The sequence below is a fragment of the Roseibium sp. genome, from assembly GCF_965232425.1.
In the GTDB taxonomy this organism is placed as follows: Bacteria; Pseudomonadota; Alphaproteobacteria; order Rhizobiales; family Stappiaceae; genus Roseibium.
In genome coordinates, this window is record NZ_OZ246971.1 from 5,968,292 (window position 1) to 6,083,634 (window position 115,343).

Genomic DNA, 115,343 nt, shown 5'->3' on the forward strand with positions numbered 1-115,343 from the left:
TGTCGCCTTTCAGTTCGAGCCGATCGACCTGAAACTGCGACGGCCCGAGGATCAGCGGGATGTCGTTCTGTTTCTGCCCGACGAGATCCTGATCGTCGACCACCACGGCAAGCGCGCCTATGTGCTGGAATATGATTTCGTCGCGAATGGCCGAACCACCAAGGGCCTGGAGCGGACCGGCGAGAAACACGCCTACATGCCCGCGAACCGGGACCCCGGACGCGGCGATCACGAACCGGGGGAATACGCGAAGCTGGTCGAAGAGGCCAAGGACTATTTCAGGCGCGGAGACCTCTTCGAAACCGTTCCTGGCCAGACGTTCTACGAGCCCTGCGCCAACCCCCCGTCTGCGGTATCGCGGCGTCTGGCGCAGATCAATCCCTCGCCCTACTCGTTCTTCTTCAACCTGGGCAATGCCGAGTATCTCGTCGGCGCTTCGCCGGAAATGTATGTGCGCGTTACCGGCGGCAGGCGCGTCGAGACGTGCCCGATTTCAGGCACTATCAGGCGCGGGAAAAACGCCATCGAGGACGAAGCCCAGATCCGCAAACTGCTGAATTCGGCGAAGGATGAAGCCGAGCTGACCATGTGTTCCGATGTCGACCGCAACGACAAGAGCCGCGTTTGCGTGCCCGGGTCGGTGAAGGTGATCGGACGGCGGCAGATCGAGATGTACTCGCGGCTCATACACACGGTGGATCATATCGAAGGCATCCTGCGCCCCGACATGGACGCCCTCGACGCCTTCCTCTCACACACCTGGGCGGTCACCGTGACCGGCGCTCCGAAACGCTGGGCGATGCAGTTCATCGAGGATCACGAGAAGTCACCGCGCGCCTGGTATGGCGGCGCCATCGGGGCCGTGCTGTTCAACGGCGACATGAACACGGGGCTCACTCTGAGAACCGTGCGGATCAAGGACGGCCTTGCCCAGATCCGGGCGGGCGCCACGCTTCTCTATGACAGTGTCCCGGAGGACGAGGAAGCGGAGACGGAACTCAAGGCGGAGGCCATGCGGGCAGCGGTGCGCGAGGCCGGTCTTGCCGGCAAGGCGACCACCCGGCAGGAAGACGCCAAACCCGGCAAAGGATTGAAGATCCTCCTGGTGGATCACGAGGACAGCTTCGTACACACGCTTGCCAACTACTTCAGGCAAACGGGCGCGGATGTGGTGACCTACAGGTCGCCGGTCGCCGATCACGTCTTTCACGATGTCGATCCCGATCTGGTTGTCCTGTCGCCGGGACCTGGCAACCCGAAAGACTTCGACTGTGCCGCCACGATCGGGCGGGCGCGCGCGCGCGCGCTGCCGATCTTCGGGGTCTGCCTCGGCCTTCAGGCCCTGTCGGAGTATTTCGGCGCAGAACTCGGGCAACTCGATATCCCGATGCACGGCAAGCCCTCCCCGATCAGTCTCTCCGGCAACTCCCTGCTGTTTGACGGATTGAGCGCACCGGTTGTCGTCGGACGGTATCATTCGCTGTTCGCCAAGCGGGCGACGCTGCCGGGCGATGTCAGGGTCACGGCGGAAACCGAGGACGGGGTCGTGATGGCGATCGAACACGAAAGCGAGCCGATCGCCGCGGTGCAGTTCCATCCAGAATCGATCATGTCGCTTGACCAGGAGGCCGGCCACAAGATCATCGAGAATGTCGTTGAACGGCTGGTGCATGCCCAGAGGCAGGAAATCGAAGCCGCATCGTGAATCTGTCACGATGTCTTCGCAATTGTGTCGTTATGGGAACAGGCAGAGACTGAAGGAGATCGTCGTTGCCAACATTGCTGGTCGTCATCGCGCTTGTCGCCGGGGCCGCCTATTGGCTCTACCGTGCCCGCCAGGCAGCCGACACGACGCGTGTCGTGCTGGACGCGACGCATGAGGTCAAGGCGGCCGCCCGCCGCTTCGGCTTCCAAACGCGGGCGAACCAGCACCCCAGCGAAGGCGTCGACGATCCGCGTGTCACCGCCGCCGCCCTGCTCGTGCTCACGGCGGAGACCGATGGCGGTATCTCCCGCGCGGAACAGCAAGCCATCATGGAACAGCTTCAGTCGGTCTTCGGCATGCCCGAAAACGAAGCCGAAGACCTCTACCTGTTCTCCAAATGGCTGGCCAGCCAGAGCAGCAATCCGGATGACATGATCCGGCGGCTCATCAAGCGAACGGTGCATCTGGGCGGTCGTGACACGCTGCCGGATCTCATTCAGATGGTAACGCATGTCGGAAACGCGGACACGGGCACGCTCACCGACGACACCGTGAACATAGTAGAAAAACTGAAACAACTTAGTCATTGACCGGAAATGGCGCTCGCTTTCCTTGCAAAAGGCGTAGCAATTAAAATACCAGTCGTTATTCAACTTCTGGTTCCCGAGTGACCCGGTGACGAAATAAGTTGATTAACAGAGCACGTCAGAGTTCTATTGATTTTCCGGCTTTCTTTTGCATTGTCTTCATGGGCTTGCACTAGGGTACGGACCTAAAAATGAGACTGAAATGGCATTTGAAATGGCGAAGCCCCGTTAGGAAGAGTGTGCAGAGCGGGCTTCCTGTCCGGTCAAGCACTCTGACGACACGGGGTGAAGCCATTTCCAAGTCTTTCGGAGTCCGGGGAGGACAAATGTCCGGCAACGCCAAGATGAACACGGTCAGGTGTTCCCGCAGATTGCGCCGATCGCTCGGCGCACTGGCGTTTGCCTTCGTCCTGCTGCCGTGTCTCGTCCACGGACCGGACGCCCATGCGCAAGGGAAAGCGGACCTTCGAAATCACGTGCTCGGTATCGGCAACTGTCCGCCTTGGAACGCCCAGGCCCTCGAGGTCTGCTACAACAGTCTGGAACGCGTCATGAATGCGATCAGCCCGCGCCTTGCTGCCGGGCCGGACAACCAGCACCTTCTCATCAACGAGGGCGCGAGTGCGTCCGCACTCAAGCTGAAGGCGACGGAACTCGCCAACCGCCTCGGACCGGAAGACCGGCTGATCATCTATGCAAATCTGCCGCTCGGCCAGTTGGAGGGTGACCAGCCGGACGAGGAAAACGGGTTCGTGTTGGAGTTCTGGGCCGACGAGAAACCCGAAACGGCTGCCGCGGCCATCAGCGACGGCATCTGGATTACCGCGCCTGCCTTCGCGGCCATGCTTCATACGATCCCGGCGGCGCAGGTCATTCTGATCCTCGACACCAACGACTCCTACGCCGTGAACATGCACCTGCTCGACAGACATACTGTCGATCATGAGGACAGACCCGAGGCGCTTGTCTCCTCCGCGGGCGACGGCCAGAGCGCAAACTACTCGGCGGACCGGACGATTTCTCTGTTTGCCAAACATCTTGCGCTTGCGCTGCGCGAAACGGAGGGATCTCTGCAAGATGTCATGAGTGTCGCAGTCAGCGGCACCCGGCAGTCGGCAATCCCGATATGCGCAACGCTCAAGGAGCACAAGGGCGAGACCGGAGAACAGGTTGCCGATTGCCAGCAGGTGCCGCAGATTCACGACCCGGAAGCCCTGCTTGCGGGTACGCTGCTCCTGCCGCTTCCCGAAAGCGGCAAAACAGAATAATTCCGGACGTCCCTAACCCGTTGCGGAGCTTGTGCCGCACGCGCGCGGCGCACCTGATGCGACCACGTTTCCGGCCTTCGCCTCGGCATTGCGCACGCTGGGATGTCCTTTCAGCCGCGCCAGGAACCAGTCCCAGTCATCGGAGTCGATCCGCTCGAGGCCCGTGTCCCGCTGTGGCTCGATGGGACGGATGCCGTCGTCATCCAGTTCACCGATCGCGAAGCGGAAGGCATAGCCGGGCGTCAGGCCCATGCGCAGGTCCGACACCACGACCTTGTCGCCGACAAGTTCCGTTCTGAAGAAGCCGCGGCTGAACCATTCCAGCTTCTGGAAGGCCGCCGTATCCGACAGGCAGGCCGCCAGTTCGGGATGGCGCGGATGTTCGTAAATTTCGGGTTCGCCGGGGCCGTCGAGCAGGGAATAGTAAAGGTTCTCGTAGCGATCTTCCTCAAGCCCGATGACTTTCCAGAGCAGGATGTTGAACGGGGCCGCGATCGCGTAGACGGCTTCCGGTTCAATCCCCTGGGACTGGAAGGCCAGGCGTGCCTGCCCCTGCACATATTGTTGCAGGACAATGCTCACGCCCATGTAAGCGGTGGTGGCGATCAGGGCACCGGCAACCCAGTTGCGCAGCCGTGACGTCCAGTTCTTCTTGCAGAGCGCATAAATCACGACGATCAGCAATGGAATGGAATAGAGCGGATCGATGATGAACACCGAACCTACGCCGACCGGGTCGGGATAAACGGGCCAGAAGATCCGCGTGCCGTAGACGGTCATCGCGTCGATCATGGCATGGGTCGCAAAAACCAGGAAAACGGCCCCCCAGGTCAGCCAGCGATGCTCGCGCAGTCCCTTGAACAGCCGCACCAGCACCTCGCCGACGACAGGGGCCGCCAGCGCATGCACGAAGATCGAGTGCGACCAGCCGCGGTGATAGACGAAACTGTCGATCGGATCGTCAAAGGGGATGAACACGTCCAGATCCGGCAGCGTGCCGAGCAACCCGCCGACAATCGCGGCCTTGCGCGGCCCGATCTTGCTTCCCAGGCAAGCCGTCGATACCGCGGCACCCAGAACGAATTGTGTGATTGAATCCATCGTGTCCTAGACGTTTGCGTTCATTGTCCTCAACGCTAGTCCAAGTGTGCGATGAAGAAGCCGATAACGGTACATATAGCGAAGTGCACAGCCATAAATGTGCCGACCATAAATTTAGTCACGTGCTGCGGCTTATATTTGTCGATTGACATATATTTCAAGTCTTTAAGCTGACCGAACACAGCATTCGACTTCAGATACCATCGACGGACCCATAAGACGTGCGCGAACGCGTAAAGGCTCAACGCGGCCAGGGAAGCAATTTTCTTGCTTTCGGTTTCACCCAGGAACTCTTGCGCCCGTTCTGATGAAACGACCCAGCCCAGTATCACCGTCAGAATGACACCATGCTTGAACGCAAAATCAATCAAACCGTCGTGGTATGATTTCAACTGATCGCTGAGATACGCGTGTATCTCTCTCGGGGTCGCTGTTTTGGGCTCTGCCTCTGGCAAACCAACAATCCTCTGAATTTTGAACCGACCACACCACCGGCACCGATCATACCCGAGAAATCAATCCACTTCGCGCACCGCGCCCTTGGCGGCACCTCATTCAGTCAGGTCACTCTTCTGAATACTGCCTGGAAGATTGACGTTGTTCGCTTCTTGCTTCCCGCCGCGCCCGGGACAACGTGGTCCCGCTCGGAAATGCTCTAAGGCAGGATTGTTTCCAGCATGGAAGCCCAGGAAAAGATCTTCATGTTCACTGTGAAGAGCAACAGAAACGCGGGGATCAACAAGGCGCAAAACAAGCGAGCGCCCCAACGGCCCTGAGGGTCCGGGAACCGTATCGCCCACATCGAGACGCAACCGAACACCCAACTCGACACGAGGTAGAGGTAATACTCAACCGGAATCGTCTCGGCGGTAAATCGAAAGTCTCCAAATTCGTCCGTGTCACCGAGCGTCGAAATGGCCTGGAAGGAAATCCATAGATTTACGGCCAGAATCGCGATGCTGATGAGTGTCTGAAGACCGCGCTCACGACCCAGGCCCTTGATCAAGGTCTACTCCCGTTCCCGAAACGATGTTGAAGAAACAAGAAGGCCATCATAGCACCGGCCTTCTTGTCCTCGCCGGCTTTCGTTCAACCGGGATCAATCCACTTCTCGCACCGCGCCCTTGGCGGCACTCGTCGTCATTTTTGCATAGGCGCGCAGCGCTTTCGTCACCTTGCGCCTGCGTTTTTCGACGGGCTTCCAGGCGGTGTCGCCCCTGGCGTCCATGGCCGCCCGGCGGCGGACCAGTTCCTCGTCCGGGATATCGACCTTCAGGATACGGTTCGGAATGTCGATGATGATCGTGTCGCCCTCCTCGACCAGACCGACCGCGCCGCCTTCCGCCGCTTCCGGCGACATGTGCCCGATCGACAGCCCCGAGGTACCGCCCGAGAACCTGCCGTCGGTGATCAGGGCACATTCCTTGCCCAGGCCCTTCGACTTCAGATAGCTGGTCGGGTAGAGCATTTCCTGCATGCCGGGGCCGCCGCGCGGTCCCTCGTAGCGGATCAGCACGACGTCGCCGGCCTTCACCTTGTTGGTCAGGATCGCCGAGACGGCACTGTCCTGGCTTTCGAAGATCCGCGCCGGACCGGTGAACTTGAGTATGCTCTCGTCGACGCCGGCGGTTTTCACGACACAGCCTTCCTCGGCGATGTTGCCGTACAGGACCGCCAGCCCGCCGTCCTTGCTGTAGGCATGGTCGCCTTCGCGGATAACGCCCGCCTGCCGGTCCAGATCCAGATCGTCCCAGCGTCGATCCTGGCTGAACGCCACCTGTGTCGGCACGCCGCCCGGTGCGGCCTTGTAGAATTCGTGCACGCTTGCGGAGTTGGTCTGGCGAATGTCCCAGCGCGCCAGCGCTTCCTTCATGGTCGAGGAATGCACCGTGGGGATGTCCGTGTGCAGTTTGCCGGCGCGATCGAGTTCACCGAGGATCGCCATGATCCCGCCTGCCCGGTGCACGTCCTCCATGTGGATGTTCTCCACCGCCGGCGCGACCTTGCACAGCACCGGCACCTGCCTGGACAGACGGTCGATGTCATCCATGGTGAAGCCGATTTCGCCCTCGTAGGACGCGGCAAGAAGGTGCAGGATCGTGTTGGTCGATCCACCCATGGAGATGTCGAGCGTCATGGCATTCTCGAATGCCTTGAAGTTGGCGATGTTGCGCGGAAGAACGCTTTCGTCGTCCTCTTCGTAGTAGCGCTTCGCCAGATCGACGATCAGATGGCCGGCCTCGACGAAGAGACGCTCGCGGTCCGCATGGGTCGCAAGCGTCGAGCCGTTTCCGGGCAGCGCCAGTCCGAGCGCCTCGGTCAGGCAGTTCATGGAGTTCGCGGTGAACATGCCCGAACAGGAGCCGCAGGTCGGGCAGGCATTTTGTTCCATCGACAGAACGTCCGCGTCCGACATGCTGTCATCGGCGGCCGCGACCATGGCATCGACCAGGTCAATCGATTTGTGAACGCCGTTCTCCAGAACCACCTTGCCGGCCTCCATCGGCCCGCCGGAGACGAACACCACCGGAATGTTGAGACGCATGGCGGCATTCAGCATGCCCGGCGTGATCTTGTCGCAATTGGAGATGCAGACAAGCGCGTCCGCGCAGTGGCCGTTCACCATGTATTCGACGGCGTCGGAGATGACTTCGCGCGACGGCAGCGAATACAGCATTCCGTCGTGCCCCATGGCAATGCCGTCATCAACAGCGATCGTGTTGAACTCCTTGGCGACGCCCCCGGCCCGCTCGACTTCGCGGGCAACCAGTTGGCCGAGATCCTTGAGGTGAACGTGTCCCGGAACGAACTGGGTGAAGGAATTGGAAATCGCGATGATCGGCTTGCCGAAATCATCATCCGTCATGCCGGTGGCGCGCCAAAGACCGCGGGCACCGGCCATGTTCCGACCGTGGGTGGAGGTTCTGGACCGATACGGAGGCATGTTTTTCTCCCTGGAATGGCAGCGTTTCGCCTGCGGAAGGCGCCTGTCTGGTCACCGCCGCAACTTGCTTGAACGCATCCGAATTTGACTTGGCATGGAGTTGGCAGGTTTTTCACCGAGCCGAAAGATCGAATTGATGGAAAAGTGTACGGTACGGTACGGTTCTGTCATGATCGACGATCGCCACACCCCTTAACTCCTTTCAAAATCGTCGCATTCCGTGAATCGTTCGGTGGAGCTGATCTTTTGGCTTGCATCGGCGAACGGTGTCGGGTGAAGGTTGTGTGCCACATCAAAGAACCCGCTCAACGAACGCGGGTCGACATCGTGGCAGCGTTGTGGGGAGAAACGCGTTGCTATTCTTGATTGCACTACTGGCCGCAATTTTCGGCTTTCTGTTCGGCACCGACCAGGGGGTCATCTCCGGCGCTCTGCCTCTGTTGAAAAAAGAGTTCGTGTTCACGGCGCAAAGCGAAGGCTTCATGACCGGCGCGGTTCCGTTCGGTGCCATATTCGGTGCCGTCCTGGCGCTCGTTACCGTCGACCGGTTCGGCAGGCGTCCGGTTCTCACGTTCTGCGCGATCCTGTTTGCCGCAGGCTCACTTGCCGCCGCAATGGCGTTCAGCGTGTGGTCCCTCACCGTTGCGCGGTTGGTGATCGGCGCAGCCATCGGCGCGTCGTCGCTCGTGGCTCCGATGTATCTTGCGGAAATCGCCCCTGCCCGCATCCGCGGTGCGGTCGTCTCGGCGTTTCAGCTGATGATCACGATCGGCATCCTGTCGGCCTTCATTGTCGACTGGGCGTTTTCCTTCACCGGTTCATGGCGTTACATGCTCGGCTTCAGCCTCGTGCCGGCGATGATCTGTCTCGCCGGCATCGTCAAGGCTCCCGAAAGCCCGCGCTGGCTGGTGCTTGCCGGCCGGGACAAGCAGGCGCGCGACGTTCTGAAAACCGTTCAACCTGAGGCGAGTGCCGAAAGGCTGGACATGATCGTCCAGGAAATCGAGAACGGCCGACCGGCAGACCCGGCGGAGGAGAGCTGGAGCAGGTTCAAGGAACCGGCGTTGCGCGGTCTGCTGATCTTTTCGGTTCTCGCGTTCTTCCTGCAACAGTTCAGCGGGATCAACGTGATCATGAACTACGCGCCCCGCATCCTGGAAAATGCCGGTTTCGAGGGCTTGGCGAATGAACTCGTCGCGACCATGGGCATAGGCGCCCTGAACGTGAGCGTGACGATCCTGGCGATGATCTTTGTCGACCGGCTCGGGCGGCGCCCCTTGTTCATCTTCGGGTTTGTGGGCGCCTTCCTGAGCATGGCGCTGGTTGCGGTCCTGTTCCAGCTGAACGACAACAACCTGGCCTGGCTGTCGCTTCTCGGCCTGTTCTCGTTCATCTTCTTCTTCGCCATCAGCCTCGGGCCGCTTCCGTGGCTCTACATGTCGGAGCTGTTCCCGCTCGCTCTCAGGGGAAAAGGCATGGCGATCGCCTCCATTTCCAACTGGCTGTGCAATTTCCTGGTGGTCTTTCTGTTTCCGGTGCTCGCAGCCGGTCTGGGTGAAGCGATGACATTCGGCATGTTTGCCGCCTGTTGCGCCTTCGGCATCTGGTACGCCTGGACCTTCGCGCCCGAAACGCGCGGCCTGGTGCTTGAGGAAATCGACCAGACGATCGCGGGGACGCCGGAAACCGTCAAAACCGGCTAACGCGCCCAACAAAAAAAATGCCGGTGCAGGCAATTCACCTGCACCGGCTTTCCATCGGGCTGCCCTGGAAGAGTGGATGCCGGGCAACCCGGAGGAACGTCTACTTACTGCGCGGCCACCGCGCTTTCGGCCAGCGTCGGATAGTCCGTGTAGCCTTTCTCGTTGCCGCCGTAGAGCGTCTCCGGATCGAGCGCGTTGAGCGGTGCGTCCTTCTCAAGCCGGTCGACCAGATCCGGGTTGGAGATGAACGGACGTCCGAACGCCACGAGATCGAGCGTGTCCGAACCGACGGCGTCGACGGCAAGGGCACGATCATAGCCATTGTTTCCCATCCGCGCGCCGTCGAAGAGCGCATAGAGCGCCGCGAGATCACCGCCTTCGGGGATGTCACGCGGGCCTCCGGTCTGGCCCTCGACAAGATGGAGATACGCCAGGCCATAGCCGTTGAGCAGCCTGATCACGTGGGAGAAGGTTTCCTGCGGATCGCTGTCGGCGATATCGTTGGCACTGGAGAACGGGCTGAGCCGTATGCCCACCCTGTCACAGCCCCAGACGGACACGACCGCATCCATGACCTCCTTGAGGAAGCGTGACCGGTTTTCGAGCGGACCGCCATAGGCATCCTCACGCTTGTTCGATCCGTCGCGCAGGAACTGGTCGATCAGGTATCCGTTTGCGGCATGGACCTCGACGCCGTCGAACCCGGCCCTCTTCGCGTTTTCCGCCGCCTTGCGATAGTCCTCGACGATACCGGGGATCTCGTGGGCTTCCAGGGCACGCGGCATCGGCGTCTCCACGAACCGGGTGCCGTCGAATGTCTTGGAGTTTGCCGCAATCGCGGACGGCGCCACGGGATCAACACCGCCCGGCTGAAGGACCGGGTGCGAGATCCGCCCGACATGCCAGAGCTGGATAACGATCTTGCCGCCTTTGGCATGAACCGCATCCGTCACCTTTTTCCATCCCTCGATCTGGGTTTCGGAATGGATACCGGGCGTCCAGGCGTAGCCCTTGCCCTGCGGCGAGATCTGCGAGGCTTCGGTGATGATCAGCCCTGCCCCGGCGCGCTGACCGTAATATTCCGCGTGGAGTTCGAACGGGGCATCGTCTTCGGCCCGTGCCCGGTTGCGCGTCAGCGGTGCCATGACAATGCGGTTCTTCAACTCCACCGAACCGGCCCTTGCGGGTGTAAACAGTTTCTGGTCAGACATACTCAGTTCCTTTTCATCGTCGGAGGAAGGGGATTTCCCAATTTCGGACCATTCAGTCCATATTTATACGTGAGCGTTTTGCCGATGCGAGGCCCCTACCAGTTGAAGGTTTCGGTCAGGCCGGAAGGATGACCTTTGCCTGTTTCAGGGTATCGGCGATCCGGTCCGCCGGATATCCGGCCTTTCGAAGCGCGAGGGTTCCAATGGCGAGTGAGGACAGGGCTCGTGCCCTGTCGCGCATGGCGTCCGGATTTTCAGGATCAAGAACCTCAGCAAAGATCTCTTCGATCCTTTCCAGATGCCGGCGCCCGATCTCGGCGACGCCTTCATCGTGCGGGGCAAGTTCGGTAATGCAATTGACCAGCATGCAGCCCTTCGCACCGCCCTGCGGATTGGAAAGTGCCTGCATCATGGCGTCAACGGGATCGCCTTGCGCGGACACGGCCACGTCTTTCAGGTTCTCAAGCCCGTTGCGGGAATAATGCGACAGAGCGCGGCGGAACAGCGCCTGCTTGCTCTCGAAGGCAGCGTAGAAGCTCGACCTGCTCAGGCCCATCGCCGACGTCAGGTCGTCCAGCGATGTTGCCTCGTAACCCTTCTGCCAGAAGACCAGCAAGGCGGCTTCAAGGGCCGCGGACTCGTCGAAAGTCCTGGGTCTGCCGGGGCCCGGAGACCGCGATTTCTGATCGGAGCGCTGTCGCGCGGTGTTGGACATGCGCCTAATATGGACCATGCAGTCCTGAATGCAAGGTGCACCCTCGCGATTTTTGGACCGTCCGTTTCAGAATTGCGGCGGCCGTGCTTTTTTGATGTGTCAGCTTACATCCGGCATGAGCCGGAAAACGCGTCTCCGACATCGTCGAAGACCCGCGCCACGGCTTCCATCTCGTAAAGCCTGCTGGTCCGGCGCACGCCCTCGACCAGATAAAAGTCCTGGATGGGAAACTGGTTGGAATTGAACCGGAAGTCTCCACGCACGCTCTCAAACGGTGCGGCATTGATTGCCGAGAGCATCGCTTCCCTGTCCTTGGCGCCCCCGGTGAGTTCCAGAGCGAAATGAATCAGCTTCGCCGCATCGTAGCCCTGCGCGGCATATGTCGACGGCGCATAATTGTAAGCGCGCCGGAACTCGCGAACGAAGCGCTTGTTCGCCGGGTTGTCGAGATTGGGAGCCCAGTGTGCGGCGGAGAACAGTCCCTCGCCCGTCTCCTTTGTGTACGGCAGAGTGACCGCGTCGACCGTCTTTGCCGACAGGAATGGAATGATGCCCTTCATGCCGGAGGTCTGGAATTGCCTGACAAGTTCTACGCCCATTCCACCGGGCATGAACGCGTAGATCGCATCAGGCTCGATCCCGGCGATCTGGTCGAACTCGACCGAAAACTCCGTCTGGCCCAGTTTCGGGAAAATCTCGCGTGCGATCTGTCCCTTGAAGTGGCGCCGGAACGCCGCGATGGCATCGCGCGCCGCCTCGTAGTCCGGGGCGATGGTCACAACCTGCTGGTATCCCTTCAGGCTGGCATAGCGTCCCATGGTCTCGTGCACCTGGTCGTCCTGCGCCGCCGTGGAAAAGAAATAACGGCTGCAATTGCGGCCCGCGATGGGCGCAGGTCCGGAGCTTGCCCCGATAAACAGCGTCCTGGAGCGGACAACCGGATCGTGGACCGCCAGCATGATCTTTGAAAAATTCACTCCGACCAGCAAGTCAATGCCATTCTCGTCGATCAGTTTCGTAACTTCCTTGACCGCATGATCCGGGTCGAGTTTGTCGTCGACGACGAGCACGTTGGTCGGCATGCCTCCGAGGGCCCCGTTCGACTGGTTGACAGCGAGCATGAAGCCGTCACGCATGTGTTCACCAAAGACGGCCGCCGGCCCGGACAGCGTGGCCATGAAACCGATCCTCAGTTGCTGCTGCTGCGGTTCCTGCGCCTGGGCTGCGGACAGAAATGCGCCCAGCCCCAACAGGACACCAACAGCTTTCGAGATCACCCAGCGTTTCATCGTTTCCTGCCCGTTCATCGATGCGAATTTCGCGTCCGGCACCGAATCTCCTCATGCCAATGCTCATTCAAGCATGGCAAAGACAGGTTATGCATTTGCAAACGCACCGGTTGCCCCCCTCTTTCCGGATCACAAGCTCGTCAAAATTCAAGGAAAATTCCCCAGTGTCGCCGCAATCCGGCCCGTGTGCGGACGCATTAACAAAGGTTAATGCCACCTTACCAAATCCAGGTGACCGCCTTGCGCGTGCCCGAACCGCATCAACAGGAGGGCCAGATGTATCCAGTAACCGCGCCAGCCAATTCATGCGCCAGTCAACCAGATCCGAGCGAAAGGACCGGGAAGGAACTCTCGGCGAGACGCGAATTCAAGGTGATCAGCGGAGCCCATTCGAGCGGGGATTTTCGAAAGTCACTCCGCAAAATCGACCCCGGCGAGCTTGCTTCGAAGATACTGCAATTGCATGCCGCCGCGGACAGGACAGACCCGGGCGACGCTGAAAAACCGAACCTGGCTGCCGAACCGCATGACGTTCCGTTCGAGATCCCGGGCGTCCTGCGCAAGGCGGACGATGCCGAGAAAATGGCCGATGTGGTCAAGCGGTCCGCAGAGAGAAACCCGGATACGCTGCACAGCGCCGGAAACCGGTCCGCCAAATTGCGCGTCAGACCCCTGGTGGCCGCAGCCTTGCTTGTCGGGCTGGCAGGAGGCGCCGCGCTTGCGCTCGGCCTTCCGGACATGATGGCCTCGGACGAGCCGGAAACCCATCCCGTTGCCACCCAGCTGATCGTCACGGCCCCGCCGCCGGTATCCGCAATTCAAAGCCCGGTAACCGAGACGGCGGCAAGCGCCAGAGTACCGGAACGTGCTGCGAAGACCGGACCGTTCAACACGGCCACGCCGGAACAGATCGCCGAGGCGAAAAACCGGCTGAGGCTTGCCTTTGCGTCCGGAAATACGGGCGCTTCCGCGACCCCTGCAACCACCCGCGCGGGAGCTGTCGCGCCGGTCTACCCGCAAGCCGCACCCGCCCAGGCAGCGACTACGGTGCCGCTGCAGGACGGTTCCCTGCCTGTTTCAGGGCTGTCGGCCGGCCTCACGACGCCGCCCTATGCGGTTGCCGTTCCTTCTGCAACCCAGTCCGGTCAGGCCAGTACTTCGACCACTGCCTCGGCCAGTGTCTCGACCGGTATCTCTGACAGTGAGGCCATCGCAGCCAACAACAGTCCTGCCGCTGTCGTCAGCGCTTCGGAAGCCGGGACGGTGCCAATCGAGACCACATCCGCGAAAGACGTCGGCGCATATGCGAACTCGGGCAAGACAACGGCCTCCGTCAACATGCGCCTGTCGGAAAAGAAAAACAGCGAAATCATCGCCGTCATTCCCGCCAATACCACCATAAGCTTCAACGACTGCGGCAAATGGTGGTGCGGCGTCGAATATGACGGCAAGACAGGATTTGTCGGCCAGAGGTTTGTCGAGCGCGCCGCGCAATGAGCTTCAAATCCGAAGGACCGCGGTAGAGACTTGTTAAGACCGGTGACATAGGCTGGTTTCCGCGAATTCCGGCAACATGGGGCTGCACTTGTGGACAGGCAAACAGGCCTGCCCCTGCCCCGATCGTTCTGTCGGCGGGAGACCAGACATGTTTCATCGGCACAGAAAAACGAGTTGCGCACTTGCCCTCGCACTGGCGATCGGCACACCCGTGGCCGCATCGGCTGACGGAACCGATTGCGTGGTCTACGCGACGGACTATGCCAATTCCTATGTCGGCAACGGCGATGTTGTCGGCGATGCGGTTTCAGGCGGAATGGCAGGAGCGGTCGTCGGCGGTGCCTGGGCCGGACGCTCCGGTGCCGCGCGCGGCGCACGTGCCGGAGGTGCCCTCGGCGTTCTGAACAACATGGGATCCATGCCCGGTGGCTGGCAGGCGCTTTACGACACGGCCTACCAGATGTGTCTCCAGCAGACTTCCGGGGTGAATGCCGCCCCCTATTACGGCGACCCGGCCTATGCGCCGGCACCCAACCTGCAGGCCCCTTCGGCCGGGTGCCGCTCGTCGGCGCGGGTGAACGCCCCGCTCCGGCGCAGCCCGGAAGGCGGCATCATGGTGGGGTCCGACTTCGGCGGCTGCCAGTAAAGCCCTTCAAACGCGCGCTCTCCGTGGATGACCGTGTCTTTGCCCGCCGTTCCGGTTGACGTTGCGGGCGAAGCAAAGTCAACTGTTGCCGAATTCCAGACGACGCGCATTTGGCTGCAACATCGCAACGACAGGACCATCCATGACCCGCCGCAAGACTTTCGCGCTCACCTTTGCCACCGGTATCGTCGCAGGCCTTTGCCTCTTCACGTCATCCGCGTCGGCCCAGCAATGCGGCGGTGATTTCAGGCAGTTCCTGGCCGGCGTCAAACAGGAGGCCGTCGCAAAGGGCCTGTCGCCCGATGCCGCAGACCGGACCCTGGCGCGCGCGCAGATCGACCGGAAGGTATTGTCACGCGACCGTGCCCAGGGTGTCTTCAAGATGACCTTTCTGGACTTTTCCAAGCGGGTCATCTCCAGCTACCGCATGAAGAACGGCGCGGCGAACATGAAGAAACATGCCGCCATCTTCCAGCGGACGGAGAACGAATACGGGGTGCCAGCGCCGGTGATAACCGCTTTCTGGGCGCTGGAGACCGATTTCGGTGCGGTTCAGGGCGACTTCAACACGGTCAACGCACTGGCAACGCTCGCCCATGATTGCAGGCGTCCGGAGCTCTTCCGCCCGCAATTGATCGCTGCCATCGAGATGGTTCAGCATGGCGACCTCGATCCGCAGCGCACAACCGGTGCGTGGGCCGGCGAAATCGGTATGGTGCAGATGCTGCCCGAGGACATCATCAAGTTCGGACGCGACGGCGACGGCGACGGGCACGTAAAGCTTAAGCAGAGTGCGTCGGACGCGATCCTCACTGCCGGGGCCTTCATCAATCACCTGGGCTGGCGCCAGGGCGAACCCTGGCTGCAGGAAGTGACGGTTCCGCAGAACCTGAACTGGTATGAAACGGGTCTCGGCAAGACCAAGACAGGCGCGCAATGGGCCGCGCTCGGCGTTCAGCCGCGCTGGGGCCAGATCTCGCCCAACCTGCCGGCCTCGCTGCTTCTTCCGCAGGGCCGCAAGGGCCCGGCCTTCCTGGCCTATCCGAATTTCGACATTTATCTGGAATGGAACCAGTCGCTCATCTACACGACATCCGCAGCCTATTTCGCAACCCGTCTTGCCGGTGCGCCACGCTACAACGCCGGCAACCCCGACCAGGGGCTCAACGATGCCCAGATGAAACAGTTGCAGACAAAGCTACAGAACAAGGGCTATGACGTCGGCAAGATCGACGGCATCCTGGGAGCCGGAACCCGGGGGGCCGTCCAGGACATGCAGCAGAAGCTCGGCATGCCTGCGGATGCGTGGCCGACACCGGCCCTCTTGAACAGACTCTAGGGTACGGGGCCTGTTGCCCGCTTCCTGATTGCATGAAAACCGTGTTGGAGCAGACAGGTTCCACCGCGTGCAAAAAGAAGCTATCTGCCGCCGAAGATGGCCATGGATTGCGCAGGACCGAGCTTGTGCAGGGTGACGTAGTCCTGGGTCTGTACCAGCGGCCTCTTCGGGATCCAGAAATTCTCGATCACGAACTCGGTGATCTCGATCCGCTGCTCCAGCGTGTAGTCGTGCGCGTGCGGGTAAAGAAGGATCATCCAGATCACCGCCATGAACAGGTCGAAATCGTCGACCCAGAACCGGACCTGGCGCGTCTCTGTGCAGATCTCGCAATCCTTCAGGGCATGACACTCACGCAATTGCTGCCTCAGTCCGAGCAGGTCCTGATCCGTCGATGTGCCGAAGAACCTGCTGGCGAAATGGTTGTAGAGCCAGGTGGTTGTGTGCGGCCGTGTTTCGCGGGCTGACATCATGACTGCGTGGATCGCGCCGTTCGGGGCAAGGACCTCGTCGTAAAGCGCCTTCACCAACCCGGGCCACGTGGCGGCATTCGAATAGTAGAGGCTGTGATGGAGCGTGATGAGATCCTGCCTGCGTCCATCGAGCAGTGCGTCGCGGGCGCAACGGGCAGCTGCAGCATCGCGAAAGTCGATCGTGTAGTCTCCCTGAACCAGGCGCACGTTTTCCAGCAGCTGGCGCGCCTGGCGCTCCTGGAGTGTCGCCAATGCCGCGCCATCAATATCGTAGAGCCAGAGACCTTTTTGAAACGCGGGCTGAAGGATCCGGAACTGCGGTTCGTTTCCCGCGCCGATCGACAGGGCGGACAGGTCCCTCTCCTCCTTCATCCTCATGTGGATCGCCCGGATCGTGCGCATCAGGCTCGCGGCAACATCAGGTTTTTCGGACGCGTAGCGCGCCCAGATCCGGTTCTGTTCGAATATGTTGTAATTCGCGGCATCAAGTCCGCGTTCGATGAGACTGTCCGACTTTACCAGGTGCAAGAGCGCATCCTCCTTGGTGCCTGCGCCCGCTTTCGACCACATCCGTCTGCCCGGCGCCTTCATGAAGAGAGATAAGCTGCAAGCCTGGAATTACTTGTGAAATTTTGTTCATAAACAGCTGATTTACATTAGTATTTTGTCATGTTTCTCTACCAGCCCTAGTCGTCACCTTCACGCGTATGTAAAAACACCCACACGCCGCCTGTTTCCGACATGACTTGACGGGATCTGCGTCTCGACGAAGACCCTTTTCACACCGGCGCAAAGACACGGTGCTACGAGAAGCGGCCATTCTGCTTCCGCTGCGCTTCAGCCGGACTGACAAGCTGGTTGCCGGGGATCACTGCAAGCGGCCCAATTCGGGTTGAACCGGACGGAATCGGCGTGAATACGCCCAGGCGCAATCCTTCCGCGCCGGCCGCCACTTCCGGCTAGTGCAGTCCCTTGGCCGGCGCGTCCTCGGGCACGACGGCCTCCCTGCTGTCTCCAAGCAGGAAAACCGCGAGAATGCGCGTTTCGCCATCGGCCGTGTTCCGTCCCTGGTGGGTGACGGCCATCGCTTCCATCACGCCGTCTCCCTGACGAAACACCTTCTCTCCGATCCCCTCATAGAACACGGTGACTTCGCCTTGCAGGATATAGGCAAAGAGCGGCGCGCCGTGCCGGTGCCATGCCGTTGCCTCACCGGGCTCCAGCGTCACGACGATGGCCCTGACCGAAGCGTCCTTTTGCGGGAAGGTGATCTTTTCGCCCGCGACGGTTCTGTCGCCCGAAAAGACCTCATGCACTTTTTCATAGGATGCCCCGGATGGTGCCGATGCCGGCGCTGTCACCGCTGTTGGGGTGTCCGGCTTCTCGGCCGGGATCGCCGTTGCCTCGGTTGCATGACCCGGCAAGGTGGCCGCGCACAGGAGTATCAGGATGCCGGCAGTCAGCCTGGCGAACCACGGCGTGGCCTTGCAGCGGAGCGGCTGCTTCATATCTCGATGCTCGTACCCGGTGCCAGCGTGTTCACCTTGGCGGCATCAGGGCCCATGGCGGTTTCGAAAGCGTCCGCCGACTGCTCAATGATGGGAAAGGTTCCGAAGTGACAGGGGACGATCGTGTCGAAGTCGAAGAATTTCGTGCAGGCCATGGCCGCAACCCGGCCACCCATCGTGAAGCGGTCGCCAACAGGAACGATCCCGATCTTCGGGCGGTAGATCTCGTTGATCAGTGCCATATCGGAGAAAATGTCGGTGTCCCCCATGTGATAGAGCACCTTCTTTCCCGGCACCTCGATGATGACCCCATGCGGATTTCCCAGATAGATCGCCTCGCCGTCTGTCTGCTTCGACGAGGAATGTTCTGCCCGCGTCAGCGCGACCTTGAACGTGCCGGTATCGACCATGCCGCCAGAATTCATCGGGTTGATGTTTTCGATCCCCTGCCGGCCCGCCCACATGCAGATCTCGAAGTTCGAAGTCAGCTGTGCGCCGTTCTTCTTGAGGATCTCGATCGCGTCTCCGATGTGATCGTCATGACCGTGTGTCAGCACCACATGGGTGACGCCCGCGGTCACCTGATCGACCGTCAGGTTTTCCGGAAATGACGGGTTTCCGGTCAGGAACGGATCAAACAGGATGGATGTTTCTGCAAATTCGAGTTTGAAGGCAGAATGACCGTACCAGGTGAGTTTCATCTCAATCTCCCGCGGAAACGCTTTTGGCGGATCGAGTTTAGACGCTGGTTTCATTTGTGCAAGAATGGGTTGTTGCCGATGGCGGCCTCTCAACAGTTCCAACTGGTCTTTTCAACCCGGGCCTGATAAAGCGCGCCCATGGCAAACGATCCCGCACTTTCCATCGAAGACTTCGTATCGGCGCTGCCGTCCGGCAGCCGCCTGATCGGCCTTGATCTGGGCACCAAGACGATCGGCCTGGCGCTGTCGGATCTCGGACGCGGCATCGCGACGCCAATGGATACGATCCGCAGAAAGAAGTTTACGATTGATGCGGAACAACTGCTCACAATCTGCGGGAAACAGAATGTCGGCGGCATCGTCCTCGGACTGCCGCTGAACATGGACGGGAGCGAAGGCCCGCGGGCGCAGGCGACACGTGCGTTTGCCCGAAACCTTTCGCAGAAGACCGAGCTTCCGATCACGTACTGGGATGAACGCCTGTCAACCGCCGCCGTGACGCGGACGCTGCTGGAGGCGGACTCCAGCCGGGCAAAACGCGCCGACGTCGTCGACAAGATGGCCGCCGCCTACATCCTGCAAGGCTTCCTTGACCGGCTCGGCTTCATGTCTTCGCAAGAGTGAGCCCGCAGCGGAGCAAAGGTTCAGACCGGCGCTCGGCTATCCGCCTCATGTGGACATCGGGCATGAGTTGAATTCGTGGCTTGTCTAAGGTGCCGATTCCCCATATAGGGATGGTCTCGATGACTGCGACAGACACCCATCGAGACAGCCCCTACCCCCATCGCCATCTGCTGGGCATTGAAGGGCTCCACCCCCACGAAATTCTGGGACTTCTGGACCGTGCCGAAGAAGCCGTCGAGGTTTCGCGGCAGGTCAACAAGCGCAAGCAGGTGCTTCAGGGCCGCACCCAGATCAATCTCTTTTTCGAAAACTCCACCCGCACGCAGAGTTCCTTCGAACTTGCCGGCAAGCGGCTGGGCGCGGATGTCATGAACATGGCCGTGTCCCATTCCTCGGTGAAAAAGGGGGAAACGCTGATCGACACAGCGGCAACGCTCAACGCCATGCATCCGGATCTTCTGGTGGTCCGGCATCATGCTGCGGGCGCCGTCCATCTGCTGGCACGCAAGGTCGGCTGCTCGGTGGTCAATGCAGGCGACGGGCCGCACGAACATCCGACGCAGGCGCTGCTGGATGCGCTCACGATCCGCCGTCACAAGGGCAAGATCGCCCGGTTGACGGTGGCCATCTGCGGTGACATCGCCCACTCGCGTGTCGCGCGCTCCAACATCATCCTGCTGAATGCCCTCGGCGCGCGGGTCCGTGTCGTTGCACCGTCAACGCTGCTGCCGTCCGGTATCGCCAAGATGGGCGTGGAGGTCTTCAACGACATGCGCGCGGGACTGAAGGATGCGGACATTGTCATGATGCTGCGGCTGCAGCGCGAGCGCATGAATGGTGCATTCGTCCCCTCGGTCCGCGAATATTACCGCTACTACGGTCTGGATGCGGAAAAACTCTCCGTTGCAAGAAAAGATGTGCTCGTCATGCACCCCGGCCCGATGAACCGGGGCGTCGAGATCGACGCCTCCATCGCCGACGGCCCGCAGAGCCTGATCAGGGAACAGGTAGAAATGGGGGTTGCCGTGCGGATCGCCGTCCTTGAAGCCCTCGCCGCCAACCTGCCCAATCAATAGAGGAAGATGCCCGTGGCACTCGATACCCCAAGACCGCTGGTTCTTTCCAACGCCAGGGTGATTGATCCGGCTCGCGAACTGGATGCACCAGGGTCCATCATCATCGCGGACGGCACCATTCTGGCGGCCGGTCCCGAAGCGGCCAACCAGGGCGCGCCCTACGGCGCGGAGATCGTCGATTGCAAAGGCGCGATCGCCTGTCCCGGCCTGGTCGACATGTGCGTTTCGGTCGGAGAACCAGGCGCGGAGCACCGCGAAACGCTCGCAAGCGCGTCCCAGGCCGCCGCCGCGGGCGGTGTCACGACCATCTGCACGATGCCGGATACGGATCCGGTCATCGACGACCCGGCGCTGGTCGATTTCATTCTCCGGCGTGCACGGGACACGGCCATCGTCAACGTGCATCCGCTTGCAGCCCTGACCAAGGGACTGAACGGCACCGAGATGGCGGAAATCGGGCTCCTGAAGGAAGCCGGTGCGGTCGCTTTCACGAACGGGCACAAGTCGGTCGAGAATGCGCAGGTCATGCGCCGGATGATGACCTATGCGCGGGACTTCGACGCCCTTGTCATCCACCATACGGAAGACCCGGATCTGGCAGGCGGCGTGATGAATGCGGGCCTGAACGCAAGCTGGAAAGGCCTTTCCGGCGTGCCGCGCGAAGCCGAGATCATCATGCTGGAACGGGACCTGCGTCTCGTCGGCATGTCCAAGGGCAAGTATCATGCGAACCTGATCTCGACGTCCGACAGCGCGGAGGTGATACGCGTCGGCAAAAAACGCGGGCTGGATATCACCGCGGGGATCTCCATCAATCATCTGACGCACAACGAAAACGACATCGGCGCCTACCGGACGTTCTTCAAGATGTCCCCGCCCCTGCGCGACGAGACAGACCGTGAAGCGATGATTGCCGCGATTGCCGACGGGACCATCGACATCATCTGCTCCAACCACGATCCACAGGACGTTGAAACAAAGCGGCACCCCTGGGCAGAAGCGGAAGATGGCGCGATCGGGCTCGAAACCATGCTGGCGGCGGCTCTGCGGCTGTTTCACTCCGAACAGGTCGACCTCGTTACCCTGCTTGGCACCATGACGAACAAGCCGGCCGACAGGCTGGGACTGGAGGCCGGCCGCCTGACCAAGGGATCTCCAGCCGACATCGCCGTGTTCGACCCGGACCGGCCCTGGGTGCTTGAAAAAAGCGCCATCCGGTCGCATTCGAAGAACTCGCCCTTCGAGGATGCGCGCTTCTCCGGGCGCGTCCTGCGCACGGTCGTCGCAGGCAAGACGGTATTCGCACACTCCTGAGCCAGACGCCCTGCGCAGCCAAGGGGCCATTCAGATTGCGTTCAGGTGAAATGGTGTTCGATCCGCCGCAAATGCCCGCGCTGATCTCGTCAGCAAGGCGCGGCCAGACGGAATGGATGGATCAGATCATGCGCACGGTTTTCCTGACGCTCTTCACACTTGCCGTTGCCGGCACCCCGGCTCATTCGGCAGACCTCTACATGAAATACAAGCTCTTCGCCGTCGGACTTCCAATCGGCTCCGGTGTTCTCTCGGTCGACTTCGGCGACAGCGCCTACGCCATCAAGGCCAATGGTGGAACGGCGGCCTTCGGCAAACTTGTCTCGGACGGAAAGGGCTCCGTCAACGTTCGCGGCAGCATCGCCGGCGGCACGCTTCAACCGGACAGCTTCTCCCTGAATGTCAAAAGCGACGATGAAAACGGAACGATCTCGATGCAAATGCGCGAGGGAACCGTGAAGAAAGTTGCGGTGAACCCGCCACAGGACCGGATGAACCAGAGGATCAAGGTCACGTCCGATCATCTGAAGAATGTGCTGGACCCGCTGACCGCAGCCGTTTTTCCCGCACCGAAGGGCCTTTCCGCCGAAAGCTGCAACCGGACCCTGGAGCTCTTCGACGGCAAGGAGCGCTACAACGTCCATCTGAGCTACAAGTCGAAGCGGAAGGCCAAGACATCGGACGGCCGCTTCAAGGGCGATGTTCTCGTGTGCCGGGCCCGGTATGAACCGGTTTCCGGTCACCGTCCGAAGCGCAAGACGATCCAGGAGCTTGCCAACAACAAGTCGATGGAAATCTGGCTAGCACCCGTTGGCGACAAGCCCTATCTGGTGCCGCTCAGGGCGAGCATAAGGGCGCCTTTCGGATCGCTTGTCGTCCAGGCGGAGAAATACAAACTCAAGGGGTGACGCTCAGGTATCCATTGCCGGCAGGCCTCGTGGCGCCGCTCTTTCCGGCAGATGCGAAAGTTGCCGTAGCGTGAATGCACTCTCGGGACTTGATCCGCACCGACAGCCGGTTACAGTGCCGCAGAAATTTGCCGAAGCGCGACAAGGGAGTAGATTCGCGTGCCAGATCCGATCAGCTGGGAATTCGCCTGGCCCTACTATCTTGCTGCACTTGCGTTCGGCTACCTGCTGGGTTCGATCCCGTTCGGTCTCGTGTTCACGCGGATGGCCGGCCTCGGGGATATCCGCAACATCGGTTCAGGCAACATCGGCACGACGAATGTTCTGCGCACCGGCAGAAAGTCGCTCGCCGCGGCAACGCTGCTCGGCGACGGCCTGAAAGGAACCGTCGCGGTGCTGATCGTCAACGCGATCTACGGCCAGGACATGGCTCTGGTTGCCGGTCTCGGTGCCTTTCTCGGCCACCTGTTTCCGGTCTGGCTCAAGTTCAAGGGCGGCAAGGGTGTCGCGACCTATATCGGCATCCTGCTCGGCCTCTACTGGCCGGCAGCGCTGATCTTCATCGGCATCTGGATCGGCATGGCGGTCCTGTTCCGCTACTCTTCCCTGTCGGCGCTGACGGCGAGCCTGGCGACACCGGTTCTGCTCTATCTCGTCCTGAACCGTTTTCAGCTTGCTGAGATGACCCTCTTCATGACCGTGCTTCTGTGGATCAAGCATCACGAGAATATCGGCAGGTTGTTGCGCGGTGAAGAGAGCCGGATCGGGTCAAAGTCGACCTCCGCGCCGACCGCCGAAGCGGACACAGACAGCGGAGGGACATGAACGCGAGCCAACCGGATAAAACACTGTGCCTCACCGAGGACCAGCGTCTGGCTTGGCTGCGTCTCATACGATCGGAAAACATCGGTCCGGCGACTTTCCGGGATTTGCTGGATCATGCCGGGTCCGCAGAAAAAGCGCTTGAAATCCTGCCCGCGCTTTCAAGGCGCGGCGGCAGGCGGAGCTACCGGCTTTGCACCGAGCATGACGCGTTCGATGAACTCGAAGCTCACCGGCGCTTCGGAGCCCGCCTGGTGGCCCTGGGCGAAGCTGACTACCCCACCCATCTGAAGCATATCGACAGTCCGCCTCCGCTGCTTTCGATCAAGGGTGGCAAGGTGACGGCCAATCCGCAAATAGCGGCCATTGTCGGCGCCCGCAACGCCTCGCTTTCCGGGCGTAAGCTCGCAGCCGGGTTCGCCCGCGATCTCGGCGCACAAGGCATTGCGATTGCGTCCGGTCTTGCGCGCGGCATCGACGCTGCCGCACACGAGGCGGCGCTGCAGACAGGTACCCTCGCCGTATTCGCAGGCGGACTGAATGTTCTCTATCCGCCCGAACACGGCCGCCTCCTTGCGGCGATCCTGGATGCCGGCGGTGCGGCCATCAGTGAAATGCCATTTGGATGGAAACCGCGCGGACGGGATTTTCCGAGGCGCAACCGGCTGATCTCGGGTGTCTCGCTCGGCGTGGTGGTGATCGAGGCGGCGAAACGCTCCGGGTCCCTGCACACGGCACGCTACGCACTCGAGCAGAACCGAGAGATCTACGCTGTGCCGGGGTCTCCCCTCGACCCGCGGTCGGAAGGTGCCAACGGCCTGATCCGTCAGGGGGCGACGCTGGCAAGATCGGCGCGGGATGTCCTGGAGGGTATGGCCACGCACACCGGCCCGGCCCTGCCGCTTTTTCGCGGCTTATCCGAACCCGTCCAGCAGCAGGATGCCGACCCGGATGAGCCGGTGGATGCCACGAGATCCAGGATTATCGAAGCGCTCGGCCCTGCACCGATGGAGCTTGACGAGTTGATCCGTTTTGTCGAGGCAGATGCGCGAACGGTCAGTGTGGTTCTCCTGGAACTCGAACTTGCCGGCCGGCTCGAACGCCATGCCGGACACAGGGTTTCCCTGATCATGGGATGATCGCAGGGGTGTCAGCAATTTGGAAGGAGCGTTGCGGCGTGCATGCCCTGTGGGCAACTCAACCGTGGAAAACCATGTCAAATGCGAGGTCTCTTGACCCCGGGCGCGCAAAGGTCCATTTGACAGGCGGCGCATGATCCGTGATCGTCTGCGCACCTTAAATCTCCTTCTCCACCGGGCGGGGGCTCCGTTTCCGGCAAAATTATTTGGGTAAGAATGAACGTCGTTATTGTGGAATCGCCGGCGAAAGCCAAGACGATCAACAAATATCTCGGCACCGATTACACGGTCCTGGCCTCCTACGGCCACGTCCGGGATCTGCCTCCGAAAGACGGCTCGGTCCTGCCCGACGAAAATTTCGCGATGAGCTGGCAGGTCGACAGCAAATCCCAGAAGCGGCTCTCGGAAATCGCCAACGCGGTCAAGGAAGCCGATCGCCTGATCCTGGCGACCGACCCCGACCGCGAAGGAGAAGCGATTTCCTGGCACGTTCTGGAAGTGCTGCAGAAAAAACGGGTCCTGAAAGACAAGCAGATCGAGCGGGTGGTGTTCAACGCGATCACCAAGAAGGCGATCCTGGAAGCGATGGACAATCCCCGTCAGCTGGATGGTCCGCTGGTCGATGCCTATCTTGCCCGCCGTGCGCTCGACTATCTCGTCGGCTTCACGCTGTCTCCCGTCCTGTGGCGGAAACTGCCGGGAGCCAGATCCGCCGGACGTGTCCAGTCGGTGGCGCTGCGACTGATCTGCGACCGCGAGATGGAGATCGAGACCTTCAAGCCCCAAGAATACTGGTCGATCTTTGCCAACATGAAGACCCCCGCTGGTGACACGTTCCAGGCGGGTGTGACGGGCTTCGAAGGCCGCAAGATCGGTCGCCACGACATCAAGAACGAAGCCGAGGCGACGACGATCAAATCCATGCTGGAAACCGCGAGTTTCACGGTCGACAGCGTTGCCTCAAAGCCCGCAAAGCGCAATCCGGCCGCTCCGTTCACGACCTCGACCCTGCAACAGGAAGCCTCGCGCAAACTCGGGTTCGCGGCCTCCAGAACAATGCAGGTGGCCCAGAAACTCTATGAAGGTATCTCCATCGGCGGGGAAACCTCGGGGCTCATCACCTACATGAGAACAGACGGCGTCCAGATTGCCGGAGAAGCCATTGCGGCTGCGCGGAACGTGATCGGCCAGGACTTCGGTGACAAGTATGTGCCGGAAAAACCGCGCGCCTATTCGTCCAAGGCGAAGAACGCCCAGGAAGCGCACGAGGCGATCCGGCCGACGGATCTGGCGAGACGGCCGAAGGATGTTGCCAAGTTCCTCGACCCCGACCAGGCGCGGCTCTATGAGCTGATCTGGAAACGCACGATGGCCTCGCAGATGGAGTCTGCCGTTCTGGAACGCACGACGATCGAGATCGTCGCGACAGGCTCCGGCAAGAATGCCAACCTGAGAGCAACCGGTTCCGTCGTCCGGTTCGACGGCTTTCTCGCGCTCTACCAGGAAGGTCGCGACGACGAGGAAGACGAAAACTCAAAACGTCTTCCGGCCGTCGAAAATGGCGCGGCCCTGGTTGCGACTTCGGTTGACGGAAGCTCGGACCCGATCGAGGCAAACCAGCATTTCACCACGCCGCCGCCGCGCTATACCGAAGCCAGCCTTGTCAAGAAGATGGAAGAGCTGGGGATCGGACGCCCCTCGACCTATGCTTCGACGCTGCAGACCCTGCGCGACCGGGACTATGTCGAGCTGGAAAAGAAACAGCTCGTTCCCCAGGACAAGGGACGGATCGTCACCGCGTTCCTGGAGAGTTTCTTCCGGCGCTATATCGAATTCGATTTCACGGCAAGCCTCGAAGAACAGCTGGACAAGATCTCCGCCGGTGAACTGTCCTGGCTGGATGTGCTGCGTGATTTCTGGACCAGCTTCTCCGGCTCGGTTGACGACATCAAGGATCTGCGTGTCGCCGAGGTCATCGACTCTCTCAACGAGCTGCTCGGACCGCACATCTTCCCGCCGAAGGAAGATGGCAGCGATCCGCGCAAGTGCCCGAGCTGCGACACCGGACAACTGTCGCTGAAGGTCAGCCGCTGGGGCGCGTTCATCGGTTGCTCCAACTACCCCGAATGCGGTTTTACCCGTCAGCTCGGCAAGCCGAACGGTGAAGACGGAAACGCGGACGAAGGTCCGAAGGTGCTCGGCTCCGACCCCGAGACGGGACAGGATGTGTCGCTGCGCAATGGCCGCTTTGGCCCCTATGTTCAGCTTGGCGAGGAAGTGAAGCCGAAGCGCGCCTCCCTGCCCAAGGGCTGGTCCGCGCCTGACATGGATCTGGAAAAGGCATTGCAGTTGCTGTCGTTGCCGCGCGAGGTCGGCCTGCACCCCGAAGACGGAAAGATGATCACCGCCGGGATCGGCCGCTACGGCCCGTTTGTCCTGCATGAGGGAACCTATGCGAACCTCTCAGCGCCGGACGAGGTCTTTTCCGTCGGCATCAACCGCGCGGTGGATGCCTTGGCTGAAAAACGCGCCAAGGGCGGCGGACGCAGAGGTGCGGCTGCAACGCCGCTGAAGGAACTCGGCGAACATCCGGACGAAGGCGGACCGGTCAACGTCTATGACGGCCGCTATGGCCCCTATGTCAAACACGGCAAGATCAATGCGACCCTGCCCAGGGACAGCGATCCAAAGGCGGTGACCCTGGAACAGGCGCTGGAACTTATCGCGGCCAAGGCTGCCAAGGGCGGCGGAAAAAAGAAAACGGCCGCCAAGAAGTCGGCCACCAAGAAGGCATCCTCCGCTAACGGCAAGGCCAAATCCACGGCAAAGAAGACAACCGCCAAGACGGCGAAAAAGGCAGAGGTCGACGCCTCGTCTGAAGACGTGCCGTGGGATGACGCGTCTTGAACGCGAAACGGATCAACACGCGCAAGCATACCAGACGAAAACACGCGAAGGTTCCCGGCGAGATGCCCTCACGCGAGGACATTCTCGCCTTTGTCGCGGACAATCCGGGCCGCGCCGGCAAGCGCGAGATCGCGCGCCATTTCGGGATTATCGGCGGCGCCCGCATCCACCTGAAAAAGATGCTCAAGGACCTCTCCGAGGAGGGCCTGATCGAGAAGCGGAACAAACGCATGATCCGCCCCGGCGATCTGCCACCTGTTTTCGTCGCCCGGCTTTTCGGGCGTGACAGCGACGGCGACCTGCTTGGGGTCCCGGTCGACTGGGACGAGGAGGCGGGCGATCCGCCGAACGTGCTGGTCCTGAGCGGCAAAACCAAGGCCACCCAGCCCGGCGTCGGTGATCGCGCGCTCATCCGCCTGACGGAGGCAGAGGCCGGTCCGGAAGCCGAACACGTCGCACGCGTCATCAAGGTGCTCGAAAAGAAACAGGGAGCCATCCTGGGGATCTTCCGCAAGCGCGACGGCGAGCGCCCCCCGTACCTTGAACCGATCGACCGCAAACAGCGTGAACTCGATGTCGATCCCGCGGACCTGAAGGAAGCGGATGACGGCGACCTTGTCAGTGTACAGGTGAACCGTTCCGGCCGCTACGGCCAACCGCGCGCTTCGATTGTCGAGCGCTTCGGATCGATGAATTCGGAGAAGGCGATTTCGGAAATCGCGCTGCAGTCCCACGGTATTCCGCACGTTTTTCCCTCGGCGGTCGACGCCCAGGCCGAGGCGTCCAGGCCGGTCGAAACGCTCGGCAAGCGGGAGGACTGGCGGCAGGTGCCGCTGATCACGATCGACCCGCCCGATGCCAAGGATCACGACGACGCGGTTTTTGCCGAACCTGACGAGGACCCTGAAAACAGCGGCGGTCACGTCATCTATGTCGCGATCGCCGATGTCGCGCATTATGTCACGCCAGGCTCCGCCATGGACCGGGAAGCCAATATCAGGGGAAATTCGGTCTACTTTCCAGACCGTGTTATCCCGATGCTGCCCGAGCGCATTTCCAACCAGCTGTGTTCGCTGCGCGAAAAGGAAGACAAACCTGCGCTCGGCGTACGCATGATTTTCGACAAGACGGGGCGCAAGACCGGTCACAGCTTTCACCGTGTCCTGATGCGTTCGGCGGCCAAGCTCTCCTATCAGCAGGCCCAGAAGGCCATTGATGGGGTGCCGGACGACAAGACGGAAACGCTGCTGGAGGGCGTGCTGAAACCTCTTTGGGCCGCCTACGCGGTGCTCAAGAAGGGCCGCGAGGCGCGCGAACCGCTGGAACTCGATCTGCCGGAGCGCAAGATCAAGCTGAAAGACGACGGAACCGTCGATCATGTCTATGTTCCGGAGCGTCTGGATGCGCACAAGCTGATCGAAGAATTCATGATCCAGGCCAATGTGGCTGCCGCGGAAACGCTCGAGAAGAAAAAGAGCCCCTTGCTCTATCGCGTTCACGACGCGTCGACACCGGAAAAGCTGGAAAGCCTCAAGGAATTTCTGTCGACCCTCAACATGAAGCTGCCGTCCTCCGGCGGTCTGCGCCCCGCCGTCTTCAACGGCATCCTGGCAAAGGTGAAAGACACGCCGCAGGCTCATCTCGTCAATGAAGTCGTTCTGCGCAGCCAGGCCCAGGCCGAATATACGCCGCAGAATATCGGCCATTTCGGCCTCAATCTGCGGCGCTACGCGCATTTCACATCGCCGATCCGACGCTATGCCGATCTTATCGTGCACAGGGGGCTGATCTCCGCGCTGGGGTTCGGCAAGGACGGCCTGCCGGACGGCATTGAAAGCAAGCTTGAGGCGATCGGCGCGGAAATCTCCGGCGCAGAGCGGCGGGCGATGCTGGCGGAGCGGGACACGATCGACCGCCTGATCGCTCTCTGGATGAGCGATCAGGTCGGGGCGACCTTTCAGGGACGCATCGCCGGAGTGGTGAAATCCGGCCTGTTTGTCCGCCTGCAGGACACGGGCGCCGACGGGTTCGTTCCGGCCTCCACGATCGGTCTCGATTACTATCGCTACGACGAAGGGTCGCATGCCCTGATAGGTGACAAATCGGGCGAGACTTACCAACTTGGGGATCAGGTGGAAGTCAGGCTTGTGGAAGCGGCGCCGTTCGCCGGAGCGCTCACCTTCGAACTGCTCAGTCACGGACGCATCGCGGGCAAGAAAATCCGGAAAGCGGCTCCAAAGTCACGGCGCGGACCTCCCAAGGGCGGACGCGCAAAGACCTCCACGAAAAAGACGAGCCGAAGGAGGCCAAGGTGACGGTTCGATATGATTTGACGGATAACGTGGACATCCCCGAGGCCGACGCGGAACGGCCGCGACGACCGGTCATTCCCGCGATGTTGCGCGGGTCCAGGAACGCATGCATGAACTGCGGCCACGGAAAGCTGTTCGATGGCTTTCTGACGACGCGGCACAGCTGCACCGAGTGCGGCCAGGAGTTCCATCATCACCGGGCCGATGATGCGCCTCCCTACTTCACCATCACCATTGTCGGGCACATCATCATTCCGGCTCTGCTGATCGTCGAGGTGATGTGGCGGCCCGCGATCTGGATCCACATGTCGATCTGGCTGCCCTTGACGCTTCTGCTGTGTCTTGCGCTCATGCGCCCCATCAAGGGCGCGCTGGTCGGACTTCAATGGGCCCTCTACATGCACGGCTTCGATCCGGACTCCGAGGACGAATTTCCGGTCGCACCCGCACCTTCCGAAAGGATCACATGACGGGTTCGTTTGAAAAACAGCTGGCGAAGGACGAGAAGGCCGGGGACTTTCCGTATATTCGGCCAAAGGATGCGGCAACATTGCTGATCCTGGACCGTGATGCCGGCGGGACGGTCAGGCTGCTGATGGGAAGGCGCCACAAACGGCATACGTTCATGCCGGGCAAGTTCGTTTTCCCGGGCGGGCGCGTTGACCCGGGCGACAGCCGTATTTCGAATGTTCTGCCCTACCATCCGAGCGTCGAAACCAAGCTCTCCCAGGGGCTCAAGAACGGCAAGTCGGCCGCCCGCGTGCGCGCTTTCGCCCTGGCTGCCATCCGGGAGACGTATGAAGAGGCCGGCATATTCGTCGGTCAGAAATCAGCTGATGGCGGCCTGCGTCTCGGCAAGGGTTTCGAAGCATTCGCCGACAGGGGCATTCAGCCGGACCTGAGCAGCCTTCGCATGGTGGCGAGGGCAATCACGCCGCCGCAGAGGCCGCGACGCTTCGACACGCGGTTTCTCGCCGTCTGGTCGGACGCGATTGCGGACCAGTTGCCGGAGGGCACTGGCCCCTCGGGCGAACTGGAAGACTGCGCCTGGCTGACACTTGAAGAAGCGCGCGAAAAAGAGCTGCCGCTGATTACCCAGACAATTCTGACAGACCTCGAAGAAAGACTTGCGAAGGACCCGGATCTTTCGCCAGGTACCGAGGTTCCCTATTACTTTTTCCGCAAGGGCGCGTTCAAGCGCGATCAGATCTGAAGCAGGTACTGATGGACAAAACGGCCATTATTCCCGGCGACATGCAGACCTACCATGACGACTGGAAGATGTCGCCCGGTCTTGCATGCGGTGATTTTGTCTTTCTGACGGGTTTCACCGGTGCCGATCCTTCCGGGCACATGGCAAGCGATCCGGAAGCGCAGATGAGAAACGCGTTCGGTAAGGTAGAGCGCGTGCTTACCGAGGCCGGCCTGGACTTCGGCGCGGTTGTCGAGATGACCAGCTACCACGTCGGGCTCCGCGAGCATCTGCAGCTTTTCAAGGACGTACGTTCCGAGTTTGTCCGCCCCCCCTATCCTGCCTGGACCGCGATCGAAGTGTCCGGGTTTGTGCACGAAGACGCGATCGTTGAAATCCGGGTCATTGCCTGCCGGACGAAATAGACGGATTTTTTCTTCAAAACCCGGTCGCACTGCAGGCAGCGCTTGACTTTCACGCCCCGATGGGTAGTTTGCGCGCTGATTTCAGACATTGGGGTAGATTAACCGCCAGCCAATCTGGCCACAAGAACCCTATGCCCGACACACGAGAACAGGATCCAAGGCCATGGCCAAGGCGACAACAATCAAAATCAAGCTTGTGTCCACGGCGGACACCGGTTTCTTCTATGTCACGAAGAAAAACTCGCGCACGATGACCGAAAAGATGGTCAAGAAGAAGTACGACCCGGTTGCCAAGAAGCACGTCGAGTTCAAGGAAGCCAAGATCAAGTAAGTCCGGTTCTTAGCCGGATGAACAATGACCCGCCGGATCGGCGGGTTTTTTGTTGAAAAACGGATCTAAAAATACCCCAAGCATCAGCGCCGGCTAAGCTCTGAGACACGGATATCACGCTGGTTTGAGGAATTAGTGGTCGGTGGGAACACGGCATTCGAGGAGGCCACTCTTCGGCCGGTTCCCAACCGACCTGCCCCACGGACCCAGGAGATGCGGCGGACCTGAGCACTCCGAGGGGAAACTGTTGCCAAACGTTTTTGTTGACCAAGGTCTAACGTTGATGGCGCGGTCGAGGATCACCAAGACCTGCCGTCACACTACTCCATAAAACCTCGAATGCAATAAATTCCGCGAAATATGCACAGAAACAATGTCTTTTTAGTAAATTCGTAACCTTAACGTGAAAACGGGTAACCGATTCGAAAGACTGCATTCACGAACACTTGTGAAAGCGGCTCGGCGCCATCGCAATTCCGGGACGGGTTCTTTGCCGGGAAACCGTTAAATTGTGCGGGCTCAGTCCTCGCCGAGATAGGCGCGTACGGTCTCCAGAAACCTGGCCACGGAGATCGGCTTCGAAATGTAAGCCTCGCAACCGCCCTGACGGATGCGCTCCTCGTCGCCCTTCATCGCAAAAGCTGTCACCGCGATCACCGGGATGGCGGAAATCGTCTCATCTTCCTTGATCCACTTGGTGACTTCCAGACCGGACACTTCCGGCAACTGAATGTCCATCAGGATCAGATCGGGGTGATGATCGCGAGCCAGCTGCAACGCTTCTATTCCGGTCCGGGTCTGAAGCGTATTGTAGCCGTGCGCTTCCAGCAGATCATGAAACAGCTTCATGTTCAGCTCGTTGTCTTCCACGATCAATACGGTTTTTGCCATTCAGTTCGGCCCTTCGCCCGGCGCGCGGCCGGTCCCATTTCTCGACCCATTTCCAGTCTGCGGTAGAACCCTGCCTCCGTCCGCATTAGATTTGTTGTAACCCGGAATCGTTTCAGAAAGGCAAAAAAACACAATGAAATATACACAGGGCAAGTCATTATCCGTTGAAGAAGCTCAAGGAATTGCAACGGAAGCTCTGCTCCAGCTGAGCCGTGACCCTGAACAGATCGGCCGATTTCTTGCGTTTTCAGGTATCGGGCCGGAGATGATTCGAGCTGCGGCCAGCGAACCGGGATTTCTGGCGGGCGTGCTGGAGTTCTACATGATGGACGAGCCGCTGTTGCTGGCGTTCTGCGAAAACGCAGGCGTGCGGCCGACCATGATGGCGGCTGCGCGTTACGCCCTGGCCGGCGGGTCCGGTGAAGATGCCTGAACCGACGCCCGTCCTGCCCGATGTTCTCGACCAGATCAGGGCTCTTCCTGCCTCCGGCAACAAGCTGATCATCTGCGATGTCGACGAAGTCATCCTTCACCTGATCCGGCATCTTGAGGACTATCTGAACGACCGCGATCTGATGTTCCTGCAATACGAATACAGACTGACGGGCAATATCGGACGTGCGGCGGACCGGGGCGTGCTGTCTGCAGACGAGGTCAGACGTCATCTGCTGGCGTTTTTCGACGAGATCAGCCACGCACAGGATCTGGTTGACGGTGCTGACCGGGCCCTGGGCGCCCTGTCCGACACCTGGGACATCGTCTTGCTGACAAATCTTCCCGGCAGCCACAACAAGCCAGCGCGCGAGAAACTGCTGGCCAGTCTGGGCATCCCCTTCCCCGTGGTAACGAATTCCGGTCCGAAGGGAGGCGCGGTGGCCGCGCTGGCGGCGAACCGGTCCGGGCCCGTTGTTTTCATCGACGACAGCCCGACAAACCATTCGTCGGTCCAGGCTTCGCTTCCGTCATCCGTGCAGATCCAGTTCATAGCGGATCAAAGGTTTCTTGCAGCGATTGAGCCCGAGACCCACATTGACCTGCTCACGGGAGACTGGCAGGAGACGGCTGCCTACATTCGGTCTATCCTCTGACGTCAGAAGCAACAAAGGACAACGGTCCTTTCCCAGAAGCGGCGCATTTTGGTGTCTGAAGATCTGAAAATCGACAAAGCGCTCTGCCGGGACTGCGGCCACAGGCCACCGGCGACGGCGTCACGCTGTCCGGGTTGCGGAAGTCCGCGGCTGGTCACGCATGCCGAGCTGGACCGGCTTTCCATCGCGCATATCGACTGCGATGCATTTTACGCTTCCATCGAGAAACGCGACAATCCCGAGCTCCAGGACGTTCCTGTCATCGTCGGCGGCGGACAACGCGGTGTCGTTTCGACCTGCTGCTACATCGCCCGCATCTATGGGGTCCGTTCGGCCATGCCCATGTTCAAGGCGCTTGAAGCCTGTCCGGACGCCGTGGTCATCAAGCCGGACATGGAAAAATATTCAAGGGCCGGCAAGGACATCCGGGAACGGATGCGCGCCCTCACCCCGCTCGTCGAGCCGCTCTCGATCGACGAGGCGTTCCTGGACCTGACCGGGACCGAACGGCTGCATCAGGCAACGCCTGCAGAAACGCTCGCCAAATTCATCCGGGGCATTGAAGCCGACATCGGGATTTCAGCATCGGTCGGCCTCGCGCCGAACAAGTTCCTGGCGAAGCTTGCGTCGGACCTCGAAAAGCCGAGAGGCTTCTCCGTCATCGGCGCCGCCGAAGCCAAAACGGTGCTGGCCGGAATGCCGGTCGGCCGTATCTGGGGTGTGGGCAAGGTCTTTCAAAAGAAGCTGGAAAAAGACGGCATCAGGACGATCGGCCAGTTGCAGACCATGGAAGCGGCAGATCTGGCGCGCCGTTACGGGACCATCGGGCTCAGGCTTGCAACGCTTTCGCAAGGCACGGACGACCGGACGGTCAAGCCGCAGCGCGGTGCCAAGAGCGTGTCTTCGGAAACAACGTTCCGGACCGATATCTCCAGCCTCGAAACGCTCCGCCCGATCCTTCGAAACCTGTCGGAAAAGGTTTCGGCGAGGCTCAAGAAATCCGACCTGGCCGGACGCGGCGTTACGCTCAAGCTCAAGACCGCCGATTTCAAGACGATCACGCGGGCACGTCACTTCGCCGACCCGACACAACTCGCCGACAAGATTTACGCCGCAGGCGATGCATTGCTGGAAAACGAGACGGATGGCAGGCGCTTCCGTCTGATCGGAATTGGTGTCAGCGACCTTGAATCCGCGGATCGTGCCGATCCGGAAGATCTTCTCGACCAGTCGGCGGAACGGCGCAAGAACGCCGAACTGGCCGTCGACAAGTTGCGCGACAAGTTCGGGAACTCCGCTGTCGAACTGGGACTGACCCTGGCGGCCCGGTCAACGGACAAGCCCAGGAAGAGCTAGGGTACGGACCCATTTCTGCCGCCAAATCGGCTTCAGTTATGGGTCCGTACCCTGGTCGCCTCATGTTCCTGTCCGTTCACCCGGAACGGTCAGCGGTTGCAGTCGCTCTCGTCGTAAAGCTCAAGCGCAGCCATCTTGCCCTTGATGGTAAAGTCGCCGTAATCAAGTGTCAGGTGACCGCTCACACCGTTCTGGTAGAGCCAGAAGGACAGCTGATAGACGGGTGTCAGTTCTCCCGTCGCGTCTTCATCGGTCGGATCGAAATAGGCAACGGTGACCGGCCAATAGTGCAATCCGGCCAGCGACGCATCCGGATTTTCGGGCCCCGCCTCGACCTGGCTTGGGGCCTTCGCACCGATCACGGTGGTCGTGGAATAGACCTTCTCTCCGGTCTCCGCCCCGTCGTAGATGTCGGCCGCGATGAACGAGACACCGCTTTCGGCCGAATCCAGGATCTTTAGCAGATGTTCGGTCGGAAACATCACTTCCGGGTTGATTTTCAATGATTTTTCCGAAGGTTCCTTCAACTCGACGGTCTTTGCTTCAGCGCCTGCCTTCGCGGTTCCGCGCGATTCCTCGACAAGCTCCTGGTCGACATAGGTCTTGGACAGGAACTGGTAGCTCTCCGCCTGCGGCTCCTCGAAGCTCGTGGTCTGCAGGTCCGTCACCTGGGAACCGCCGTCCGTGTTCTGAAACCGGGTCACGAACCGGAAATTGACGCTGTATCCATCACAGGCGTTGCCGGAGAACTCGTAGACCATCCGGCCGGCAAGCCCGGCGATGCCGGAGTTGTCTTCCTTTTCACCAAGTTTCATATCGTAGACCGCACGGTGCGGCACGAGCTTGTATCCGCCCTTTCCGCCGGCAGTCGCGCCACTGGCTTCCCATGAAAAAACGCCGGCGATTGCCGCCGTGGCAAAAAAGGCGCCGGCCACTGATCCATTCATGAGAACGCGCTGCATGTGTTATTCCTTTGTGCCGCTCCGACGTATTCTTCATCGGAACTCTTCCGGTATTATGCGGTTATCGGGAACGTGCGCCACAGCGAATGTGAGACGGTGCCCCGAAAATCCACTCAGGGTGACTTATTTCATAATTCCGGCGATTGAGCGACCCGCCCGTCAGCGATCAGCCACCCCGACTGCGACTTATTTCGGACCTCGGATACTTTGGCCTTGTCACACCCGGGAAATTGCGCCAAGACACCGAAAATTGATGCCAGCTGGAGCCATGACATGAGTGCAATCGAAACCCGTTTGACGGACCTCGGAATTTCCTTGCCGGATGCCGCCGCGCCTGCTGCCAACTATGTGCCCTACGTCCGGACGGGCAACCAGCTGTTCATCTCCGGTCAGCTGCCCATGGACGCCGGCAAGATCGCCTTTACGGGCAAGCTCGGCGGCGATGTTTCCGTCGAGGATGGCAAAGCGGCCGCCAAAACCTGTGCCATCAATCTGCTTGCCCAGGCAAAGGCCGCGACCGGCAACCTCGACAAGGTCGTCCGGCTGGTGAAGATCGTCGGCTTCGTCAACTCGACTGCCGAATTCACGGATCAGCCGCAGGTCATCAACGGGGCGTCCGATTTCCTGGTCGACGCCATGGGTGATGCAGGCCGGCACGCCCGCTCGGCAGTCAGCGCAGCGTCCCTGCCCTTCGGCGCGGCCGTCGAGATCGAAGCCATCTTCGAAATCGAAGACTGACGCATTCGCCGGCGGGTCACCCGCCGGGACAGTTCCGGATTCTCTCTCCATGTCCACCGACCTTCAGGCAATCTTTGCCCGGCCGATCGCACATCGCGGTTTTCACGATGCCGACAACGGCATCATCGAGAACACGCCGAGCGCCATTAGCCGCGCTGTCGAGCACAATCTCGCGATCGAAGTCGATGTTCAGGAGACCGCCGACGGCAAGGCGCTGGTCTTTCATGACTACACGCTTGACCGGCTCGCGGAAGGAACGGGAAAAGTCATCGATTTTGCGGCCGAAGACCTGGTCGGGATCCACATGAGAACCGGCACGGACAAATTGTGGCTGCTTCAGGATCTGTTCGATCTCGTGGACGGCAAGGTTCCGCTCGTCATCGAGATCAAGTCGCTGATGCGGCGCGACGCGCAAGGAGATTTCGTGCGTAGCGTGACCGATCAGATCGCGGCTTACCGGGGTCCGGTTTGCCTGAAATCCTTCGACCCCGACATGCTGTCCATCGCCCGGAGCCAGAACGCCGCGGTCCTGCGGGGCATTGTTGCGGACGGGGCGGAACCGGGGCCGGACTATGCGCGCTATTCGCGTACCGACCGCTTCATCCTGCGGCACCTCCTGCACGCGCCGCGCACGCGCCCCCACTTCATCTCCTACGGCATCAACGATCTGCCCAAGGCGGGACCGAGCCTGCTGCGATCCGTTTTCAAGGTCCCCCTGATGACCTGGACGGTGCGAACGCGCGAACAGCGCCTGCGCGCGGACAGGTATGCGGACCAGATCGTTTTTGAAGGCTTTGATCCGGACGCCGAGCCCCGCTCCGCGTGACGGCTGGTTTCCGAAGCCAACTGCCTGTTTCCCGGACGGCGTCAGCCAGATCCCTCTTGCGATGCAAAACGATAGCGCTACATTTCAACGGTGGCCCCAATTTTGGATGCTTTTGACGCATGAGTTCTTCCCCTTCTAAGGAAAAGCAGGATCCGGACGCTCCCGCCGACGGACAGACAATTTCATTGCGGATCCTGTCCTCCCTGAAGGATGTGTCCGCCGACAAATGGGACGCAGTTGCCAATCCCGGCTGGGTCCTGGATGGCGCTGGAAAACTTGCGCGGGACGAGAGCACCGCAGCACCAGCGGCGCTTCAGGGTTCCGACCTGGCGGACGCATTGGGCGTTCTTGATGCAGAACATGAACAAACGTCCTATAACCCGTTTCTTTCTCATGCTTTTCTCGAAGCTTTGGAGGCCGCTGGCTGCGCCACGAATGCCACCGGTTGGCTGCCGCGCCACATGCTGCTTGAAGACACCGGCGGCAACGTGCTGGGTGCCGTTCCGGCCTATCTGAAGAGCCACTCCCAGGGAGAATATGTCTTCGACCACAGCTGGGCGGATGCGTTCTACCGTGCCGGAGGCGAATATTACCCCAAACTACAGATCTCGGTGCCGTTCACGCCGGCCACGGGCCGCCGGTTCCTGGTCGGTCCGGGGATCAACCGGGAAGCCGGTCTTCAGGCCCTTGCGGCCGGTCTCGTTCAGGTATGCCAGAGAAGCGGTGCGTCTTCGGTACACGCCACTTTCCTGACCAAGCCGGAGTGGGACGGACTTGGCGACCTGGGTTACCTGCAGCGCACCGACCAGCAGTTCCACTGGGAAAACAACGGGTATGAGAGCTTCGACGGCTTTCTGGCCGATCTTGCCTCGCGCAAGCGCAAGGCGATCAAGAAGGAGCGGCGCGCAGCCCTGAGCGCCGAGGGGATTGAGGTCGAGTGGGTCACCGGTCCGGACCTGACAGAAGCCCACTGGGACGCCTTTTACGGGTTTTACATGGATACCGGATCCCGCAAGTGGGGCCGCCCCTATCTCAACCGGAAGTTCTTTTCGCTGATCAACGAACGGCTCGCCGAACAAACGCTTCTGGTGCTGGCGAAACGGGACGGACGCTATGTGGCGGGTGCGCTGAACTTCATCGGTTCGGAAACCCTGTTCGGGCGGCACTGGGGCTGCTGCGAGCACCACCCCTTCCTGCATTTCGAGCTCTGCTACTACCAGGCCATCGACTTTGCCATCTCAAGGGGACTGCAGCGGGTGGAAGCGGGCGCACAGGGTTCGCACAAGCTTGCCCGCGGCTATCTTCCGACCACGACCTACTCGGCGCACTGGATTGCCCATGAAGGCCTTCATCAGGCCGTCGCCGACTATCTGGAGCAGGAACGCTTCGCCGTGGAACGTGAAAACGAAGCCCTCGCCGAGCATGCCCCGTTCAAGAAAGGCGAATGAGCCGAGCCGGTTCAGTCTTCGAAGGCGAGATGCATCTCTGACTGATGGATACGATCCTTTACCCCGCTCCGGTCAAGAAAGGCGTTTACCGTTTCCGCCGAGACATCGATATTGACGAATGTGAGATGCTCCGCTGCGGTCGCGTTCCAGAGCCCTTCCACCAGTGCACGCCCGATGCCCCGCCGCCGATAGTCCCGGTGAACGGCGATCTGGGCAACGGATCCATCCAGGTAGGACGCGCCCCAGCCGACAAGACTGCCCTCAACCTGAACGCCAAGCACGCAGGTCTTTTCACACAGCGCACGCAGCGCTGCCCGTCCGTTCTGCGGCGTCGGCCGCGTGTCGAAAAAGGCGCTTTCGTCTTCGGGAAGATGGTCGATTGACATCGTCTCAAGGGTGAAATCAGGATGCCCGGTTCGGGCCGGGCGCGGACCGGATGTTCCGCAAACGCGCAATGTCCGGCATGCCTTGAAGCCGAAGTCTTCATAGGCGTTCACCGCCTTGTCGTTGGAGGTGATCACCTCCAGTTGAAGCCCGCTGCCGCCATCCGCCTTCTGCCGCGCGATCACCCTTTGCAGCAAGCCGCGCGACAGGCCCTTGCGGCGATGCGCCGGAACGGTCCCGACGGACAGGGTGTAAGCGCGGTTCTCATAGGCGGACAAGGGCTGACTTGAGAACCAGAACCCGGCAATCTCGTCTCCCTGCATCGCGGCGAAGGAGTGTTCGGGCGAGAAGCCGCGCTGCCGCTGAAACTCCTTGAACCTGTCAACCGTGAGAGACAAGGGCACAACATAGTCTGAAAAGGCCGCATTCATCGCGGCGCAAAGCTGCGCGGCGTGCAAGGCGCTGCAATCTGTTATCTGATAGGACATGGATTTCCTTGTGGACCGCTCGATCAACGGACGAACAGCCTATACGCGACAAAGACAACTTGGCGCGCAGGCCTTCGCTGTCCGCCGGTGCCGCACCTCACGGGTCGCTGGCAAGATCCGGCAGGCGCCCCGTCAGTTGAAACTCTCCGCGACATCGTACATGACGGGTTCGAAGCTCTTGCACAGCGCGTGGATGCGCCTGTTCCGCTCGCGCATTTCCGGTGTCCGCAGCATGGCGAGGAAGTCCTCCCGCCTGCGCCACTGCGAATAATTTGCAATGCGGGTCTGGGCATCGTTGACGTGAAGCCCGGCGCCGATGAAGCCGGGCTGATGCCGGATGAAGTTCTGATACGCGTCCTTGAGTTCATCCAGGAGGTCGAAACAGGTTCCCGGTGTCATCTCGAATGTTGTGATCACGGTCTGACAATCGCTGTCGCTGGAAATCTCAGGCATCGCTCTCCTCCTCTGCCCCGGGTCACACTCCCATAAACCTGGATCACGAGGGTACAACCTGATCTGAAATGCTGGCACGAAAAGCGGAATGCGGCAACTTGCATTTGTTTGCGCGCAGTCCGCATGCTTCGCTAATCAAGCGCGGCTTCCAGATCCGCGATCAGGTCTTCGGCGTCCTCAAGTCCCACGGACAGGCGAAAGATCCCCTCACCGGCATAATCCTCGTAGGATTTCAGCTGTTTGCCCTCGAGGCGGAAGGAGGTCTCCATCAGCGGAGCGGTTTCCATCCAGAAAATCAGCGAGCGATGATGACCGAGCGAGACCGCGTAATGAATGACTTCCAGGCGGTCGATCATCCGGCGCGCAAACGCCCGGCCGTTTTCGGCGGAACCGACTTGGAAGGACATCATGCCGGAGAAATTCGTCATCTGGCGTGCCGCAAGATCATGCTGCGGGTGCGATGGCAATCCGGGATACATCACCCGTGTCACGGCGGGATGCGTTTCCAGCCACCGTGCGACCGCCGCCGCACCATCCTGGTGAGCTCTCATGCGCAGCGGAAGCGTCGCCGCGCCCCTTGCGATCAGCCATGCATTGAACGGCGACAGGACGCCGCCATGATGTATCGCAGCTTCCTTTCGCATGGCGGCGATCAGGTCTGCCCGCCCGGCAACGGCACCGCCGACGGCATCGCCATGGCCGCCGATATATTTGGTGATCGAATGCATCACCAGGTCGACCCCAAGGCCTGCAGCGTCCATGCCGAGCGGCGACGCGAACGTGGCGTCGCAGCTGTGCAGCGCACCGGCGGCGTGCACGAGCGCGGAAACCGCTTTCAGATCCGTCAGCCTCATGATCGGATTGACCGGCGTTTCGGTGTGAACGAGCCTGGTGGTCGGCCGGATCGCGGCGTTGACCGCATCCAGGTCCGACATGTCCACCAGCGTTACCTCAATGCCGAGGCGCGGCAGCGTTTCCCGCGCGAGTTCTGCAACACCCGCATATGACACGTCGGAGACGACAACATGGTCGCCAGCCGACAGGAACGTGAGGAAAATCGCGGTCGCTGCCGCCATGCCCGACGCCAGGCAGAGACAGTCTTCCGCCCCCTGCAGTGCGGCGATCTTCTGTTCGAGCAACGAAACCGTCGGGTTGCCCCACCGCGAATAGATGAACCCGTCGCCGCCGTCCTCAAGGTCATGAGCCGAAAAGCCGGCCACGTCCTCGCTCACGAAGGTGGAACTCATGTGAATGGGCGGCGCGGACGCACCGGTGGTCGGGTCCGGCGTTTCGCCGCCGTGAATGGCGGTGGTCATCGGACCGTGCTTCCTGTTGGTTGGTTTCACGCCAGTCTCCCTATGCCGCCTCGGCAGGCTCAACACCCTCTGCCGCCATACTCATAACGGCCTCCTGTGCGAGCGACAGCAGTTTTTCGTAGTGCGCCGCACGCGAACTGCCGTTGCGCCAAACAAGATACATGACACGCTGCATGGCGATGCCTTCGACCGGTTTCAGAAGCAGGTTCTGTTCCTTCGGAAACTCCGAGGCGATGTAGGCGGCGGGGAAGAGCGCCAGCCCCATGCCGATCGAAGCCATCTGGCGAAGCGCGTCGAGACTGGTGCCTTCGTAGTCCTGAAGGAAGTCGGCACCAGCCGCCCGTGCCAGCGCCTGAACGTCATTGTGCAGCCGAAAGCCTTGCCCCAGGGACAGAAGCTTCTCGCCTTTCAGCAGCGACACCGGCACCGCGTCCAGACCGGAAAGCGGATGCGTCCTTGGTACGGCAAGTGAAACGCTTTCAAAGCAGATCACACGTTCTGTCAGTTGCCCCGTCGGCGTGAAATCCGGCGTGATGATGCAATCCAGAGCACCCGCAGCCAGACCTTCCTCCAGCAAGTTGGGCCGGTCCTCGCGGATATAAAGCTCCAGATCCGGGAAATTCTCCTTCAGAATCGGCAGCAGGTACGGCATGAAATATGGCCCGAATGTGGGCGAAACTCCCAACCGGATCAAACCGCCCAGATTTGCCCGGCCGGCCTGCGCCACCGCCACAATTTCGTCCAAACTCTCAAGAGCCTGACGCGCAAGCGGCAACAGCCGCTCACCGGCGGCTGTGAGGCTGATGTCGCCGCCGCCGCGTTCCAGCAGGCCGCATCCGAGACTTTCTTCCAAGAGCTTGAATTGTGAAGACAAAGTCGGCTGGGATACATGGCATTTTTCAGCCGCCTTGCCGAAGTGAAGCGTTTCGGCAAGCGCGATGAAATAGTCCAGTTGACGCGGTGACGGCCGGAAATGCATCGTTCTCCCCTTGGTGATAGCTTTCTTCTATCACATTAATACAAACAATGTATTTCTTCTATGTCGAAATCACCCCATATCATGGTTGTCAACACAGCAACAGCCAACAACGTGGAGGTAGGCGATGTACAACCGTTTAAAATCCTTGCGCAGCCAGCACAACACGCTGGATTCCTTGATCCGCCGTGAGGAGCTACATCCCTACCCCGACGCGCAGCACATTCGGTCCTTGAAGAAATTCAAGCTTCGTTTGCGTGACGAGATCACCAGGATTGAAACAAGCCTGAACGCAAATCAGTTGGCTTACTGAATCGCACCCGAACGTGCCCGCGAAAGGAAACTGTCATGAACCCGTTCTGGCCATTTATGGCCCTGCCTGCCATGCAACCGAAGTTCACCCGCCGAACAAGGCTGCAAGACCTGGAAGCACGCATGTCGTCCTTCCTGTCGGAAAAGCAGGCGTCGAGCACCAGCTGCCCCAAGGTGCTCGACAATATCAAGGTCGCAAAGTCGACCGTCCAGCGTGAGATGGCGTCCGACTGAGAGACCAGTCCGGTTTTCAACCTTCTGAAACCGGCAATGCCACAGCAGCTGGATCAACCCGTCCGCGCAGGCCCCGCGGGCGGGTTTTCTTTTGGTGACGGTGGTCACTCCGCCGGCAAGGCGGCCGCGGCGTCGGTCACCTCCTCGCCTTTCCCGGCTTTCGCGGGAGGCCGAACCCTGAAAAACAGGGCGTAGAGAACCGGTGCGGCGATCAGGGTAAGAACGGTCGCGAAGGCCAGCCCGCCCATGATCGTCACCGCCATGCCCCGGAAAAACGCATCCGACAGTAGCGGTGCCATGCCCAGGATCGTCGTGATCGCCGCAAGCATCACCGGACGCATACGGGACACGCTGGCGGTCACGATGGCATCGTATTTCTCGCTGCCTTCCCCGATCAGCCTGTCGATTTCCTCCAGAAGCACGATCGCGTTCTTGATCAGCATGCCGGAAAGTGACAGGAACCCGAGCAAGGACATGAAGCCGAACGGCGTATCCGTTGCAAGAAGGGCAATCGCGACGCCATTGATCGACATCGGCACCATCAGCCAGATGATCAGCGGTTGCCGGATCGATCCGAAAAGCAGGATCGAAATGATCAGCATCACCAGGAAACCGAGCGGCAACTGGGCTCCGAGAGACGCCTGCGCATCATTCGTGCTTTCGTATTCCCCGCCCCATACAAGTGCGTAGCCGGGCGGCAGCGCCATCGCCTCGATTTGCGGCCGGACTCTCGCGAGCGCCGCAGAGGCCGTCTCACCTGCCGTTGTCTCCGCCTTGACGGTCAGCGTGCGGACGCGGTCGCGCCGATGGATCAGCGTGTCCTGCGGCTCCATGACGAACCGGCTCACCACCTGGTCGATCGGAACGTAGCGGCGCTGCCCCGTGCTCCAGACAAGCGAGTCGGAGACGCTTTCGTTGACCGAAATCCCTTCCGGTCCGGCCTTGCGGGCGACGATCGGAATGCTCTCGTCCACATCGCGATAGGAGCCGACCTGCACGCCTTCCGTAGCGAATTGCAGCGACAGCGACAGTTCTTCGCGGGTGACGCCTGAAATCCTCGCCCTGTCTTCCTCGAACACGGGACGAACGACCAGTTCCCGCTGCCTCCAGTCGGTGTTGACATCGGCCAGCCGGTTCTCCGGAAGGGAGAAGATGGCCTGGGCTTCGTCGCCGAGGCGTTTGAGAACATTGGCGTCCGGCCCGGAAAACCGTGCCTCAATCTTCGCGCCGCCACCCGGCCCGAAGACGAGACGCTTGGTGATGATCTGCGCCGATGGAAAACGCTCGCCGAATTTCGAGCGAAGCTCCAGCGCGAGCAGATCGATATCGTCGCGGTTTTTCGTACGGATCAGCATGTGGCCATAGGCAGGATTGGCGTCTTCCGGTGCATAGGTGAGCATGAACCGGGTCGCGCCGCCGCCTGCGAAACTGGTCACGGCTTCCACGCGCTCGTCCGCAAGGATGACCTTCTCCATCTCCGCCAGATCGGCCTCCGTCGCCCTGATGTCCGTGCCCTGGGGAGACCAGTAATGCACATAGAAGATCGGCGTGTTGCTATCGGGAAAGAAGGCCTGTTTCACATTGCCGAACGCCATGACACAGGCGACCGTTATGCCGACAAGCGCCAGCACGGAGAGCAGCCTTACATGCAGCGCCCCCACCAGAAAGCCGCGATAGATGGCATAAAGGATGCCTTTGTAGGGATCGTGATCGTCTAAATTGCCTTCCGCCGTGCGGAAGAAATACTTCCCGAACAGAGGCGTTACCGTGACAGCAAAGACCCAGGACAGCAGCAGCGAAATTGCGATCACCGCAAACAGTGAGAACAGGAATTCGCCCGTTGCATCCGGTGACAATCCGATCCCCGAAAAGGCCATGATGCCGATCACGGTCGCCCCAAGGAGCGGCCACATCGTCTGCCTGACGACGCGGCTTGCCGCCTCGATCGCCCTTTGCCCACGCTGCATGTTGATCATCATGCCCTCGGCAACGACGATCGCGTTGTCCACGAGCATGCCCATGGCAATGATCAGCGCGCCGAGCGAAATGCGTTCCATCTCGATGTTGAAGATCCGCATGAACAGGACGGTTGCCATGACCGTCAGCAGCAGAACGGTTCCGACAACAACCGCCGCGCGCCAGCCCATGAAGAGTGCAAGAACTCCGATCACGATGACGACGGACGCGGCCAGATTGAGAATGAAGCCGTTGACGGAAGCGTCGACGACAATGTTCTGTTCGTAGATCGGATGGATCTGCATGCCGACGGGCAGCAACGCCTCGATCTCCGCCAGCTTGTCAACGACCCGGTCACCGACGTCGACGATGTTGGTCCCGTCGACCTGGGAGACCCCGATCGTGACCGCGCGGCGGCCATCGTGGCGGATCAGTTTGCGCGGACGTTCCGGTTCACCCAGTTCCAGCGTGGAAATGTCCGACAGGCGGATCATTGCCGTCGAGCCCGGCCGGCCGACAATGAGGTCCTGTATTCCGCTGAAATCCTCAAACGCGGATGGGGTCATCAAGCGGATGCGGGATTGTCCGGATACGGCGGAGCCATTCGACTGGATCCTGTTTTCGGCGTCCAGAACGCCGACAATATCGGTCATGGATATGCCGAGACCGGCCATCTTGTCCTGGTCGACATCGAGGTAGATGACATCCTCGGGCTCGCCGTCAACCTCCACCTTGCCGACCCCCGGCACGGCAAGCAGTTCCCGGCGGATCCGTTTCACCGTGTCGCGTATGTCGCGATTTGTGTACCCATCGGCCGTGAACGCGTAAAAGAGGCCGAATACGTCGCCGAAACTGTCATAGACGAGCGGTGTTCTTGCTCCCGCGGGCAGGTTTCGCTGTTCGTCGCCGACCTTGCGGCGCAATTCGTCCCAAACCTGCGGCAGCTCGCCGCCGTCGTAGGTCGGCTTGATCTCCACGCTGATCCTCGACAGACCGGGTTCTGAAACCGACCTGATTTCATCAAGCTGCGGCATCTGCTGTATCGCGGTTTCGAGGATCTCCGTGACCTCGTTCTCAACCTCGGCGGCCGTTGCCCCGGGATACGCGGTGATGACCTGCGCTTCCTTGATCGTGAAGGCCGGATCTTCGAGGCGGCCGACCGAGGTAAGCCCCCAAAGACCGCCAAGAAGTGCGATCAGCACGATCATCCATGTGTTGACCGGCTTCTCGATGGAGTAGCGTGCGATATCCACGATCCATGATCCCTTGACTAGTTACGGCTCTTGTCAGCGAAGACGGCGCACGATCTGGCCGTCGCTGAGATAGGCAACGCCCGCCGAAACGATTTCGTCTCCCGTCTCGATGCCGGAGCGAATGGGAATGTAGTCACCCATGATCGTGCCGATCTCGACCGGTTGCTTGGAAACGGCACCCGTCGCATCCGCGAACTTCCAGACATAGGTGTTGCCCTCTCCGTCGACGGCGACCGAGGCCGTCGGCACGAGCAACTGCTCCCCGAGTTCCAGACCCTCCGGTACAAGCTTGACGATGACGGACGCCGTCATGCCGGGCGAAAGCTGATCGACACCTTCGCGCGGCATTGCCAGGGTGATCCGGTATGTCTGGGTGACTTCATCGACCTGGCTGGAGTGTTCGCGATATTCGAGCGGGAAGATCTTTTCGCCATATGCCGGGAATTTCGCTTCGATGGAGGAAACCTCCGACGCCGTCACGCGTCCGAAAAGCGCTTCGGCGACATTGATGTCGACCTGCACCTCCGAGACGTCATGCATGCGCACGATCGGGGTTGCCACGCTGACCGTCGTGAAATTGTCGACGAGGCGCAGAGAAACAATACCGTCGAACGGAGCTTCCAGGGTCGTGTATTGCAGGTTTCGGCGCGCTTCTTCCAGCCGTTCCAGGGTCAGATCATGCACGTTTTTCTGCTCGTCATAGGCCGACTGCGAAATGACCGACCGCTCTTTAAGCGTTTCCAGACGGTCCAGTTCCCGCCTGGCCTGGTCGACGTTGATCGTCGCTTCGCGGACCGCACGTTCATAATCCGTCGGATCCAGCTTGGCGATCACGTCGCCCTTCGAAACCTGCTGGCTTTCCAGCACCGGCAACTGGAGCAGTTTGCCGGAGACCTGGAAGGAAAGATCAACCGTCTGGACGGCTGCAACGCGCCCGGCGAAACGTCTTTCGATCAGACCGATCTCGTCCGTCACCGTGAAGATTTTCGCCGGTCTGGGGGCGGCGTGCAGTTTTGCTTCCGCCTCCGCGACCGGGTCCGGCATATCGTCCTGGCAAGCAGCCAGAACGAACGCCGCAGCAAGCACCGCCATCCAGCGGGCCATATTCCCTCTTTGAACCGTCATCCTCTGCCGTCCCGCTTTTCCCTGCGCCTCGTCGCCGTCCGCTGCGCCATTGCAGCCTGTCCCGCGAGAGTGTCTCTAGTCTTGTTCGAGGTGGTTTCTGAGTTCGCTCAGCACCTTGGCCCGTTCATGGTCATCAAGGATCGACACGCAATGCGCGACCGAAAAATGCATCCCCTCGAGGCTGGACCAGATTGCCATGGCTTTGCCGAACTCATCCGTTTCATCCGCAATTGCCGCCTTGAATCGGCGCTTCACCTTCAAGAACGGTTCTGTCAGCTCGGGACGGTCTACCGTCGTTGCAAGAATCGCCTGCGCCACGTCGCGCCTGGTTTCCAGCCACCGTTCGGTGACATCGATCATGCCGCTGAGCGTGGGTGATTTCGAGCCGAGGTTTGCCGCCCGCGCGGCAAGAACGTCGGTTTCGAACTGTCCACCGAGGAACTCCACCATTCCGGTGATGAGGGCATCCTTGGTCGGAAAATTGTAAAGAACGCCCCCTTTGGAAAATCCGCTTTCCTCGGCAACCGCGTCGATCGTGAAGCTCTGCGCGCCGGAGCGGCGAATAACCTCGATCGCGGCCGTCAGGATGTCCGCCTTGGAATCCGGAGAATGTCTTGAAGCACGTGCCGTCATTTTCTAAACCGTCTGGTCAGTAAAGTCGTAGCTTACATAAACCGTCCAGCCGGTACAGACAAGTGTTTTTGTCCAGGCTCCGCCAATTGTGATGTGACGTCACCGGGGATCAGCGGGATGTGATCAGGGAAATGATCGGGAAAAGCCGGAGCGGCCTGGGCCTTGCGGTCGTCAGGCCGCCGCGTTGGACATTGCCGCCTCGCTTGCCGCCTCTTCGGCGGCCGCGGCTTCGGCGGCGAGACGTGTGCGTTCGAGCGCTTCTCGTTCCATGCGCTCGGAGAAGGCAATGAATTCATCGGCCGGCATCGGCGCTGCGAAGAAATAGCCCTGAGCCGCCGTGACACCGAGTTCAAGCAGACGCTCGATCTGCTCTTCCTGCTCGACACCTTCCGCGATAATGCCCATGCCCAGGTTGTCGGCAAGTTCGACCATGGAGTCCACGATCGTCGTGGAGTTGTCGTCGGAGCTGATCGTGTCGATGAACATCTTGTCGATCTTGATGATATCGACACCGAGCTTCTGCAGATACGCCATGCCGCCGTGTCCGGTTCCGACGTCGTCCAGCGCCACGCGGACGCCGAGCGCCTGGAGTTCCGCCATGATCTTGCGCGCGAGTTCCATGTCCTCGAGCGGATGGCGTTCGGTGACTTCCACGACAATCTGCTGGAACGAGATTTTCGAGTTCTCGAATATGGACTTGATGTCGGCGACCACTTCACGATCCAGGAAGTGTCCGGCGAACAGATTGATCGAAAGCTTGAAGTCCGGGTTCTCCCCGTAGAGATCTCCCACTTCCTCCGAAGACAGGCGCATGATGTGCCGCGTCATATCGAAAATGTGGCCGTTGTTTTCCGCATAGGCCATGAACTGGCCCGGAGACACGATCGTTCCGTTCGGACGCCGCCAGCGCATCAGAACCTCACAGCCGCGCAGACGCAGCGTTTCGATATCCATGACCGGCTGATAGAACGGGATGAATTCGCCGTTGCGGATTGCCGCCACGAATTCGTCGTTGGCTTCGCTCTCCGGCCGCCAGGACAGCCACACACCGATCGCGACGAACAGCACCGCGATGCCGGCGCATGCCGCAGCCGCGACCACCTTCAGATCCTTGACGACGTGCGCGGCCGCGCTCTTTGGAGCGGTGATCGTGGCCACGAGCGGATAGAGCTCCGACATGACATCCACCGAAAGGGTGCTTTCCTGTCCGGAGCCTTCGGAATTGTAGCCGCCGACATTGTACCAGAGCAGGTTGTCGCCGAGGCGCAGCTCGGCACGCCTGTAGGACCGCAGGTATTCCGGTCCGGGATCCATCGCGATCACGGCCGGCGTGACTTCCGCGAACAGCCTTGTCTGGTCCTTCAGGTCCCAGCTGATCACCGCCGCCCTGGCGCCCAGATAGTCCCGGTCCAGCATGCCGATGCCGACCAGCGGCCCATCGGTGCGCACCGGAGGAAGAATGATCTTGCCGGCGAGTTCGCGGTCCGGAACAATGCACATGCGCTGCCCCTTGGAGTCCACGAGACCAAGGGCATCGATCATGCCGTTTTCAATGATCAGTCTCTCGAAGATGACCCGGTCTTCCGCGCTGCAGGTCTGCACGCCGTCGCGGTCGAGCCTCTGCAGCAAGCTCACGGTGCTGCTGATGGCCTCCTCCGCGCGGTGGATCGACACCTCGCCCATGGCTTCCATCTCGGTCAACGCCCGGCGCTCGGCAAACTGGTTCAAAATGATGTTGATCGCGAACAGCGGCGTTGTCGCCAGAACGAGGGCGATCAGGACCGTTTTCGCGAAACCTAGATACCGGAAGGACAATTCTGTACCTGTTGGCCAATAAACTCTTCCTGACCATGGCCGATCTGGGTAAACAAGGACTGAATGTGTTGGTGTTTCATCCAGATCAAGGCTGAACGGACCGGGCACGTGATTAAGTGCCGATACGAAACGTTCCACGGGAAAACGGGAGTTGCTCATGCAGGCACTGTTTATCGGCCAAGCCTATATCGACGTTACCTTTTTGACCGATCAGCTTCCGACCGGCGACGAGAAGACGATCGCCCGGGACTATGCGATCAGCTTCGGCGGCAATGCCGTGACGGCGGCGTTTTGCTGCGCAAAGCTGGGCGGCCGTCCGGATGTCCTGTGTTCGCTCGCGGACGACTGGCTGGCGCGCATGTTCCTGGACATGGCGGCGGCCTACGGGATTTCGGTCCATGGCCGCAAGGTGCGCGACTCCTCACTTTCCTTCATCATGCCGAAATCCGGCAAAAGGGCGATCGTGCGTTGCCGCGACAACGACTTCCTCCATCCCTTCCCGCCCCTCACGCTGACCGGCATGAAGGCCTTGCATCTGGACGGGCACATGCCCGATGCGGCCCATCACTACGCGGCGACCTGCAAGAACCTCGGCATCCTGACATCACTTGACGGGGGGGCGGTTCGGGAAAACACCGACGAGTTGCTCAACCATATCGATATCGCCGTTGTCTCGGAGAGGTTCTGCCAGCAACTTGGAAAGTCGACAGGCGAAACGCTGCAATATCTTCGATCGAAAAACTGCCCGGTCGGCGCCGTGACACTCGGAGAACACGGCACCGTCTGGTACGAAGCAGGAGGTACGGACAAGATCTTGCCCGCACTCGACGTTCCGTTGCAGAAAGTCGTCGATTCCAACGGAGCCGGCGACGTCTTCCACGGAGCCTATATCGCCTCCTACCTCAACCACCCGGAACGCAGCTGGAATGCGCATTTCGAGTTCGCCCGCGCCGCCTCGACACACGCGATCCAGCATCTGGGGAACGAGGCCAGCCTGCCGTCGCTCCAGGATGTCGAGCGCGCCAAGGAAGAATTTCAGGAAAAGGCAGCCGCCTAGCGGAACGGGGAGCGGGCGCAAAGAGCCGCTGTTTGGCACATCTTGGATTGAGACTGCAACGGCCTTGCCTCGGCACGAAACATCAAGCAGAGTGTGCCCGCCTTTTCATGGTGGAGTTTTATATGATGTTTTCCCCCTCGCCCCGATTTGCGCTCGGCCTGTGCACCGCCGTCAGCCTGATCACACTTCAAACCGTCCCCGCCCTCGCCTTCGACCCGACCGGCAACGAGGTCGCCGACGCCTTCCTGTCCGTCGTGGATGCGCAGGAGGGAACCGTCGAGAGTTACGGTGCCGTCGACGCTTCGGGTGACACGGTCACGATCGAACAGCTCGTCGTCGCGGACGGAGGGGACGGCAAGGTGACGATTGCCAGGACGATGCTCGGCGGCGGCGAGATTCTGGACAATGGCCGCCTCAAGCTCGAGAGCCTCGGCCTGGAATCCCTTGAACTGAAGGCGGATGACGGCGGCATGTCGGTCGGCACGCTCGACGCGACCCAGCTTGTGCTTCCCTCACCTGCCGAGGCGGCCGCCAAGACGTCGCCGTCAGGTCCGGGCTACCGGACAGTCGAAATCAAGTCCATCCAGATTCAGGATGAGGACGGAAAGGTAGCAGACATTCAATCGATCACGTCCACGATCGACAGCATGGACGGCGATCTGCCGACCTCCGGGAGCTTTGCCCTGAACGGTGCCGTCGTCGACGTGAAAGAGCTTGAGGTCGAGGAGGCGAAGACGCTCTCCGATCTTGGCTACGAAACACTGTCCCTCGACGTGACCGCGTCCGGCAAATGGGACGTCGATGCCGCGACCATCGACATTCCGGAACTCAAGATCGATGCCAAGGATGCCGCCAGCCTGACGCTCTCCCTTTCTCTCGGCGGCGTGACACGCGACGTCGTGGAACAGCTGGAAGCAAAGTCGGACAAGCCGGAAGAAGCCATGGGACTGCTTCAGAACGTGTCTGTGGTGAATGCCAAGATCCGCCTCGACGATGCCTCGCTGACGGGACGCATCCTGGAGCAGGAAGCAAAGAAGTCAGGCGTCGATGTGCCGACCTATGTCGGTGGCTTGACGGGCAGCCTGCCCCTGATGCTGGGCATGTTGCAGAACAAGGACCTCGAAGGCCAGGTTGCCAAGGCCGTCACGGATTACCTGAATGCACCCGGGTCGCTCGAAATCACGGCGGCGCCCGGCGCTCCGGTGCCGTTTTCACAAGTGATGGGAACGGCGATGCTGGCCCCGCAGATGATCCCGCAGATCCTGTCCGTCGGCATTGCGGCCAACCAGTAGCCGGTCTAGCTGAAATGAAAAGGCCCGGGTTGTTCCCGGGCCTTTTTTCGTTTTGCGGACAAGGAGATTACTCGGCAGCTTCCGTCTTGTCCTGGAATTGAAGTTCGCACAGGCGCCGGTAGATCCCGTCATGCTCGAAGAGCTCGTTGTGGGTGCCGCTCTCAAGGACCCTGCCCTTGTCCATGACGTGGATCCGGTGGGCGTGGCGCACGGTGCTCAGCCGGTGCGCAATGACCAGAGTGGTCCGGTCTTCCATCAGTTTTTCAAGCGCCGACTGTATGGTCGCCTCGGATTCGGCATCAAGCGCGGACGTTGCTTCGTCAAGCAACAGGATCGGCGCATCCCGCAGCATCGCCCGCGCGATGGCAACGCGCTGTTTCTGCCCGCCGGACAGGTTGCTTCCGCTCTGTCCTGCCCTTGTGTCGTAGCCTTCCGGCAGCGCCATGATGAAGTCATGCGCGTTGGCGGACCGCGCGGCGGCCTCGATCTCTTCCTGCGAGCAGCCGGGCTTGCCGACGGCAATGTTGTCGCGAATGCTGTTGTTGAACAGGAAAGGATCCTGGCCCACGAAAGCAATGCATTCGCGCAACGAGCGCTGCGTCACGTTCCTGATGTTCTGCCCGTCGATCAGGATCTCGCCGGACTGCGGGTCGTAAAAGCGTTCCAGCAGCGAAAAGACCGTCGACTTGCCCGCGCCGGACGCTCCGACCAGAGCCGTCATCTTTCCGGCCTCGGCCACGAAGCTGGTGTTGTGAAGCGCTGCGCTGTCGCCATAGGAGAACTCCACGTCTCGGAATTCCACCTGTGCGGCATCCAGAACGATGTCGGGTGCATCGGGCGCATCTTCATGATCGGGCTTGCGGTCGACAAGGTCGTACATGATGCGCAGACCGACGACCTGTTTGCCCAGGTTGACGTTCAGCCGCGCCAGGCGCCGCGCCGGATCATAGGCCAGCAGCAACGCAGTGATGAAGGAGAACAAGGCCCCCGGGTCCTGATCGAGTTCGATGACGGAATAGCCGCCATAAAAGATCACGAGCGAGATCGCGACGCCGCCGAGCGTGTCCATCAGGGGCGACGTCCTGGCGGTCAGGGAGGCAATCTTGTTCGATTGCTTCTTCACTTCCTGGAGGCCGACTTCCATCTTGTCCAGCATCACCGGTTCCATGCCGAACGCGCGCACATCCCGGACACCCAGAACGGTTTCCTGCATGACGGTGCTGACCTTGGCGTTCGAGACCACCTGGCGCTTCACGTATTCCTTGACCCTGCGAATGAGAAAGGTCACGCCGATCACGGCCGGCGGCATCGTGACAAGCGCGAACAGGCTCAGAAGCGGGTTCTGCACCGCCATGACAACCGCGAGACCGATGATCGTCAGCACGTCCCTGCCAAGGGTCGTCACGATCATGTCGAGCGTTGTCTTGACCGCACCGACGCCCTGGCCGACCTGAACCCCTATCTCCGCAAGGGTATGCCTGTCGAAATAGGCCTGGTTCTGACGCAGGAGTATCGTGAACATGCGCCGGCGCAGATCCGTGACGATTTCATTGCCGACGCGTGCAAGGACGACGATCTGGCCGTAGGTCGCGACCCCTTTCAGCGTGAAAATGAAAAAGACGACCGCACCGATCACGTAGACCATTTGCGCGTCCTTGTTCACGAACACCTCGTTCACGACATCCCGCATGATCCATGCGCTGGCCGCCGTCGTTGCGGCAATCACGCCCATGAACACGAATGCCAGAAGGTATTTCGGAATGTATGTCCGGAAGTTTTCGCTCAGAACGCGCTTGATCAGCTGGACCGTTCCTTTCGGGTCGGTCCAGGTCTTGGATTTGAACGGATTGCGCACGAAACGTTGTGTCTCCATCGGTTTCATCGCCTCGGCAAATGAGACTCATCATGTGAACCCACGGTCATCGTAACACGCGAATTCGTCTCAATCGTATACGGGCCGGATCGCTGCGCTCACTCTTCGGGAAGGTTCAGCCGCAAATGAAGCTCGCGCAGCTGCGCCGCGGTCGGATCGCTCGGCGCGCCCATCATGAGATCTTCGGCCTTCTGGTTCATCGGGAAGAGCATCACTTCACGAATGTTGGCCTCATTGGCGAGAAGCATCACGATCCTGTCGATGCCGGCCGCGCAGCCGCCATGCGGAGGCGCGCCGTACTGAAACGCCGTCACCATGCCGCCGAAACGCTTGTCGACCTCTTCGGCGGGATAGCCGGCAATTTCGAAGGCCTTGTACATGATTTCCGGCTTGTGGTTCCGGATCGCGCCCGAAACCAGCTCGTTGCCGTTGCAGGACAGATCATACTGCCAGCCCTTGACCTCGAGCGGATCACCATCAAGCGCTTCCATTCCGCCCTGCGGCATGGAGAACGGATTGTGCTCGAAGTCGATTTCGCCTGTTTCGTCGTCTTTTTCGTAGATCGGAAAATCAACAATCCAGGCAAATTCGAACCGGTCCTTGTCCGTGTGGCCGAGTTCCTCGCCGATGATCACGCGCGCCTTTGCGGCCACCGCCTCGAACTGTTTCGGCTTGCCGCCGAGGAAGAAGGCGGCATCGCCGACTTCCAGCCCGAGCTGGGTGCGGATCGCTTCGGTCCGCTCCGGACCGATGTTCTTGGCAAGCGGGCCGGCCGCTTCCATCGAACCGTCTTCCGCCTTGCGCCAGAAGATGTAGCCCATGCCCGGAAGGCCTTCGCCCTGTGCGAACTTGTTCATCCGGTCGCAGAACTTCCGGCTGCCGCCCTTGGGCGCCGGGATTGCGCGGATCTCGGTTCCGGGTTGCTCCAGAAGGTTTGCGAAGATGGCGAAGCCGGAGCCGGCAAAGTGTTCGGAAACGATCTGCATCTTGATCGGGTTCCGGAGATCGGGCTTGTCGGTTCCGTACCAGAGTGCGGAGTCCTTGTAAGCAATCTGCGGCCAGTCGCGGTTGACCGGGCGGCCACCGCCGAATTTCTCGAAACAGCCTGCCAGCACGGGCTCGATCGTGTCGAAGACATCCTGCTGGGTGACGAAGGACATTTCCATGTCGAGCTGATAAAAATCCGTCGGCGAGCGATCGGCGCGCGGGTCCTCATCGCGGAAACAGGGCGCGATCTGGAAATACTTGTCGAAGCCGGAAACCATCAGCAGCTGCTTGAACTGCTGCGGCGCCTGCGGCAGCGCGTAGAACTTGCCGGGATGCAGGCGCGACGGCACGAGAAAATCGCGCGCGCCTTCCGGCGACGACGCCGTGATGATCGGGGTCTGGAACTCGTTGAATCCGATGGACCACATGCGGTCACGAATGTCCCGGATCACCTCCGAGCGAAGCATCATGTTGTTGTGCAGTTTCTCGCGCCGCAGGTCGAGAAAGCGGTACTTCAGACGGACTTCTTCCGGGTAGTCCAGATCACCGAACACCGGCAGCGGCAATTCCTTGGCAGCGCCGAGCACTTCCATCTCGCGGATGAAAATCTCGACTTCGCCCGTCGGCAACTCCGGATTGATGGTTTCGTCGGTCCGTTTCTTCACGTTGCCGTCAATGCGGATGCACCATTCGGAACGCACGCTCTCGGCCAGGGAAAAGGCGTCGGAATCCGGGTCCACCACGCATTGCGTCACGCCGTAATGGTCGCGCAGATCGATGAACAGCACCCCGCCGTGATCGCGGACCCTGTGGACCCAACCGGAAAGACGGATGGTCTGGCCTTCGTCGGACAGACGGAGATCACCGCACGTGTGACTACGGTAGGGGTGCATTCTAATTCCTCGGCGTTCTTCTTGGCATGAAAAATCATTACGGCCCACCGAAGGCAGGCCGTGTCCGGCTGCACAAGCCATGTTGCGGAGCGAAAGTCAAGGGAGCGTGTCTGACGAGGCTTGCCGATCCCCGCGCAAATGGCAGCTACGCCGAATTCGAAGAATGATTGCGGTCCCGGTGCGCAAGACGCCTACGATGGTTCTCAAGGCCGATTGATGCTGACCGGCGACCTACGAATCCACGGCCTGCAGCAGGGTATGCCACTGGCCCCTCACCTCGTGGGCCTTGGCGTCCGAACTGTCGAACACGCCCGTCCCGTTCGCGGCGTGGCGCGCGTAGAGGACGCGGTCGGAAATCCGGGCGAGCAGCGGATAGCCCTTTTTTGACAAGGTCTGCTCCAGGTCGGCCACCTGGGTCGAGCGCCGGTTGATGCGGTTGGCGACAACGTGAATATCCGCCTTGCCCTTCCTGACCTTCTTGATGTCGGAGATGTTGTCCAGAAACTTCAGCGTGGCGCTCCAGTCGAACGCGGAGGCCAGGACGGGAACGATGATGTCCGATGCCTCGGCGATCAGGTTCTTGGCAAGCTCGGAGCGCAGACCGCCGGGTCCGTCGATCACGACGGCGTCCAGTTCCTTGTCCATGTCACCGATGTTGCCCTCCTTGCTCCAGTTCAATGCCACGATTTTCACGAGATTCCTCGGACGCCGCTTCACCCAGGAAAGACTGGATTTCTGCCGGTCGGCATCCGCAAGCGCAACGTCCTCACCGCGTGCAGCGAGTGCGACGGCAAGATTCGTGGCGATGGTGGTTTTCCCGCATCCCCCCTTGGAATTCACCACAAGTATTTTGCGCATCCGGCATCTCCTGCTTCTTGGGAAACCATTTTAGCCCCTCTCAACATAGGCGCACTCATTGCGCTTCTACAAGAGGAGAATGTTCCAAACTCTCCATTTCGTGGCGACAAAGCGGCCGAACTCCGTTATAGCTGTGTCTCACCATGCATGTGATTACAAAAACAAAAGATCTCGCCGAAGCCTGCCAGCGTCTTGCCGCCCACGACTACGTAACGGTCGACACGGAATTCCTCCGGGAAACCACCTTCTGGCCCAAACTGTGCGTGATCCAGATGGCCGGTCCCGACATGGCCTTCATCGTGGACGCCCTGTCAGAAGGCCTGGACCTTGCCCCCTTCTTCGCTCTCATGCGGGACGACAGCGTCACCAAGGTCTTCCATGCCGCACGCCAGGACATCGAGATCATCTACCATCTGGGTGAACTTATCCCCGCGCCCCTGTTCGATACGCAGGTTGCCGCGATGGTATGCGGCTTCGGAGATTCCATTTCCTACGATCAGCTGATCTACAAGGTCACCGGGGCGCGAATCGACAAGTCTTCCCGGTTCACGGACTGGGCGCGCCGCCCGCTCACGAACAAACAGCTCGACTACGCCCTTGCAGACGTCACCCATCTGCGGGACGCCTATCAGTTCCTGAAGGCCAATCTTGCGGAGCAGAACCGCAGCCACTGGGTGCGCGACGAAATGGAGGTGCTGACCTCCGTGGGAACCTACCGAGCTGACCCGGACCATGCATGGAAACGGCTCAAGCTGCGTGTGCGCAAGCCGATCGAACTCGCCGTCATGATGGAAATCGCCGCCTGGCGCGAGCGCGAGGCGCAGGAACGGAACGTGCCGCGTAACCGCGTGATCAAGGACGATGCCATATACGAACTGGCGGCCCAGCAGCCGCAGGACCCCGGGGCGATCAGCCGCCTGAGGACGATCCCGCGCGGGTTCGAACGGTCCAAGTCGGCGGACGAAATCCTGAAGGCCATCCGGCGCGCCCTGAAAATGCCGCGGGAAAACTTGCCCAAACTGCCTAAGGGACGGCAGGCACCCGACGGTTCGGCGGCCGCGGTAGACCTCCTGAAAGTGCTTCTCAAGATGGTCAGCGAGGCAAACGGTGTCGCTGCCAAGGTGATCGCAACGGTCGACGATCTGGAAAAAATTGCGGCGAGCGACGATGCCGATGTCGCGGCCATGAAAGGCTGGCGCCGCGAACTGTTCGGTGAGCTGGCGCTGAAGCTGAAGCGCGGTGAAGTCGCGCTTGCATTCCAGAATCGCCAGATCGTGGCCCTGCCGCAGTCCGCCAGCCAGGATGAACTGAAAACACAAGCTGCCGAATAGCCGCTCTTCCTCAAGTGACCTTCAGGACGACGTCTGCATCGATTACCTTGCCGAGTTGCGCTGCGCGTTTGCGCAGACGTTCTCCGTCAAGGTTCGCAAGATCGCTGGTCAGTTCGATCGCAAGGCCGGTTTCCGTAGCCGCAACCCCTATCTTCGGGAGCAGCCCGGCCATGGACGCGCTCAGCAGAGAAGCGACGCGCAAGGTGGCACCAAGCACCTTGGCCCGTATCCTGAGACGGTCGGTGAACAGCTGGCGGATGACCTGGGACAAGGCCCCTTCCCGCAATCCCTGATGCCGGTAGAAAACGGCGGCGGCCAGGTAGGCGCGGCTGGCGTGATCAAGACCCACGAAAGAGGCGTTGGAGATGATGTTGAGGCTCTGCTCGCCGCGGTAGTCCGGATGCGCGCGCCATCCGATGTCCGACAGGAGACAGGCCGCGTGCCGCAGCCGTTTTTCGTTCGCCGTCTCCTCGATTTGCAGCTCCCGAAAGAGCGCGTCCGTCCAGTCGATCAGCTCGATGGCGTGCTGAGGTGAGCGCGCCCGCAGCTCACACAGTTCGCGTGCCGCCTCGATGACAGGATCTTTGGCCTGCATCTCCGGCGACAGCTTTTCGTGCAGGAGGCCCTCGCGCACACCGGTCGCGGAGAACATCAGCCGCTCGGCCTTCATGGCGGTCAGGACCTGTTCAAGCACCACGGCGCCGATCGGCACCAGCGGACGCCTCTGCTTGGAAACAACCTCCGCCATGTCGATGTTTTCCAGATTGGGAACGGAAATCGCCCGGCAGAAGGCGATCGCTTCGTCGGCATCCATCTCGTAATTGTGCATCACGTGCAAAGGATAGTCGTTCTGCATCAGGTGCAATCTGCCGAGAGACCGCCACGTTCCCCCGACGGCAAAGAAGGTGCGTTCACCCGGCGCAAGATCGGGCCATTCATAGGTCTTCAGCGCTGCCTCGGTGATCTCGCGCGCCTTCTCGATGGAGCCGCCCGCTTCTTCCGACAGACGCAGGCCGCCGAGGGGAAAGGTTGCGCCTCCCCCCGGTTTCTTTTCACCTATCTCGACGAGTTCAAGGCTGCCGCCGCCCATATCGCCGACGATGCCGCGCGGCTGCCAGAAACCGGCAACGACGCCAAGAGCCGAATAGTAGGCTTCCTCGCTGCCGTTCAGGATCCGAACGGGCGCCTCCAGAATGCGTTCCACCTCGGTCACGAATTCCGGCCCGTTTTCCGCGTCGCGTGCCGCCGCCGTCGCGACGACATAGAGCTCCTTGCAACCGGTATGCTCGATCAGTGCCTTGAAGCGGACCAGTTCGCCGAGCGCGAGATCCACGGACTCCGTGGCAAGCTGTCCCGTGGCCGCGACCCCTCTTCCCAGCCCCGCGAGGAGCTTCTCGTTGAAAAGCATCGTGGGTGTGCGGGCCTTGCGCTCGTAAATCACCAGGCGCACGGAGTTGGAGCCGATATCGACGACCGCTACCGGCCCCGTCCCGTTGAGCCGGCCGCGTGCCGGCTTGAACTGGCTCTTCATGTCATCCTCGTTTTTGCCGCTTCAGGAACGGCTTGGGGCGATCGCTCTTCAGGGACTTTCCGCGGCCGGAAAGTGACGGGTTGGTCATGAAATACCGGTGTGCGTTGAAAGGTTCTTCGTTCGGACCGGGAACGATGCGTTCGTGGCTACCGTCGGCGAGAATGCGCCAGCTCTGCTGGTTGTCCTTCAGGTTAGCGACCATAATCTGGTCGAGGACCTGTTCGTGCACCGTGGCGGTGAGCAGCGGTGACAGGACCTCCACCCTCCGGTCAATGTTTCGCGGCATCAGGTCGGCCGAGCCGATATAGACATACGCCTCCGGTGACGGCAGACCATGTCCGTTTCCGAAGCAGAAGATCCGCGAGTGTTCGAGAAAGCGCCCGACGATCGACTTGACCCGGATGTTGTCCGACAGTCCTTCGATTCCGGGCCGGAGGCAGCATATGCCGCGGATCACCAGATCGATCTGAACACCGGCCTGGCTGGCGCGGTAAAGCGCGTCGATGATCTCGTGGTCGACAAGCGAATTCATCTTCATCCAGATCTGCGCCGGCCTTCCTTCACGCGCATGCTGGATCTCCGCCTCGGTCAATTCCAGCATCCGCTGGCGCAAGTTGACCGGCGAGACGAGCAGGTGGTTGAGTTCATCCGGTTCAGCGTAACCGGTGATGAAATTGAAGACCCTTGCCGCATCTTCGGCAATGCCGGGGTCATCCGTAAAGAAGGACAGATCCTCGTAGATGCGTGCCGTAATGGGGTGATAGTTGCCGGTTCCGATGTGGCAGTAGGTCTTGAGCTGGCCGTGCTCGCGCTTGATCACCATGGACAGCTTGGAGTGGGTTTTCAGTTCGATGAACCCGAAGACGACCTGAACACCCGCCCGTTCCAGATCGCGCGCCCACTTGATGTTGGCTTCCTCGTCGAACCGCGCCTTGAGCTCCACCAGCGCCGTCACGGACTTGCCGGCTTCTGCCGCTTCCGCAAGGGCCTTGACGATGGGCGAGTTGTTGGAGGTGCGGTAGAGCGTCTGTTTTATTGCAACGACGTCAGGATCCCGCGCGGCCTGCCGAAGGTACTGCACCACGACGTCGAAGGATTCGTACGGGTGATGAACGATGATGTCCTTCTGGTGGATGGCCGCGAGACAGTCGCCGCCGTGTTCCCGGATGCGCTCGGGAAAACGGGCGGTGTATGGCTCGAACTTGAGGTCCTGGCGTTCCAGATCGACGATCTGCGACAGGTTGTTGAGCGCTAGCAGGCCCTTTGCCTGGAAGATCTCGCTTTCGCTGACATCCAGCGCATCAGCCACGAATTCCTGCAGCGCCGGCGGCGTCGTCTCTTGGATCTCCAGACGGATCACCGAGCCCCGGCGCCGTCGCTTGAGCGCGCTCTCGAACAGGCGCACGAGGTCCTCGGCCTCCTCCTCGATTTCCAGGTCGCTGTCGCGAATGACGCGGAACGCGCCCTTGCCCCTGATCTCGTATCCAGGAAACAGCCTGCCGATGAACATGCTGACGACGCGCTCAATGGCAATGAACCGCGCCGCGCCGTCGCCTCCCTTTGGCAAACGTACGAACCGTTCGACCTGGTTCGGGATTCTCAAAAGCGCGATCATTCCGCGCCCGCCCGATGTCGGGACCAGTTCGAAAACGATGGAGAAGCCGAGATTGGGTATGAAGGGGAACGGATGCGCCGGGTCGATGGCAAGCGGCGTCAGGACCGGAAACACATAAGCAAGGAAGTAGTCCTGCAGCCACGCCCTGTCGGCGTCATCAATCGTGTCGCCGTGAAGGATCTTGATCCCCTTGTCGGCGATCTCTCCGCGCAGCTCTTCCCAGATCCGTTGCTGCGAGGCCTGAAGATCGCGCACGGCCTCGCTGATCCTTTCAAGCTGCTCGGTGGGGGTCAGCCCGTCGTCGGAGAGGTTGGTCACTTCGGCGCGCTGCTGGCCGCGGAGCCCGGCGACCCGCACCATGAAAAACTCATCCAGGTTGTTCGCGGAAATCGACAGGAACCTCACCCGTTCCAGAAGAGGGTGGTTCTGGTTCATCGCCTCTTCCAGGACGCGCAAGTTGAACTGAAGCCAGGAAAGCTCCCGGTTCATGTAGCGATCGGACACCCGCGCCATGTCGGCTTCAGGTTCCCGGCTCTCGCCGCGCAGATCGGAGGAGGCCGCGAAAACATCTGAAAGGTCGGTTGTTTCGTTCAAGTTACTTCCCCTCAGATTCAGGCCGTGGATACCCGCGCCGTGGACCCTTGAGATGTCAGTAACACGATGAGCGCACAAGGCAAATGAAACCAATGTCGCACCGCGTGCCCTCAGCGTCCCTTATGCACATCTTCAAGCACGCGCCCGGCAAGCGGCTTGGTTATTTTGACACGTCCCGCCAGCGCCTCCTGGTCGATTGCTTCAACCGCGCGCATGGCAACGTCCAGGGACCGTTCCATGCGCACGACGAGGTAATCCACGACCCCGATGTCCACCGAGATCTGCCGGTCGGCAAACAGTTTGACGAGAACGCGGCGCAGAAGATCGTCGTCGGGCTCGAGGATTTCAACCGGCGTGGCCGCGCGCAAGCGGGACATCAGATCGGGCAGCGAAAGCCTCCAGCTCACCGGCCAGGTGCGGCTGGTGATCAGGACGGTCTTGCCGGCCTGCCGCGACGCGTTGAGGAGATGGAACAGGGCGGTATCGTCAACACCGATATGCGCATTTTCAACCACGGCCGCCGGGGCTTCGGCCAATGAATCAACCATGTGTTCGGCAAGGTCCGGAGCCGCAACAACGCTTGCTGCCGTTTCGTCCCTGAATGCCTCGACAAGGTGCGTCTTGCCGGACCCCACCGGACCGGCGAGAACAACCACCGGAGACGGCCAGTCCGGCCATCTTTCCAGAAGCTCATATGCGGCCTTGTTGGACGCGCCAACGAGATAGTCTTCACGTCCGAGCGCTGCCTCGTGCGGCAGCTCCAAAGGCAACTGGCGCGGTGGTTCCGCCATTATCCCGTCACCTACTCTTCACTCACGGTCGAAGAAGGGGCCGTTCCCTTGTAGACCGGGCTCGCTAGGTACTGCCTCAGCCCGAAGCGCGCAAGCACTCCGATCATCGCCGCTGCCGGCACGGCGATCAGCATGCCCACAAAGCCGAACAGAAAACCAAAGGCAAAAAGCGCAAACATCAGCGTCACCGGATGGAGGCCCGTGCTTTCCCCGACCAGCTTCGGTTGCAGAATGTTTCCTTCCAGGAACTGGCCGACGGCAAAAACCGCGCCCACGACCAGGATCCAGGGCCAGTCCGGCCAGAACTGGACGAGTGCAACGCCGATGGACAAGACGAATCCGAGTGCCGCTCCGACGAAAGGAATGAAACTGACGAGTCCGGCGACCATACCGATCAGAAGCCCGAAATTCAGCCCGACGAGCGCCAGCGATACCGCGTAGAAAATGCCCAGAATGACACATACGGACACCTGCCCGCGCACAAAGCCGGCAACGGCCGCATCCATTTCCCTGGCCAGACCGCGGATTTCCTCAAGGTGGTCCCGCGGGATCCAGCTGTCGATCCGCTCCACCATGTGATCCCAGTCCAGCAGCAGGTAAAAGGCGACGACAGGCGTGATCACGAAAAGCGACAGGATCGACAGCAGCGCCTGCCCCCCGCTCCAGATCGATTGCGCCAGTTTGCCGACAAAGGACGCCCCCTGCCCGATGAGGTCGGTCATCGAAGACTGCAGATCTTCGGGTGACAAGCCGGCAAGGCTCGCGAGATTCGCGGGAAAATACTTCTGCAGCAGGACCTGGAGCCTGCGCACGAGATCGGGGAAATTTTCCAGAAACGAGGCGAGCTGATTGCCGAGCACCGGCAACAGCAGAACAAAAAACAGGACGAGGACAAGTATGAACGAAAACAAGATCGTCAGGGTCGCCCAGAGGCGGTCCATGCCGAGCCGCTCAAGGCGATCGCACACGGGGTCGAGCAGGTAGGCAACGGCCATTCCCGCCACGAAAGGCAGGAGCACGCCGGAGAAAATGTAGAGAAAAACGCAGAAAACGGCCAGGGAAAGCAACCAGAACTGAACCTGACGGCGCAAAGTCATAAATGTTCCTCCGGACAGGGACCGGGAATGGCCTCGAAAAATTTGCGGTACTATACATGACAAGATACGCATTTTTCCCGCGCATTGCTCATAGGTTGTCGGGCATTCCCCGGTCAAGAGGTGGATTTGAAGGTGAACAGGCCGTGCGGCCCTTGTGAAAAACGGCGCAAGGCTGTATGCGCGGCAGGGAAATCACTAGGGTCCGCGCCCTGGGTCATTCGCCGCCAAACACGCAATCGAACATCTGGAGCAGCCATGAGCCCGTCCAAAGCCGAAGGAAGCAATGGCCTGACCTATGCCGACGCCGGCGTCGACATCGACGCGGGAAACGCCCTGGTCGACCGGATCAAACCGCTGGTCAAAGCAACGTCCCGGCCCGGCGCGGACAGCGACATCGGCGGATTTGGAGGCCTGTTCGACCTAAAGCGCGCAGGCTTTGCCGACCCGATCCTGGTGGCCGCGAATGACGGCGTCGGAACAAAACTGAAGATCGCGATCGAAACCGGTCAGCACCGCACCGTCGGTATCGATCTCGTTGCCATGTGCGTCAACGATCTCGTGGTTCAGGGCGCCGAGCCCCTGTTTTTTCTCGACTATTTTGCGACCGGTGCGCTCGATGTCGACACGGCGAGCGACGTTGTCGCCGGCATCGCGGATGGTTGCAAAATGGCAGGCGCCGCGCTGATCGGCGGCGAAACGGCCGAGATGCCGGGCATGTACGGTGACGGCGACTATGATCTCGCCGGCTTTTCGGTGGGTGCTGTCGAACGCGGCCAGATCCTGCCGCGCAGCGATGTCGAGGCCGGTGATGTGCTTCTCGGGCTGGCATCGTCCGGTGTGCACTCGAACGGCTATTCGATGGTGCGCAAGATCATGGAACTTGCCGGGCTTTCCTGGTCCGACAGCGCTCCCTTTGAAACGGGCAAGTCGCTCGGCGACGTTCTGATGGAGCCGACACGGATCTATGTCAAACCGCTTCTGGCGGCCCTGAAGGAAACGGGCGGCATCAAGGCGCTGGCGCATATCACCGGCGGCGGCCTGCCTGAGAACCTGCCGCGCGTGTTGCCGGACAACTGCTCGGCCCGCATCGACCTTTCGAAGATCACTCCCCCCGCGGTGTTCTCCTGGCTCGCGCAGACCGGTGGTGTTGCCGAAAGCGAAATGCTGCGCACTTTCAATTGCGGCATCGGGATGGTGGTCGCCGTCGCGAAGGAAGACGTCGATGCGGTTTGCCGGGTGCTGCAGGACAACGGCGAAACCGTCGCAATTATCGGAACGATCGAAACGGCCGGGGATACGCCCGTCCTCTTCGACAACACTCTCGGATTGTCCGAATGAGCCGCAAACGCACAGCCGTCCTCATTTCCGGTCGCGGCTCGAACATGGGCGCTCTGATTTCCGCAGCCATGGAACCCTCCTACCCTGCCGAAATCGCGCTGGTCGTCTCGAACCGTCCGGATGCGAAGGGACTGGAGCGGGCGGCGGAGTTCGGAATTCCGACAGCGGTCGTCGACCATACCGGGTTCGCGGGAGACCGGGAGGCGTTTGAAAAGGCAATCGACGCCGTTCTCAAGGAGCATCGGATCGAGCTGGTCACGCTCGCGGGCTTCATGCGCATCCTGACACCCTACCTGGTGAATGCCTGGTCGGGCCGCATGATCAACATTCATCCGGCTCTCCTGCCCTCCTTCAAGGGTCTTGCCACCCATGAGCGGGCACTGGACGAAGGCGTGAAGCTCCACGGGGCCACGGTTCACTTCGTTTCGGCGGAAATGGATGACGGCCCGATCATCGTTCAGGGCGCGGTTCCCGTTCTCGACCACGACACGGCCGAAACGCTTGCGGCGCGCGTTCTGGAAGTCGAACACCGGATCTATCCCAAGGCGCTCGAGCTGGTCGCAACGGGCAAGACCAAGGTGACCGGAGCCCGTGTACTGACCGGGGCTGCCAGCGGATCCGAGCTTCAGCTGGTCTGGCCGGGCTAAGTCGAGCTTCGCCTGGCCCCTCGCTCCAAGCGCTTACTTGGTGCCGATCTGCTCCATTGAGATCTCGCGGCCGAAGTAGCGCTCCGCGTTCCTGTAGGCAATTTTCTCCGCGACCTCCCTCGGCAGCTTCGACAGCCATAACCTGTTCATCGTCATGATCTCGGAATAGCTGTCCCACTGGCTGTTGACCCAGGTGTCACTGCCGATCATCAGCCTGTCCTGGAAATCGAAAATGATTTCAAGCCATTGCGGATCAAGGTTTTCGCCGCGGCCGAGAATGCTGTATTCGCGCAAAGACGTGTCCGCGAGGAGCTCGGGGAATTCGTCCATCAACGCATAGACCTCCGGCGCCGGCGTCCCCAGTCCAGCGTGCGCCCAGATGATCTTCACCTCCGGATCAAGACCATAGAGCCAGCGGATCGGCTCGGTTCCCGAATGAACATGCAGGTAGATGTCCCGCTGCTTCGCCATCGCAATGATCTTGCGGAACAGGGCTTCGTCGGACATGTCCAGCTGACGGATATGAAACTCTCCGATGCCCTCGTGAGGGTAGCTTTCGAGCCGGCCCTCCAGATAGGCGTCCATGCCCTCCGCCTTGGTCCAGTTCGACGACCCGGCTGCACCGTGGTACGGCCGAAGCTCGGGAACGATCCTGTTCGGTGCATATTCCCACAGCATGATCGTTCCCTCGTCGGGCGTGGAGGATACGAGCGCCATGGCAACGCCGTTCTTGTCCATGAGTTCCACGATGCTGCTGACGGGATATCGGTCCCATGCCGGTTCCTTGTAGTGCACATGTGCATCGAACAAGGGCAGGTTCCAAACCTCGTCGCCGATCGGCGCATGGTCTCCGTCGGCAAGTGCCGAAGACATCGACAGCGCAACCGTGAGGCCGACAAGACCCGGGCGTTTGAAGCGGAAGTCTGACATTAGAAACCTTTCCAATTTCCGATACGTCCACTCAAGCTACATAAAAAAATCGACTTTTCTACTATTCTGAACAATAAATTGATGTTTTTCGCGACTTGCGCATCGAAAATCGCATTCAAATGGGTTCCCGTGCGTGTTCCATGATAGATTTCACGATGGTTTTGAGGAGGCCTCGTGATGCGTTCCGGAGATCTGACAGTCCTTATCGGCACGACCAAGGGTGCGTTTCTTGTTGCCGGAGGCCGGGATCGAACGGATTGGACCGTCAAGGGCCCCTATTGCGACGGCTGGCCGATCAATCACGTGATCGGCGACCCTGACACCGGGCAACTCTGGGCCGCCGGCGGCGGCGACTGGAACGGGGCCGGTGTCTGGCGCTCCGGTGACGGCGGAGACAACTGGGAGCTGACAAAGCTCACCAAGGGAACAATCGACGACTGGGCGGCGATGGACCCGGAATTCGCCGGGACGATCGGCTGGTCTGACGATCCGCTTCCCTTTACCGACCGTTTTTCCCAGATATGGTCACTCCGCCTCTCGCACGGAACGCTTTATGCCGGCACCAAACCTGCCGCGCTCTTGAAAAGCGACGACGGTGGCAAGAGTTTTCAAGCCCTCGAGAGCCTCACGAACCATCCTTCCGCCGAAAGCTGGAACCCGGGCGCAGCCGGTCTTGTCCTGCATACGATTGTCGATGATCCGGCGACCCCGGGAAAGCTCTGGGTCGGGATATCCGCAGCGGGGGTCTTTGCGACAGAAGATGCGGGCGCAAGCTGGGAGCGGCGCAACCGCCTCTCGAACGCGGCCGCCTGTGAGGGGCACAGCCATCCGGCCGGACCCAGGGACGGAGAGACAGGCCATTGCGTGCACAACATGATGCGCGCACCGGGCGACAGTGATCTGCTCTACCAGCAGAACCATCACGGTGTCTGGCGCTCGTCCGACGGCGGCCGCAGCTGGGACAGCATCAATGAGGGCCTGCCGTCGACATTCGGCTTCCCGATCCGGGTGCATCCGCGCGATCCCCAGACCATCTGGACCTTCCCCCTCAACGGCGACGCCGTCGGCCGGTTCCCGCCGGATGCGGCGGCAGCAGTCTGGAAGTCCTCCGACGGGGGGCGCAGCTGGCAGGCGAAGCGCGCTGGCTTGCCGCAAGAGGCGTGTTTCTTCACCGTCCTTCGTCAGGCCATGGCCGGTGACGGGAGGGATCCGGCAGGTCTTTATTTCGGAACGAATTCCGGCTCGCTCTACGCGAGCTTCGATGAAGGCGAGAACTGGACCGAACTTACACGGCACCTGCCGACGATCCTTTCCGTCGAGGTGCTCGACCTGAACTAGAGCGGTTCAAATTTAGCTGGAAGCCAGACTTCGGAGTGACCGCAATCGAGTTACCCGTTTCCATTAGTGACATATCAATTCACTTGCGATATACAGTCATTTGCAGTCAATTTTCCGAAAGACGACAACCCTATGACCGACTGGCGTCCCGACCTGCAGGGCAGCGATGCCCCGCGCTACATTGCCATCGCAGACAGCATTGCCGCCGACCTTTCGAGCGGCAGGCTCTCGCCGGGAGACAGGCTCCCCGCGCAGCGTCAACTGGCCAGGGCGCTCGGTCTCGATTTCACCACGGTCGCGCGCGGATATGCGGAGGCACGGCGGCGCGGACTGCTGTCGTCCCAGGTCGGCAGCGGCACATTCGTCACCAACCCGAACGGCGCGCGAACAGCAGACGGCGCACAGGGCGGGGCCGTCAGGGTCTGCCCGCCCGACTTTTCGATGAACCTTCCGCCCGAGCCGCAAGATCGCGCGCTAGTCGACAGAATGCGGTCGGGATACGGCGCGCTCTCCGGCGATCTCATGGAACTGCTTCGCTATCAGAACCCCGAAAACTGGGAACAGGATCAATTGGCCGCGGCGCGCTGGCTCGAAGGGGTCGGGCTTTCTCCCGTGCCTTCGCAGATCCTGTTCGCATCCGGCGCCCAGTCGGCAATGAGCACCATTTTGACCGCCACCACCGAACCGGGAGACCAGGTCGCCTGCGAGGACGTCACCTATCCAGGCATACGCTCGCTCGCGGCCCAGCTGGGGCTGGAGCTGGTCGGGCTGAAGACGGATGATGCCGGCGTGCTGCCGGACAGCTTGCGGAGCGTTGCCGGGTCGGGCCGCCTCAAGGCGCTCTACCTCAATCCGACGCTGCAGAACCCGACAACAAAAACAATTCCCTATGCCCGCAGAAAGGAACTCGCCGCATTGGCGGAACAGGTTGGTGTGCCGATCCTGGAGGACGATGCCTATGGTCAGCTTTGCCGCAAGGCGCCCCTGCCGTTTGCCGCCATTGCGCCAGCAACGACCTGGTACATCGGTTCCTTGTCAAAATGCCTCGGCTCCGGCTTGCGGCTTGCCTATGTGCTTGCGCCGAACCCCGGAGCGCGCTGGCAATTCACCCGCGCATTGAGAACAACCCAGGTCATGCCCTCCCCCGTGACGACAGCCCTTGCAACCCGCTGGATCGAGGATGGCACCGCCTTGCAGCTTCTGGATCACATTCGCTCCGAGAGCGCGGCACGGCAGAAGCTCGCGGCAACGCACATGCATGGTCAGGACTACCTGTCCGATCCCGAAGGGTTTCACCTCTGGCTCAAGCTCTCCAACGGCTGGACCCGGCCGGCCCTCGTTAGCCAGTTGCGCAACTTGCCGATCGGCGTCACCGAGTCCGATGCCTTCACCGTGTCCGGAGTGCCGTCGGAGCGCATCCGCGTTGGGCTCGGCGGCCCTGCGGACCGGAAGCAGCTCGGGAATGCGCTCGAAACCCTTTCCCAGACACTCGGCGCGTCACCAGCACAAGCATCCGTCTATTTCTGACCGCGAACGCCCCGATCCATTCAGTCGACCCGGCCAATTTGCCGCACATGCCTTCCTTGACATTGCGCATCAATTCCATATTTTGACTGCATACAATTACAGTCAAATTTCAAATGATGGCATCTCGCGAAACGCAGTCAATGCGCTTGCGGAGTTTCACAAGACTGGAAGGCAAATGAACACGAAGCAGAGTTGGCCGAAGCTTTCACCGATCCAGACCGGCATCAAGGGCCGCTGTCCGCGTTGCGGTGAAGGCAAGGTATTCGACGGTTTCCTCAAGCTGAAGCGCGGTTGCAGCCATTGCGGTCTTGACTACAGCTTCGCCGACCCCGCCGACGGTCCTGCGTTTTTCGTCATCTGTTTCGGCTGCGTGCCGGCAGTCGCCTTTGCCATCTGGCTGGAAATCGCGTTCACCGCCCCTTACTGGGTGCACCTGGTCACGACCCTGCCGCTGATCCTGCTCACCTGTATCCCGATGCTGCGGCCCCTGAAGGGATGGCTGGTCTCGAGCCAGTACTTCTACAAGGCAGAGGAAGGCCGGCTGGTGACGTCGGACGATGATGCCCCGCAACCCCAGCCGTGACGTCCGGGAGCCCCAAACCTGTGTTCACGACTGGAAAGGCAGCGCATTCCGCCGGAATGCGCTGCTTATTTTTAGGTGTTTCATCTCAAGGAAAGCGCCAGAGCACGGCCTCATTTATGAGTTCGTACCCTAACACCGCCTGATCCAGACTGCCGTGTCATGAAACGCCGCGCCGCCATAAGGGGCAACGGGATCGGCGCCGGTCAGCGTGTTGATGCCCCTGCCATCCTCGAATGCCGCATTCGGCCAGATACCCTCCGAGATCAACGTCCCGGGAGCCACCGTTTCAACGTGCCGGGCATGGAGCGTGACAACGCCGCGCGCATTGCCCAGTTGCACCTTTGCGCCGTCGGCAATGCCAAAACTGGCCGCATCGTCCGGCCTGATCCAGACTTCGGGCCTGCCCTCTTTCTTGAGCGAGGTCTGCGTCTCGTTGAACGTGGAATTGAGAAAGGAACGCGCCGGCGACGTCGCCAGGCGGAACGGGTGTTCGCGATCCGCGAGCTCGATGACATCCCACTGATCCGGGAACTCGGGCATGTCGGCGAACGGCCCGAACACAGTCTCGCCATCGGGCTTGTTGGGCGCGGCGGTGTTCGCCCAGTCGGGCCGGAAGCGGAATTTTCCGTCCGCGTGGCCAAAGCCGTTCAGAAAGTGCGACGTCTCGAAGTCCGGCTGCAGGTCGCGCCATTTCTCGGCCTCGAGGTCCTCCAGGCTGCCGTAGCCGGATTCCCGAAGCATCCAGTCGATATGCTCGCGCGCACTCATGTCGAATCCCGGATGAGATTTTGAGTCAACGCGCCTGGCGATCTCGTTGATAACAAAGATGTTCTCTTTGGGACCTTCGGGCGGTTCAACAGCCTTCGGACCGAGTGAAAGGTACTGGTGGCCGCCGCCCTTGTAGATATCGTCGTGTTCCAGAAACTGGGTCGCAGGCAAGACGACATCGGCCATCTTCGCGGTTTCGGTCAGGAACTGCTCGTGAACAACGGTGAAGAGATCTTCACGCGCAAAGCCCTGCTTGACGCGCTCCTGTTCCGGCGCGACAGATACGGGATTGGTGTTCTGGATCAAGATGGCCTTGACCGGAGGTCCTCCCAGCAGGGCGTCCTCGTCGCCTGTCAGGACCCGGCCGATCAGGCTCTGGTCCAGCGCGCGTACCTTCGTATCCTTGAGCGAGGTTGCCTCGATCATTTCCTTGTCGAGCCGGTAAATGGCACCATTGTTGTGAAAGGCCCCGCCGCCCTCATACTGCCAGCTGCCGGTGACACAGGCGATGGAAGCGGCAGCGTGCATGGCAACGGCACCGTTGCGCTGCCGCGTGAAGCCGTATCCCAGCCGGAAAAAGGTCTTTTTGGTCTCACCGATCAGGGTGGCGACCGCCTCGATCCGGGCAGCATCCAGACCCGTGATCGAGGCGGCCCATTCCGGCGTCCGCGTCTGAAGATGGGCTTCGAATTCATCCGGACAGTCCGTATAAGCGTTGAGGTAGTCGCGATCCGCATGGCCGTCGCGGAAGAGCACATGCATGATCGCGCAGGCGAGCGCCGCATCCGTGCCAGGCTTCAGGACGAGGCCGATGTCGGCCTGTTTCATGGTGTCCGTCTCGTAGACATCGACGACAATGATGCGGGCACCGCGTTTCTTGCGCGCGGCGACGGCATGGGTCATCACGTTGACCTGTGTCGACACGGGGTTGGTCCCCCAGATGACGATCTGATCCGATAGCGCCATTTCGCGCGGATCGGGGCCCGCCAGCCGGCCGGTTCCGGCAATGTAGCCGGTCCAGGCCATGTTCGTGCAAAAACTGTCGAACTGGCGCGAATAGCCCTTTGCGTGGCGCAGGCGATGGATGCTGTCGCGCTGCACCTGTCCCATCGTCCCGGCGTAATAGTAGGGCCAGACGCTCTCGGCACCGAATTCCGCCTCGGCGGCGAGGAACTTTTGTGCGATCAGGTCGAGCGCGTCCTCCCAGGAGATCTCTTCAAACCGCCCGTCGCCTTTCGCACCGACGCGGCGCATCGGGCTGGTCAAGCGTTCGGGGTGGTAAAGCCGTTCCGGATAGCGGGCGACCTTGGCGCAGACAACACCGGCTGTGTAGGTGTTTTCCTTGGCTCCGTTCAGCCGCCTTACGTCGCCATGCGGATAGAAGTGAACCTCCACCGCACAGGCCGAAGGGCAATCGTGCGGACACGTTGAAAAGGTACTTTTCGGCGGTGACTGGTTCATGGCGTATCCATCCGGTGTTGCACGAGCTGACAGGCAGACCTGTCCTGACCTAATGAATAGCAAAGGAGGCGCCGTCAAGCGCCTCCCCACTCAATCCGGTGCCACCAATGGCTTCAGCTACCGCTGCAGGGAGCCCGTCCTCCGGGGCCGCCACGCTGCTGGCGCGGACCGCGCTGGCCACGCTGCGGCGGTGGCCCGCCGGGGCGCATCCGCGGTGGCGGACCGCCCTGGACCTGTATCACCGGCGCGGCATCGAGATCGCTGATCGCAGTGAAATCGTGCTCCGGTACGTCTCCTTCCGGCAGCAGGTCGCCGCGGCGCTGCCCGCGCCCCTTGAGCCGGGTGAAACTCTGATCGGGCGTGCCCATCCAGCATCTGGGAATGAACGGAAACGTATCGGTCAGGACATAATGATAGGTCCCGTCCGGATATTCGGGTGTCGCGGCAAAACGGCCATTGCACCGGTCAAGGTCGCCCGCCCCTTCCACGAAGGCCCAGTCCTGCGTGAACTTGCCGTTGTAGCGCCCGCCCGGACCGTCCGGCCTGTTGCCGTTCTTGATCCGATAGCTGCTCTTGAGCTTCTTCATCGGCGACTTCCCCGCGGGATCTGCATAGCCGTGCTGGCCATAGATCGGAAAGCCATCGGCGGCATAGCCGATCAACGCGGGAACCGACCGCCCGCCGCTTGCAGAGACGACGCCGGTCGGAATGCCGTGATAGTGGTAGGTCCCATTCGGCTGGACATGGGCATTGTACTTGTCGAGACCGAGCTTGCAGGCTCCGCCCAGCGCTTCGTAGTTCCAACCCGAACGCCGGTCGTTCCGCCAGAATTCCGCTGTCCCCGGGTCCATGACGACCCCGTTGACGGCGATGCCGAATACAGCTCCCTGCGCATCGCGCGGCCGGGAATTTCTGCGCGGATCGAGTGGCACCTTGAGATTGTAGTTCTTCTTCGAAATGGCGTGGGGATTGTTTCGGTTTGGGAACTTCCCGGGTGGCTTGTTGGGGTATCCGTTGGCGTGAATGCGTCTGGTGTTTCCCTGAACCGTAATGTCGGCACTTGCCTCCGCCTGAGGCAGGAAAAGGTCCCAGATCTCATCGCTCAGGTGGATGTGTTCAACCGGTTCTTCTCCGCCGATCGGTGCAGCACTTTCGTGTGCAGCCGCCTGTGAAGCTATCAGCGCGCTTGCAAGCGCAAGACTTAAACGCATGCTTTCTGTCTCCAGATTCAATGCCCCGACTCGGGCAGTATGGCCGAGTCAACCAAGGCGTGCTGTCGCCTTTTGGTATGAATGTGTAACGGGATGTATCCGGAGATCATTTCAAAACTGCAAAAGCCGGCCCGACCGGACCGGCTTTCGAATTCAGCAGACTGCGCTGTGCCGGTTCAGCCGACCAGCTCGGTTCCAGAGAACCAGAACGCAATCTCGACCGCCGCTGTTTCCGGAGCGTCGGACCCATGAACGGAGTTTTCACCGATCGACAGGGCGAATTCCTTGCGGATCGTTCCCTCAGCGGCTTCCGCCGGGTTGGTCGCACCCATCACTTCGCGGTTCTTGGCGATGGCGTTTTCACCTTCCAGCACCTGGACGACCGTCGGTCCGGAGGACATGAATTCCGTCAATTCGCCAAAGAACGGACGTTCCTTGTGGACCGCATAGAATGCTTCAGCTTCGCGCAGGGACATCCACACGCGCCGGGATGCGACAACGCGCAGTCCTGCTTCTTCAAGCTTCGCGGTGATGGCACCGGTCAGGTTGCGCTTGGTCGCGTCCGGCTTGATCATGGAAAACGTGCGTTCAATCGCCATGGTTTCGTCTTTCTCGTTTCGAAGGGAGCCGACGCAGCGCCGGTCCGGAATTTCAGAAATTTCGCGGCCTTAATAGCGGCGCTGTGCCCGGGCCGCAAGGGGCTGAAGCATGACATTTTCGCAGTGTTCGCAACGTGGCTGCACCTTGCCATGCTGCTGGAATTGCCCGGACGGTGCGCATAGTCTGCAGAAAGCTGCTTGCGGATCGTTTTCGCTGCGGCCTGGAAATTCCAAGAAACTTGAAACGGTGGGACACTGCTCGTGAAAATTCTTCAGGCTTTTTGCTTCGCAACGTTCTGGGCCCTTGCAACGCCACTTGCGTTTCATCCGGCAGCAGCATCGGCCGAGGCTGCCTCTTCCTTTGAAGGTCTGGAATCCAGCTTTCGGGCTCTTTCGGAGGACGAACAAGCCGAGTTCCTGGATTTTGTCGCCGGCAACACGGTGTTCGTGACCTATCACGAAGCCGGCCACATGCTCGTGTCGGAACTGGAACTGCCGGTTCTCGCGCAAGAGGAAGACGCCGTCGACAATCTTGCAACGGTCTCCATGCTGGCCGCGGACACGGACGATATGGACGTCTACCTCCTGCACGCAATGACCGGCTGGTTTCTGATGTCCGAAGAGGACTACGACGCCCTGGTCTTTTATGGCGAGCACGATCTGGATCAGCAGCGCGGCTACCGAATGCTCTGCCTGATGGTGGGCGCCGACGCGGACGCTTTCCTGGATCTGGCCGAAGACCTCGACCTTCCCGAGGACCGGATTGACAGCTGTGCTGTGGACTATGAACAGGCTGCAGATTCCTGGGAATACGTGACCGATCCCTATTTGCGGCAGGAAGACACGGCGGCGGGCAGGATTAGGGTCATACACGAAGACGCACCCGCGGAACTCGCCTTCCTCGGCGCGTTTCTGAAGGAAGCGAAAATCCTGGAAACGATCGCCGAAGAACTCGACACGTTCTACGACCTTCCCGAAAACGTCACTTTCCGGGCCGCGGCCTGCGGCGAAGACAACGCGTTCTGGGATGCAGACACGCGGGAAGTCATCATCTGCCATGAACTGCTGGGTGGTTTTGCCGAGCTTTATCTCGCACTGATCTCGGACGACGGCTGAGCCTTCTTGCGGAAAGCGCCCGGCGCATCGCCGAACCGGCGCCGGAACTCGCGGTAGAAGTTGGACCGGGTCAGGAACCCGACCTCCTCATGTATCCGGGTGACCGGTTCTTCGGTATCGGTCAACAGCCTGGCCGCCTCTTCGAGCCGAACCTCATTGACGAACTGGCTGACATTGACGCCGGCAACATCGTTGATCGCGATCGATAGGTCTCGATCGGGCACACCGGTGCGCCGCGCGAACCGCGTAAGCGTCATCGCCGGGTCCTTGTAGAGATTTTGTTCGATCAGGATGCGTCTGGCTTTTTCCACGAGCGCCTTGTTATCCGCATCCGGCGGCGTTTTCTTTTCGGTCTTGCGGCGCGGTACGCGCTGACGCGCGGCAAAGACGGCAATCGCGAGCGCGGTCACGATGAAGGCAAGGCTCGCATAAGAGATCACGAGAGACGCGGATTCCGGCATCTGCATGGTGAAGAGCAGCGCGATCCAGAGGTCGGTCGCAATCGTTGCGAACACGATCGCTATCGCAATTGCCAGAAGCCGGTGAAGGAAACGTGCCTGTCCGGTCGGCGCCAGAGCCAAACGGTCCGGCCCTCCTGCCCAGAGCCGCACCAGCAGGACACCGTATACGAGGAAGCTCAGCGCAATGAGACCGTCCACGTAGCCGGGAACGGGGATCGGGAACAGCATGGCAAGCGTCAGAAGCGCGGCAACAACTCCATGGCGGATGGCTGACTGCGGCATGCTGTTTTCACGGGATCCAAGCGTTGCAAATCCCATGTAGAGGGATGGCGCAATCCAGACCGGCAAGCTTCGCTGCAGCGCGACGAAATCGTTGATGCCATAGGCAAAGCGCAGTCCCACCAATCCCGCCTCGACACAGAGCAGAGCAAAGAAGACGCCGAAGGCCGTCCTGGAAAGACGCGACAAACCACGCCCGAAAAGAACCGACAGTCCCAGCGCCAGAAAGACCGCAGCGAGCAAAAAGGAAACCGGGATGCTTATCATGTCGTCGCCCGTCGAAAAGACACTCTGTCCGACCTGTCCTTTATCACGATTAAGGACAGGACAGCGCGGTCCCGACGATTGTCAACACCTTCGATGCAAACACATTTTGAGAGCAAGCCAACCCGAACCGGAGGTCTTTGACCCATGCCCACTTCAACTCCATTTGCGGCAAACGCGTTCCCAAGCATATTCGTCCTGCTCTTTAGCCTGCTTTCTGTTGCCGATCTGCCCGCGGCGTTTGCTTCGTCCGCACTCCCCTACGGACCGGGTGTCGCGGAAATCACCGTGACCGATGCGCACGCTGACCGCCCGCTCGCCGGCAACGTCTGGTACCCAACGTCAACGCCTGAAAAGTTCGAGCGGGCAGACAAGAGTAAAGTCTGGCAGATGGCACCGGCAGATCCAAACGGAGCCGCCGCCGAAGGCCCATTCCCGCTGCTCGTGGTTTCCCACGGAATGTACGGAAACACGCTCAATCAGGCTTGGCTGGCATCTGCGCTTGCACGACGTGGATTTATCGTGGCCATGATCAATCATCCCGGAACGAGTACCTTTCTGCGCGATGCAGATCAGGCACGCGCATTGTGGGAGCGGCCAATGGACATGTCGCGCCTGATCACGTTTCTCCTCGAAAAAAGCCCGTTGGCGGATCGTGTCGACACGGGCAGGATTTATGCGGCAGGCCACTCCCTGGGCGGCTTCACCGTCATGCTTCTGGCGGGTGCACGGTTCGATGCCGGTCTTTACGAAAACCTGTGTGCAGAAGATGAAACAAACGTCGTGTGTTCCGTTCTGAAGGGCTGGTCGGTCGCGGAGACGGACGCGGACCGCAAAGAAATGCAGCTTTCGCGCAAGGACGCGCGCGTGCGAAAGATTGTCAGCATGGATCTCGGCGGCACACCGGTCCTGTCGCGCCGCAGCCTGGGACTTGTGGAAACACCCGTCCTGGTTCTCGGATCCGGACGAGCGGACATGCTCGACCAGGATGTCGAATCCCGCATGCTTGCTTCTCTCCTACCTCGTGACACGACACGGCATGTCGAACTCGCCGATGCGGGGCATTTCGACTTTATGGGTGTGTGCAAGCCGGAAGGCCATGAAATCCTGAAGATACACGAACCGGGCGATGAGATTGTCTGTATCAAGGGCAGCTCCGACAGGCAGGCGCAGCACGAGCGTATCGTCAGAGAACTGATCGTTTTTTTCGACAGCGAATGATCCCTGCCGTGACAATGCGGCCCGGCTGCGCCGCATTGTCCACATTGTCGTGCTCGGTTTCCGCTTGCATAAGGTGCAATGCTCCGCCAAACATCCGGCCATGCTGCAGATATCAGACCTTACCTACCGGATCGCGGACCGCCTTTTGATCGACAAGGCCAGCGTCAGCCTGCCCGGCAAATCCAAGACCGGCCTTGTCGGCCGGAACGGTGCCGGCAAATCGACCCTGTTCAAGATCATTACCGGCGACCTATCCGTCGAGACCGGTTCGGTACAGATCCCGAAGCGCGCCCGTATTGGCCAGGTTGCCCAGGAAGCACCGGGCACCGAGGACACGCTCATGGAAGTGGTTCTGGCGGCGGACAAGGAACGCAGCCGGTTGCTCGCCGATGCGGAGACGGAAACCGACCCGAACCGGATCGCGGACATCCACACAAGGCTGGCGGACATCAGCGCCCACACCGCCGAGGCGCGCGCCGGTTCCATCCTCGCAGGACTGGGTTTCGATGCCGACGCCCAGCAACGCCCCTGCTCTTCCTTTTCCGGTGGCTGGCGCATGCGGGTCGCGCTTGCCGCGGTTCTGTTCTCGGAGCCCGACCTGCTGCTTCTCGATGAGCCGACCAACTACCTGGACCTTGAAGGCACGCTCTGGCTGGAGAACTACGTTGCGCGTTATCCGCATCAGGTCCTCCTGATTTCGCACGACCGCGATCTCCTGAACAAGGCCGTGGACAGCATTGTCCATCTGGAACGCGGAAAACTGACCTACTATTCCGGCGGCTACGACAGTTTCGACCGACAGCGGCGCGAAGCCATGGTGCTGGCGGAAAAGGCGAAGGAGAAACAGGACGCACAGCGCAAGCACATGCAGGCGTTCGTTGACCGGTTCCGCTACAAGGCGAGCAAGGCGCGGCAGGCGCAGTCGCGCCTGAAAATGCTGGAGAAGCTGCAGCCGATCACGGCGCTGACCGAAGAAAGCGGCAAACCGATCCAGATTCCCGACCCTGGCGGGCAGCTCGCCCCGCCGATCATGAAGCTGGAAGGCGTCTCGACCGGCTACGGCGACACCCGGATCCTCTCCAGGCTGACATTGAATATCGACACGGACGACCGCATTGCCCTTCTCGGTGCGAACGGCAACGGCAAGTCGACATTCGCAAAACTGATTTCCGGACGGCTCGCTGCCATGGACGGAGACATCACCAAGGCAACCAAACTCAAGATCGCTTTCTTCGCCCAGCATCAGCTCGATGAACTGCGCCCTGCCGAAAGCGCCGTCGCGCATGTCAGATCGCTGATGACGGATGCTCCCGAAGCCAAGGTCCGCGCCCGGGTTGCCCGCTTCGGTCTGCCGACCGACCGCATGGACACCCCCGCGAAGGATCTTTCCGGGGGGGAGAAAGCCCGGTTGCTGCTCGGTCTTGCAACATTCGACGGCCCGCATCTGCTGATTCTCGACGAGCCGACCAACCATCTCGACATCGACAGCCGCGAGGCCCTTGTGATGGCTTTGAACGATTATAGGGGCGCCGTCATTCTCATCAGTCACGACAGGCATCTGGTCGAAGCATGCGCCGACCGGCTGTGGCTCGTTGCCGACGGCAAGGTCGCTCCCTTTGACGGGGATATGGAGGACTACCGCCGGCTGATCCTGCAGGGTCCGGAAGCGGCACAAAAAGCCAGGGCACGTGCCGAAGAGGAAGCCGAAAGGGCCTCTGCGCAGGACAAGCGGCGTGAAGCTGCCCAACGACGCAGTCTTCTGAAACCGCTGAAGCAGAAAATCGACGCGGCCGAGAAGGAAATGGCGCGCCTGCAGGAGAAAATCGGCAAGCTGGACGATGCCCTGGCGGATCCGGAGTTTTTCCAGCGGGAGCCTGACCGCGCCACGAAGTTCGCCAAGGAACGCGCCTATTGCGAGAAAAAACTGGTCAAGACGGAAGAGGAATGGCTCGAGCTTTCCGCCGAGTTCGAAGAGGCCGGATAGACCCCGCACGGCTTCGGTCAAATGGCGCCCCGGCGCGGCCTCTCCGTTCCGCAAGACCGATGGCTTTTGAACTTCGATAAAACCTGAAATAAAGTGAAGATCTTGATTTCAATCAGCAATTGCTGACGATGACAAAAAAATTTGCCCGCTAAACAACTGGAATCGCAGACGTAAAAACAGCCTCCTCCATTTTCCTAAATTTTTATTCGACGTGCTCACATTTCGTTCGGAATTGGAACTGAAGATAAAAATTGACGCAGCGAGAGGACCAGAGCTTTCGCATGCCCGGATTCAAATACCTCTCCAGAAAGGCGCACGTCATGCCCGTCTTCAACACGTCGCTCAAACTGGCGGTCGCCTGTGCGTTCCTGCTTGCCCCTGCCGTCGCTTCCGACCTGCCAGTTTTCGCTGACGCCGGCACGAAAGCGTTTGCCAAGAACGGGAACAGCAACGGGAATGGCAACGGCAACGGCAACGGGAATGGTGGCGGGAACGGAAATGGCGGCGGGAACGGAAACGCCAATGGTGGCGGAAACGGCAACGGAGGTGGAAATGGCGTGGCCGGATCTTCCAACCGAGGTGGCAATTCCGCATCCAAAGCAAAGGGCAACACCGGATTTGGCCTGCTTTCCCGCGGAAACGGGAACAAGGCGGCCAGCAAAAAGAAGAGCAACGGCAAGGGTCTGAACGGTCTCCTGAGCAATGTTTTCGGTGACGGAGCGAACGGGCGGAAAAAGACAAGCAAACGATGGAACGCGTCCCGTGGCAGCGCCAAGGCCGCTAGCCACCGTTTGCCGAAGGCCGAACGCAAAAGCCTTGCCAGTGTTTCTGCGACACCCGTCGCGAGCCCTCGCTTCAAGGAAAAAAACCTGAATGCACGGCTCGGCCGGCTTAATTCGCTCAAGCGGAACTACAACGCCTATATCAACTCCAAGGATCCGCATCTTGCGTCCGTGGTGGCGTTTGTCGGCGCGTCCATAGAGTTCCAGAAGGCATCGGAAGCTCTGGACATGCTTGCCGAGGATCTGGACGCAGCGCGCAAGTCTCTGCTCGATGCGATCGACGAGACAGGCCTGCCGGAAGATTTCGATATTTCCGGCCTTTCAACACAGGAGATTGCCGACGAGGTGGCCAGGCAGATCTCCGAGCTTGAAACGCAGATCTCCGAGCTCGAAGCCGTCGACGACGCCGACCTTCCGGACGATGCCGTTCCCGTAGCTGATCAGATTGAAGCGCTGCAGTCGCAAATCGATGCCCTGAATGAAGTTGTCGACAGCCCGACATTCGCCGACCTGCAGGATGCCGAGAACGACTTCGCTGACGCGGAGGCCAATGTTGCCGATCTCCAAGATAGCGTTTCGGACGAAGCGCTGAGAGATGCGCTTTCCGAAATGATCAATGACAATCGCGCAGACGCCGTCGACGATGAGATGGTCGAATGGGCCCGGGATATTCTGGAGGGCAAGACCGAAGAAATCCGCAACACGACGGAAGAACCGGAAACGACTGATACCCCGATCGACGATCCGGATCAGACAGCTGCGCTCCCCGCGGGCACCGAACCGACCGAAGACGATCTACGGTTCAACCGGGTCAACTGAACCGGATATCCCTTTCCGACATTCACCAGGGTGGCAGGGCATGACACTGCTCTGCCACCTCGTTGATCAGGCCTTTTTCTCCCAGCCACCCGATGACGTCTGCTGCCAGTACGCGATGTCAAACCCTTCCGATTTGGCTTCCTTCCAGCGCATGCGCGCCTCTGCGAGAGCGGCTTCATCGTTGCCGTCGAACATGTAGATCGCACGCTTGTAGTCCCCGAGCGCCGGCGGTTCCGCCCGGTCCACGAGAAAACGGACGTCCGCCTCGTTCGGATTGTCCTGATCGGCCGTGAGATAGATCGGCTGATGCTCCGCATAGCCGTCGGTCTTGGTGCCATGCGGAAGGAAACTGTCATCGGAAAACGTCCACAAGTGGGAGTCCAGCGCGTTGCAGCGCTCTTCGCTGCCGGTTTGCACGACCACCTTCCAGTCCCGTTCGAGGCACTTCAGAAGAAGTTGCGGCAAGGCGGCCTCGAGCGGCTTGTGCATCAGATGATAAAACATCACTTCAACGCTCACTGCACCACTCCTGACCGTTTCCCGTCACCTCGTGCTTATGCACAGGATATCAAGCCATGCCAGCGAAACTGATGCGCGGCTGCAACAGCCGGACACTCAAATTCGCTTTACCGCGCATGCGACGTGGACAGGCCGCATGACTCGTATCATTAACCCTTCGCAAATGTCGATTGACTAGTGTTCGTTTCCGGGAGCGATCCAAAGGATCAATGCTGGGTGGCCGGTGTCCGGTGGTTCCGAACCGGCCAAAGAGGGGATTTTGTGAATGATTGCACGCGTTTTTGTGTTTTGTGCGTTGGTGGCTGTCGTTGCAGGGGCAACACTTGGAATGGGAATGCTCGTCGAACCGGCCACCGCCTGTCAGGCCTACAAGACCTGCTGAGCGTACAAGAAATCAAATTAAAAAACCCGCCGTTTCGGCGGGTTTTTTCGTAAGTGCCAAGGCGTGCCCCGTCAGCTTTCGTAGTGGTCTGCAACAAGCTGGTTGAGAAGACGCACGCCGTAACCGGATGCCCAGCCCTGACTGATGTCGTCCTTCGGCGCGCCGAATGCGGTGCCGGCCACATCGAGATGCGCCCACGGCACATCGTTGACAAAGCGCTGCAGGAACTGCGCCGCCGTCACCGACCCGGCCCAGCGTCCGCCGGTGTTCTTCACGTCCGCATTCGGAGTGTCGATGATCTTGTCGTATTCCTTCGACAAAGGCAGACGCCAGAGCGGTTCGCCGCTTGCTCCGGCCGATGACAGCAGCTTCTCTGCCAGATCGTCATCGTTGGAGAACAGTCCCGCATTCAGATTGCCCAGGGCCACTAGGACTGCGCCCGTCAAGGTCGCGAGGTCGATCATGATCGCCGGCTTGTATTTCTGCTGCGTGTACCAGAGGGCATCGGCCAGCACGAGACGCCCTTCGGCGTCCGTGTTCAGGATCTCGATCGTCGTGCCGGACATGGCGGTGACGATGTCGCCGGGACGCTGCGCATTGCCGTCCGGCATGTTTTCAACCAGACCAATGACACCGATGACATTGGCTTTCGCCTTTCTGGCGGCAAGCGCATGCATGACACCGGTGACCGCGGCAGCGCCGCCCATGTCCCCCTTCATGTCCTCCATGCCACCCGACGGCTTGATGGAGATGCCGCCGGTATCGAAGACGACGCCTTTGCCGACGAAGGCGACCGGGGCAACGCCTTTCTTGCCGCCATTCCAGCGCATCACCGCCAGGCGCGGTGGGCGGACAGAGCCTTGTGCCACACCAAGCAGCGCTGCCATCTTGAGCTTCTTCATTTCCTTTTCGCCGAGGATCTCCACCTCGACACCAAGTTTCTCAAGTTCGGCGGCCTTTTTTGCGAACTCGACGGGACCGAGCATGTTTGCCGGTTCGTTCACGAGGTCACGGGCCAGGATGACACCGTCGGCTATGGCATTTGCGGCGTTCCAGCTCTTGCGTGCCGTTTTCGTGTCCGGAACCTTCAAGGTGAGCTTCAGATCCTTCTCCGGCTCAGCACCCTTCTTCTTCGACTTGTAGGCATCGAACGTGTAGGCGCGGAGCTTTGCCCCCATCGCAAACTCGGCAATTTCCGACGCGGACAGCTCCACTCCGCCGGGTACGTCGAACAGGATTTCGGCCGCATCGGCCTTGGCCTTTTGCAGCGCTGCCAGAACAACACCGCCAAACGCCCGCCAGTCGCCCGGTGAGAGGTCTTCGGCCTTGCCGACACCGAACAAGATCAGCCGGTCGAGTGTCAGGCCGGCCGGTGCCACAAGGTCGAGCGTTGTCTTCTTCTTGCCGGAAAAGCCGGCGATCCCCGCCGCCCTCTCAAGACCGCCCTGCAGCCCGGAGGTAACTTCCTGCGCGATGCTCCCGACGCCAAGCTCCTCGGTGGCAAAAACGACGGCAACCCCCTTCCCGGGAGCGTCTGCCTTGGAAAAAGAGATCTTTGCTAGCTTGGTCATGCGTCGGTCCTTGTTCGGCTTTCGGTTGTCTTTGCAATTCCAGGTCACGTCTGCCCGGATTGCGACTGTGACCTGTTTAACGCAAATCATGGGGTTTTAACGACTTTTCGGCAACAGCGAACAAAATTAATGCAAATTAACCATTCTTATTTATGCGGCGTTCACCACATTACGTGCTATTCGATGGCTGGGGATTTTTACTGGTATTTGCGAAGGGCCCGTCCGGTCAGACATGAAGACGCTCGAACGCTACATTATCCGGCGGACGTTGTATGCATTCACGCTCACGATTGCAGCCATGACCGGCGTGGTCTGGGCCACCCAGGCACTCCGTCAGCTTGATCTGGTGACGTCCAAGGGACAGACGATCGTCCAGTTTGTCGGCATCACGATGCTGGCCCTTCCCTTCCTGATCATGATCGTCGCCCCTTTCGCGCTCATGCTCGCCCTGATCCTTGTCCTGAACGCGCTGTCCGGCGACAGCGAACTGATCGTCATCGATGCCAGCGGCGGCTCCAGATTTCTTGTCCTCAAGCCGGTCATGATCTTTTCGGTCGCCGTCATGCTTCTGATCGCCGGCCTGTCGCTCTACGTGGCCCCGGGCGGGCTCGCGCAGCTGCGAACCGAGATCACCCGCGTCAGAGCAGATCTCGTGGCGAATATCGTCAAGCCCGGCAAGTTCATAACGGTGGAAAGCGGTCTGACGTTTCATATCCGGAACCGGTCCGGAAACGGCACCCTTGACGGCCTTCTGCTCCACGATACGCGCGACGGGGAAACCGCGTTCACTTACCAGGCCGACACCGGCAACATCGTCGAAGCAGCGGACCGGACACTGCTCGTCATGCAGAACGGCACGATCCAGCGCCGCCCGAAGCAGGAAGGTGATATTTCCATTGTCCGCTTCCAGTCCTACGCCTTCGATCTGTCGAACCTGATCCCGGAAGCGGGAGAACCGGTATTCAAGGCGAGTGAACGGACCACTGCGAACCTGCTGGCGCCCGGCCGGAACGATGCCTACGCGCTGAACAATGCGGACAAGCTGGCGAAAGAGCTGCACGAACGGTTCAGCCAGCCGCTCTACGCAATCGCCTTCGGACTGATCGTCTTCGCCTTTCTCGGAAAAGCCAGGACAACCCGGCAAGGCAGGGGAACGGCGATTGTCGGCGCCATTGCCTGCTGCGTCATCTTGCGGACATCCGGATTCGGCGTGACTGCCATTGCCGGGGTGTCGAACGTGCTGCTCAGCCTGCTCTACATCGTTCCCATCGCCGGCTCTGCCCTGGCGCTGGTCTCCATCTTCAACGAGCGCCGAACCCAGCCTCGCTGGCTGCGCACCCTGCATCAATCGTTTCAGGACCGGCTTGAAGCGATCAGCAACCGGCTCAACAACAAGCAGGCCGGAGGCGCTTCATGATCCTCGGCCGGACGCTCGCGATCTATTTCTCCAATCGCTTTCTCAAGGCGATCCTCGGTCTGTTCGTGTTCGCAGCGGTGCTGATTTTCCTGTTCGACGTGCTTGAGCTGGTCCGCAGGGGCGGTGACCGCGAGGGCTTTTCGGTTCTCAGGGTCTCGCTGATCTCGCTGTTGCGCGTCCCCCTGCTGCTGGAGCAGGTCATCCCATTCACGGTGCTGTTCGGGTCGATTGCCGCATTTGTCACGCTCAGCCGCGCCCTGGAGCTGGTGGTGACGCGCGCCTCCGGCATATCGGTCTGGCAGTTTTCGATGCCCGCCATCGTGGTCGGGATCATTCTCGGGATCATGTCCGTCACGATCTACAATCCGGCAGCGGTCTGGTTCCAGCAGAAATCCGACGAAGTCGCGGCCGGCCTCTTCGGCGCAGACCAGACATTTCTGCTTCAAAACAGCAACGAAGTCTGGGTCCGGCAGGATGGCCTGGATGGCGAATCCGTGCTTCTGGCGAAGCAGTTGCTGGACGGCGGTACCAAACTCCTGGGCGTCACGGTTTTCACCTTCGACAAGGACGGCACGTTCCGCGAGCGCATCGAGGCCGATGAGGCGCGCCTCGGCGATGAAATCTGGTACCTGAGCGACGCGATCGTCTACACGACGGAACAAGATCCACAGCCTTATGGCCGGTATCAGGTCAGCACGTTCCTGACCGCAACAGAGGTGCGCGAGAGCATCGGTTCGCCGGAATCGATTTCCTTCTGGAACCTGCCCCGCTTCATCGAACTGGCCAGAAATGCCGGATTGCCGGCATACCGGTACAATTTGCAATACCAGACACTGCTCGCGCGGCCGCTTCTTTTGGTCGCCATGATTTTGATTGCGGCGGCAGTTTCCCTTAAAGTATCGCGGTTTGGTGGGTTGGGGACCATGATTCTGGGTGGAATCCTGTCCGGGTTCGTGCTTTACGTTCTCACCGAGCTGGCGAAGGATTTCGGGGGAGCCGGTATTGTCCCCCCTTTGGTGGCTGCCTGGGCGCCCGGAGTATTTGGAGTTCTTATGGGTTTGACAATTCTCTTGCATCAGGAGGACGGGTGAGACCGATGTCTTTGCCGCTTTTCCTGACTCTTGAGATGTGGGCCAAACGAGGCAGCCTCCTCGCGGCAGCAAGTTGTCTTGCCATCACGGCCGGTTTCCTGCATCCGGCGACCGGCGCGAAGGCACAGGATCTGACCAGCAGCCTGACGGGTGATGTCGACCCGAACGAGGAAATGCTGCTGGAATCAAGCGAAATCACCTACGATTTCGACAATGACGTGATTGTCGCGACCGGCGACGTTCAGGTCTATTACGACGGCAACACCGTTCAGGCGCATCAAATCGTCTTCGATCGCAAGTCGGGCCAGCTGACGGCGCGCGGCAACGTCATCTTCATTGAAGCGGACGGAAACGTGGTGCGCACATCCGAGTTGACGCTGTCGGAGGACTTCGCCGACGGGTTCGCCAACGCCCTCCAGATCGATACGACCAAGCGCACGCGTTTTCTTGCCGAGAAGGCGCGCCGTGAGGGAAACAATGTCACCACGATCGAGAACGGTGTCTACACGGTCTACACCAAGCCGACCAACCCGCCGGACAAGCCTCCGCTCTGGCGCGTGCGGGCGGAAAAGATCATTCACAAGCAGCAGGAAAAGATCATCCGTTTCGAGAATGCGGCGTTCGAGGTCTATGGCAAGCCGATTGCCTGGCTGCCGTATCTGTCGATGCCGGACCCGACCATCAAGCGCAAGTCGGGCTTCCTGATCCCGAGCGGTGTCGTGAATGACAAACTCGGATATGGCGTCACGGTTCCCTACTACTGGGCGCTCAATCCGCATTACGACCTGACGACCACGCTGACGCCGCTGACCAAACAGGGACTGTTCGGAGACGTTCAGTACCGGCACAGGTTCGAGCACGGCCAGGTCAGTTTCTCGGCCGCCGGCCTGTTCCAGGCGCAGCCGGGCGAGTTTTCAACATCCAGGGCGGACGAACGCTGGCGCGGTGCGGTCAACTCGACCGCCGTGTTCGACCTGAGCAGGGACTGGACCCTCGGCTGGAACGTGACCTACAAGAGCGACCGGCAGTTCTTCAAGGACTACTCCATGGCGAGCTTTGGTGGCGGCGATCCTTCGGAGATTTATCTTGAAGGCAGAAACGACCGCAACCTGCTGTCGGTCAGGGCCTACGCCTTCCAGATTTCCCAGGAAGACTACGAGGACAGTGACTTCGATGCGGACGGCTTCTCGCCTGTCGGCAGTTCGCTTCAGGACAAGCAGCCTCTCGTCCTTCCGGTCATCGACTACGACTACGTTTTCGCCGACCCGATCCTTGCCGGTGAACTGTCCCTTGCCGCGAATTTCACCTCTCTGACCCGCGACGAAACCGACGCATTTTCCATCGATGGCGGCACGACGGCCAGGTTCCGCGGCGTGGACGGCACCTTTTCGCGCCTCTCGCTGCAGGGAGACTGGCGGCGGACATTCATCGACCCGCTCGGCCAGTCCTTCACGCCGTTTGCCTATATGCGCGGCGACCTGTTCTTCCTCGCCTCGCCCGATTCCGATGTCACCGCCTTGGCCGGAGAGAGTTTCGTGGGCCGCGCGATGCCGGCCATCGGGCTTGAGTACCGGTATCCGATCATCGCCGCGTTCGATGGTGGCAACCAGGTTTTCGAACCGATCGCCCAGATTGTCGCGCGCCCCAATGAACAACGGATCGGCGAATTGCCGAATGACGATGCACAGAGCATCGTGTTCGACACCACGACGCTGTTCGACTACGACAAGTTTTCCGGTTTCGACCGTGCAGAAGGCGGCACCCGTCTCAATGTCGGCCTGAATTACAAGCTGCAGCTCAACAGCGGCTATTACCTGAGCGGCCTGTTCGGCCGTTCCTATCAGCTGGCCGGCGACAACTCCTATGCGACGCCGGACATTCTCGGGGCCACCGAGGATTCCGGCCTGGCCACGACCCTGTCGGACTATGTCGGCAGCCTGTACCTGGACACGCAGTACGGCGTCAAACTCGGTGCGCAGGCGCGTTTCGACAAGGACGATTTCTCCGTCAACCGGCTACAGGCCCAGGCAAGCGCGATCTACGGTCCGGTGGTCTCGTCCCTCGCCTATGCGTTCCTGGGTGAACAGCCGGATGTCGGCATCGACACCCCGCGCGAAGAAATCCTGGGTTCGGCAAGCCTGCGTCTTCAGGAAAACTGGAGGGTGTTCGGCTCGATGCGCTACGATATCGAGAACTCGAATATCGTTCAGGATGGTGTCGGGATCGGTTACGACGACGAAGGCTTCTCTTTCTCAATGTCTTACGCGGAGGACCGTAGCCGGAACGACGGTGACTCGGTCAACCGCACGCTCTATTTCCGGATCGGCCTGAGAACGATCGGCAATACCCAGGTTTCCAGCGGCGCGCTAAACTAAATCATCCTGTCAACGAACCGGTTCCGAGTAACGTAAACCAGCGCCGTTCACGACATTATGTCCGCATAAGATTTGGCGAGACATTTTGCTGCCATGATATCAGGCATCATGCAGGTATTATTTTGAAATCGCGCCGCTTATATGCGAGAAAGCAAGCCACAATAACACTAGCTTCGGTTTGGCTGCGGGCCAACACAGAAGGTTGACCAATGCGACTGCGTTTTGCCCCTGTTTTCCTGAGCCTTGTCCTGGCACTGATGACGCCGGCAATCACCCCGGCCCATGCGGCCATCAAGGTGATCGTGAATGACGTGCCGATCACGGACTACGACATAAGCCAGCGTGCGCGCCTGATCACCCTGACGCAGCGCAAGTCGTCGTCTGTCGCAAAACGTCAGGCGCAGCAGGAGCTTATCGACGATCAGGTAAAACTCGCCGAAGCGGACAGAATGGGCATCGATATCGGCCAGACGCAGATCGACAACGCCTACAACAATATCGCCCGCAACGTGAAGATGTCGCCATCCCAGCTTTCCAAGGCGCTGCGCAGCGGTGGCGTGCAGCCGGCGACGCTCAAATCGAGACTGAAAGCGCAGCTCGCCTGGAACCAGCTGCTCCAGCGCAGGTTCCGCGGTCAGATCGAGGTGGATGAGTCAGATATCATCGCCGCGCTGCAGAAGAAAGATGAAGCCGACAGGCAGAAGTCCATTGAATACGACCTCAAACGCGTGATCGTGGTCGTGCCGAAGAACTCGTCAGGCGGCTTCAAGTCAAAGCGCAAGCAGGAAAGCAACAAGATCCGGTCGGCATTCAACGGCTGTGACGATGCCGGCAGCGTCCTCGGCCAGTACAGCGAGGTCGTGGTGCAACCGATCGGGCGGCGCCTGGAAACCGAGCTGCCGCCCAACATGCGCGATGAAATCAACGCGCTTACCCCTGGCAGCCTGACAAAGCCGTCCACAACGCCGGTCGGATACGAGATGATTGCGGTATGCGGCAAACGGGAAATTGCGTCCGACATCGGTGCCCGAGCCGAGCTCGAGAACGAGCTGCGCGCCAAGGAAGGCGAAAGCCAGTCACGCAAATACCTGATGGATGTGCGCCGCCGCGCGACGATCATCTACCGCTGAGCCCAGATGAGCCCCAAGCAATCGCCGATCGCGGTCAGCATGGGGGAGCCAGCCGGGATTGGTCCGGAACTCTCCCTGCTTGCCTGGTGGAACCGGAAAGCCATCAAGCTCCCCTGCTTTTACGTTCGGGGGGACGCGGCTCTTCTTGGCGCGCGCGCGAAAAGAATTGGCCTGAAAGCCAGGGTGATTTCCTGCACACCGGAAGACGCACCGAAGGCCTTTAACAAGGGATTGCCCGTGGTCCAAACCGGGGCTTCGCTGGTCGATACACCCGGCGAAGAGCAGGACACGGCTGCCTCCTCGGTCGTTGAGGCCATTGCAGGCTGCGTCGAAGACATCAGCACCGGACGTGCATCGGCACTCGTCACCAATCCGATCAACAAGGCAGCTCTCTACAAGACCGGCTTTGCATTTCCCGGTCACACGGAGTTTCTGGGCGCCCTTTCGCAGCAGCACTGGCCGGGCACGGAGGCAAAACCGGTCATGATGATCGCGGGTCCCGAGCTGATGGTCGTGCCCGTTACCATTCATATCGCGATACGGGAGGTTCCCGACGCGCTGAATCGGCAGCTCATCGTCGACACGGCGCTCATCGCGGCAAAGGATCTCCAGACCCGTTTCGGGTGTCAGAACCCGAGGCTCGCGATTTGCGGTCTCAACCCGCATGCTGGTGAAAACGGCTCGATGGGAAAAGAGGACGAGGACATCGTCAAACCGGCCGTCGAGCAGCTGAAGGAGATGGGCATACACGCAACAGGACCGCACCCCGCCGACACGCTGTTCCACGCCGCGGCGCGGACACAGCATGATTGCGTGCTCGGCATGTATCACGACCAGGTTCTGATCCCCGCCAAGACCCTCGGCTTCGATGACAGCGTGAACGTCACGCTCGGACTGCCCTTCGTCAGGACGTCGCCCGACCACGGGACCGCCTATTCCATCGCCGGCAGCGGAACCGCGCGTATCGATAGTTTCGCCGCTGCCCTGCGCATGGCGAGCGCCCTGTCAAACCCCGACTTGCTGTAGTTGACCCCGCATGGCCCAGATTGACGACCTGCCCCCGCTGCGCGACGTGATCGCAGCACACGGATTGAACGCCAAGAAATCGCTTGGCCAGAACTTTCTGCTCGATCTCAACCTCACATCGCGCATCGCCCGTTCGGCCGGAGATCTTGCAGAAGCGACAGTGCTGGAAATCGGGCCGGGTCCTGGCGGGCTCACCCGGGCGCTGCTTGCCGCCGGCGCGCGCAAGGTCGTCGCAATCGAGAAGGACGCTAGGTGCCTGCCTGCGCTGGCGGATATCGCCAGCCACTACCCGGACCGCCTTGAGGTGATCGAAGGCGATGCGCTGCAACTGGACCCGGTGTCGCTGACCGGGGGCGGCGTTGTCAGGATCGTCGCCAACCTGCCCTACAATGTCGGGACACAGCTGCTTCTGAATTGGATCACGACACCGCAATGGCCGCCGTTCTGGTCCTCCCTGACACTGATGTTCCAGAAGGAAGTCGCCGAGCGCATTACTGCGGAACCCGGGACGAAGGCCTTTGGACGCCTTGGTGTGCTCGCCGGCTGGCGGTGTCATAGCGGTATACTCTTCGATATCAGCCCGAAAGCCTTCACACCGCCGCCCAAGGTGACCTCGGCTGTCGTTCACCTGACACCAAGGGCGGATCCCCTGCCCTGCGACCTGAAGTCCCTGGAGAAGATCACCGCCGCGGCCTTCGGCCAGCGCCGCAAGATGCTGCGCGCCAGCCTCAAGCCGCTGTCACGGGATGCGGAACGCCTGATCGAGACAGCCGGCATCAAGCCGACGGCGCGCGCGGAGGAAATCGATATTGAAGGTTTTGTCCGTCTGGCGAACACGTTTCCCCTGTCGCCCGCGGCGTAACGGGTCAACGGCCTGGGTTTCAGCTCTTGTCGCCGAGCTCCGTTTCCAGGTCATCGACCATGCCCTGGATGAGAGGGCCGATCTTCGGCGAACGGAACTGCTTCAATCGTTCCGCCCTCAAAATGGCACGGACATTTTCGTAAGCGCGTTCCAGGTCATCATTGACAACTACGTAGTCGTATTCGGACCAGTGGCGCATTTCACCAACGGCCGTCTTCATCCGCTTTGCGATGATCTCGTCGGCATCCTCGGCCCGCCGGAACAATCGCGATTTCATCTCGGCGATGGATGGCGGCAAAATGAACACCGAAACCACGTCCGAACGCATCTTTTCGTAGAGCTGAAACGTGCCCTGGATGTCGATGTCAAAGAGGATATCGCGGCCGCTCTCGATGGCATCCTCCACCGGGCCGCGCGGTGTTGCGTAATAGTTGCCGTGAACTTCCGCCCATTCCAGAAGCTCGTCATGCGCACGCATCTGCTCGAAGCGCTTCGCGTCAAGGAAATGATAGTGAACCCCGTCCACCTCGCTGGATCGGCGCGGGCGCGTCGTGACGGAAATGGACAGTTCCAGATTGTCTTCCTTGTCGAGCAGCAATCGGGCGATCGTGGACTTGCCCGCCCCTGAGGGAGATGACAGCACCAGCATCAGCCCCCGGCGCTGCTGTTCCGCCTGCTCTGCGCTGACAGTGGTTCCTGCAGGTGTCGCGGTCATGGGTGTCACTCCAGGTTCTGTATCTGCTCACGCATCTGATCGATGACGGCCTTGAGGTCCAGCCCAATTGCCGTCAGATCCACATCATTGGACTTCGAGCACAGTGTATTGGCTTCCCGATTGAATTCCTGCGCCAGGAAGTCAAGCCGCCGCCCGACGGCGCCTCCCGTTCCCATCAGGTCCCGCGCCGCCGATACATGGGCGTGCAGCCGGTCGAGTTCTTCCCGGATATCCGCCTTGGTCGCGAGAAACACGGCTTCCTGGTGCAGGCGCTGCGGGTCGAACTGGCCGTCGGACGCCTCCATCAGGTCTGCGACCTGTTTGCGGAGCCGCTCCTTGATCGCGTCCGGATGCCTTGCCGGAAGATCTTCGGCCGCCTGGGTGAGCTGCGATATCCTGTCGAACTGCGCGCGGACGACATCGCTGATGGCCTGTCCCTCCGTGTGACGCATGTCGACGAGATCGATCAACGCGGCGTCGAGCGTCGTCAGCAGAGCCCTGTGCAATGCTGCCTGCGTTTCCTCGTCGTCTTCCGGCTCCTTCAGTTCGAAGACGCCTTTCTGAGACAGGATCCCGTCGAGCGAGGGTGGCGCGAGATCCGGAACCCGGTCCTTCAGAAGGTCGATGGTCGACAGGACAGCTTCCAGCGCGCTTTCATTCACCTGGAGGAGCTGTTCCGACTGGTCGCGGTGCATGGCAAGGCCGATCGAGACGTTGCCGCGCCTCAGCACCTTGCTGCAACGTTCGCGGATCTGAGGTTCCAGGGCTTCCAGCCCGGCCGGAATGCGAATCCGCAGATCCAGGGACTTTCCGTTCACCGACCTGAGCTCCCAGGTCCAGCGGACCACCCCGGATTCCCCAACCGAACGTGCAAACCCCGTCATGCTGGCTAACGCCATTTGCCCCCTCCGGACTTGAGACAGGACACTCTGCCCTGCCGCTCTCGGATCCTGCGTGCCGATCCGCCTAGTTGGACGTTGCAGGTTCCGTGTTCTGCTGTTGCTCGGCCTGGCGGCGCTGCCGTTCTATCTGCCGCCACTTGCGAACGTTTTCCTGATGCTGCTCATAGGTTTCGGCGAACACATGGCCACCCGTGCCGTCGGCAACAAAGAACAGATCCTGGGTCCGGGACGGGTTCGCCACGGCTTCCATCGCCGCCCTGCCCGGATTGCCGATCGGACCGGGCGGGAGCCCGTCGATCTGGTAGGTATTATACTGGTTCTGGGCGTTGATCTCGGACTGCTTGATGGCTGAGCGGTCTTTCAGCCAGGCCTCGCCGCCGTAAAGTCCGTACAGGATCGTCGGATCGGATTGCAGGCGCATGCTCTTGTTCAGACGATTGACGAACACACCGGCAACCCTGGGGCGTTCATCGGCAAGCGCGGTTTCCTTCTCCACGATCGATGCGAGAACCACGAGTTCCTCGGGGGTGGCAACCGGCAGATCGTCCGTGCGCCGTTCCCAGATTTCAGCAAGAAGCCGCTCCTGGGCCTCTTTCATCTGGCTAAGAACCTCCTGCCGCGTCGTGCCGCGCGCGAAGGTGTAGGTCTGTGGCAGCAGGTCCCCTTCCGCCGGGACCTCCGTTATTTCGCCGACGAGGATCGGGTGCTCACGCACACGTTCCAAAATCTGTGCGGTCGTCCAACCTTCGGGGATCGTGACGGAATGCGTCACGGCGTTGCCCTCTACCAGATCGGTCATGATCTCGTGCATCGACACGCCGGGCGCGAAGGCGTATTCGCCCGCCTTCAGGTCCGTTGCGTTCTTGTAGAACCTGATCCCGAGATTGAAGACCCACTCGTCAAAGACGCTGTCGCCGATGACACCGCTTCCGGCGAGCCTGTTGGTGATGCCGGAAAGACCCGATCCCGAAGCGATCACGACGGTGGCGTCCTCGGCCAGAGGGCCGGGTTGCTCGAATTTCGTCTTGCCGAAGTAAAGTGCTCCACCCACGGCAGCAAGGCCGAAGACCGCAAGCGTGATGATGAGATTGCTCAGGATCACCAGGGGATTGCGCACATGCCTGGAACGCTGGGGCGGTGCCGGTGCAGGTTCTGGCTGCAACGCTTCGCGGGGGCTTTTCGGCTTTATGCGCATATTGGGTCACACCTCCAAGATTGAGCCCTTTGCACTGAATTGGGCTCAAGCGGACCAGTCGTCACATTCAATTTCTCCAGCCGGGCTGTGAGAATCAGTACCGGCAGGACAGAACTTGAAGGGGTTATGCGGCAACTTTACGGAAGACAAGCGATGCGTTCGTCCCGCCAAAGCCGAATGAGTTCGACAAGGCCACATTGATGTCCAGTTGCTTCGGCGCATGCGGCACCAGATCGATCTCCGTTTCCACGGAAGGATTGTCGAGATTGATCGTCGGCGGTGCCATGCCATCCCGGATCGCCAGGATCGAGAAGATTGCCTCGACGGCCCCGGCCGCGCCAAGCAAGTGCCCGATCGACGACTTGGTCGACGACATCGTCAGGCCCGAGGCGCTTTCGCCGGCCAGCCTGGTTACGGCGCCGAGCTCGATTTCATCGCCGAGAGGCGTGGAGGTTCCGTGCGCATTGACATAGTCAATATCCGCAGGCGTGATGCCGGCGCGCTTCAGGGCGGCTTCCATGCATCTGTAGGCACCGTCGCCATCGGAAGACGGCGCCGTGATGTGATAGGCATCGCCGGACAGACCGTAGCCGATCACTTCGGCATAGATCGTGGCACCCCGCTTCACGGCATGTTCGTATTCTTCCAGAACCACAACGCCGGCGCCTTCCCCCATGACGAACCCGTCACGGGCGATGTCATACGGGCGGGACCCCTTTTCGGGGGTATCGTTGAAACCGGTCGACAGTGCCCTGCAGGCGGCAAACCCGGCAATCGCCAGACGGCAGACCGGAGATTCCGCGCCGCCGGCAACCATCACGTCCGCGTCGCCGAAGGCGATCAGCCGCGACGCATCGCCGATTGCATGCGCGCCCGTCGAACAGGCGGTCACAACGGCATGGTTCGGCCCCTTCAGGCTGTGCCTGATGGAGACATAGCCGCCGGCGAGGTTGATCAGCCGACCGGGAATGAAGAAGGGACTGACGCGGCGCGGGCCTTTCTCGGCGAGCAGGTGCGCGCCCTGCTCGATGCCCTGCAAGCCGCCGATACCCGAACCGATCAGGACGCCGGAGCGCGCCTGCTGTTCGTAGGTTTCGGCCTTGAAGCCTGAGTCCGCCATCGCCTGATCGGCGGCAGCCATGGCGTAGACGATGAAGTCGTCGACCTTGCGCTGTTCCTTGACGTCCATCCAGTCATCCGGATTGAACGCCCCTTCCTCGCCAGGGTCGCGGGGGATCTGGGCGGCAATCTGGCAAGCCAGATCGTCGACCTTGAAATTCGTGACCTTGTTGGCCCCGCTCTTTCCTTCGAGGATCCCTTTCCAAGTGGCATCGACGTTACCGCCAAGCGGCGTCACCATGCCCAACCCAGTTACGACAACTCGCCTCATACACCTGCACTTACGTTGGAAGGGCCAGGCGGAGCACTCCCCGCCGGCCCGATCTTAACCCAAATTCAAGCAGGGTTGCCCCTTACTTGTTTGCTTCCAGAAACTTGACCGCGTCACCGACAGTCAGGATGGTCTCGGCAGCCGTGTCGGGAATTTCAACACCGAACTCTTCTTCAAATGCCATGACCAGCTCGACGGTGTCGAGGCTGTCAGCGCCAAGATCATCGATGAAGCTTGCGCCTTCCACAACCTTGTCGGCGTCAACACCGAGGTGTTCAACAACAATTTTCTTCACCCGATCCGCGATATCGCTCATCTTTCACTTCCTTATTTTTCGTCTATTCAGCACTCGCGAAACTGTCTCGGCCCATTGAACAAGGAGACAGTACCAACTCGCGGTCTTGAAGATGTCTCAGCGTCACTGCGCCGGGAGACCGGACCCAACAACGCAATTCGTAACAATCGGCGGGTTGGTAACACACTTTGTTGACCATTACCAGCCAGTCCGGACCGCTTTGAAACGGCCTGGTTTCTTTTTGCCTGCTCGGCAAAATTCCCTTTTAAATCATGGCCATGCCACCATTGACGTGAAGTGTCTGGCCCGTCACGTACGCGGCCTCCTCACTCGCCAGATAAAGCACGGCAGAAGCAATCTCGGCAGAGGTGCCCAATCGACCGGCAGGAACGCTCGCCAGAATTGATTCTTTTTGCTTGTCGTTCAGCGCGTCGGTCATGGCCGTTTCGATGAAACCGGGCGCCACGGCATTGACCGTAATGTTCCGGCTCGCCACTTCGCGCGCAAGGGACTTGTACATGCCGATCATTCCCGCCTTTGCCGCGGCATAGTTGACCTGACCGGGATTTCCGGTCACACCGACCACGGAGGTGATGCCGATGATACGGCCGGAGCGGCGTTTCATCATGCCCTTGATGGCGGCCCGGCAAATGCGGAAACCGGAGCTCAGGTTGACCTCGAGCACCTGATCCCACTCCTCGTCCTTCATGCGCATGAAGATGTTGTCACGCGTGATCCCGGCATTGTTCACAAGAATGTCGACCGACCCCATTTTCTCCTCGGCTGCCGGCAACAGGGCGTCGACGGCCGCACGATCCGACAGGTTGGCCGGTGTCACGTATGCCCGCTCGCCCAGCTCGGATGCCAGAGCTTCCAGCTTTTCAGCGCGTGTGCCCGAAAGGGAAACGGATGCTCCTTGTGCGTGCAACATGCGGGCAATCGCTTCACCGATGCCACCCGTTGCGCCCGTGACGAGCGCGTTCTTGCCTTCCAAGCTGAACATTTGGGGTCCTTCCCTCATCAATCTTCGATCCTGCGCATGGCGGCATCGCGCCACGAGCGATGCGGACTATCCGCCGAGCTTCTCAACCAGCGCGTCAATGTCTTCCGGCGTGTTCACGGCCATGCCCGTCGATTCCTTGTGAATGCGCCTGATCATGCCCGAAAGCACCTTGCCGGTGCCGACTTCGACAAAGGTGTCGACGCCCTGACCCGCAAGCCAGAGCACGCTTTCGCGCCAGCGAACGGTGCCGGTTACCTGCTCGACCAGCCGCGCGCGGATGTCCGACGGATCGGAGATCGGCTCGGCCAGAACGTTGGCGACCAGCGGCACCGCCGGCGACCTGACTTCGGCATTCGCAAGCGCTTCTGACATGGCGTCTGCGGCCGGCGACATCAAGGAGCAGTGAAACGGTGCGCTGACCGGCAGCATCACGGCGCGCCGGGCACCCTTTGCCTTGGCAATCTCGACCGCACGCTCAACGGCAGCAAGATGGCCGGAAACCACCACCTGGCCCGGAGCATTGTCGTTGGCGGCCTGGCAGACCTCGCCCTGCGCGGCCTCCTGGGCGACTTCCGCGGCAACGTCGAAGTCCAGACCGAGCAAGGCCGCCATCGCGCCCATGCCGACCGGAACGGCGTTCTGCATGGCATCCCCGCGTACGCGGAGCAGACGGGCGGTTGTTGCGAGGTCCAGGCTGCCCGCAGCGGCCAGCGCCGAGTATTCTCCAAGAGAATGCCCGGCGACGAAGGCGACGCTGTCTTTCAGGTCCAATCCCTTCGCCTCAAGCACGCGCATGGTGGCGAGGCTGACGGCCATCAGCGCGGGCTGGGCGTTCGCCGTCAGTGTCAGTGTCTCTTCCGGGCCATTCCACATGATGTCGGACAGTTTCTGTCCGAGCGCATCGTCCACTTCATCGAAGACGGCTTTTGCCTCGGGAAAGGTATCGGCAAGCACCTTGCCCATTCCGACGCTCTGGCTGCCCTGGCCTGGAAATGTGAACGCTATGGTCATCTGGATTTTTCTCCATATCGGCTGCGGCGCAGATGTTTTCTTCTGTCTGGTTCCGCGGCAAGGAAGAGAATGTCTCACGCAGCTTTTCCACACAGCCGCACGACGTTGGCGGCAGCCTATGAAACGGAGACCCTAGGCATGTCAAGCCCCAAAGGCCAAGTTTGCGCCGGACGAAAAGCGTAAAGGGCCCAAACAGCGCGCTCTAGTGCGGTGAATTTGAAGTTCGTTCGAAGCCCGCCGCAACAGGAGTCGAACTTCAAATTCAGGTAACTAGTGCGCATTCAGCGGGATCAGGTCGTTCAACCATCGGACAGTCTCTTCGGTAATGTGTGTCTCCTGGACCTCGCCATCCGAATTGCGGAGCTCGGTCTTACTCAGAAGTTCCACAAAGTTCGTGTTCCGCTGAAGTTTTTTGTACGCCTCCAGAGTTTCCTTGTCCGGTGATCCCGATGCCGGCAAGGTCTCCAATCCGGCGGACAGCGGTTCGACCCAGTCCGGGTGCCGGCTCAGGATCGACCATGAGTTCGGATAGCCGACCATCAGAACAACACCGATGACAAGCTGACGCCATTGCTCTCCGCCGAAGTCCGCTTCGTCGTAGTCTTCTTCGGTCAGCAGCAGGCTGTTCTGATACATGAAGACGGCATTGATAATCCGCTTGATGTGACGCGGATTGCCCGGGAGAAATCGTGCCAATGGCTGAAGCCAGTGGCGTATGGCTTCCTCGACCTCCTCCCTTTGCGCGGCGCGGCGCAGCACCGCTTCCTCGCGCACCGCTCTTTTCAGGGCGCGGTCTCCTCCGACCGTCTTGCTTTGCTCGGCCCCCACCGCCGAGATTTCCTGCGCGGTCCGGGCCTGGGACATCTCGCGGCGGACCCTGAGCAGCTCGTCCGGTGACACTTCTGCGGGAAAATCCCCACTCGTCTCACCGCTCCGGGCCTCCGGTTTGCCTCCGTCTTCAACGGTTCCGCCCGCTGGTGCGTTCGGCCTAGACGTGCCATTTGCTTCCGCCGCTGCGTTTTGATCTCCGGCCGGCGGCGCTGCCGCGCCACCGGCAGATCCGGACCTCCGGCCGGTCAGGACCTCGCGGACATAGTCCTCCTTCTTTCCGGATATGCTGGGCAGAATGAAGGAGAGCTGAATGGCCTTTTCGACAAAGCGCCCGCCGAACGTATGCTCCGCACCGACATCGATCTTGTTCATGTCCTCGTGGCAGACCTCGAAGGCCTGTTCGATCCAGTTTCGGTCACCGAGGAGCAGATAGACAACCCGCGGGCTCTTGAGGATCGTCTGCAGACCGCGGGTCATCTCGACAACGAACTTGGGTTCGCAGCGGTCGATGTCATCTATAATCACGAGAACGGGGCGCTCGACGGCCTGCATCATTCTTGCAAAGTGCCGCCGGAAACGCCGGAGCGGGTCCGTCGACCCGAGCGCAACTCTCTCGCCGAGCGCATTGCGGCCCGGTGCAAGCGCATCGGCCAATACGGTGACCGCCGCAACGACAAAGGATCCGGACCCGGTGATCAGTGCAAGCACCACCCCGATGCCGGAGGTGGTCGCAACAACTGCCTTGTCGGAACCGGCCGCCACTATGCCGAACTGATAAAGCAGGTAACCGACGACAAAAGACGCACCAGCGATGACAAGCTGGATGGCCACTTTTGGCGTTGTCAGCCGCCACCAGAGTTCCCGGACCCACAAGCCGCGCCAACGGTCGAACCGGTCAAACCAGCTTTCTTGCCTGTTCCTGTAACTGCCGTCGCCCTTCTGAACGACTTCGGGGCACCCCTCCTCGCGGATGGCGCGGAAACAGACCTTGCGGATCGTCTGGTAAAAGCTCCACCAGGGCGGATCGACATGCTGGTTGAGCCAGGCGTTATAGGGAACGATGATCCAGGGACGGCGCGCCGTGCGGTCATATTTTGCCCGCTCGTTTTCAACGAGGCCGCCCTTTTCATGCGCCGCGGCCAGAAACAGCCCGCTCATGTCGGTGCGGTCCGGATAGCGTTTTTGCAGGAATTCCGGAACCTTGTCGTCGAGACCGGGATGGAGTGTCCGGGCGATCAGGTTGGCAAAACTCGTCTTGCCTCCTCCCCAGGGCGCGTCAACGTGCGCAACAAAACCCGGCGCTTCTTCCTGCGAATGCCGATCCGCCCCGTCTCCCAATCCCTGCACATCGCACCAGATCTCGTGCAGCGCCCATGCCAGAGCCATGGCAAGCGGCGCGCGTCCAAGCGCATCGTGATCCCGCTCCGCATCGTCGCGGCGCATGCTGATTTCACCCGTGATCCGTTGCCGGGCCACGTCATCGATATCAAGAAACGCGTCCTGAACAGGATCGGGTGCGTCGCTCAGGAACGGCTGCCAACCCCTGGAAACAAGAAATTCGTTCAGCCGGACGGCCTGATCCTCCGGCAGGTCCAATACGGCACCTTGCCAGTATTTGCGGTCAATGCCGGCGGCTTCAATCGCTTCCGTGCGCGGGACAAGCCTGGATTCGTCGAACTCGAGAACCTTTGTCTGAAAGCCGCTCCAGTCGTCTTCATCCTTCGGGCTCAGTTCGTTCGAGAGCACCGTTCCCGTCCCGACGACGCCACCGGTTTTTTTTGTCCGCCAATAGATGACCAAATCGCCCGGCTCGAGATCACGCGGCAAAGCCTTTCTGGTTTTCCACCAGAGCGCTTCGCCTTTCTGAAAGGCTCCCGTTGGCGACCACTGATCCGGGTTGTACTGCAACAGCCAAACATTTCGGGCTGCGGGAACGCTTTCCGATGGTTCCGCGTCTTCTTCAGATGTCCCCTCCGATTCCACCGGAGCTTCCGAAAACTCATGCCGCAACTCCTCCATACGCCGGTCCACGGCCTCATCGCCGCCCTCCTCGGCAAGATCCGTAAGCTCCCTGATCGTGGAATTGACCAATGCGGGTCCCTCAGCCCACATCGCCTCGGGTAAAGTCACGCTCGCGACTTCCAATGCTACGTTTTGCGCCGGGCGGCCGGACAGACGGTCTTCGTACCATCCGGTCCAGACCTCCCAGTCCCGTCCAAGAGACAGGAGCCGGGATTTCAGGTTTTCCCACTCCTTGTAAACCTCGTCGGGGATTTGATTGTCAGGCCAAAGTGGCGTTTCAGCGAGGCCGAAGGAGCTAACAGTGGATTCTATATGATCAAGATCGGCTTCAAGAGCGGACACGCTGGCGGTACTGGCGGTGGCCGCAGCGGCGGTAGCGGTGGCGGCGGCGTCGGCGGAGGCTCTGTTGGCGGCGGTGGCGACGGCGGCGAAGGCAGCGAAAGCGTCGTCAGCTGCGGTCGCAAAGGCGGCGAAGGCATCAGCGCTGACAGCGGCGGCGGTGGCAGCGTCGGCGGCAGCTCTGGCAGCGTCAGCAGTGGTGAAGGCACCGCTAGCGGCGGCAGCCCTGGTGGCGGCGGTGGAAGTGGCAGCCCACATCTCATTGCTACGAGCTGGATATCTGGCTGCAGCCAGTGGCAATGCCATGGCACGGAAGAGCGGCAGGAGTATGCTGTCCGGAGCCTCCAGCTTGTTGTTGAACAAGCCGGCCAACATTGGCGCGACCCGCTGTGCCGACCTGGCCGCGATGACGAGCGCGACGTCAACCGGTCGCTCATTCAGCCAGCCCTCGAGTATTTTGCGGTCAAACCCCTTAGATACTTTTGTCATGGCCAATCCCCCACTCACACTCTATGCGCGCAGGTGCTGCCTAGTAAACCTTCCAAGGGTCTTCTCGTGGGGCGGGTCCAGGACGGGTTTACCGGATGAATGACATGCGGCCACTCTTTGAGACAACGGCCGGGCTTCTTCACGGTGGAACCGCTGCGCGGGAGCTGTTGACGTTCCATGAAACAGGGGCTTAAAGCAGTTCGGGGCACCGACGGTGCAGATCCCTGCGATATTCCGGGAACGGCCCCTTGCAATTTCCCGAAATCGGAGTATACAGCGCGCTTCATCCGGGCTTTGGCCGGGGGCTGAACGGAAGGGCGTTTGCCAGGAGCTTAATAAAAGATCCGACTTCCCGTGTTCCCACTCCCGTAAGATTTCTCGTGCGCCTTTCCGGGTCTACGAGGAGGCTTTGCGCCAATCCCGCGTTGTCAACACGAAGAAAGGCTTGTTTCATGCCTCTTTATGAGCACGTATTCCTGGCGCGCCAGGACGTTTCGGCCCAGCAGGTCGAAACGCTCGTCGAACAGTACAAGGGCCTCATCGAAGGCGCTGGCGGTTCTGTCGGCAAGATCGAGAACTGGGGTCTGCGGACCCTTGCATACCGCATCAAGAAGAACCGCAAGGCTCACTACACCCTGATGAACATCACGGCACCGCACGCTGCTGTTGCCGAGATGGAGCGTCAGATGGGCCTCAGCGAAGATGTCCTTCGCTTCATGACCTTCAAGGTCGACGAACTGGATGAAGAACCGTCCGCAATGATGCAGAAGCGTGACCGCGACGACCGCCGTGGCGGTGGCCGTGGAGACCGCGGTGACAGAGGTGACCGGGGCGACCGCGGTGAACGTTCCGGTGGCGGCCGTCCGCCGCGCCGTGGTGACGAGGAGTAAGAGACAATGGTTGATATTGCACAGCTTCCGAGCCGCCGTCCCTTCTTCCGCCGCAGGAAGACCTGCCCGTTCTCCGGTTCCAACGCACCGAAGATCGACTACAAGGACATCCGTCTTCTGCAGCGCTACATTTCCGAGCGCGGCAAGATCGTTCCGAGCCGCATCACCGCGGTTTCCGCGAAAAAGCAGCGTGAGCTGGCCCGCGCCATCAAGCGTGCCCGCCTTCTCGGCCTGCTGCCGTTCGTGATCAGCTAAGGTTTCCGAAGCGAAACCCGCTCTCCCGGGTAAGCCCGGGAGATCCGTATTGGGACCGCGGACAAACGGTCTCTAACCGCCCAAGGGCGGGACAGTAGGAGAAACAAAATGCAAATCATTCTTCTTGAGCGCATCGCCAAGCTCGGCCAGATGGGTGACACCGTCCGCGTTCGTGACGGCTATGCCCGCAACTACCTGCTGCCGCAGGGCAAGGCGCTGCGTGCCAACAAGGCCAACCTGGAGCGTTTCGAGCGCGAACGCGCGCAACTCGAAGCACGCAACCTGGAACGCAAGAGCGAAGCCGAAGCCGTCGCCTCCAAGCTGGACGGCGAAGCCTTGGTCATGATCCGGTCCGCCGGTGAAACAGGCCAGCTCTACGGTTCCGTTTCCACGCGCGACATTGCCGAAGGCCTGACCGAGGCCGGCTTCTCCGTCGCCCGCAGCCAGGTCGAACTGCGCTCCCCGATCAAGACGATCGGCCTGCACAGCGTCCTGATCCGCCTGCACCCGGAAGTCGAGGTCACCGTCAGCGTGAACGTCGCCCGCTCCGAAGACGAAGCGGTGCGCCAGGCAGCCGGTGAAGATCTCACCACGCCCGAGCAGGACGTCTTCGAATTCGAAGAAGACGAAGAAGCCGAAGCCGAAGAGGGCGAAGCTGCAGACGAGACCGATGGCGAGGCTGTCGAGGAAGTTGCAGCCGAGGAAGAAGAAACAGCCTGACCGGCTGAAGAATCATTCCGGCAGATTTATGGAACGGCGCTGCTTGCAGCGCCGTTTTTTTGTTTTGCCGGCAACCCTTGTGGCACACCCTGACCGCCTCCCTAAAGCAACGCGTACGGAACCTCAGGCAAGGCTTTGAAAGCACAGCGGAATTCGTTAACCTCTCATTAACGCATTTGAAAACATAATTGATTTCAAGGACTAAGCTCTATCGCCTTGAGTCTTCAAAGAGGTTCGGAGTCAAGAAGGATTCGAGTCTTTCCCCGCTGATCTGCACAAGCCGGTGGGAATCAATGACAGCTGTTTTTGAGCCTTGAGACGGCCAGCAAGTGAAGGTATGCCGAATGAACTTGGGTCATCGGGGGTCGGTATGAAGGGCACGCTTAAGAAGGTCGAAACGGAAGAAGACGTTCAACGTCTCGCGCCGCATAACGCAGAAGCTGAACGGCAGCTGCTGGGCGCCATCCTGGTGAACAATGAAACGTTCTACCGGGTCTCCGACTTTCTGGAACCGCACCACCTTTTCGTGCCGTCCCATCAGGACATCTACGAGAAAATCGGCCATCTGATCCGTGCCGGCAAGACTGCGTCTCCAATCACGCTGAAAACCTTCTACCCGGCAGACGCGAAAATCGCAGACCTGTCCGCAACCCAGTTCCTGCTGCGCCTGGCAGGCGACGCCGCCTCGATCATCAACGCAGAAGACTACGGACGCACGATCTACGATCTCGCGATCCGCAGGAACCTGATCCGGATCGGCGAAGACATGGTCAACATCGCGTTCGATGCGCCGATCGACGTTCCTCCGGGACAACAGATCGACGACGCGGAGCGCCGTTTGTTCGAGCTTGCCGAAACGGGGCGCAGCGAAGGCGGGTTCGTTGCCTTCGGCGACGCGCTGACGGAAACGATCGAAATGGCACATGCCGCCTACAACCGTGAAGGTGCCCTGTCCGGCATTTCCACCGGGCTCCGGGAGCTGGATCGGCTCATGGGCGGTCTGCAGCATTCGGACCTGATCGTCCTTGCCGGTCGTCCTGCGATGGGCAAAACGTCGCTTGCTACCAACATCGCCTACAACATCGCGCAGGCCTACAAGTCGGAAGAACAGAAGGACGGCGCGATCAAGACCGTGAATGGCGGTGTCGTCGGGTTCTTCTCGCTTGAAATGTCGGCGGAACAGCTGGCAACCCGTATCATTTCCGAACAGGCAGAGATCTCCTCGTCCAAGATCCGCCGCGGCGACATAACGGAAGCGGAATTCGAGAAACTTGCCGCCTGTGCGCAGACCATGCAGTCGGTTCCGCTGCATGTCGACCAGACCGGCGGCATCTCCATTGCGTCTCTCGTGGCAAAGGCCCGCAGGCTCAAGCGGCAGCGCGGACTGGACCTGCTTGTCGTGGACTATATTCAGCTTCTGTCCGGATCCGCAAAGAACTCCGGTAACCGGGTGCAGGAGATCACGGAAATCACGACCGGTCTGAAAGCTCTCGCCAAGGAGCTGAACGTGCCGATCATTGCCCTCTCCCAGCTTTCCCGTCAGGTCGAATCGCGGGACGACAAACGTCCCATGATGTCGGACCTGCGCGAATCCGGTTCCATCGAGCAGGACGCCGATGTCGTCCTGTTCGTGTACCGCGAGGAATATTACCTCTCCAAGACGGAACCCGAAGTCGGATCGCCCGAATATGCCGCTTGGGAGGCCAAGCATGACGCCGCGAAAGGCAAGGCCGAAGTGATCATTGCCAAGCAGAGGCACGGACCGACGGGCACCGCCAATCTGCACTTCCAGGGCGAATTCACGCGTTTTTCCGATCTTGCGGAAGACGATCATCTGCCGCAGCGCTACGAGTAGGTCCGCGGCCGCCTGCCGGCACGCATTCCGGCAATTCGAGCGCCATTGCGCGCAATGGTAGATTTACTTCGATAAATACAACCATTTGTGTCGCAATTTCGAATTGTATGAATTGACAATTTTAAACCATCTTTAAGGCCCTTTGCTTACTTTAGGGCAATAATATTAAGTCTGTTGTGTCTCGCACCGGAAACGAGCCTCGTGATTTCACCGACACAAAAATTACTGGAGGAGACCAGGATCTTCCCGCGCAAGCGCTGCAAGTGGCCTGGAATCCTGAAATTCGAGAAGAGCCATCAACCCTGCGTCGTTGAAGATATCAGCGCAGGCGGTTGCCGTATTGCGACAAAGACCAAAGGCCTGAAAAGCAACCAGAAAATCGTCCTTGAAGTGGAAAGCAAGAAGCTGCGCTTTCACGGTGAAGTCCGGTGGATCCGGACGGATGAAGCCGGAATCGAATTCCTCTACCAGGACTGATCCGATGATCGGCGGCAGGAGCAAGAAGACGTGCGCAGAATTTGGCCTGCGCCGCACTTTTTTGAATTGGAACTCCTCCCGAAAAATGCTCTAGACTGGCGCGCGAATCCTTGAGCCGTCGCATGTGCCGGAGCAGCGCCAGACAGTGTCAGCACCCCCAGAAAACCGATTTCCGTCCGACCTCTATGGCGGCAGGCTTACGATCGACGTTGACGCAGTTTCACGGAATTGGCGCTTTCTCAACGACAGGCTGGGCGGAAACAGCGAATGCGCGGCAGCCATCAAGGCCGACGCCTACGGGACCGGCCAGAAAGCCGTCGGAAAGGCTCTTTTCGCGGCCGGATGCCGGACCTTCTTCGTCGCGGTGCCGGCCGAGGCTGTCGCGTTGCGGCAGGTTTTGCCGGATGCCGTCATCTACGCCCTGAACGGTCTCCTGCCCGGAACAAGCGGCCCCTACCTTGAGCACGACATACGGCCGGTGCTCGGGTCCCTGGCCGAACTGGAGGAATGGACCGGGCTGTGCAAGGAATCCGGCAGATCGTTCGATGCCGCCGTACACGTGGACACCGGAATTCACCGTCTCGGTCTTTCTCCGGCGGAATTTGCCCGATCGCTCGGCGATCCAAGCATGATGGGTCCGTTCGTGCCATCGCTTCTGATGAGCCACCTGGCCTGCGGGTCGACACCGGCGCATGAGATGAACAGGCGCCAGCTGGATCTCTTTCGCGACGTGACGGCTCCTCACGCCCATCTTCCAAGGTCGCTGGCAAATTCCGCGGGCGTCCTCATGGGGCGTGACTATCATTTCGATGTCGTGCGGCCCGGCATCTCGCTTTACGGCGGCCAGGCGATCGAGGATGAACACAACCCGATGACACCGGTGGCCAAGGTCGAGGCACGCATCATGATCGTGCGCGATGTGCCGGAAGGCGACACGATCGGCTACGGCGCGCTGCACACGGCCAAACGCCCCCTCAGGAACGCCGTGGTGGCCGCTGGCTATGCCGACGGCATGCTGCGCCGGGCCGGCTCGACGGATGAACGGCCCGGCGGCTTCGCCATGATCGCGGGCCACAAGGCGCCCATCCTCGGCCGGATCTCCATGGACATGATCACGCTGGATGTCACCGATATTCCCGAACACCTCGTCGAACGCGGCGCATATGTGGAAATGATGGGCCCCAATGTTGCAGCGGCGGACCTGGCGGCTTATGCGGACACGATCGACTACGAATACCTGACAAGTCTCGGGCGGCGCTTCGAACGCGTCTACGGCCCCCTCACCTGATTGGAGATTGCATGGCCCGGCGGTCCACATCCTTTGTCTGCCAGTCATGCGGCGCGGTGACCGCGAAATGGGTCGGCCGCTGCGAATCCTGCGGTGAATGGAACACAATCGTCGAGGAACAGTCGGGCGGCGGCATCGGCGGCGGTCCGGCACGTGCCGCGCGCAGCAAGGGCCGCGTCGTTCCGCTTGTCGGTCTGTCGGGGGACACGAAGGAAGCGCCCCGGATACAGACGAATGTCGCTGAACTGGACCGGGTCACAGGCGGAGGCTTTGTCCGCGGTTCCGCGCTGCTGGTCGGCGGCGACCCGGGGATCGGAAAATCAACGCTGCTGGTGCAGGCGGCGGCGCAGCTTGCCCATCTCGGCCACAAGACAGTGTATATCTCAGGCGAAGAGGCCATCGGACAGGTGCGGTTGCGTGCCGAGCGCCTCGGCCTCTCCGATGCGCCTGTTGCCCTGGCGGCCGAAACCAGCGTTGAAGACATTCTCGCAACGCTCGAGGCAGACAAGCCGCCGGCAATGCTGATCCTCGATTCCGTTCAGACCTTGTGGACCGACCAGGTGGAATCGCCGCCCGGAACCGTGACGCAGGTGCGCGCATCGGCACAGGCGATGGTGCGCTACGCCAAGAAGAACGGCACGACCCTGGTGCTCGTGGGCCACGTCACCAAGGATGGCCAGATCGCCGGCCCCAGGGTTGTCGAACACATGGTCGACGCCGTGCTCTATTTCGAAGGAGACGGGGCGCACCAATACCGCATCCTGCGGTCGGTCAAGAACCGTTTCGGGGCCACCGACGAGATCGGCGTCTTTGAAATGACGGGAAAAGGTCTCGTGGAAGTGGCCAATCCGTCGGCGCTCTTCCTTGGCGACCGGACCACTTCGGCCCCCGGTGCGGCGGTCTTCGCCGGGCTGGAAGGCTCGCGTCCGCTGCTCATCGAAATCCAGGCTCTCGTGGCGCAGTCGTCGCTCGGCACACCGCGCCGGGCCGTCATCGGGTGGGACAATGCACGGCTCTCCATGATCCTGGCTGTGCTCGAAGCTCGGTGCGGCGTCCGCTTTTCACAGCACGATGTCTACCTGAACGTGGCCGGCGGCCTTAAAATCAACGAACCCGGGGCCGATCTTGCCGTCGCCGCAGCCCTGATATCATCGCTCAGCGGACTTGCCCTTCCGGCCAATTGCGTCTATTTCGGCGAGGTCAGCTTATCGGGAGCCATCCGGCCGGTGGCCCAGGCCCAGTCCAGGCTCAAGGAAGCGGAAAAACTCGGCTTCGACCAGGCGATGTGTCCGGAAGGAAACCTGAAGGACGGAGCCGGGTCGCCATTCAAGGCTTCAGGCCTTGCGGAACTTGGGGAATTTGTCGCCAAACTGTCCGCTGAGGCTGGTGCGTCGGGGGGCAATTGACGCAAGATGCCGGGCGGATCGGGATTGAGATTGAAGCGCATTTGAGCGCCAGACAAAGGGACTTTTCAGGAACATGCCGATAACCATTCTGGACGGACTGCTCTTGGCCATCATGTTCATTTCGGCGGTTCTTGCGATGATCCGCGGTTTTGTCCGGGAAGTTCTGTCAATCGTTTCCTGGGTTGCAGCGGCAGCTGCGGCATTTCTGCTCTACGAGCGGGTCTTGCCATATGCAAAACAATACATATCTCACGATCTGGTCGCCGCGGGAGCTTCGGCAGCGGCCGTGTTCCTGGTGACGCTGGTGATCGTCAGCTACATCACGATGCGGATCTCCGACTTTGTCCTGGACAGCCGGATCGGCGCTCTCGACCGGACCCTCGGTTTCGTGTTCGGAGCCGTGCGCGGCCTGCTTCTGGTCGTCGTGGCGATGATGTTCTTCAACTGGTTCGTGCAACCGGAGCAGCAGCCGGAGTGGGTTCTGGACGCCAAGTCCCGGCCCATTCTGCTTTCTATCGGCGAGCGCCTCGTTGCGGTGCTGCCGGAAGATCCGGAAAAGGCGATCCTTGACAGGATCCGCGATGCGGACCTGACCGGCAGCGGTGCCGGAGCACCGTCTGAAGAGCCAGAATACAGCGACGCGGAACGTCAGGGGCTGGAGCAACTGACGAGCGATAACAACTGACGCCCGAATGGGTGCACATCGAACTGTAAACTGTCCTGCCTCCGCCTTGCCGCGTGCTGGACGACAATGCTGCTTTCGTGCTTATAGCGGAGCAATCAACTTCCCGGACCGGCTCATGACCGGTCAATATAAGGAGTGTTCGCCATGGCTGGCGGAACCGAAGTGCATGATCTTTTGGACGGTGACACACTTCGAGAAGAGTGTGGCGTGTTCGGAATTCTGGGACATGAGGATGCCAGCGCCCTGACGGCGCTCGGACTGCATGCGCTCCAGCATCGCGGCCAGGAAGCGGCGGGCATCGTTACCTTCGACAATGAGCAGTTCCGGGCAGAACGACACCTGGGACTGGTCGGCGATCACTTCTCGGATGCCGAAACCATCGGAAGGCTGACGGGCCGTGCCGCGATCGGGCACGTGCGTTACTCCACAACGGGCGAAACGATCCTGCGCAATGTCCAGCCGCTGTTCGCCGAGCTTGACGGCGGCGGCATCGCGGTCTGCCACAACGGCAACTTCACCAACGCGCTCACCCTGAGACAACAGCTCATCCGGGACGGCGCCATCTGCCAGTCGACGTCGGATTCCGAAGTGGTCCTTCAGCTGGTTGCCCGCTCCCGCAAGGCGAAAATCGTCGAGCGGTTCATGGAAGCGATTATGCAGATGGAAGGCGCCTATTCGCTTGTGGCGCTGACTTCCAAGAAGCTGATCGGCGCACGTGACCCTCTTGGCATTCGCCCGCTTGTGCTCGGGGACCTGAATGGCGCTCCCATCCTGGCCTCGGAGACCTGCGCTCTCGACATTATCGGTGCGAAGTTCATACGTGAAGTGGAAAACGGCGAAGTAATCGTCTGCACCTCGACCGGCATCCAGTCCTACTTCCCGTTCGGCAAGCAGACGGCGCGGCCCTGCATTTTCGAATACATCTATTTCTCGCGGCCGGATTCGATCGTCGGCGGACGCAGTGTCTACGACGTGCGCCGCGAGATGGGCAAACAGCTTGCCCGCGAGACCAGCGTCGAGGCAGACGTGATCGTTCCCGTTCCCGACAGCGGCGTCCCGGCGGCAATCGGTTTCAGCCAGGAAAGCGGTGTTCCGTTCGAGCTCGGGATCATCCGCAATCACTATGTCGGCCGGACCTTCATCGAACCGACACAGCAGATCCGGGCACTTGGCGTCAAGATGAAGCACTCCGCAAACCGGGCACAGATCGAGGGCAAGCGCGTTGTCCTCGTCGACGACAGCCTCGTGCGCGGCACGACGTCGGTGAAGATCGTCCAGATGATCCGCGAAGCAGGTGCAAGGGAAGTTCATTTCCGGCTTGCCAGCCCGCCGATCCGCTATTCGGACTATTACGGCATCGACACACCGGTTCGCGAGAAGCTGCTGGCCGCGAAATACAGCCTGGAGGAAATGCAGGCCTATATCGGAGCTGACAGCCTGGCGTTTCTTTCCGTCGACGGCATCTACAAGTCAATGGGCTATGACGGGCGTGATGATGCGAATCCGCAGTTCACGGACCACTGTTTTACCGGCGACTACCCGACGCCCCTGACAGATCTGTCGGAAGACAACGACTTTGTCAGCGCGCCGCGTCTCGTGGAAGTTCGCTAAGAGACCAGAAAATGACGAATGATCTTGAAGGCCGGGTCGCGCTGGTGACCGGCGCGTCCCGCGGCATTGGTTATCAGCTCGCAAAGCTGCTCGCAGCACGCGGAGCGCATGTCATCGCCCTCGCCCGCACCGTCGGCGGCCTGGAAGACCTCGACGACGAGATCAAGGCGACCGGTGGGCAGACGACGCTGGTGCCGGTGGATCTCACGGATTTCGATGCACTCGACCGGTTGGGTCTGGCCATCTTCGAGCGCTGGAAGAAGCTCGACATTCTGGTCGGCAACGCGGGCATGCTCGGCGTCCTGTCCCCGCTCGGGCACATCAGCCCGAAGGATTTCGAAAAGGTGATGGCGGTTAACGTGACGGCCAACTGGCGCCTGATCAGATCACTCGATCCGCTCCTGCGCCAATCAGACGCTGGACGCGCACTCTTTCTGACCGCGGTTCAATCGCAGACCCGGACCGCGTTCTGGGGGCTTCAGTCGATCAGCAAGTCTGCTGTCGAAGCGATGGCAAAGACCTGGGCAAACGAGAGCCTGCAGACAAACATGAAGATCAACCTGGCTGATCCCGGGCCGACGCGCACGGGCCTGCGTGCCAAGGCGATGCCGGGCGAAACTCCGGAAAACCTGCCAGCACCGGCCGAAGTAGCCGCAGAACTTGTCGAACTCGTCACCCCAGGCGTCTACCGCACCGGCGCCCTGTTCGACCGCGTCAGCGGCGAGTGGTCCAGCTGAACCGCACGCTTTCCTCACCTGCGCTACCTTCGCTCTGGTAGGACAGCACCGCAGCGCTTGCAACCTTGCCTAGCCTTTGAAACCATGCCGCTGGTTCAATCAACGGTACAGGAGGCCGTCACATGCAGCTCGGTGCGTTTTCAATCAGCCTCACGGTCAAGGATATTCAGAAATCGAAGGCCTTTTACGAGGGGCTCGGGTTTTCGGACATGGGAGGCTCGGGATCGGACGGCTGGGTCATCCTGAAAAACGGTGACACCGTCATCGGCCTGTTTCAGGGCATGTTCGAAAAGAACATGCTGACATTCAATCCCGGCTGGGACCAGAGCGCCGGGAAACTCGACGACTTTCAGGACATCCGGGAGCTGCAGAAAGACCTCAAGGCCAAGGGATATGTCTTTCAGGCGGAAGCGGACGAGACAACAACCGGTCCGGCCAGTTTCGTGCTGGTCGATCCGGACGGCAATCCGGTCCTGGTCGACCAGCACGTCTAGGGTACGGACCCGAGGGCTGGCTATTCCGCCGCCTCGAGCGGTGCGAAGGAGCTGTCGGCAATTTCCTTCAGATCGCCGTAGACACCCGGCGAGCCGACGACAATTCGCGCACCGTGATAGAGCGCGTGATTGACGTCCTGATCCATGACCATACCGCCGGCTTCCCTGATCAGAAGCATGCCGGCAAGGCAATCCCAGGCATTCATGTGCGATTCGACATAGCCGATCAGGCGCCCGGATGCGGTATAGGCCAGCATGAGACCGCCCGAAGCATTGCGGAAGAACACGCCTCCCTTCGAGACAAGCGCGCCGACCACATTGACGGCATCGGTAATGGCCGTGCGGCCGTTGAAGCCGACACCGACCGAACCGACTGCCAGGCTGTCGCTGCTCGACACGCTTATGGCCTTGCCGTTCAGAAACGCGCCCTGCCCAGCTCCCGCGGTGAAGGTTTCGCCGGCGACCGGATCGTGGATGACGCCGACGATCACCTGCCCCTGGTGAACACATGCAATGATGACGCACCATTGCGGAATGCCGGTGACGAAATTCGCGGTTCCGTCAATCGGATCGGTGACCCAGGTGTACCCGGATGCGCCCTCTTCCATACCGTGTTCTTCGCCGAGAATTCCGTCATCGGGATAGGCGGCCGCAAGTTCCTTCCGGATCAGCGTCTCGACGTTTCGGTCAGCTTCGGAAACCAGGTCCTGGTGTCCCTTCTGGGTAATCGTCAGCGTGTCCAGCTTTCGAAAATATTCCAGACCGAGTTTACCTGCCTTGATCGCAAGGCTTTCGGCAAAAGCAAGTCGTTCGGAAATCATCAAAAAGCTCCTTCACTATGTCTTTCAGGCAAACAGGGAAAACACCAGCACTGCAGCCACCCGCCCGACAGGGCGGCGGCTACTGTATCTTTCGTTTCTTCTTGGGGGCGTAGGGGTTGTCGCCCTTGCGATAGGCAAGGCGGACCGGCGTGCCCTTGATGTCAAAGGCCTCCCGCAAGGAATTGACCAGATAGCGGGTGTAGCTTTCGGGCAGCTGTTCGGGGCGCGAACAGAAAACCACGAAATGCGGCGGCCGTGTCTTCGGCTGCGTCATGTAGCGCAGGCGGATACGCCGACCCGATACAGCCGGAGGCGGGTGCGTGGCCGTGACCCGGTCGAGCCATCGGTTCAGCTTGGCGGTGGACACATGTGCGTTCCAGGCCTCGTAGGCCGTGAAGACGGTTTCCACCAGGCGCTCGATCCCCTGTCCCTGGATCCCGGAGAGCGTGACGATCTGAACGCCTCTTATCTGGTTGAAATAGCGCTCGTTGGCATCGCGGATCTTTTTCCAGGCAGCTTCCCGGTCCTCGATCAGGTCCCACTTGTTGATCGCAATCACCAGCGCGCGCCCCTCGCGCGCGACCAGGTCGATGATCTGCAGGTCCTGCTTTTCGAACGACATCGTGGCATCGAGCGTGACCACGACCACTTCAGCGAACTTGATCGCGCGAAGCGCGTCGGCGACCGAGAGCTTTTCCAGCTTCTCCTGAACGCGCGCCTTCCTGCGGATACCGGCGGTATCAAACAGCTTGATGTGCCGGTCGCGCCAGGTCCAGTCGACGGAAATGCTGTCCCGCGTGATGCCTGCTTCCGGTCCGGTCAACATCCGGTCTTCACCGACCATCTTGTTGATCAGGGTCGACTTGCCCGCATTGGGCCGTCCGACGATGGCGACCCTGAGCGGGCGCTCCACAGTGCCGACCGGGTCTTCGTCATCTATCAGTTCCCCGTCTTCGTTCACGTCGACATTGGTGACGGCTTCCTCGCGGCGCGCCTCTTCTTCTTCGCTCACGCGGTCGACATGCGGCTTCAGGGCATCGTAGAGATCGGCGAGACCCTCACCGTGTTCCGCCGAAATCGCAATCGGTTCGCCAAGGCCAAGGGAATAGGATTCGTAAAGCCCGCTCTCCCCCGCACGGCCTTCCGCTTTGTTGGCCAAGAGGATCACGGGTCGCGTGGTTTTCCGTGCGACATCCGCGAAATGCGCATCCAGCGGCGTTACGCCTGCGCGCGCGTCAATGAGGAACAGAACGGCGTCGGCCGTGTTTATCGCCTCTTCCGTCTGGCGGCGCATGCGCCCTTCAAGGCTGCTCCTGTCGGCTTCCTCGAGACCGGCCGTATCAATGATCGTGAAGCGGAGATCGCCAAGACGCGCGTCGCCGGGACGACGGTCCCGGGTCACGCCCGGCGTGTCGTCGACCAGCGCCAGCCGTTTGCCGACCAGACGATTGAACAAGGTGGACTTGCCGACATTCGGCCGTCCGACAATGGCGACAGTTGCGCCCACAGCAGTTTCTCCTGACATGCGGGCTTCATGCAGGTCCCAACCCCGAAGCCGCGCAAAAACGCGATTTGCCCGCCTGATCGCGGACAAATCGCTCTTTCTCTTTGAATTTCTGAACGTCACACCCCATCGCCCCAGGCCGGCGGGTCCGACGCCGGCCTAGTTAAACGCAGTGACCCCGTCGTTGCCGCTCAGGACAATGATCCGGCCACCGGCGACGATCGGTGTCACATAGACATCGGCATTCGTGCGCTGCGACGTCATGATGTTCCCCGTCGTCGCGTCCACGATCGCGATCTGGCCGTCACTGGAAAACGCGACCAGGGCACCGTTCGCCAGGATCGGGCCGGCCCAGTTGCGTCTCCGCTTCTTCTTTTCCGGTCGTGGCAGCGAGGTCGCCCAAAGCGTTTCGCCGTTCTTCAGGTCAAGCGCCACCATCCGGTCGTCAAGGTCGACCATGAACATGGCGCTACCCGACACGACGGGCGTGTGTACGCTGCCGAGATCCTGTTCCCAGCGCCGCAGACCGGTCCGTGCCTCAACCGCGACCGTTCTGCCGGCAACGCCGGTCGCATAGACCATGTTGTCGGCAACAACCGGGCTTGCGGAGACGTCGGCGAGACCGGACAGGGCCAGGGTCCTGAACCCTCGGGAGACACTGTCGATCCATTCCGCTTCGCCGGACTTGATGTCGATGGCCATGATCTCGCCCGAGGAGAACGGAACAATCACGCGATTTCCGGATATGGCCGGATTTGCGACCGACAGCAATCCGGCGGTTTCCTCAATGCCGGCAT

101 protein-coding genes (2 of these 101 running past the window's edge) are annotated in these 115,343 nt (G+C 60.6%); 56 read left to right on the forward strand and 45 right to left on the reverse strand.

The window, feature by feature from the left end; translation table 11 throughout:
- The 3 genes from ACO08A_RS27255 to ACO08A_RS27265 form a co-directional block, all read left to right on the forward strand.
- Positions 1-1,705 carry the 3' portion of an anthranilate synthase gene (locus tag ACO08A_RS27255; RefSeq protein ID WP_422038988.1) on the forward strand. It extends 482 nt beyond the left edge of the window, so only the last 1,705 of its 2,187 coding nucleotides appear in the window; its start codon lies beyond the left edge, outside the window; it ends in the stop codon at positions 1,703-1,705.
- 65 nt (positions 1,706-1,770) lie between these two features.
- Positions 1,771-2,295, forward strand: coding sequence for a TerB family tellurite resistance protein (locus ACO08A_RS27260; RefSeq protein WP_421982670.1), 525 nt, complete (start codon positions 1,771-1,773; stop codon positions 2,293-2,295).
- 323 nt (positions 2,296-2,618) lie between these two features.
- A complete protein-coding gene (locus tag ACO08A_RS27265) occupies positions 2,619-3,560 on the forward strand; it encodes a hypothetical protein (RefSeq protein WP_422038989.1) in 942 nt (313 codons plus the stop codon).
- 12 nt (positions 3,561-3,572) lie between these two features.
- Here ACO08A_RS27265 and ACO08A_RS27270 read toward each other — a convergent pair whose 3' ends face one another.
- From ACO08A_RS27270 to ilvD, 4 genes are all read right to left on the reverse strand, one after another.
- Positions 3,573-4,661, reverse strand: a complete 1,089-nt coding sequence (locus tag ACO08A_RS27270; protein ID WP_422038990.1) for a metal-dependent hydrolase — start codon at positions 4,659-4,661, stop codon at positions 3,573-3,575.
- A 35-nt stretch (positions 4,662-4,696) separates the two neighbouring features.
- Entirely contained in the window at positions 4,697-5,116 is a 420-nt protein-coding gene (locus ACO08A_RS27275; protein WP_422038991.1) for a hypothetical protein, read from the reverse strand.
- 200 nt (positions 5,117-5,316) lie between these two features.
- Complete coding sequence (locus tag ACO08A_RS27280) at positions 5,317-5,667, reverse strand: hypothetical protein (RefSeq protein ID WP_422038992.1); 351 nt, start codon at positions 5,665-5,667, stop codon at positions 5,317-5,319.
- Positions 5,668-5,760: 93 nt separating this feature from the next.
- A complete protein-coding gene (gene ilvD / locus ACO08A_RS27285) occupies positions 5,761-7,605 on the reverse strand; it encodes a dihydroxy-acid dehydratase (protein ID WP_422038993.1) in 1,845 nt (614 codons plus the stop codon).
- A gap of 353 nt (positions 7,606-7,958) precedes the next feature.
- On the opposite strand from ilvD, the gene ACO08A_RS27290 reads away from it, so the two are divergent.
- The gene (locus tag ACO08A_RS27290; protein ID WP_422038994.1) at positions 7,959-9,308 is read left to right on the forward strand and encodes a sugar porter family MFS transporter; all 1,350 of its coding nucleotides are present in this window, start codon (positions 7,959-7,961) and stop codon (positions 9,306-9,308) included.
- A 104-nt stretch (positions 9,309-9,412) separates the two neighbouring features.
- Here the strand turns inward: ACO08A_RS27290 and ACO08A_RS27295 are convergent, their stop codons facing one another.
- The 3 genes from ACO08A_RS27295 to ACO08A_RS27305 form a co-directional block, all read right to left on the reverse strand.
- Positions 9,413-10,519: an alkene reductase gene (locus ACO08A_RS27295; protein WP_422038995.1), complete on the reverse strand. Its 1,107-nt coding sequence runs from the start codon at positions 10,517-10,519 to the stop codon at positions 9,413-9,415.
- 115 nt (positions 10,520-10,634) lie between these two features.
- The gene (locus ACO08A_RS27300; protein ID WP_422038996.1) at positions 10,635-11,234 is read right to left on the reverse strand and encodes a TetR/AcrR family transcriptional regulator; all 600 of its coding nucleotides are present in this window, start codon (positions 11,232-11,234) and stop codon (positions 10,635-10,637) included.
- 104 nt (positions 11,235-11,338) lie between these two features.
- On the reverse strand, positions 11,339-12,565 hold the full coding sequence (locus tag ACO08A_RS27305; RefSeq protein WP_422038998.1) for an ABC transporter substrate-binding protein: 1,227 nt from the start codon (positions 12,563-12,565) through the stop codon (positions 11,339-11,341).
- A 234-nt stretch (positions 12,566-12,799) separates the two neighbouring features.
- Between ACO08A_RS27305 and ACO08A_RS27310 the strand changes: the two genes are divergently transcribed.
- The 3 genes from ACO08A_RS27310 (at position 12,800) to ACO08A_RS27320 (ending at position 16,005) form a co-directional block, all read left to right on the forward strand.
- A complete protein-coding gene (locus ACO08A_RS27310; RefSeq protein ID WP_422038999.1) occupies positions 12,800-14,020 on the forward strand; it encodes a hypothetical protein in 1,221 nt (406 codons plus the stop codon).
- 148 nt (positions 14,021-14,168) lie between these two features.
- Entirely contained in the window at positions 14,169-14,666 is a 498-nt protein-coding gene (locus tag ACO08A_RS27315; RefSeq protein WP_422039000.1) for a hypothetical protein, read from the forward strand.
- A gap of 142 nt (positions 14,667-14,808) precedes the next feature.
- Entirely contained in the window at positions 14,809-16,005 is a 1,197-nt protein-coding gene (locus ACO08A_RS27320; protein ID WP_422039002.1) for a lytic murein transglycosylase, read from the forward strand.
- Between the two features lie 80 nt (positions 16,006-16,085).
- On the opposite strand, the gene ACO08A_RS27325 is transcribed toward ACO08A_RS27320, so the two are convergent.
- The 3 genes from ACO08A_RS27325 to ACO08A_RS27335 all read right to left on the reverse strand — a co-directional run bounded on the left by ACO08A_RS27325 (position 16,086) and on the right by ACO08A_RS27335 (position 18,687).
- Positions 16,086-17,048: a hypothetical protein gene (locus tag ACO08A_RS27325; protein WP_422039003.1), complete on the reverse strand. Its 963-nt coding sequence runs from the start codon at positions 17,046-17,048 to the stop codon at positions 16,086-16,088.
- Positions 17,049-17,437: 389 nt separating this feature from the next.
- Complete coding sequence (locus ACO08A_RS27330; RefSeq protein WP_422039004.1) at positions 17,438-17,986, reverse strand: cupin domain-containing protein; 549 nt, start codon at positions 17,984-17,986, stop codon at positions 17,438-17,440.
- Positions 17,983-18,687 carry a metal-dependent hydrolase gene (locus tag ACO08A_RS27335; RefSeq protein ID WP_422039005.1) on the reverse strand — a complete coding sequence of 235 codons (705 nt, stop codon included), beginning with the start codon at positions 18,685-18,687 and terminating at the stop codon, positions 17,983-17,985. Before ACO08A_RS27335 ends, ACO08A_RS27330 begins: the two co-directional genes overlap by 4 nt.
- A gap of 138 nt (positions 18,688-18,825) precedes the next feature.
- Here ACO08A_RS27335 and ruvX point away from each other — a divergent pair, with 138 nt between their 5' ends.
- The 12 genes from ruvX to rpmG all read left to right on the forward strand — a co-directional run bounded on the left by ruvX (position 18,826) and on the right by rpmG (position 31,737).
- A complete protein-coding gene (gene ruvX / locus ACO08A_RS27340; RefSeq protein ID WP_422039007.1) occupies positions 18,826-19,311 on the forward strand; it encodes a Holliday junction resolvase RuvX in 486 nt (161 codons plus the stop codon).
- Between the two features lie 119 nt (positions 19,312-19,430).
- Complete coding sequence (locus tag ACO08A_RS27345; RefSeq protein ID WP_422039008.1) at positions 19,431-20,387, forward strand: aspartate carbamoyltransferase catalytic subunit; 957 nt, start codon at positions 19,431-19,433, stop codon at positions 20,385-20,387.
- Positions 20,388-20,393: 6 nt separating this feature from the next.
- Positions 20,394-21,701, forward strand: a complete 1,308-nt coding sequence (locus ACO08A_RS27350) for a dihydroorotase (protein WP_422039009.1) — start codon at positions 20,394-20,396, stop codon at positions 21,699-21,701.
- A 35-nt stretch (positions 21,702-21,736) separates the two neighbouring features.
- Positions 21,737-22,609 carry a DUF3108 domain-containing protein gene (locus ACO08A_RS27355; protein ID WP_422039010.1) on the forward strand — a complete coding sequence of 291 codons (873 nt, stop codon included), beginning with the start codon at positions 21,737-21,739 and terminating at the stop codon, positions 22,607-22,609.
- Positions 22,610-22,768: 159 nt separating this feature from the next.
- Positions 22,769-23,434 (forward strand): glycerol-3-phosphate 1-O-acyltransferase PlsY, encoded by a 666-nt coding sequence (gene plsY, locus ACO08A_RS27360; RefSeq protein ID WP_422039011.1) that lies wholly within the window; start codon positions 22,769-22,771, stop codon positions 23,432-23,434.
- Positions 23,431-24,570, forward strand: coding sequence for a DNA-processing protein DprA (gene dprA / locus ACO08A_RS27365; RefSeq protein WP_422039012.1), 1,140 nt, complete (start codon positions 23,431-23,433; stop codon positions 24,568-24,570). The genes plsY and dprA overlap by 4 nt, the downstream gene beginning before the upstream one ends.
- Positions 24,571-24,786: 216 nt before the next feature.
- Positions 24,787-27,477, forward strand: coding sequence for a type I DNA topoisomerase (gene topA, locus ACO08A_RS27370; RefSeq protein WP_422039013.1), 2,691 nt, complete (start codon positions 24,787-24,789; stop codon positions 27,475-27,477).
- Between the two features lie 62 nt (positions 27,478-27,539).
- Positions 27,540-29,792 carry a ribonuclease R gene (gene rnr, locus ACO08A_RS27375; protein ID WP_422041825.1) on the forward strand — a complete coding sequence of 751 codons (2,253 nt, stop codon included), beginning with the start codon at positions 27,540-27,542 and terminating at the stop codon, positions 29,790-29,792.
- Positions 29,789-30,259, forward strand: coding sequence for a DUF983 domain-containing protein (locus ACO08A_RS27380; protein WP_422039014.1), 471 nt, complete (start codon positions 29,789-29,791; stop codon positions 30,257-30,259). The genes rnr and ACO08A_RS27380 overlap by 4 nt, the downstream gene beginning before the upstream one ends.
- Positions 30,256-31,002 (forward strand): NUDIX hydrolase, encoded by a 747-nt coding sequence (locus tag ACO08A_RS27385; protein ID WP_422039015.1) that lies wholly within the window; start codon positions 30,256-30,258, stop codon positions 31,000-31,002. The genes ACO08A_RS27380 and ACO08A_RS27385 overlap by 4 nt, the downstream gene beginning before the upstream one ends.
- 11 nt (positions 31,003-31,013) lie before the next feature.
- Positions 31,014-31,406: a RidA family protein gene (locus tag ACO08A_RS27390; protein WP_422039016.1), complete on the forward strand. Its 393-nt coding sequence runs from the start codon at positions 31,014-31,016 to the stop codon at positions 31,404-31,406.
- A 163-nt stretch (positions 31,407-31,569) separates the two neighbouring features.
- A complete protein-coding gene (rpmG, locus tag ACO08A_RS27395; protein ID WP_299471361.1) occupies positions 31,570-31,737 on the forward strand; it encodes a 50S ribosomal protein L33 in 168 nt (55 codons plus the stop codon).
- A gap of 519 nt (positions 31,738-32,256) precedes the next feature.
- Here rpmG and ACO08A_RS27400 read toward each other — a convergent pair.
- Positions 32,257-32,628: a response regulator gene (locus ACO08A_RS27400; RefSeq protein WP_421982644.1), complete on the reverse strand. Its 372-nt coding sequence runs from the start codon at positions 32,626-32,628 to the stop codon at positions 32,257-32,259.
- 133 nt (positions 32,629-32,761) lie between these two features.
- On the opposite strand from ACO08A_RS27400, the gene ACO08A_RS27405 reads away from it, so the two are divergent.
- From ACO08A_RS27405 to ACO08A_RS27415, 3 genes are read left to right on the forward strand one after another with little or no spacing between them, the layout of a single operon-like run.
- On the forward strand, positions 32,762-33,061 hold the full coding sequence (locus tag ACO08A_RS27405) for a DUF3572 domain-containing protein (protein WP_421982643.1): 300 nt from the start codon (positions 32,762-32,764) through the stop codon (positions 33,059-33,061).
- Positions 33,054-33,716: a hypothetical protein gene (locus ACO08A_RS27410; protein ID WP_422039017.1), complete on the forward strand. Its 663-nt coding sequence runs from the start codon at positions 33,054-33,056 to the stop codon at positions 33,714-33,716. The genes ACO08A_RS27405 and ACO08A_RS27410 overlap by 8 nt, the downstream gene beginning before the upstream one ends.
- Positions 33,717-33,767: 51 nt before the next feature.
- Positions 33,768-35,072 (forward strand): DNA polymerase IV, encoded by a 1,305-nt coding sequence (locus tag ACO08A_RS27415; RefSeq protein WP_422039018.1) that lies wholly within the window; start codon positions 33,768-33,770, stop codon positions 35,070-35,072.
- 89 nt (positions 35,073-35,161) lie between these two features.
- Here the strand turns inward: ACO08A_RS27415 and ACO08A_RS27420 are convergent, their stop codons facing one another.
- The gene (locus tag ACO08A_RS27420) at positions 35,162-36,034 is read right to left on the reverse strand and encodes a cell envelope integrity EipB family protein (RefSeq protein ID WP_422039020.1); all 873 of its coding nucleotides are present in this window, start codon (positions 36,032-36,034) and stop codon (positions 35,162-35,164) included.
- 273 nt (positions 36,035-36,307) lie between these two features.
- On the opposite strand from ACO08A_RS27420, the gene ACO08A_RS27425 reads away from it, so the two are divergent.
- The 3 genes from ACO08A_RS27425 (at position 36,308) to ACO08A_RS27435 (ending at position 39,046) form a co-directional block, all read left to right on the forward strand.
- Complete coding sequence (locus ACO08A_RS27425; protein ID WP_421982639.1) at positions 36,308-36,772, forward strand: RidA family protein; 465 nt, start codon at positions 36,308-36,310, stop codon at positions 36,770-36,772.
- A gap of 49 nt (positions 36,773-36,821) precedes the next feature.
- The gene (locus ACO08A_RS27430) at positions 36,822-37,598 is read left to right on the forward strand and encodes a glycerophosphodiester phosphodiesterase family protein (RefSeq protein ID WP_422039021.1); all 777 of its coding nucleotides are present in this window, start codon (positions 36,822-36,824) and stop codon (positions 37,596-37,598) included.
- A 119-nt stretch (positions 37,599-37,717) separates the two neighbouring features.
- Positions 37,718-39,046, forward strand: a complete 1,329-nt coding sequence (locus tag ACO08A_RS27435) for a GNAT family N-acetyltransferase (RefSeq protein WP_422039022.1) — start codon at positions 37,718-37,720, stop codon at positions 39,044-39,046.
- A gap of 11 nt (positions 39,047-39,057) precedes the next feature.
- Here ACO08A_RS27435 and ACO08A_RS27440 read toward each other — a convergent pair whose 3' ends face one another.
- The 4 genes from ACO08A_RS27440 to ACO08A_RS27455 all read right to left on the reverse strand — a co-directional run bounded on the left by ACO08A_RS27440 (position 39,058) and on the right by ACO08A_RS27455 (position 42,666).
- Complete coding sequence (locus ACO08A_RS27440; RefSeq protein WP_422039023.1) at positions 39,058-39,918, reverse strand: GNAT family N-acetyltransferase; 861 nt, start codon at positions 39,916-39,918, stop codon at positions 39,058-39,060.
- A gap of 132 nt (positions 39,919-40,050) precedes the next feature.
- A complete protein-coding gene (locus tag ACO08A_RS27445; RefSeq protein WP_319387053.1) occupies positions 40,051-40,371 on the reverse strand; it encodes an antibiotic biosynthesis monooxygenase family protein in 321 nt (106 codons plus the stop codon).
- Positions 40,372-40,502: 131 nt separating this feature from the next.
- Positions 40,503-41,717, reverse strand: coding sequence for a trans-sulfuration enzyme family protein (locus tag ACO08A_RS27450; RefSeq protein WP_422039024.1), 1,215 nt, complete (start codon positions 41,715-41,717; stop codon positions 40,503-40,505).
- A 10-nt stretch (positions 41,718-41,727) separates the two neighbouring features.
- A complete protein-coding gene (locus ACO08A_RS27455; protein ID WP_421982634.1) occupies positions 41,728-42,666 on the reverse strand; it encodes a LysR substrate-binding domain-containing protein in 939 nt (312 codons plus the stop codon).
- Between the two features lie 124 nt (positions 42,667-42,790).
- On the opposite strand from ACO08A_RS27455, the gene ACO08A_RS27460 reads away from it, so the two are divergent.
- Entirely contained in the window at positions 42,791-42,976 is a 186-nt protein-coding gene (locus ACO08A_RS27460) for a YdcH family protein (RefSeq protein WP_421982633.1), read from the forward strand.
- 35 nt (positions 42,977-43,011) lie between these two features.
- Entirely contained in the window at positions 43,012-43,209 is a 198-nt protein-coding gene (locus ACO08A_RS27465; protein ID WP_319387049.1) for a hypothetical protein, read from the forward strand.
- 104 nt (positions 43,210-43,313) lie between these two features.
- Here the strand turns inward: ACO08A_RS27465 and ACO08A_RS27470 are convergent, their stop codons facing one another.
- From ACO08A_RS27470 to ACO08A_RS27485, 4 genes are all read right to left on the reverse strand, one after another.
- Positions 43,314-46,418, reverse strand: a complete 3,105-nt coding sequence (locus tag ACO08A_RS27470) for an efflux RND transporter permease subunit (protein ID WP_422039025.1) — start codon at positions 46,416-46,418, stop codon at positions 43,314-43,316.
- A 33-nt stretch (positions 46,419-46,451) separates the two neighbouring features.
- Positions 46,452-47,522, reverse strand: coding sequence for an efflux RND transporter periplasmic adaptor subunit (locus ACO08A_RS27475; RefSeq protein ID WP_422039026.1), 1,071 nt, complete (start codon positions 47,520-47,522; stop codon positions 46,452-46,454).
- Positions 47,523-47,618: 96 nt separating this feature from the next.
- Positions 47,619-48,176, reverse strand: a complete 558-nt coding sequence (locus ACO08A_RS27480) for a TetR/AcrR family transcriptional regulator (protein ID WP_422039027.1) — start codon at positions 48,174-48,176, stop codon at positions 47,619-47,621.
- A gap of 171 nt (positions 48,177-48,347) precedes the next feature.
- Positions 48,348-49,991, reverse strand: a complete 1,644-nt coding sequence (locus ACO08A_RS27485) for an EAL domain-containing protein (protein WP_422039028.1) — start codon at positions 49,989-49,991, stop codon at positions 48,348-48,350.
- Positions 49,992-50,148: 157 nt separating this feature from the next.
- Here ACO08A_RS27485 and ACO08A_RS27490 point away from each other — a divergent pair, with 157 nt between their 5' ends.
- Both ACO08A_RS27490 and ACO08A_RS27495 read left to right on the forward strand, forming a co-directional pair.
- Positions 50,149-51,048 (forward strand): sugar kinase, encoded by a 900-nt coding sequence (locus tag ACO08A_RS27490; protein ID WP_422039029.1) that lies wholly within the window; start codon positions 50,149-50,151, stop codon positions 51,046-51,048.
- 122 nt (positions 51,049-51,170) lie between these two features.
- Complete coding sequence (locus ACO08A_RS27495; RefSeq protein WP_422039030.1) at positions 51,171-52,340, forward strand: hypothetical protein; 1,170 nt, start codon at positions 51,171-51,173, stop codon at positions 52,338-52,340.
- 67 nt (positions 52,341-52,407) lie between these two features.
- On the opposite strand, the gene ACO08A_RS27500 is transcribed toward ACO08A_RS27495, so the two are convergent.
- The 3 genes from ACO08A_RS27500 to ACO08A_RS27510 form a co-directional block, all read right to left on the reverse strand.
- Entirely contained in the window at positions 52,408-54,213 is a 1,806-nt protein-coding gene (locus ACO08A_RS27500; protein ID WP_422039031.1) for an ABC transporter ATP-binding protein, read from the reverse strand.
- A 98-nt stretch (positions 54,214-54,311) separates the two neighbouring features.
- Positions 54,312-56,093 (reverse strand): aspartate--tRNA ligase, encoded by a 1,782-nt coding sequence (aspS, locus tag ACO08A_RS27505; RefSeq protein WP_421982625.1) that lies wholly within the window; start codon positions 56,091-56,093, stop codon positions 54,312-54,314.
- A 231-nt stretch (positions 56,094-56,324) separates the two neighbouring features.
- Positions 56,325-56,951: an AAA family ATPase gene (locus ACO08A_RS27510; RefSeq protein ID WP_422039032.1), complete on the reverse strand. Its 627-nt coding sequence runs from the start codon at positions 56,949-56,951 to the stop codon at positions 56,325-56,327.
- Between the two features lie 143 nt (positions 56,952-57,094).
- Between ACO08A_RS27510 and rnd the strand changes: the two genes are divergently transcribed.
- Positions 57,095-58,282 (forward strand): ribonuclease D, encoded by a 1,188-nt coding sequence (gene rnd / locus ACO08A_RS27515; RefSeq protein WP_422039033.1) that lies wholly within the window; start codon positions 57,095-57,097, stop codon positions 58,280-58,282.
- Between the two features lie 10 nt (positions 58,283-58,292).
- Here the strand turns inward: rnd and ACO08A_RS27520 are convergent, their stop codons facing one another.
- The 4 genes from ACO08A_RS27520 to ACO08A_RS27535 form a co-directional block, all read right to left on the reverse strand.
- Positions 58,293-59,813 carry an exopolyphosphatase gene (locus ACO08A_RS27520; RefSeq protein ID WP_422039034.1) on the reverse strand — a complete coding sequence of 507 codons (1,521 nt, stop codon included), beginning with the start codon at positions 59,811-59,813 and terminating at the stop codon, positions 58,293-58,295.
- A gap of 1 nt (position 59,814) precedes the next feature.
- Complete coding sequence (locus tag ACO08A_RS27525; RefSeq protein ID WP_422041826.1) at positions 59,815-61,941, reverse strand: RNA degradosome polyphosphate kinase; 2,127 nt, start codon at positions 61,939-61,941, stop codon at positions 59,815-59,817.
- Positions 61,942-62,132: 191 nt separating this feature from the next.
- On the reverse strand, positions 62,133-62,813 hold the full coding sequence (locus ACO08A_RS27530) for an AAA family ATPase (protein ID WP_422039036.1): 681 nt from the start codon (positions 62,811-62,813) through the stop codon (positions 62,133-62,135).
- A gap of 11 nt (positions 62,814-62,824) precedes the next feature.
- On the reverse strand, positions 62,825-63,910 hold the full coding sequence (locus ACO08A_RS27535) for an AI-2E family transporter (RefSeq protein WP_422039038.1): 1,086 nt from the start codon (positions 63,908-63,910) through the stop codon (positions 62,825-62,827).
- A gap of 255 nt (positions 63,911-64,165) precedes the next feature.
- Between ACO08A_RS27535 and purM the strand changes: the two genes are divergently transcribed.
- Together purM and purN are read left to right on the forward strand one after the other, a co-directional pair.
- Complete coding sequence (gene purM, locus ACO08A_RS27540; protein ID WP_422039039.1) at positions 64,166-65,248, forward strand: phosphoribosylformylglycinamidine cyclo-ligase; 1,083 nt, start codon at positions 64,166-64,168, stop codon at positions 65,246-65,248.
- Positions 65,245-65,895 carry a phosphoribosylglycinamide formyltransferase gene (gene purN / locus ACO08A_RS27545; protein ID WP_422039040.1) on the forward strand — a complete coding sequence of 217 codons (651 nt, stop codon included), beginning with the start codon at positions 65,245-65,247 and terminating at the stop codon, positions 65,893-65,895. Before purM ends, purN begins: the two co-directional genes overlap by 4 nt.
- Before the next feature lie 33 nt (positions 65,896-65,928).
- Here the strand turns inward: purN and ACO08A_RS27550 are convergent, their stop codons facing one another.
- The gene (locus tag ACO08A_RS27550) at positions 65,929-66,825 is read right to left on the reverse strand and encodes an amidohydrolase family protein (protein WP_422039041.1); all 897 of its coding nucleotides are present in this window, start codon (positions 66,823-66,825) and stop codon (positions 65,929-65,931) included.
- Positions 66,826-67,002: 177 nt separating this feature from the next.
- Between ACO08A_RS27550 and ACO08A_RS27555 the strand changes: the two genes are divergently transcribed.
- The 3 genes from ACO08A_RS27555 (at position 67,003) to ACO08A_RS27565 (ending at position 70,273) form a co-directional block, all read left to right on the forward strand.
- Positions 67,003-68,163, forward strand: a complete 1,161-nt coding sequence (locus tag ACO08A_RS27555) for an exo-alpha-sialidase (protein WP_422039042.1) — start codon at positions 67,003-67,005, stop codon at positions 68,161-68,163.
- A 132-nt stretch (positions 68,164-68,295) separates the two neighbouring features.
- A complete protein-coding gene (locus ACO08A_RS27560; protein ID WP_422039043.1) occupies positions 68,296-69,690 on the forward strand; it encodes a PLP-dependent aminotransferase family protein in 1,395 nt (464 codons plus the stop codon).
- Between the two features lie 175 nt (positions 69,691-69,865).
- Positions 69,866-70,273, forward strand: a complete 408-nt coding sequence (locus tag ACO08A_RS27565) for a DUF983 domain-containing protein (RefSeq protein ID WP_422039044.1) — start codon at positions 69,866-69,868, stop codon at positions 70,271-70,273.
- Between the two features lie 129 nt (positions 70,274-70,402).
- Here ACO08A_RS27565 and ACO08A_RS27570 read toward each other — a convergent pair whose 3' ends face one another.
- The 3 genes from ACO08A_RS27570 to ndk form a co-directional block, all read right to left on the reverse strand.
- Complete coding sequence (locus ACO08A_RS27570) at positions 70,403-72,502, reverse strand: molybdopterin-containing oxidoreductase family protein (RefSeq protein WP_422039045.1); 2,100 nt, start codon at positions 72,500-72,502, stop codon at positions 70,403-70,405.
- Positions 72,503-72,615: 113 nt separating this feature from the next.
- Entirely contained in the window at positions 72,616-73,713 is a 1,098-nt protein-coding gene (locus ACO08A_RS27575) for a YHYH protein (RefSeq protein ID WP_422039046.1), read from the reverse strand.
- A gap of 176 nt (positions 73,714-73,889) precedes the next feature.
- Positions 73,890-74,312: a nucleoside-diphosphate kinase gene (gene ndk, locus ACO08A_RS27580; RefSeq protein WP_421982610.1), complete on the reverse strand. Its 423-nt coding sequence runs from the start codon at positions 74,310-74,312 to the stop codon at positions 73,890-73,892.
- 261 nt (positions 74,313-74,573) lie between these two features.
- On the opposite strand from ndk, the gene ACO08A_RS27585 reads away from it, so the two are divergent.
- Positions 74,574-75,428, forward strand: coding sequence for a DUF4344 domain-containing metallopeptidase (locus ACO08A_RS27585; RefSeq protein ID WP_422039047.1), 855 nt, complete (start codon positions 74,574-74,576; stop codon positions 75,426-75,428).
- Here the strand turns inward: ACO08A_RS27585 and ACO08A_RS27590 are convergent.
- The gene (locus ACO08A_RS27590) at positions 75,398-76,435 is read right to left on the reverse strand and encodes a helix-turn-helix domain-containing protein (RefSeq protein ID WP_422039048.1); all 1,038 of its coding nucleotides are present in this window, start codon (positions 76,433-76,435) and stop codon (positions 75,398-75,400) included. The genes ACO08A_RS27585 and ACO08A_RS27590 overlap by 31 nt on opposite strands.
- 144 nt (positions 76,436-76,579) lie before the next feature.
- Here ACO08A_RS27590 and ACO08A_RS27595 point away from each other — a divergent pair, with 144 nt between their 5' ends.
- The 3 genes from ACO08A_RS27595 to ACO08A_RS27605 all read left to right on the forward strand — a co-directional run bounded on the left by ACO08A_RS27595 (position 76,580) and on the right by ACO08A_RS27605 (position 81,238).
- Positions 76,580-77,653 (forward strand): alpha/beta hydrolase family protein, encoded by a 1,074-nt coding sequence (locus ACO08A_RS27595; RefSeq protein ID WP_422039050.1) that lies wholly within the window; start codon positions 76,580-76,582, stop codon positions 77,651-77,653.
- 100 nt (positions 77,654-77,753) lie between these two features.
- Positions 77,754-79,637, forward strand: a complete 1,884-nt coding sequence (locus ACO08A_RS27600; RefSeq protein ID WP_422039052.1) for an ABC-F family ATP-binding cassette domain-containing protein — start codon at positions 77,754-77,756, stop codon at positions 79,635-79,637.
- Positions 79,638-79,918: 281 nt separating this feature from the next.
- Positions 79,919-81,238 carry a hypothetical protein gene (locus ACO08A_RS27605; RefSeq protein WP_422039053.1) on the forward strand — a complete coding sequence of 440 codons (1,320 nt, stop codon included), beginning with the start codon at positions 79,919-79,921 and terminating at the stop codon, positions 81,236-81,238.
- A gap of 66 nt (positions 81,239-81,304) precedes the next feature.
- Here ACO08A_RS27605 and ACO08A_RS27610 read toward each other — a convergent pair whose 3' ends face one another.
- The gene (locus ACO08A_RS27610; protein ID WP_422039054.1) at positions 81,305-81,757 is read right to left on the reverse strand and encodes a DNA polymerase III subunit chi; all 453 of its coding nucleotides are present in this window, start codon (positions 81,755-81,757) and stop codon (positions 81,305-81,307) included.
- A 453-nt stretch (positions 81,758-82,210) separates the two neighbouring features.
- On the reverse strand, positions 82,211-83,710 hold the full coding sequence (locus ACO08A_RS27615; RefSeq protein ID WP_422039055.1) for a leucyl aminopeptidase: 1,500 nt from the start codon (positions 83,708-83,710) through the stop codon (positions 82,211-82,213).
- 232 nt (positions 83,711-83,942) lie between these two features.
- On the opposite strand from ACO08A_RS27615, the gene lptF reads away from it, so the two are divergent.
- The 6 genes from lptF (at position 83,943) to rsmA (ending at position 91,611) form a co-directional block, all read left to right on the forward strand.
- Positions 83,943-85,127 (forward strand): LPS export ABC transporter permease LptF, encoded by a 1,185-nt coding sequence (lptF, locus tag ACO08A_RS27620; RefSeq protein WP_422039056.1) that lies wholly within the window; start codon positions 83,943-83,945, stop codon positions 85,125-85,127.
- Positions 85,124-86,218, forward strand: a complete 1,095-nt coding sequence (lptG, locus tag ACO08A_RS27625; protein WP_319387014.1) for an LPS export ABC transporter permease LptG — start codon at positions 85,124-85,126, stop codon at positions 86,216-86,218. The genes lptF and lptG overlap by 4 nt, the downstream gene beginning before the upstream one ends.
- Positions 86,219-86,223: 5 nt before the next feature.
- The gene (locus tag ACO08A_RS27630; RefSeq protein WP_422039057.1) at positions 86,224-88,593 is read left to right on the forward strand and encodes an LPS-assembly protein LptD; all 2,370 of its coding nucleotides are present in this window, start codon (positions 86,224-86,226) and stop codon (positions 88,591-88,593) included.
- A gap of 209 nt (positions 88,594-88,802) precedes the next feature.
- Positions 88,803-89,723 (forward strand): SurA N-terminal domain-containing protein, encoded by a 921-nt coding sequence (locus tag ACO08A_RS27635; RefSeq protein WP_422039058.1) that lies wholly within the window; start codon positions 88,803-88,805, stop codon positions 89,721-89,723.
- A gap of 6 nt (positions 89,724-89,729) precedes the next feature.
- Positions 89,730-90,749: a 4-hydroxythreonine-4-phosphate dehydrogenase PdxA gene (gene pdxA, locus ACO08A_RS27640; RefSeq protein WP_422039060.1), complete on the forward strand. Its 1,020-nt coding sequence runs from the start codon at positions 89,730-89,732 to the stop codon at positions 90,747-90,749.
- Positions 90,750-90,759: 10 nt separating this feature from the next.
- Entirely contained in the window at positions 90,760-91,611 is an 852-nt protein-coding gene (gene rsmA / locus ACO08A_RS27645) for a 16S rRNA (adenine(1518)-N(6)/adenine(1519)-N(6))-dimethyltransferase RsmA (RefSeq protein WP_422039062.1), read from the forward strand.
- A 19-nt stretch (positions 91,612-91,630) separates the two neighbouring features.
- Here rsmA and gmk read toward each other — a convergent pair whose 3' ends face one another.
- The 8 genes from gmk to ACO08A_RS27685 all read right to left on the reverse strand — a co-directional run bounded on the left by gmk (position 91,631) and on the right by ACO08A_RS27685 (position 101,803).
- Positions 91,631-92,326: a guanylate kinase gene (gene gmk / locus ACO08A_RS27650; protein ID WP_422039063.1), complete on the reverse strand. Its 696-nt coding sequence runs from the start codon at positions 92,324-92,326 to the stop codon at positions 91,631-91,633.
- Positions 92,327-92,331: 5 nt separating this feature from the next.
- Positions 92,332-93,225: a YicC/YloC family endoribonuclease gene (locus tag ACO08A_RS27655; RefSeq protein ID WP_422039064.1), complete on the reverse strand. Its 894-nt coding sequence runs from the start codon at positions 93,223-93,225 to the stop codon at positions 92,332-92,334.
- Between the two features lie 67 nt (positions 93,226-93,292).
- Positions 93,293-94,423 carry an endolytic transglycosylase MltG gene (mltG, locus tag ACO08A_RS27660; protein WP_422039065.1) on the reverse strand — a complete coding sequence of 377 codons (1,131 nt, stop codon included), beginning with the start codon at positions 94,421-94,423 and terminating at the stop codon, positions 93,293-93,295.
- A gap of 124 nt (positions 94,424-94,547) precedes the next feature.
- Positions 94,548-95,813, reverse strand: coding sequence for a beta-ketoacyl-ACP synthase II (gene fabF, locus ACO08A_RS27665; protein ID WP_422039066.1), 1,266 nt, complete (start codon positions 95,811-95,813; stop codon positions 94,548-94,550).
- Positions 95,814-95,895: 82 nt separating this feature from the next.
- Positions 95,896-96,129 (reverse strand): acyl carrier protein, encoded by a 234-nt coding sequence (locus ACO08A_RS27670; protein WP_006931822.1) that lies wholly within the window; start codon positions 96,127-96,129, stop codon positions 95,896-95,898.
- A gap of 244 nt (positions 96,130-96,373) precedes the next feature.
- Positions 96,374-97,111 carry a 3-oxoacyl-[acyl-carrier-protein] reductase gene (fabG, locus tag ACO08A_RS27675; protein ID WP_421982594.1) on the reverse strand — a complete coding sequence of 246 codons (738 nt, stop codon included), beginning with the start codon at positions 97,109-97,111 and terminating at the stop codon, positions 96,374-96,376.
- A 66-nt stretch (positions 97,112-97,177) separates the two neighbouring features.
- Positions 97,178-98,122: an ACP S-malonyltransferase gene (gene fabD / locus ACO08A_RS27680; protein ID WP_422039067.1), complete on the reverse strand. Its 945-nt coding sequence runs from the start codon at positions 98,120-98,122 to the stop codon at positions 97,178-97,180.
- Between the two features lie 270 nt (positions 98,123-98,392).
- On the reverse strand, positions 98,393-101,803 hold the full coding sequence (locus tag ACO08A_RS27685) for a P-loop NTPase fold protein (protein ID WP_422039068.1): 3,411 nt from the start codon (positions 101,801-101,803) through the stop codon (positions 98,393-98,395).
- A 452-nt stretch (positions 101,804-102,255) separates the two neighbouring features.
- Between ACO08A_RS27685 and rpsF the strand changes: the two genes are divergently transcribed.
- From rpsF to ACO08A_RS27740, 11 genes are all read left to right on the forward strand, one after another.
- Positions 102,256-102,693 carry a 30S ribosomal protein S6 gene (gene rpsF / locus ACO08A_RS27690; protein ID WP_421982591.1) on the forward strand — a complete coding sequence of 146 codons (438 nt, stop codon included), beginning with the start codon at positions 102,256-102,258 and terminating at the stop codon, positions 102,691-102,693.
- A 6-nt stretch (positions 102,694-102,699) separates the two neighbouring features.
- Entirely contained in the window at positions 102,700-102,948 is a 249-nt protein-coding gene (gene rpsR, locus ACO08A_RS27695) for a 30S ribosomal protein S18 (protein WP_029066450.1), read from the forward strand.
- Positions 102,949-103,056: 108 nt separating this feature from the next.
- Positions 103,057-103,668, forward strand: coding sequence for a 50S ribosomal protein L9 (gene rplI / locus ACO08A_RS27700; protein WP_422039070.1), 612 nt, complete (start codon positions 103,057-103,059; stop codon positions 103,666-103,668).
- A gap of 370 nt (positions 103,669-104,038) precedes the next feature.
- Positions 104,039-105,523: a replicative DNA helicase gene (locus ACO08A_RS27705; RefSeq protein WP_422039071.1), complete on the forward strand. Its 1,485-nt coding sequence runs from the start codon at positions 104,039-104,041 to the stop codon at positions 105,521-105,523.
- 201 nt (positions 105,524-105,724) lie between these two features.
- Positions 105,725-106,000, forward strand: coding sequence for a PilZ domain-containing protein (locus tag ACO08A_RS27710; protein ID WP_421982588.1), 276 nt, complete (start codon positions 105,725-105,727; stop codon positions 105,998-106,000).
- A gap of 145 nt (positions 106,001-106,145) precedes the next feature.
- Positions 106,146-107,288 carry an alanine racemase gene (gene alr / locus ACO08A_RS27715; RefSeq protein ID WP_422039073.1) on the forward strand — a complete coding sequence of 381 codons (1,143 nt, stop codon included), beginning with the start codon at positions 106,146-106,148 and terminating at the stop codon, positions 107,286-107,288.
- An 11-nt stretch (positions 107,289-107,299) separates the two neighbouring features.
- Positions 107,300-108,694, forward strand: coding sequence for a DNA repair protein RadA (gene radA, locus ACO08A_RS27720; RefSeq protein WP_422039074.1), 1,395 nt, complete (start codon positions 107,300-107,302; stop codon positions 108,692-108,694).
- Between the two features lie 73 nt (positions 108,695-108,767).
- On the forward strand, positions 108,768-109,379 hold the full coding sequence (locus ACO08A_RS27725; RefSeq protein WP_422039075.1) for a CvpA family protein: 612 nt from the start codon (positions 108,768-108,770) through the stop codon (positions 109,377-109,379).
- Between the two features lie 144 nt (positions 109,380-109,523).
- Entirely contained in the window at positions 109,524-110,990 is a 1,467-nt protein-coding gene (gene purF / locus ACO08A_RS27730) for an amidophosphoribosyltransferase (RefSeq protein ID WP_422039076.1), read from the forward strand.
- A gap of 11 nt (positions 110,991-111,001) precedes the next feature.
- A complete protein-coding gene (locus ACO08A_RS27735; RefSeq protein ID WP_422039077.1) occupies positions 111,002-111,727 on the forward strand; it encodes an SDR family NAD(P)-dependent oxidoreductase in 726 nt (241 codons plus the stop codon).
- Positions 111,728-111,849: 122 nt separating this feature from the next.
- The gene (locus tag ACO08A_RS27740; RefSeq protein WP_422039078.1) at positions 111,850-112,221 is read left to right on the forward strand and encodes a VOC family protein; all 372 of its coding nucleotides are present in this window, start codon (positions 111,850-111,852) and stop codon (positions 112,219-112,221) included.
- A gap of 20 nt (positions 112,222-112,241) precedes the next feature.
- Here ACO08A_RS27740 and ACO08A_RS27745 read toward each other — a convergent pair whose 3' ends face one another.
- The 3 genes from ACO08A_RS27745 to ACO08A_RS27755 form a co-directional block, all read right to left on the reverse strand.
- Entirely contained in the window at positions 112,242-113,042 is an 801-nt protein-coding gene (locus tag ACO08A_RS27745; protein WP_421982581.1) for an inositol monophosphatase family protein, read from the reverse strand.
- 79 nt (positions 113,043-113,121) lie between these two features.
- A complete protein-coding gene (gene der / locus ACO08A_RS27750; RefSeq protein ID WP_422041827.1) occupies positions 113,122-114,549 on the reverse strand; it encodes a ribosome biogenesis GTPase Der in 1,428 nt (475 codons plus the stop codon).
- Between the two features lie 156 nt (positions 114,550-114,705).
- Positions 114,706-115,343, reverse strand: the end of a protein-coding gene (locus tag ACO08A_RS27755) for a PQQ-binding-like beta-propeller repeat protein (RefSeq protein WP_422039079.1). The gene runs 715 nt beyond the window's last position; the window shows 638 of its 1,353 coding nt (coding positions 716-1,353); the start codon falls outside the window, past its right edge — the gene reads right to left on this strand; it ends in the stop codon at positions 114,706-114,708.

Excerpts from the sequence above, each read along its gene's own strand:
- ACO08A_RS27265 (WP_422038989.1), top strand. The coding sequence starts at position 2,619 with ATGTCCGGCAACGCCAAGATGAACACGGTCAGGTGTTCCCGCAGATTG.
- ACO08A_RS27270 (WP_422038990.1), bottom strand. The coding sequence starts at position 4,661 with ATGGATTCAATCACACAATTCGTTCTGGGTGCCGCGGTATCGACGGCT.
- ilvD (WP_422038993.1), bottom strand. The coding sequence starts at position 7,605 with ATGCCTCCGTATCGGTCCAGAACCTCCACCCACGGTCGGAACATGGCC.
- ACO08A_RS27295 (WP_422038995.1), bottom strand. The coding sequence starts at position 10,519 with ATGTCTGACCAGAAACTGTTTACACCCGCAAGGGCCGGTTCGGTGGAG.
- ACO08A_RS27300 (WP_422038996.1), bottom strand. The coding sequence starts at position 11,234 with ATGTCCAACACCGCGCGACAGCGCTCCGATCAGAAATCGCGGTCTCCG.
- ACO08A_RS27310 (WP_422038999.1), top strand. The coding sequence starts at position 12,800 with ATGTATCCAGTAACCGCGCCAGCCAATTCATGCGCCAGTCAACCAGAT.
- ACO08A_RS27315 (WP_422039000.1), top strand. The coding sequence starts at position 14,169 with ATGTTTCATCGGCACAGAAAAACGAGTTGCGCACTTGCCCTCGCACTG.
- ACO08A_RS27320 (WP_422039002.1), top strand. The coding sequence starts at position 14,809 with ATGACCCGCCGCAAGACTTTCGCGCTCACCTTTGCCACCGGTATCGTC.
- ACO08A_RS27325 (WP_422039003.1), bottom strand. The coding sequence starts at position 17,048 with ATGTGGTCGAAAGCGGGCGCAGGCACCAAGGAGGATGCGCTCTTGCAC.
- ACO08A_RS27330 (WP_422039004.1), bottom strand. The coding sequence starts at position 17,986 with ATGAAGCAGCCGCTCCGCTGCAAGGCCACGCCGTGGTTCGCCAGGCTG.
- ACO08A_RS27335 (WP_422039005.1), bottom strand. The coding sequence starts at position 18,687 with ATGAAACTCACCTGGTACGGTCATTCTGCCTTCAAACTCGAATTTGCA.
- ruvX (WP_422039007.1), top strand. The coding sequence starts at position 18,826 with ATGGCAAACGATCCCGCACTTTCCATCGAAGACTTCGTATCGGCGCTG.
- ACO08A_RS27345 (WP_422039008.1), top strand. The coding sequence starts at position 19,431 with ATGACTGCGACAGACACCCATCGAGACAGCCCCTACCCCCATCGCCAT.
- ACO08A_RS27350 (WP_422039009.1), top strand. The coding sequence starts at position 20,394 with ATGCCCGTGGCACTCGATACCCCAAGACCGCTGGTTCTTTCCAACGCC.
- dprA (WP_422039012.1), top strand. The coding sequence starts at position 23,431 with ATGAACGCGAGCCAACCGGATAAAACACTGTGCCTCACCGAGGACCAG.
- topA (WP_422039013.1), top strand. The coding sequence starts at position 24,787 with ATGAACGTCGTTATTGTGGAATCGCCGGCGAAAGCCAAGACGATCAAC.
- rnr (WP_422041825.1), top strand. The coding sequence starts at position 27,540 with ATGCCCTCACGCGAGGACATTCTCGCCTTTGTCGCGGACAATCCGGGC.
- ACO08A_RS27385 (WP_422039015.1), top strand. The coding sequence starts at position 30,256 with ATGACGGGTTCGTTTGAAAAACAGCTGGCGAAGGACGAGAAGGCCGGG.
- ACO08A_RS27390 (WP_422039016.1), top strand. The coding sequence starts at position 31,014 with ATGGACAAAACGGCCATTATTCCCGGCGACATGCAGACCTACCATGAC.
- rpmG (WP_299471361.1), top strand. The coding sequence starts at position 31,570 with ATGGCCAAGGCGACAACAATCAAAATCAAGCTTGTGTCCACGGCGGAC.
- ACO08A_RS27400 (WP_421982644.1), bottom strand. The coding sequence starts at position 32,628 with ATGGCAAAAACCGTATTGATCGTGGAAGACAACGAGCTGAACATGAAG.
- ACO08A_RS27405 (WP_421982643.1), top strand. The coding sequence starts at position 32,762 with ATGAAATATACACAGGGCAAGTCATTATCCGTTGAAGAAGCTCAAGGA.
- ACO08A_RS27410 (WP_422039017.1), top strand. The coding sequence starts at position 33,054 with ATGCCTGAACCGACGCCCGTCCTGCCCGATGTTCTCGACCAGATCAGG.
- ACO08A_RS27420 (WP_422039020.1), bottom strand. The coding sequence starts at position 36,034 with ATGCAGCGCGTTCTCATGAATGGATCAGTGGCCGGCGCCTTTTTTGCC.
- ACO08A_RS27425 (WP_421982639.1), top strand. The coding sequence starts at position 36,308 with ATGAGTGCAATCGAAACCCGTTTGACGGACCTCGGAATTTCCTTGCCG.
- ACO08A_RS27430 (WP_422039021.1), top strand. The coding sequence starts at position 36,822 with ATGTCCACCGACCTTCAGGCAATCTTTGCCCGGCCGATCGCACATCGC.
- ACO08A_RS27435 (WP_422039022.1), top strand. The coding sequence starts at position 37,718 with ATGAGTTCTTCCCCTTCTAAGGAAAAGCAGGATCCGGACGCTCCCGCC.
- ACO08A_RS27440 (WP_422039023.1), bottom strand. The coding sequence starts at position 39,918 with ATGTCCTATCAGATAACAGATTGCAGCGCCTTGCACGCCGCGCAGCTT.
- ACO08A_RS27445 (WP_319387053.1), bottom strand. The coding sequence starts at position 40,371 with ATGCCTGAGATTTCCAGCGACAGCGATTGTCAGACCGTGATCACAACA.
- ACO08A_RS27455 (WP_421982634.1), bottom strand. The coding sequence starts at position 42,666 with ATGCATTTCCGGCCGTCACCGCGTCAACTGGACTATTTCATCGCGCTT.
- ACO08A_RS27460 (WP_421982633.1), top strand. The coding sequence starts at position 42,791 with ATGTACAACCGTTTAAAATCCTTGCGCAGCCAGCACAACACGCTGGAT.
- ACO08A_RS27465 (WP_319387049.1), top strand. The coding sequence starts at position 43,012 with ATGAACCCGTTCTGGCCATTTATGGCCCTGCCTGCCATGCAACCGAAG.
- ACO08A_RS27475 (WP_422039026.1), bottom strand. The coding sequence starts at position 47,522 with ATGGCCCGCTGGATGGCGGTGCTTGCTGCGGCGTTCGTTCTGGCTGCT.
- ACO08A_RS27480 (WP_422039027.1), bottom strand. The coding sequence starts at position 48,176 with ATGACGGCACGTGCTTCAAGACATTCTCCGGATTCCAAGGCGGACATC.
- ACO08A_RS27490 (WP_422039029.1), top strand. The coding sequence starts at position 50,149 with ATGCAGGCACTGTTTATCGGCCAAGCCTATATCGACGTTACCTTTTTG.
- ACO08A_RS27495 (WP_422039030.1), top strand. The coding sequence starts at position 51,171 with ATGATGTTTTCCCCCTCGCCCCGATTTGCGCTCGGCCTGTGCACCGCC.
- ACO08A_RS27500 (WP_422039031.1), bottom strand. The coding sequence starts at position 54,213 with ATGGAGACACAACGTTTCGTGCGCAATCCGTTCAAATCCAAGACCTGG.
- aspS (WP_421982625.1), bottom strand. The coding sequence starts at position 56,093 with ATGCACCCCTACCGTAGTCACACGTGCGGTGATCTCCGTCTGTCCGAC.
- ACO08A_RS27510 (WP_422039032.1), bottom strand. The coding sequence starts at position 56,951 with ATGCGCAAAATACTTGTGGTGAATTCCAAGGGGGGATGCGGGAAAACC.
- rnd (WP_422039033.1), top strand. The coding sequence starts at position 57,095 with ATGCATGTGATTACAAAAACAAAAGATCTCGCCGAAGCCTGCCAGCGT.
- ACO08A_RS27520 (WP_422039034.1), bottom strand. The coding sequence starts at position 59,813 with ATGAAGAGCCAGTTCAAGCCGGCACGCGGCCGGCTCAACGGGACGGGG.
- ACO08A_RS27525 (WP_422041826.1), bottom strand. The coding sequence starts at position 61,941 with ATGGCGCGGGTGTCCGATCGCTACATGAACCGGGAGCTTTCCTGGCTT.
- ACO08A_RS27530 (WP_422039036.1), bottom strand. The coding sequence starts at position 62,813 with ATGGCGGAACCACCGCGCCAGTTGCCTTTGGAGCTGCCGCACGAGGCA.
- ACO08A_RS27535 (WP_422039038.1), bottom strand. The coding sequence starts at position 63,910 with ATGACTTTGCGCCGTCAGGTTCAGTTCTGGTTGCTTTCCCTGGCCGTT.
- purM (WP_422039039.1), top strand. The coding sequence starts at position 64,166 with ATGAGCCCGTCCAAAGCCGAAGGAAGCAATGGCCTGACCTATGCCGAC.
- purN (WP_422039040.1), top strand. The coding sequence starts at position 65,245 with ATGAGCCGCAAACGCACAGCCGTCCTCATTTCCGGTCGCGGCTCGAAC.
- ACO08A_RS27550 (WP_422039041.1), bottom strand. The coding sequence starts at position 66,825 with ATGTCAGACTTCCGCTTCAAACGCCCGGGTCTTGTCGGCCTCACGGTT.
- ACO08A_RS27555 (WP_422039042.1), top strand. The coding sequence starts at position 67,003 with ATGCGTTCCGGAGATCTGACAGTCCTTATCGGCACGACCAAGGGTGCG.
- ACO08A_RS27560 (WP_422039043.1), top strand. The coding sequence starts at position 68,296 with ATGACCGACTGGCGTCCCGACCTGCAGGGCAGCGATGCCCCGCGCTAC.
- ACO08A_RS27565 (WP_422039044.1), top strand. The coding sequence starts at position 69,866 with ATGAACACGAAGCAGAGTTGGCCGAAGCTTTCACCGATCCAGACCGGC.
- ACO08A_RS27570 (WP_422039045.1), bottom strand. The coding sequence starts at position 72,502 with ATGAACCAGTCACCGCCGAAAAGTACCTTTTCAACGTGTCCGCACGAT.
- ACO08A_RS27575 (WP_422039046.1), bottom strand. The coding sequence starts at position 73,713 with ATGCGTTTAAGTCTTGCGCTTGCAAGCGCGCTGATAGCTTCACAGGCG.
- ndk (WP_421982610.1), bottom strand. The coding sequence starts at position 74,312 with ATGGCGATTGAACGCACGTTTTCCATGATCAAGCCGGACGCGACCAAG.
- ACO08A_RS27590 (WP_422039048.1), bottom strand. The coding sequence starts at position 76,435 with ATGATAAGCATCCCGGTTTCCTTTTTGCTCGCTGCGGTCTTTCTGGCG.
- ACO08A_RS27595 (WP_422039050.1), top strand. The coding sequence starts at position 76,580 with ATGCCCACTTCAACTCCATTTGCGGCAAACGCGTTCCCAAGCATATTC.
- ACO08A_RS27600 (WP_422039052.1), top strand. The coding sequence starts at position 77,754 with ATGCTGCAGATATCAGACCTTACCTACCGGATCGCGGACCGCCTTTTG.
- ACO08A_RS27605 (WP_422039053.1), top strand. The coding sequence starts at position 79,919 with ATGCCCGGATTCAAATACCTCTCCAGAAAGGCGCACGTCATGCCCGTC.
- ACO08A_RS27615 (WP_422039055.1), bottom strand. The coding sequence starts at position 83,710 with ATGACCAAGCTAGCAAAGATCTCTTTTTCCAAGGCAGACGCTCCCGGG.
- lptF (WP_422039056.1), top strand. The coding sequence starts at position 83,943 with ATGAAGACGCTCGAACGCTACATTATCCGGCGGACGTTGTATGCATTC.
- lptG (WP_319387014.1), top strand. The coding sequence starts at position 85,124 with ATGATCCTCGGCCGGACGCTCGCGATCTATTTCTCCAATCGCTTTCTC.
- ACO08A_RS27630 (WP_422039057.1), top strand. The coding sequence starts at position 86,224 with ATGTCTTTGCCGCTTTTCCTGACTCTTGAGATGTGGGCCAAACGAGGC.
- ACO08A_RS27635 (WP_422039058.1), top strand. The coding sequence starts at position 88,803 with ATGCGACTGCGTTTTGCCCCTGTTTTCCTGAGCCTTGTCCTGGCACTG.
- pdxA (WP_422039060.1), top strand. The coding sequence starts at position 89,730 with ATGAGCCCCAAGCAATCGCCGATCGCGGTCAGCATGGGGGAGCCAGCC.
- rsmA (WP_422039062.1), top strand. The coding sequence starts at position 90,760 with ATGGCCCAGATTGACGACCTGCCCCCGCTGCGCGACGTGATCGCAGCA.
- gmk (WP_422039063.1), bottom strand. The coding sequence starts at position 92,326 with ATGACCGCGACACCTGCAGGAACCACTGTCAGCGCAGAGCAGGCGGAA.
- ACO08A_RS27655 (WP_422039064.1), bottom strand. The coding sequence starts at position 93,225 with ATGGCGTTAGCCAGCATGACGGGGTTTGCACGTTCGGTTGGGGAATCC.
- mltG (WP_422039065.1), bottom strand. The coding sequence starts at position 94,423 with ATGCGCATAAAGCCGAAAAGCCCCCGCGAAGCGTTGCAGCCAGAACCT.
- fabF (WP_422039066.1), bottom strand. The coding sequence starts at position 95,813 with ATGAGGCGAGTTGTCGTAACTGGGTTGGGCATGGTGACGCCGCTTGGC.
- ACO08A_RS27670 (WP_006931822.1), bottom strand. The coding sequence starts at position 96,129 with ATGAGCGATATCGCGGATCGGGTGAAGAAAATTGTTGTTGAACACCTC.
- fabG (WP_421982594.1), bottom strand. The coding sequence starts at position 97,111 with ATGTTCAGCTTGGAAGGCAAGAACGCGCTCGTCACGGGCGCAACGGGT.
- fabD (WP_422039067.1), bottom strand. The coding sequence starts at position 98,122 with ATGACCATAGCGTTCACATTTCCAGGCCAGGGCAGCCAGAGCGTCGGA.
- ACO08A_RS27685 (WP_422039068.1), bottom strand. The coding sequence starts at position 101,803 with ATGACAAAAGTATCTAAGGGGTTTGACCGCAAAATACTCGAGGGCTGG.
- rpsF (WP_421982591.1), top strand. The coding sequence starts at position 102,256 with ATGCCTCTTTATGAGCACGTATTCCTGGCGCGCCAGGACGTTTCGGCC.
- rpsR (WP_029066450.1), top strand. The coding sequence starts at position 102,700 with ATGGTTGATATTGCACAGCTTCCGAGCCGCCGTCCCTTCTTCCGCCGC.
- rplI (WP_422039070.1), top strand. The coding sequence starts at position 103,057 with ATGCAAATCATTCTTCTTGAGCGCATCGCCAAGCTCGGCCAGATGGGT.
- ACO08A_RS27705 (WP_422039071.1), top strand. The coding sequence starts at position 104,039 with ATGAAGGGCACGCTTAAGAAGGTCGAAACGGAAGAAGACGTTCAACGT.
- radA (WP_422039074.1), top strand. The coding sequence starts at position 107,300 with ATGGCCCGGCGGTCCACATCCTTTGTCTGCCAGTCATGCGGCGCGGTG.
- ACO08A_RS27725 (WP_422039075.1), top strand. The coding sequence starts at position 108,768 with ATGCCGATAACCATTCTGGACGGACTGCTCTTGGCCATCATGTTCATT.
- purF (WP_422039076.1), top strand. The coding sequence starts at position 109,524 with ATGGCTGGCGGAACCGAAGTGCATGATCTTTTGGACGGTGACACACTT.
- ACO08A_RS27735 (WP_422039077.1), top strand. The coding sequence starts at position 111,002 with ATGACGAATGATCTTGAAGGCCGGGTCGCGCTGGTGACCGGCGCGTCC.
- ACO08A_RS27740 (WP_422039078.1), top strand. The coding sequence starts at position 111,850 with ATGCAGCTCGGTGCGTTTTCAATCAGCCTCACGGTCAAGGATATTCAG.
- ACO08A_RS27745 (WP_421982581.1), bottom strand. The coding sequence starts at position 113,042 with ATGATTTCCGAACGACTTGCTTTTGCCGAAAGCCTTGCGATCAAGGCA.